Raw genomic sequence first — 115,343 nt, forward strand, 5'->3', positions numbered from 1 at the left:
TGGAGCATGAGGGCAAACTGGTTGCATGGGGCGAGGAAAAGAAAGACGACGCCCATGGGCATCACGCGTAAGATGTTTTATATGCCCTGATTTCAGCAATAGTGTTATTCAATTCAGGGAACGGTTTCAATAGCCTGAAGGCTACAGGGACCGTTCCCTGAATTCATTTATGATCAGATCGACTCATCGAACAAAAATCTCTCAGCACTAAGCTATTGAAACGTTGCCGACCGGTTATCGTCCAACATAATTAATCGGCAAACGCTCTCTATTCTGATGCCTTCCCTTTACTTAAATATTGTGCGTCGTTGACAGGACGGGAATATTTTTGTATGAACCCCCTTATTATATATGTCAATTATGACCTATATTAGTTTTGCTATAGATAATTTGCAGTAAAATGAATATAAATATGATCTACTAGGTCCGGCATTTTGCTTTTGAGAGGCTTTTGCCGCGCAGATTGAGAAGCTATATAGACATGGCAGACAAACCGCGACGAAAGCGGGATGTCTTTTGCGATATCATGTGTTATTTATAATACGTTAGAGACTGTTTTTAAAGAAAGGTAGCCCCTGTGAAATATTATCGGCTTTCTGTTGCTTTTATTCTGGTCATGCTGCTGATGTCCTTTACCGCCCTGGCTCAGGAAAAAATTTCTGTTGCCGTTGCCGCCAACTTTGCATCAGCCTTCAAAGAGCTTGCGATGGATTTTGAGGAAAAAACGGGGGTGAAGGTTGAAACTGCTTATGCGTCGACCGGCAGCCTCTATGATCAGATTAAAAGCGGTGCGCTTTACGATATTTTTTTGTCCGCTGATGAACAGCGGCCGGATCTTCTGCAAAAAGAAGGATGGACGGAAGGTACTTTTATTTACGCACGGGGAAAGGTAATTCTCTGGTCGGCCAGTGAGGCTTTTTGCAAGGCTGCAAAATGGCAGGATGCTCTGAATAGTGACAAGATTAAAAAGATTGCTATCGCTGATTACCTGCTTGATCCATACGGCGCCGCGGCTAAAGTAGCACTGCAAAAAGCCGGACGGTGGGATGCTCTGCAAAGCAAACTGGTGAATACGCAGGATGTTGTCCAGTCTTTTCAATATGCGAACAGGTCTGCGGCAGATGCCGGTTTTTGCGCTCTCTCGGTCACAGCCGACCCTCAAGGGAAAAACGGTTGCTTTTTTATTGTTGCGGAAGCACCGGATATTGTTCAAGCAGCCTGCATGGCAAAAAAAACCGGGAACAAAGTTAACGCTGAATTATTTGTGGCTTACCTGCTTTGTAATGATGCCTTAAATATTAGAAAGAAGTATGGGTATCGTTAAATGGATAATTTTGCATTTTACGAGATACCAGTTCCCGTCACGACTGCGATAACGACAAAGGAGTAAAAATAATTTATGAATATCTGCGCCTATTCTTATGAAGAATATCTCAGCCTGGTGAAGTCTTTTCACGGCCATCTGGCGCCCGGTTTGCTTATCGGCGGTTTTATGGTTGATCTGGCTATGAAAAATTTGCCGGAGGGAGAGTTCTTTGACGCGCTGTGCGAAACACCGGTTTGCCTACCTGACTCGATCCAGATTCTGACGCCCTGTACGGTAGGCAACGGATGGCTCAGTATTGTGAATTTCGGTAAATTTGCTGTGACGCTATACGAAAAATATACCGGCAAAGGTGTGCGGGTTTATCTGGACATGGAGAAGCTGAATGCCTGGCCGGAAATACGGGACTGGTATCTCAAAAAAAAGAAAAAGCACGAACAAAATTCCGATGCTTTGCTGGCGCAAATCAAAGAAGCGGGACACGGGCTCCTGAGTATCCAGCATGTGCAGGTTGAAGCGGAAAAAGTCCGCCGCAAGAAACTTGGACCGGCGGGTGTTTGTCCTGTCTGTGGCGAAGCCTATCCGATCAAGGATGGCGATCAATGCCGCAATTGCCAGGGCGACACTCCTTATCGTGATGTTGTTGCCGTAAAAATGCCGAAGAAAAATGTTTAAAGCGCTGATTGGCAAGTGCGCTGACAAAGATTATTCATTTCTCCTTAATACCCCTTCCCAGAGGGGGCTTAAATTCCCGAAGGAATAATTTCCATATGCTCAAACGGGGTTCTATTCTGAATCGTCTTTATGAAAGGCTTGAGCCGGTTGCAAAAGAACGGCGTATTGCCGATCTGCGTGTGGGCTTGAGTTACGTTGGAGTAAAGCTGGATGATGAGCAATCGGGACTGGCCGCGGTGCTGACGGACATCACACCCGGAGGCTGTAAGATTTTGTCAGACGCCGGACGGTATGCCGGTTTACCTGCATTAAACCTGCTCTTATATGTGAAAGATAGTAAAAACGCTTTACAACGGGCCATCGGGCTGGCTACTGCCAACGCGCTGATCGCACAGCCTGCCGATACGACCGAAGATCGTGAGGCAACGACATATTTCAATCTTAAACCGGGTGAAAAAGTGGTGATGGTCGGCCTTTTTTCACCGCTGGTCGAACGTATCCGCGCCACCGGCGCCATTTTGACTGTGATTGAAAAAAATCCTGAACGCCTGGAATTGCTCTCGCCTGATGATAAGCGACAAGCGCTCCAAGGTTGTGATGTTGCCATTATTACCGCCACTACGGTTCTGAATGATACGTTTGAGGAAACCATCGCTGCTTTGAACAAGCCACGCGTCGTAGCGTTGATGGGGCCATCGACACCGCTTCTGCCGGATATTTTTCGCGACACGCCTGTTACGCATCTGGGGGGGGCGGTGGTTGCCGATTCCCGACGGGTATTGCAGATTATCTCCGAAGGTGGAGGCACGCCGGCACTCCGGCGTTATCTGCGCTTTGTGAATCTGATTTTAAACTGAAAAATCCAAAAAGAATTAAATCCAGATGCGCCGGTTATTGCGGCTCTTCATCACCCTTCAAGCAGCATATTCATGTTTGCAGGTGGAAGAAGAAAAGAAGGCGGGCCACAATATGACCCGCCTTTCCGCTGGTGGTTAGAAATTTAGTTAACTTTTGCAACCGTTCCGCCTGGCGTTCGAGATGCAATCAGTATTGTCTAGTGTTCTTCAGGTGGTTTTCCAACAGCTTTGCCATTAGCGGTGGTTCCCCTCCTTTGCCGATTATTCCTGGTGTTTAAAAAGTCCTTTTTCTTGATCAGGCAACCGGTTCCTGCCCTTTTCCTTTGGTGATTTTTTAGCACTTAATAACGGATAAATCAAGAAAAAAATCAATATATGGTGTTTTTCTTTAAAGGTAACACAATGGGTAGTGTTGAAAATGTAAGAAAAGGATGATTAGAAATTAATAGTTCTTCTCCCGCGCAAGGTCTATCAGCAAATCAAAACAGTTTGGATGATATGAATTCGGTCAGATGGCCATGGTTGACAAGAATGATTCACGGAATTAAGTTAAAACAAATGCTTTGAAAAATTAGTGAATTCTTATTTTCTATCGGTGTTTTATGAAAAAGGCTCCCTTGAAATTTCCCATGTAAGGCCTCCCGGATGGTTGTTGTCCCGGAGGTTGAGTATCTTCTGCATATGGAAAGACCGTGATGCAGAATCGCATCGGAGCCGTAAATATTAATAAAAGTGGATCTTTAAATAATCATTTGCGGTTGTCGAAAGGGATGATGTATCAGCGCAAGAAAGGAGGGTTGCTATGTCGAAACTGAATTTGACGCCAGAGGAGGAAGCCAAGATTTTGGAGATCCTTGAAAGATACCTTCCGGAGTTGGAAAATGAAACGGTCCACACGGACAACAAGGAACTCCGCATGTTCTTTAAAGAGCGACAGGCATTCATGCAGGATTTAATGCGGCGTCTGAAAAGTTGAATCCAGACAGATTATTTTTCGGCTTGTTGCATTCCCGCATGCCTGAGGACACATTTTTTCCGTTACGCCTGACGGACAGGGTGATACTGTCCCCTGTTTTCAGGCGTAGTTTTTTTAACAACATCAGTTGCTGTTTGCAGGACTTCCAGGCAGAAGCGCATTCGATGAATAGATCATCCGGATTCACAGCCAGCAGGTTTTTAACGATGATTTTGTAAATGAAGGATTGTTTATTTTAATATTTCCGGTAAAAAACATTCCTGACGATAATGATTGACAAATCCGCTTCTTAGTAATAACATCGCCCAACTTTTTAAACAAAAAATATAGCGCATACGGCGCTTTTTTTACTTTTTAGGGTCATAATTTTTCAGGAGTTTTACGGATACGTGAATAAAGATATCACGAAGAAGAAAGCATTGGAAATCATTAGAAATTTCCCATGCGCCGGCGTGCTGGTGGTCGGAGACGTCATGGTCGATCATTTCATCTGGGGTAAGGTAGCGCGGATTTCTCCTGAAGCACCTGTGCCGGTGGTCGATGTTCAAAAAGACTCTGTGATGATGGGCGGCTGCGCTAATGTCCTCAATACGATTTATGCCATGGGCGGCAGAGTTTTTGTTGCCGGTGTGATTGGGGCCGATGATATCGGCCGCGGGCTGTTGTCGCAATTAAAAGAGCGGGATATTGATACAGCCGGCATCATAATCGAGAAGGGAAGGCCGACAACGCTGAAGACGAGAATTGTTGCGCACGGACAGCAGGTTGTTCGGTTTGATAAGGAAAGCCGGATGCCAATTCCGAAAAGAAGTGTCGCTAAAATTCTCGATTATGTAAAATCTCTGCGCGATAAGATTGGCACCATCGTGATTTCCGATTACAGCAAAGGTGTTGTATCCAGAGAATTGATCAATGGCATAAAAAGCATTGCCGCAGATACAAAAATGTATTTGTGCGTTGATCCGAAGCAAAGTGATTTTTCGGTTTACGCTGGCGCCCATGTCATCACGCCCAATCACCATGAGGCCCAGCGCGCAGCCGGGATGGAAATTGCCAATGGAGATGATCTGCTGAAGTTGGGAGAGACGCTGCTCACAAGATTTGACTTTCAGGCTCTGCTGGTGACGCGGGGCGAAGAAGGTATGAGTCTTTTTGAAAGGGGTCGTAAGATTGTCCACACGCACTTTCCAGCGCAGGCGAAGGAAATTTACGACGTGACGGGGGCCGGAGATACCGTCATCGGTGTGCTGGCCCTGGCGCTGGCCGCACAAGCGAATCTGAAAGAGGCAACGTCTCTGGCTAATCACGCCGCTGGTATTGTGGTGGGCAAGGTAGGGACGTCCACGGTTTCACGGGAAGAATTGATCAGTGTATTATGAGTAAACCGATGCAGACGCTGCCGGTCAAGCTGGTCTTCAGTGTTTTTGCCCCGGCGCCCGAAATACTAAACGATACCATTAAAAAGTTGTCCGTTCTTTACGGCCAGCCGGATTACGTCAGTGAACAGATGCCCTTTGATTATACGGATTATTATCACCCGGAAATGGGTGGGGAGCTTGTCCGGCGCTTTCTGTCGATGGAAAAATTAATCCGGCCGGAAACATTACCGGACATCAAGCTTACGACGAATGAAATCGAAAAAGAATCGGCAGTTGATGGTCGCAGGCTTGTAAACATTGATCCCGGTTATCTGTCCCAGGCTCATCTGATTCTGGCTACCGGGAAGGGTTATACGCACCGTCCATATTTACGCGACGGAATTTACGCGGATTTAACCCTTATTTATCAGGGAAAAAAGTTTTGTGCTTTGCCCTGGACGTATCCTGATTATGCGGATGAAAAACAACTGACGATGCTCATGGCTATCCGGTCGCGATATTTGTTGCAGTTAGGGGCCGTTAAGAAATAACGGTTACATTTTTAGCCGTTTCGTTACGGCCCCTTATGCCGGTTATAATGTTAAAATGTGACAGTTATTATTGAACAACGGCTCAAAAATGGCTGAGGCAATATAGAAAGAAATAATTTCGCAAAAAAAGGTTTGAAGATGATTAAAAGCATGACTGGTTATGGCCGGGTGGAGGCGCTCTGTGATGGACGGAATATTGTCGTCGAGGCAAAATCCGTGAATCACCGTTTTCTGGAAATCGGCTTGCGGACTCCCGCTTTGCTTTATCCGTTGGAGATGGAGTATAAAAAGAAAATAGGGGAAAGATTCAAGCGCGGCCGCATCGATGTTTCGATCCGCCTGGAGGGAGAGGGTGCCGAACCATCCAGGGTGAATTTAAACATGGAGGTGGCCCGTGACTACTTTGGTGTTTTGACCAGGCTGAGAAATGAATTCGACATTCAGGAGCCGGTCAGCCTTAAAAACCTCACCAGCTTTCGGGATATTTTCACGCCGCCTACGGAAACACAATTGGATGCCGGGTTTCTGGATCAGGTGGAAAAAACGCTGCAAGAAGCGTTGTCCATGCTGGTCAATATGAGGCAGGATGAAGGGATTGCTTTGTTCTCGGATATGCAAATGAGACTGCGGTCCATTCAGGAAACGATGGAAACCATTCGATTACGCGCGCCGCAGGTTGTTCTGGAGTATCAAAAGCGTCTTTCGGACAGGATCAAGGAACTGACGGCGGGATTTGAGATGGACGCCGCCCGTCTGGCCCAGGAAGTGGCGATTATGGCGGATCGATGCGATATTACGGAAGAGATTGTCCGCATGCAAAGCCATATCGGTCAGTTCGAAGCCCTGCTGCAAAGCGATGAAGCTGAAGGCAGGAAAATCGACTTCCTTCTCCAGGAAATGAACCGTGAAATTAACACGATTGGTTCCAAAGGCAATGATGTGGAAATTGCGCGTCAGGTCATTGACGCGAAAAGTGAACTGGGCAAGTTGCGGGAACAGGCGCAGAATATTGAGTAGAAATATGTCGGATCAGAGACTGGTCATCGTGATGTCCGCGCCTTCCGGGGCGGGGAAAAGCAGTATTTGCCGAAGGTTGCTTGCAGCCTGTCCGGAGATTGAATTTTCCGTTTCCTATACCTCGCGGATGCCGCGTCCCAATGAAATCAACGGAACAGACTATCATTTTATTTCCCGTGAAGATTTTCAGCGCCGGATTGATCAGGGTGAATTTGTTGAATGGGTGGAGAATTACGGGAACTTTTACGGGACATCCGGCAAGTCAATGCATGAAGTTTTGGGTAGAGGGAAAGATTTGCTGCTTGATATCGAACCGCGCGGCGCGAAAGAAATTAAGGAGAAATTTGCGGACGGCGTTTTTGTTTTTGTATTGCCTCCCTCTTTGGATGAACTCCTGAATCGGCTGGAAAAGCGGGGGCATGAAAGCAAGGAAGTAATAAAAACGCGGTTTGCGCAAGCCGAGAGTGAATTAAAGGAAGTTTTGTGGTATGACTACACCGTATTTAACGAAGATCTGGAAACAGCCGCCCGGCAACTGATTGCGATTTACCGCGCGGAGAAATGTAAGACAAACCGTTTACACGGTAAAATTAATCGTTTTTTTAATGATGTTATTAGAGATGTTTAGGAGGCAATAGATTCATGGCAAGAATTACAGTGGAAGATTCTTTAAGGGTGGCCGAGACCAGATTCGGTCTGGTATCGCTGGCTTCCAAGCGGGCGCGCCAGCTGCTCAAAGGTTCCAAACCGTTGATGGAAAGTAAAAATCGGGAAATTGTTCTGGCGCTTCGCGAAATTGCCGCCGGGAAAGTTGTTTACGCCAATCCTGAATTTTTAAAAGGGTCGCAGGAAGATTTTAAACCGATTCCGGATAATACAGAGTTCATCGGCGATGAAGAATATCTCGAGTAGCAAGCCCTCAGACAAACTGATCTTTGCCCTGGATGCACCAGGCTTTGAAGAAGCGTTGTCCTGGATAGAACTTCTGTCCGGTCATGTCGGCATGTTCAAAGTGGGTAAGGAACTATTTACCGCGGTTGGGCCGAAGATTGTTGAAAGCATCAAGCAAAGAGGCGGAAGGGTTTTTCTGGATCTGAAATTTCACGATATTCCCAATACGGTAGCCCGAGCCGCTGAAGCCGCTGTCGGATTGAATGTGGATATGTTCAATGTCCATGCGTCAGGCGGCGTAAAGATGATTCGGGAAACGGTCGATGCAGTGGCTGCCTGCGCCGAAAAACGTGGTGTGGCAAGCCCCATTGTTCTGGCCGTAACGGTGTTGACCAGCTTGAACAACAGTGATCTTGAGGAAATCGGATTTAAAACAACCACCAATGATCTGGTGCTTCATCTGGCGAAGATGGCGCAACATGCGGGAGCGGCAGGCGTTGTCGCTTCACCTCAGGATATCGCCGCCCTCAGACGGGATTTAGGTGAAAAATTTGTTATTGTGACACCCGGCATCCGCAGTTCTGCCGAGCCCGTCAAGGATGATCAAAAGAGGACGCTGAGTGCTTTTGAGGCGATTCAGACAGGCGCCGATTATATTGTTGTAGGCAGACCGATCCGCCAGGCCAAAGATCCGCTCGACACATGCCGCAGGATTGTGGAGGAGATTGCCGACGGTCTGGCTGCAAGAAACCGCGCATGACGATTCCTTTGACAAGCAGAAGACAAAATTTGGAAGCCGTATACGGCATTAATCCCGTGAAGGTTCTTCTTGGCCAAGAGACGTCACCCCTGAAAAAAATTATTATTGCTGATGGCCGGAGCGGTTCATCGGTTAAAGAAATCATTGATGAGGCCCGTCAAAAAAAAATACCTGTGGAATGGAAGCACCGTCAGCAGCTCGATGAGTTGACGGGTAGAACGGATCATCAGGGGATAGTCGGTCTACGCGATTCATTTACTTATGCTGATTTAGACGATTTGCTGAAAAACCGCAATCCGCGCTTATCCCATGATCTTATTTTAATTCTCGACAGCATTCTCGATCCGCAAAATCTGGGGTCGATTATCCGCACCGCCCATTGCCTGGGGGCTAACGGCGTGGTCATCCCGACAGATCGTGCGGCCTCAGTGACACCGGCTGTGATAAAAGCATCTGCCGGCAGTGCGGAAGAGTTGCCTGTTGCCCGTGTAACAAATTTATCGCAGACGATAGATGGTTTGAAAGATAAAGGTTTCTGGATTTATGGCGCTGATGCCCATGGGGGAAAGAACATCAGGGAACAGAATTTTAATGGCCCGGTGGCTTTAGTTCTGGGAAGCGAGGCCAAAGGCCTTCGACCACTGGTGAAGAAAAAATGCGATTTTCTGGTCACAATTCCGATGGCGGGAAACTTTGATTCCTTTAATGTTGCAGTTGCAGCAGGGATCATTCAGTATGAAATATTTCTTCAGCGCAGGGAGAAAGAAAACCCGTGATCATGCGTAGGGATAATCTTAAAATAAACATATTTGTCTTTATTTTAACTTGTTGAAACTACATGGAAGATAGTTTATGATGTGTTCATAAACGAATTGTTTCTTAAAGAAAGGATTTTCAACTATGCCGGTTTTCCTTTGGGAAGGAACCTCGAAAAAGAATGAAGCGAAAAAAGGCGAGATGGAAGCGGCCGATGAGTTGGCCGTTCGTACACTTTTAAGACGGCAGGGATTTAAAAATATTGAAGTTAAAGCAAAGCCAAAGGATCTGGAAGAATATCTTCCTTTTCTCGCCGGCGGTGTGAAGGAAAAAGATGTTGTGGTTTTCTGCCGGATTTTTTCTACAATGATTAATGCCGGCTTGCCACTCATTCAATGTCTGGATCTGCTGGCCCAACAGGAGCAAAACAAAGCTTTTGCCAAAATTATCAAGGCTGTTAAGGAAGACATTGAAGGCGGCACCAGTCTGACGGATGCATTGAAAAAACACCCCAAAGTTTTTGATGACCTGTTTACCAACTTAATTGCCGCCGGTGAAGCGGGTGGTATTCTGGATCTTGTCTTAGGGCGCCTTTCGGCTTATCTGGAAAAAGCGATGAAGTTGAAAGCTCAAGTTAAAAGCGCCATGACCTATCCGATCGCGGTTCTTTGCATTTCCATGGGTGTCACTGCTTTGCTTCTGCTCAAAGTTATTCCCGTATTTCAGAAAATGTTTGAAGGGATGGGCGGCGAGCTTCCCGGTCCGACGGCAATGGTGGTTGCGATGAGCCAATTCCTCCAGTCTTATTGGTGGATAATTCTTGGTACGATCATTGCCGTTGTGGTTGGTATTCAACAATTCGGCAGAACAGAGAAAGGCCGCTGGACAATTGATTCAATATTGCTCAAGGCGCCGATTATCGGGCCGGTGCTCAAAAAAGTGGCGGTAGCCAAATTTTCACGAACCTTGTCGACCATGATGAGTTCGGGGGTACCGATCTTGGAGGGATTGAATATTGTCAGTAAAACAGCCGGTAATGTGGTGGTCGAAGCTGCTTTACTGAAAACGCGCCAAAGCATCAGCGAAGGCCAGTCTATTGCTGAGCCGCTGTCTGAGTCAGGTATTTTTCCGCCGATGGTAGTTCAGATGATTGCGGTCGGCGAGGCCACGGGTGCTCTGGATGATATGCTCAATAAAATTGCTGATTTCTATGATGATGAAGTGGATGCGGCGGTGGCAGGCATGACGGCGTTGATAGAGCCGATCATGATGGTTTTCCTGGGAGGTGTTGTCGGGGGTATGATTATCGCCATGTACCTGCCGATCTTTAAGATGGCGTCTGTTGTGGGCTAAAGAAAAAATGGTCGGGATGGCGCGATTTGAACGCGCGACTCCTGCGTCCCGAACGCAGTGCCCTACCAAGCTGGGCCACATCCCGACACGGGTTGGGACGTTATAAAATTTATCGCAAAATGTCCACATGTTTTTAATAAATCTGATATTTAATTATTTTTAGCAAAGAGAGTACCCCGATTTGTGATTATTTATGATGTGAAATGTGAGAATGGCCATAAGTTTGAAGGATGGTTTAAAGACCGGCAGGCCTGGATTGAGCAAAACGCTCAGCGACTGATTTGTTGCCCCGTTTGTAACAGTTCCAGTGTGGAAATAGTACCTTCTTCCATTACCATTATGGGGAAGGATTCAAAAATGTCGGCTAAAAAAGAGGAGATGAACATTACTCCGGAGCAGGCTCTTCAATTATTGCACCAATATATTGACCACAACTTTGAAGATGTCGGGAATAAATTTGCAGAAGTCGCCCTGAAGATACACATAGGTGATGAAGAAAAAAGAAATATCAAAGGGACAACGACGCCGCAGGAAGAAGCGGACTTAAAAGAAGAAGGTGTTTCGTTCGTAAAAATCCCTCTGCTCAAAATGGACAGCTGATCCTCTATTTATCAAGGATGAATTTTTGACTAGTCTCGAACCCTTTGCTGGCAAAGGAATGACTTACTATCTACCAACAGGCCTTATTTATGATAAACGCTTATAAAAGTATTGTTGATCGTATTGGCAACACTCCTCTTGTGGAAATAACCAGACTCAATCCTAATAAAAAGGTAAAAATATTTGCAAAGCTGGAGTCCGCCAATCCCGGTGGTTCCATTAAAGACCGCACTGCTTTGTTCATGATTGAAAATGCCGAGAAAAGGGGAGACTTGAATCATGACAAGATTATTCTGGAGGCAACCAGCGGCAATACCGGCATAGGACTGGCTATGATCGCCGCGGCAAAAGGCTACAAGTTGTGTCTGACGATGTCTGAATCGGCCAGTGAAGAACGAAAAAAAATTTTGCGGGCAATGGGCGCTGAATTGCATTTTACACCGGCGGCTCAAGGGACGGATGGGGCGATTGAAGTTGCCTATCGGATGCTCAGAGAAAATCCCGACAAATATTTCGGGACCGATCAGTTTAATAATGAAGACAATATTGCCGCCCACTATTTTGGAACAGCTCAGGAGATATGGGATCAGACGGCTGGTCAGGTTACCACGGTGGTAGCCACTCTGGGCACGACGGGTACCGCTATGGGCCTTTCCAAAAAGCTCAAGGAACATAATGAGCAAATCAAGATTATCGGCGTCGAACCTTATTTGCAGCATAAAATTCAGGGGCTCAAAAACATGCGGGAGTCCTATCGTCCGGGGATCTTTGATAAGAAGCGTCTCGATGAAAAAGTGAATATTCTGGATGAAGATGCTTTTGAAATGTCCCGTAAACTTGCCCGTGAAGAAGGGATCCTGGTGGGAATGAGTTCGGGTGCGGCGATGTTTGTAGCTGCCCAGAAGGCCCGCGAAATGGAAGAAGGTCTGATCGTGGTTATTTTCCCGGACAGTGGCGAGCGCTATTTAAGCACTGAATTGTTTACAGTAAAAGAAGAATTGGCTACGGTTAGCCTTTACAATATTTTGAAGCGTCAGAAATCGTTTTTCCGGCCGCTGAAATCGGAAGAAGTGTTAATGCATACTTGCGGTCCCACCGTCCATGACGCACCCCACCTGGGAAATTACCGTCGCCTGGTGGTGTCTGACCTGTTATGCCGTTATCTGACATTCAAAGGCTATCAGGTCAAGCATGTCATCGATATCGTTGATTTTACTGATAAGTCCATTCGTGGTTCGGAAAAAGCGGCGATGGAACTCGCGGATTATTCCAATAAATATTTGCAGGTTTTTCTGGACGATGCGCAGTTTTTAAATATTCGCCCGGACAATATATATGTGAAAGCCTCCGAAAATGTTGATGCCATGTTCAAAATTGTCGAGAAATTAGTCGATAAGGGGTTTGCGTACGAGAAGCTTCATTCTGTTTATTTTGATATTTCCAAACTATCTGATTATGGTCTTCTTTCCAATATCGATTTAGCCAAAACCCGATTGGGACGGTCGATTGATCTTGATGATTATGAGAAGGACAATCCGGCCGACTTTGCGCTGCTGAAAAGAGCCGGTCTGGGGGAGTTGAAAAGAGGTATTTATCATAAGACGAAATGGGGTAATATCCGTCCTGGCTGGCATCTGGAATGTGCGGCTATCTCTCAAAAATACCTGGGAACGGCTTATGATATTCATATCAGCGGAGCGGATGAAACGTTTCCCCACTGCGAAAACATCATTGCAATTAATAAAGCTTTTTCGGGTCACAGCGGTGCAAACTACTGGATAGGCGCTGAGCTGATTCTGGTGGACGGACGGAAGATGTCCCGTTCTTTGAATAATGCCGTAACGATTGCCGATCTGAAACAAAACGGGTATAGTGGGAGGGACATCCGGTTTTTTCTGCTGGGGATGAATTACCGCAAGCCGATCAGTTATTCCGAAAAGGCTTTGCAGGCAGCGAAAAACACCGTCAAGAAAATAGACACTTTTGTTTACCGGCTTCATGCAGTCGATAATGATACTCAAAATTTCCCCGATGTAGATCAGGTTATTTACGATCTTCATCATGATTTTGAGAAAGCTCTTGATGATGATATTAATATATCCGGTGCTCTGGCGGCATTTTTTGATTTTATTGGCAAAGTCAATGCGCCTTTGACTGAGGGGAAAATAAGCAGGACAGACGCCCGAAAAATTGTTAAAATACTTGAAAAAATAAATGAAATACTTGGCATAATGGATTTTGGAGAACAAACGCGCAGTCAGGAAATCACCGGGCTTATTCAAAAAAGAGATTCCGCTAGAAAAGCGGGAAACTGGGAGGAAGCGGATTTGCTGAGGAATCAGTTGGCCAGGGCAGGCGTTGAGGTTTTGGACAGTCAACAGGGAACCATCTGGCGTTTTAAATAGAGATAAGCTTATGGGGAAAATAAGAAGATCCGTCATAGCCGGTTCCTGGTATCCCGGGGACCCCTCCGTGTTAAGAAGCGACATCACCAGGTATTTTCAAAATGTGCCCGATCGGGGTCTGAAGGGAGAAATTGTCGGTTTAATTGTGCCCCATGCCGGCTATATTTATTCCGGCCAGGTTGCGGCTCATGCCTATAAAATGATTCAGGGCAGGAAATATGATGCGGTTGTTCTTATCGGACCTAGTCACAGGGTTGCTTTTAGCGGCGTATCGATATATGATAATGGCGCTTATGAAACACCTTTGGGTCTGATCCCTGTTGATGAAACTATTGCTGGTGAACTGAAAAATATAACTGATATTATCATTGATTTTCCTGCTGCTCACACACAGGAACATGCTTTAGAGATTCAACTTCCTTTTCTGCAGATTGCTCTGGGGAATTTTTCGTTGATACCGCTGGTAATGGGGGATCAGGATGCTGCGACTTGCCGGGAACTTGCAGACGTGGTCAGTCAGGTGTCCAAAAATCGTCACGTGTTGATTGTGGCCAGCAGTGATCTGTCTCATTTTCATGATTATAAAAAAGCAAGCCAATTGGACGGGATTGTACTCAAACACATTCAAGATAATAATGTTGAAGGACTCTTGGACAGTTTAGCTCATAATGAAACCGAAGCGTGCGGCGGCGGGCCGATGGCCGTGGCCATGTTGGCGGCAAACAAACTGGGCGCTCATCATTCGCTGCTTCTGGAATATGCCAATTCGGGAGACGTGACGGGGGATAAGAGATCAGTGGTCGGTTACACATCAGCAATTTATTATCGATAAAACAGAGGATAAAATGGAATTAACGGATCAGGAAAAAAAGGCACTTCTGGACATTGCCAAAAGAGCAATTATGGCAAAGGCCGGCAATAGAGAATTACCTAAATTAACAATTGATTTACCGATTCTCAATGAAAAAAGAGGCGCTTTTGTCACACTAAAGAAACGGGGACATCTGCGCGGGTGTATCGGTTATATTAAGGCGGTCAAACCGCTGGGAGATACGGTGCAGGAAATGGCCATCGCCGCTGCCTTTCATGATCCACGTTTCCCGTCGGTCAAGGGTGATGAGATCCGCGATTTGAGCTTTGAAATATCTGTGTTAAGCCCCCTTCAAAAGATTAAAGATATAGAGGATATTGAAGTAGGGAAGCATGGTTTGTACATCGTTCGGGGGTATAATTCCGGTTTGCTTTTGCCGCAGGTGGCAACGGAATATGGATGGGACAGAGAAACTTTTTTGAAAGAAACTTGTTATAAAGCCGGTTTGCCTCCCAAAGCATGGAAAGATAAAGAAACTGAAATATATATTTTTTCCGCAGATTATTTCAGCGATAAGGATTAGGCTCTCTTTTGTTCTTACTCCAGACATTATTTATAAATAATTTAAAAATTTACTTGACAAAAACAGTCATAAAAATTAAAGTCCGCAATTCGCACGAAGCAGTGTAGTTGTTGTTTTGCGTTTAAAGCAACAATGCTTCATGCGAAACGGTTAAAAATTAAAGGGTTTGCTGGCGTAGCTCAATCGGTAGAGCAGCTGATTTGTAATCAGCAGGTTGCGGGTTCAAGTCCCATCGCCAGCTCCAGTTTGAGTATTGTTACTGGAGGGGTTCCCGAGCGGCCAAAGGGAGCAGACTGTAAATCTGCCGGCGGAGCCTACGGAGGTTCGAACCCTCCCCCCTCCACCAGTTTTATAATGGATAAGCGGGAGTAGCTCAGGGGCTAGAGCGTCAGCCTTCCAAGCTGAGGGTCGCGGGTTCGAATCCCGTTTCCCGCTCCAGGTAAATATTTTTTGAGCGCCAGTTGAAAAGTTCAAAGTTGTGCCCACGTAGCTCAGTTGGTAGAGCACATCCTTGGTAAGGATGAGGTCACCAGTTCAATCCTGGTCGTGGGCTCCAGTTAAGGAGAATTATGAGAAATAATATCATTTTAGCTTGTACGGAATGCAAACAGAAAAATTATACAACGACAAAAAATAAGCGCACCATGCAAAACCGCCTGGAAATGAAAAAATATTGCAAGTTTTGTCGTGGGCACAAACTTCATAGGGAAACGAAGTAGATAAAATTGAGACAGGCCAGTAGCTCTAATGGATAGAGCGCCGGACTCCAAATCCGGATGCTGGGGGTTCAAGTCCCTCCTGGCCTGCCAGTTTTTCCTGAAATAAAAGGGCTGGTGATATGGAAAGAATCAAGTTGCTCATGAATAAGGCAGTACAGTTTGTTTCCCAGGCGAAGGCTGAATTGAAAAAGGTTGCCTGGCCGACAAGGAAACAAACATTGGCCTCCACCGGTGTTGTCATGGTTATTGTTGCGGTTATGGCTCTTTATCTGGGAATTATTGACTTAATTCTCGCAAAACTAGTCAAGTTTATTTTAGGTTAACTTCATGGCTTTTAAATGGTACGTCGTACATACTTATTCGGGATTTGAAAATAAGGTTAAGCTGAGTCTGCAGGAAAGAATTGAACTGGCCGGCAAGCAGGATTGTTTTTCCGATATTCTTATCCCGGAAGAAGATGTCGTGGAGCTGATTTCAGGAGAGAAGAAAACCTCCAAGCGCAAGTTTTTCCCGGGCTACATTCTGGTGCGCATGGAAATGAGCGATGAAAACTGGCATATCGTCAAAGACACGCCGAAAGTGACGGGTTTTATCGGCAGCAAGGATAAACCTTCACCGATTCCTGATAAAGATGTTGAAAATCTGAAGGTAAGAATCGACGAAGGGACGCTCAAACCAAAACCAAAATTCAAGTTCGATGTGGGCGATCATGTAAAAATTATCGATGGACCTTTCACTAATTTTGACGGTGTCATTGATGAAGTTCGACCGGAAAAGAGCAAGCTTCGGGTGATTGTCAGCATTTTCGGCCGTCCCACACCGGTGGAACTGGATTTCATCCAGGTCACCCAGGGACAGTAAAGGGTAAATGGTTTCAAGGCGCAGGGTTAACGCCTAAATAAATTTTAGATCAGGTGATTGTTATGGCAAAAAAAGTTATTGCGAATATTAAATTGCAGATTAAAGCGGGAAAGGCGACACCATCACCCCCGATCGGACCAGCGCTCGGACAGCACGGCGTTAACATCATGGAGTTTTGCAAGGCCTACAATGCTTTAACGCAGAGTCAGGAAGGCATGATTGTCCCCGTCGTCATTACGGTTTATGCGGACCGGTCATTTACATTTATCACCAAAACGCCGCCGGCTTCCGTATTGCTCAAACAGGCGGCAAAAGTTGCCAAGGGAGCGGCTGATCCCAAAAGGGAAAAAGTGGGAGTAGTCACCGCCAAGCAGGTTCAGGAAATTGCTCAGTTGAAATTCAATGATTTGAACGCCGTCAATATCGAAGGCGCGGTCAAGATTATTGCCGGTACGGCAAGGTCAATGGGAATTGAAATAGCAGGTTAATAAAGACGAGGTTTTATCATGTTAAGACGAGGCAAACGCATTTTAGCAGCGAAGGCTAAAGTTGAGCCGACGAAGCGTTATACGCTTAAAGAGGCTACGGAAATGATTGTATCAATGGGTGGGGTCAAATTTGACGAGACGGTGGACGCCGCCGTTCGGTTAGGCGTCAACCCGGCTCATGCCGATCAGATGGTTCGCGGCAGTGTTGTTCTTCCCAATGGTTTGGGCAAAACGGTGCGCGTGCTGGTTTTCGCCAAGGGAGATAAGGAAAAAGAAGCGCTGGAAGCCGGGGCGGATTTAGTCGGCAGCGACGAAATCATTGAAAAAATTAAAGGCGGCTGGTTGGACTTTGACCGCGTGATCGCCACTCCTGATATGATGGGTTCCGTGGGCAAAATTGCAAAAATTTTAGGTCCGCGCGGATTAATGCCCAATCCCAAAGTTGGAACGGTAACGTTTGATATCGCCAATGCCGTGAAAGAGCTTAAAGCCGGTAAAGTCGAATTCCGCGTGGAAAAAGCCGGCATCATTCATTCGCCGGTGGGCAAGCTTTCTTTTGGCGCTGAAAAATTAGGTGAAAACCTCAATGCGCTTCTGGAAATCATTATCAAATTGAAGCCTGCCTCCAGCAAAGGAACTTATATTAAGAGTATTGCGATATCCAGTACCATGGGCGCGGGTGTGCGGATTGATCCTCTGGATATTAAGAGCGCAAGTTAAATTGTAGGTGCGACTTCGCGGTGGGTGCTTCTTTCATAGAAAGCGACACCCCGCGTATGAGTAAAAGTAGTACAGGTCGAAGACAGCAGGTACGGAAGTTTAAACGGGAAATGGCCTGCCGAGACTCGTAAGTTGAAAGAATTACCGAATTTTTCGAGGTAATCATTTTTCTAGAAACGGGAATCGGCGGTGAACGGATGGACCGTTTTCTATTCTGTATGTGGCTAGATTCTCCGGCCTCAAGTAAAAAATAATTTGAAAGGAGGCTGATATATTGGATCGGAAAACGAAAGAACAAATTGTATCCGAGCTTCAGGAGAAACTTAAGCAGGCCAAGCTGGGCGTTTTAACCAGTTTTAACGCGATGAACGTTTTAAAAATGGAAGCCCTGAGAAACGCACTTCGTAAGAACGATGCCGAATTAAAAGTTGTCAAAAACACCCTTTTGGGTATTGCCTCGAAAGAGACTGACTTCCAGATTCTTTCGGACCATTTCAAATGGCCTGTTGCCGTTGTCTTGAGCTATAAAGACCCGGTGGCGCCGGCAAAAGCATTGATCGAGTTTGCCAAGAAGAATCCTGAATTGGAAATAAAAGTCGGTGTGCTTGACGGTAAGCTGTTAACGAAACAGGAACTGACTGCTTTAGCCGAATTACCCAGCAGAGAGGTTCTTCTGGGCAAACTGGTTTCTGTCATGGCGGCGGTACCGACATCGTTTGTTACTGTTTTAAGCGGCGTTCCGAGAAGCTTTGTGCAAGTGCTCAATGCCTATTGTGACAAGAAAAAAACTTTAAACTAAAAAAATACAGACTAAAGAGGAATAGAAAAATGGCTGATCAAATAACGAAGGAAGATGTCGTAAAATTTATTGAAAATATGACCGTGCTGGAGCTTTCCGCTCTGGTGAAAGAACTGGAAGAGAAGTTCGGTGTTTCCGCCGCCGCTCCCATGATGGCCGCCGTTGCAATGCCCGGCGCCGCACCTGCCGCCGCTGCTGAGGAACAGACAGAGTTCAATGCCATCCTGACCGGTTTCGGCGCAGAAAAAATTCAGGTCATCAAAGTGGTTCGCGCAATTACCGGACTGGGCTTGAAAGAAGCTAAAGATCTGGTGGAAGGTGTGCCCAAGGCGATTAAGGAAGGCGTTGCTAAAGACGAAGCTGCCGATATCAAGAAGAAAATTGAAGAAGTGGGCGGAACTGTCGAGATTAAATAACCTGATCTCTCATTTTTTATTTTATTTTTTAAGGATGCTATGGGTGACTTTAGAAAAAACTTTGGCCGTGTAAAGCAAATACAGGAGATCCCCAATCTAATTGAAATCCAGACACGATCTTATGAAAAGTTCCTGCAAGCCGCTGTACCGCTGCTGAAAAGGCGCAACATCGGCTTGCAGGGTGCTTTCAAGAGCGTGTTTCCGATTTCGGATTTCAGTGGAAAGTGTTCTCTGGAATTTGTCAGCTACAAGATTGGTGATGTCCGGTATGATATGAAGGAGTGTGTCCAGAAAGGCATGACCTATGCCGCTCCTTTGAAGATTGTGGTCAGACTGGTGGTATTTGATACCGACCGGCTTGCCGACGGCAAGATCAATCGTGAAGCGGCTGAGACCAAACCGATCCGTGATATTAAAGAGCAGGAAATTTACTTCGGTGAAATTCCGCTCATGACGGAAAACGGTACGTTTATTGTTAACGGGTCGGAGCGCGTGATTGTCAGTCAATTGCACCGGTCACCCGGCATCTTTTTTGATCACGATAAAGGGAAAACGGTTGCTTCCGGCAAACTGATTTACTCGGCAAGAGTGATTCCCATCCGTGGTTCTTGGCTGGATCTGGAATTTGATTCCAAAGATCTGCTCTATGTCAGGATCGACCGCCGCCGGAAAATGCCTGTCACCATTCTGTTGAAGGCCATGGGCAATTCGACGGAATTTATCCTGAACTATTTTTACCATATTGAGAAAATAACCCTCGAAGGTGAGAAAGTTTATTTTGCGGTCGATGAATCCCTGACGGGGCAGAAAGCGCCTGAAGATATTAAAGACCCGAAAAGCGACGACGCGATTGTTAAAAAAGGCCGTAAACTTACCAAGCCCCTGCTTAAGAAGGTTATGGATGCCGGGGTTAAGCGCGTGGCCATTAAAGAGCCGGATTTGACAGGGAAAGTTCTTTCATCGGATGTTCATGATCCCGCAACGGGAGAAATTCTTTTCCGATGCAATGAAGAGTTGCCGTTAAATGGACTCGAAATCGCCCAGGAGAAGGGCGTCAAAGAATTAAAATTCATTCACATTGATGAAGATATCGATAACGCCTCTATTCGCGATACGCTCTTGATGGATCACATCGATACCGCAGAAGACGCGATTATGGAAATATACCGAAGGCTTCGTCCCAGCAATCCTCCCACGCCGGAGACCGCGGCGAAGTTTTTCAACAGCCTCTTTTTCGAGCCGGAAACTTACGATTTATCGGATGTCGGCCGGGCTAAAATGAATTATAAACTGCACCTGAATGTTTCAACGGATTTAACCGTTTTGCGCAATGAAGATATTCTGGCGTCCGTCAAATATCTTATTGATCTGAAAAACGGCGCCGGCGAGTGCAGTGTTGATGATATTGATCACTTGGGAAACCGACGTGTTCGTTCCGTCGGTGAACTCATTGAAAATCAGTACCGCATCGGTCTGGTGCGCATGGAGCGGGCGATTAAAGAAAAAATGAGCCTGCAGGACATCGAAACCATGATGCCGCACGATCTGATTAACGCCAAACCGGTGTCCGCGGTGGTTAATGAATTTTTCGGTTCCAGTCAATTGTCCCAGTTTATGGATCAGACCAATCCGCTTTCGGAAATTACGCATAAGAGGCGTTTGTCGGCTCTGGGACCCGGTGGCTTGACCAGAGAGCGCGCCGGATTTGAAGTCCGCGACGTTCATTCAACACATTACGGACGTATCTGTCCTGTCGAAACGCCGGAAGGCCCGAATATCGGCTTGATTGTTTCGCTTTCCACCTATGCCCGCGTCAATGAATTCGGTTTCATCGAAACGCCTTACCGGATGGTCGAAAATGGTAAAGTGCTGGAAGACGTAAAGTTTATGACAGCCATTGAAGAAGAAAATCAGCTGATTGCGCCCGCCGATCGACCGCTCGATAAAAAAGGAAGATTTGAGGAAGAATTGATTTCTGTCAGAAAAGGCGGCGACTTTATTTCGGCGATGCCTGAAGAAATCAAAATGATGGATATTGCACCCAATCAACTCGTCTCCGTGGCTGCTGCGCTCATTCCGTTTCTGGAACATGACGATGCCAACCGCGCGCTCATGGGATCCAACATGCAGCGTCAGGCTGTGCCGCTGATGTGTCCCGAAGTGCCGGTGGTAGGCACGGGTATGGAAGCCATTGTTGCGCGGGATTCCGGTGCCGTTGTGGTGGCCAGGCGATCCGGTGTCGTAGAAACGGTAGATGCTTCGCGCATAGTGGTTCGTGCCGATAAACCGGAAGAAGACGGACTGGATACCGGTGTGGATATTTATACCTTATCCAAATATCAGCGCTCCAATCAGGATACCTGCTTTAACCAGAAACCCATTGTTGCCGTTGGTGATCGTGTCCACAAAAGAGATATTCTGGCTGATGGTCCCGCGACGGACAACGGCGAACTGGCTCTGGGCCGCAATGTTATGGTCGCTTTCATGTCCTGGGGCGGGTACAACTACGAAGACTCCATCCTGGTCAGTGAAAGGATCGTCAAGGAAGATATTTACACATCGATTCACATCGAAGAATTTGAAACCATGGCCCGTGACACCAAGCTGGGCAAGGAAGAAATAACACGGGATATTCCCAACGTCGGCGAAGAGGCGCTCAGAAATCTTGACGAAAGCGGCATTATACGCATCGGCGTTTCCGTAAAACCGGGAGATATTCTGGTTGGCAAGATTACGCCTAAAGGCGAAACACAGTTGTCCGCGGAAGAAAAACTGCTTCGTGCCATATTCGGCGAGAAAGCCAGCGATGTGCGTGATACGTCCCTGCGTGTCCCGCCCGGTGTGGAAGGCACTGTTATCGATGCGAAAATATTCACACGCAAAGGCGCCGACAAGGATTTGCGTTCGCAGTCCATCGAAGAAGATGCCATAGAGCGTTTAACGAAGGACCGCGATGATGAAATCCGCATTCTTGCGGAATCCATCAAAAAGGACATTGCTAAACTTGTAATCGGCAAAACAGCAGCAGGCAAAATTGTCGATGTCAAAAAGAAGACCCTTCTGAAAAAGGGTGACAAAATCACCAAGGAAATCTGGGTGGATATTCCTTTTACTTACTGGAAGGATATTACGCTTGCTGAAAACGACGGTTCGGAAGAAAAACTGACGAATCTGCTTTCCATTATGGAAAGAAAAATAGATTTTGTCAAAGCGCATTTTGAAGAAAAGCTCGATAAAATTAAGGCCAGCGACGAGTTGCCGCCGGGTGTCATCAAGATGGTGAAAGTCTATGTTGCCATTAAAAGGAAGCTGTCCGTCGGCGATAAGATGGCGGGCCGTCACGGCAACAAAGGCGTTCTGTCCAGAATTCTTCCCGAAGAAGACATGCCCTATTTTGCGGATGGTTCAACAGTCGATATTATTCTGAATCCGCTGGGCGTTCCTTCCCGTATGAACGTCGGGCAGATTCTCGAAACCCATTTAGGCTGGGCGGCAAAATCGATCGGCGAAGGTTTAAACGAATTACTGGAAAAAAACAACAACCTGAATCAGATCAAAAATGAGTTGAAAAAGACGTATTCCACCCCGGAATTTGATGATTACCTGGATAAAGCTTCTGCGGAAGATATCAAACGGTTTGTCGGCCGCCTGAAAAAAGGCATGCTGGTGGCAAGCCCCGTGTTTGACGGCTGTCCCGAACCTCAGATTCGTAAATTACTGGATACGGCGGGATTGCCGGAAGCAGGGCAGAGCCTCTTGTTTGATGGCCGGACCGGTGAACCATTCGATCAGGAAGTGACGGTCGGCATCATTTACATGCTGAAACTGCATCATCTTGTTGATAATAAAATTCATGCCCGTTCCATCGGACCCTATTCGCTGGTCACTCAACAGCCTCTGGGTGGTAAGGCGCAGTTCGGCGGTCAGAGACTGGGCGAAATGGAAGTGTGGGCAATGGAAGCTTATGGCGCTTCTTACACCCTGCAGGAATTCTTGACGGTCAAATCCGATGACGTCGCAGGACGAACGCGGATTTATGAGTCGATCGTCAAGGGTGAACATACATTCGAGCCGGGTCTTCCGGAATCCTTCAATGTGCTGGTGAAGGAACTCCAGAGTCTCGGGTTAGACGTGGAATTGATTGAGGAAGAATAAACTTCCGAATTTCACAAAAGCTTTTAAATAGTAGGAGAATAATCTGTGGAAGACGTTTTCAGTTATTTTGAAAAACCAAAAAATCCGATCAGATTCAATGCAATGAAGATTTCGATCGCCTCGCCGGAAAGAATTCTTTCCTGGTCCAACGGTGAAGTCAAGAAGCCGGAGACGATCAATTACCGGACATTCAAGCCGGAACGCGATGGCCTGTTCTGCGCGAAAATCTTTGGTCCGGTAAAGGATTATGAATGTCTTTGCGGCCGCTATAAACGGATGAAGCACCGCGGGGTTGTCTGCGAAAAATGCGGCGTCGAAGTTATCCAGTCCAAGGTGCGCCGCGAGCGGATGGGACATATTACGCTAGCCACGCCGGTTGCTCATATCTGGTTTCTGAAGAGTCTGCCCAGTCGCATCGGTAATGTGATGGATTTGACGCTTAAGGAGTTGGAAAAAGTTCTTTATTTTGAATCCTGGATTGTCCTGGATCCCAAAGACACGCCGCTGAAGAAGAAAGAACTCCTCACGGATGAAGAATACATTGAAGCGAAAGAACAATACGGAGAAAACGGATTTGTTTCGGGGATAGGCGCGGAAGCCGTCAGGCAGCTTCTCGAAGAAATTGATCTGGAGAAGCTCTACGAAGAACTTCGCGCGGAAGTGGTTACATCGATTTCCGACACCAAAAAGAAGAAAATTGTCAAACGGCTCAAAGTAGTCGAAGCGTTGCGCAAGTCCGGCAATAAACCTGAATGGATGGTCTTAACGGTTCTACCGGTTATTCCGCCTGATTTGAGGCCGCTTGTTCCACTTGATGGCGGACGATTTGCCACATCCGATCTTAACGATTTGTATCGACGCGTTATTAACCGCAATAACCGGTTGAAGAGACTGCAGGAACTTAACGCGCCGGAAATTATTATTCGCAACGAAAAACGCATGTTGCAGGAAGCAGTTGATGTCCTGTTTGACAACGGTCGTCGCGGCCGGGCAATTACCGGAACCAATAAGAGGCCTTTGCGATCGCTTTCGGATATGCTCAAAGGCAAGCAGGGACGCTTCCGTCAGAACCTGCTGGGAAAACGCGTGGATTATTCCGGTCGTTCGGTTATTACCGTCGGGCCCGATTTAAGATTGCATCAGTGCGGCCTGCCCAAAAAGATGGCCCTCGAGCTTTTTAAACCCTTTGTCTATAACCGCCTGCTGGAAAAAGGTTATGTGACTACGGTTAAAAGCGCCAAGAAAATGGTTGAAAGAGAAACGGCTGAAGTATGGGATGCCGTGGATGAAGTGGTACGTGAATACCCCGTTATGCTGAACCGTGCGCCGACACTGCATCGTCTGGGTATGCAGGCTTTTGAACCGGTGTTGATCGAAGGGAAAGCAATTCGTTTGCATCCGCTGGTGTGCACTGCTTTTAACGCGGATTTTGACGGTGATCAGATGGCCGTGCATGTGCCTCTGTCCGTTGAAGCGCAAACCGAAGCGCGTGTTCTCATGATGTCCACGAATAACATTTTGTCTCCGGCCAACGGCAAACCAATCATCATTCCGAGTCAGGACATCGTTTTGGGGATTTACTATCTGACCCGCGCTAAAAAAGATGTGAGGGGAGAAGGTATGATCTTCTCCGGCCCCGAAGAAGTCCGCTCGGCTGTTGACGCGGGAGCGATTGATTTGCACGCGCGGATTAAAGTGCGTATTCAATCCGAACTGAAGGAAACAACGGCCGGCCGCATCATTCTTTACGAAATTATTCCTGAAGAAATCAATTTTGACGCGATCAATAAATTGATGAATAAAAAGGAATTGGCAAACCTGATTGACTATTGCTACCGTCTCTGCGGGGATAAGACGACGGTTCTTCTGGCTGACCGGCTCAAGGATCTGGGTTTTAAATATGCGACGATCTCAGGATTATCATTTGCCGTCGGCAACATGATCATTCCCGAAAATAAGAAAAACATTGTGGCGCAGGCCGACAAGGATGTTCTGAAGATTCAAAAGCAGTATATGGACGGTCTGATTACCGACGGCGAACGTTACAACAAAGTAATCGATATCTGGGCGCAGGCCACTGAAAAAATCGCTTCGGAAATGCTCACGGGTATCAGCACGGAAGAAGTTGCAGGTCATGATGGCAAGAAGCGCAGAATTGAAAGCTTTAACCCGATCTATATGATGGCCGATTCCGGGGCCCGCGGTTCGGGGCAGCAGCTCAGGCAATTGGCCGGTATGCGCGGTCTGATGGCCAAGCCGTCCGGTGAAATTATCGAAACGCCGATCACGGCGAATTTCCGTGAAGGCCTGACGGTGCTCCAGTACTTTATTTCGACCCACGGCGCCCGCAAGGGGTTGGCGGATACGGCTTTGAAAACAGCTAACTCCGGTTATCTGACCAGACGCCTCGTGGATGTGGCACAGGACTGCATCATTACCGAGCAGGATTGTGAAACCGTTGACGGACTTTTTGTATCCGCATTGATGGAAGGCGGTGAAATGATTGAAACCGCCGGAGAACGTGTCCTGGGCCGCGTTGCTTTGAATGAAATTAAAGACCCCTTCACCGATGAAGTGATTGTTAAAGCCAATGAGGCGATTGATGAAGCACTGGCCGAGAAAATCGACCGTGCCGGTATTGAACGGATTAATATCCGTTCCGTTTTATCATGCCGCGCAAAGCATGGCGTTTGTGCCATGTGTTACGGCCGGGATCTGGCTCACGGCCATCTGGTGAATATCGGTGAAGCGGTGGGTATCGTTGCCGCTCAATCCATCGGCGAACCCGGCACACAGCTGACCATGAGAACGTTTCATATCGGTGGTACGGCCAAATTTGACGAACATTCCACCCTTGAAGCGCGTCATGATGGTTTAGTGAAGTTTGTAAATTTGAATACTACAAAAACCAGAGACAATGATTACGTGGTTATGAACCGTCATGGAGAAGTTCATGTTCTCGACGAGCAGAACCGCAGCCGCGGCAAATATACCGTTCCTTACGGAGCGCACCTTAAAGTAAGTGATAACAGCCAGGTGAAACGCGGACAGCTTATCGCGGAATGGGATCCTTTTTCCATCCCGATTCTGGCGGAAGTGGATGGTATCATCAAGTATGGTGATATTACCGAAGGCAAAACCATGAAGGAAGAAGTTGATGAAGTTACGGGCCTGTCGCGTAAAGTCATTGTTGAGTTCAAAGGCGGCGACTTAAGGCCGCGCGTGTCCATCAAGGACAGCAAAGGAAAAACGGCCAAATTAGCCTCCAATTCTGCGGCAAGATACTTGCTTTCCGTGGGCGTCAATATTGTCGTTTCTGAGGGGGATGAGGTGCGAGCGGGCGATATTCTGGCGAAGATTCCCCGGGAAACAACAAAAACAAAAGATATTACAGGTGGTTTGCCGAGAGTTGCTGAATTATTTGAGGCGCGCAAGCCCAAAGATTTTGCTGTGATCAGCGAAATTGACGGTATTGTCGCTTTCGGGAAAGATGCCAAGGGTAAGCGTAAGATTATTGTTACCCCGGAAGTTGGTGAAGAAAGAGAATACCTGATTCCCAAAGGCAAGCATATCAGTGTTCAGGAGGGAGACCGGGTAACCCCCGGCGATGCTTTGATGGATGGCGTCAACAATCCTCACGATCTCCTGGCGATCAAAGGTGAAAAAGAACTGGCCAGATATCTGGTCGATGAAGTTCAGGAAGTTTATCGTTTGCAGGGCGTCAAAATTAATGATAAGCACATGGAAGTTATTGTTCGTCAGATGTTGCGTCGCGTCCGGATAACCGATCCCGGTGATACCGTATTTATTGCCGATGAACAGGTTGAACGTTACCGCTTCCAGGAAGAAAATGAAAAGGTGATGGCTCAGGGCGGGCAGCCGGCTATCGGCAACCCGTTGCTTCTGGGAATCACTAAAGCATCGCTCAGTACACAGAGTTTCATATCGGCTGCTTCATTCCAGGAGACGACCAGAGTGCTGACAGAGGCGTCGCTTGCCGGTAAAACAGACTACCTGCGGGGCCTTAAAGAAAATGTCATTATGGGGCGTTTGATCCCGGCAGGAACCGGTTTGGTGATGTATCGTAAACTGGGTATTCAGGTAGAAGATGAGAATGTGGAAGCGATTACAGAATAAATGAAAAAAAGGAAGAAATTGCTTGACAGAAGCAACTTGAATTGATAGTTACCGCAGATTTGCTGCTGCTTTCAAAAATGCAGTGAAACGTTCCGGAGGAGAAATGCCGACAATTAGTCAACTGGTTCGCAAAGGCAGAACCAAAATTAAAAGAAAAACAAACGCTCCGGCTTTAGCCGGTTCACCCCAGCGCCGCGGGGTGTGCGTGAGGGTTTATACGACAACACCCAAGAAGCCGAATTCGGCTTTGCGTAAAGTGGCCAGGGTTCGTCTAACCAGCGGCTATGAAGTATCATCGTATATTCCTGGTATTGGACACAATTTGCAGGAACACTCGGTTGTGCTGGTCCGCGGCGGCAGAGTAAAAGATTTGCCCGGTGTAAGATATCATATCGTCAGAGGCACTCTGGATGCTGTTGGTGTTGCCGACCGTAAAAAGAGTCGATCAAAATACGGCGCTAAAAAGCCTAGTTAAACGAAGGACAGGAAAATGCCTAGAAGACGCGAAGTTGAAAAAAGGGATATTTTACCAGATCCCAAGTATAACAATAAACTGGTTGCTAAGTTCGTGAACTCTTTGCTCAAAAGAGGGAAGAAGAGTGTTGCGGAAAGTATTCTGTACGGCGCTTTTGACATTATTGAAAAGAAGGTCAAAGAGCAGCCTGTTGAATTTTTTGAAAAGGCCGTCAATAATGTGAAACCGGTCATTGAAGTAAAATCACGACGGGTGGGCGGTTCAACCTACCAGGTTCCGACGGAAGTTGTACCCGCAAGGCGTACCGCTTTAGCTATCCGCTGGCTGATCTCCAACGCTCAGGAGCGCACCGAAAAAACCATGCGTGAAAAGCTGGCTGCTGAACTGATGGATGCGGCAAACAATCGCGGCGGCGCAATTAAAAAAAGAGAAGCTGTGCATAAAATGGCGGAGGCCAATAAAGCCTTCGCGCACTATAAATTTTAAAAGAACTGTTAATTAAACGACAAGGAAAACAACCATTCAAAGTTAAGGAGGAAAGGTGAGATGGCAAAGAAAAAATTTGAAAGGACTAAGCCGCATTTAAATATAGGAACAATCGGTCACGTGGATCATGGCAAGACCACATTAACGGCCGCAATTACCAAATATCTGGCGAAAAAGGGTTTTGCGGAATTCCGGGCTTTTGATTCTATCGATAATGCCCCGGAAGAAAAGGAACGCGGCGTTACGATCAATATTTCTCACGTGGAATATGAGACGGAAACAAGACATTACGCTCACGTGGACTGCCCGGGTCACGCCGACTATATCAAAAACATGATTTCCGGCGCCGCTCACATGGATGGAACGATTCTCGTTGTGGCCGCCTCCGATGGTCCGATGCCTCAAACCCGCGAGCATATCCTCCTTGCCCGCCAGGTGCAGGTTCCTTACGTTGTCGTTTTCCTTAATAAAGTTGATCTGGTTGATGATCCCGAGCTCTTGGATCTTGTCGAACTCGAATTAAGAGAGCTTTTAACCCAGTATGAATTCCCCGGTGACGATATTCCCATCATCCGCGGTTCGGCGCTGAAGGCGTTGGAAGCCGAGGATACCAATTCTCCCGATGTGAAATGCATTGAGGAGTTGATGAATGCTGTTGACACCTATATTCCCCAGCCGAAACGTGATACCGATAAACCTTTCCTGATGCCGGTTGGTGATGTTTTCACCATTTCCGGTCGTGGCACCGTTGTAACAGGCAGAGTGGATCGCGGTATCGTTAAAGTTGGCGAAGAAGTTGAAATAATTGGAATTCGCCCCACAATCAAAACGGTTGTTACCGGTGTTGAAATGTTCCGCAAAACCCTTGATGAAGGCCGTGCGGGCGACGATGTCGGTTTGTTGATTCGCGGTATTAAACGTGAAGAAGTGGAAAGAGGCCAGGTTGTCGCTAAGCCCGGTTCGATTACCCCCCATACCAAATTCGAAGCGGCGGTTTACGTACTGACCAAAGAAGAAGGCGGTCGTCATACACCTTTCTTCTCCGGTTATCGTCCGCAGTTTTATTTCCGGACAACGGACGTGACGGGAGTTGCGACACTTCCCGAGGGTGTAGAGATGGTTATGCCCGGTGATAACGTCAAAATGAATATTGAATTAATTATGCCCATCGCCATGGAAGAGCAATTAAGATTCGCCATTCGCGAAGGCGGTAGAACAGTGGGTGCTGGTGTCGTAAGCAAAGTTATTGAATAGAAACTGGAAATAGGTTATCCGATCAATGAAAGAACAAAAGATAAGAATTCGTCTCAAAGCTTACGATTATAAACTGCTGGATCGTTCTGTTGAAGAAATAGTGGAGACTGCAAAAAGGACCGGTGCACGTGTCGCCGGTCCTATACCGCTTCCTACGGAAATCAATAAATACTGTGTCAATCGTTCGCCGCACGTGGATAAGAAATCCCGGGAACAATTCGAAATTCGCACACACAAAAGATTGATTGATATTGTTGAGCCGACGCAAGCCACCGTGGATGCATTAATGAAGCTGGATCTATCGGCGGGAGTGGATGTCGAAATAAAAGCGTAGGCGTTGAGTAACGGCGGTGGAAAATGGTCAACAGGTTGCCATTTTCCAGAATGTTGAATATCGTGGCTTTATTTATATAAAAGTTGGATGATGATGAACAAGGGAATCATTGGAAAAAAATTGGGGATGACGCAGGTATTTGCTGAGGATGGCGCTGCTGTCGGTGTAACGGCCATCGAGGTTGAACCGTCGGTCGTTGTTCAGGTGAAGACGAAAGAGAAGGATGGCTATGATGCCATTCAAATCGGATATGGCCGCGTAAAACAGAAGAATGTTACGAAACCGCTTCAGGGTCATTTTAACAAGGCAGACAAGGGGTTTTTCAGGATCCTGAAAGAATTTCCCGGAGAAGCAGGAAAATATGAAATCGGACAGGAAATTACCTCCGATATTTTCCAATCAGGTGACTATGTTGATGTGGCGGGAACAACAAAAGGCAAAGGTTTCCAGGGTGTTGTTAAGAGGCACGGTTTCGGTGGCGGCCGGGAAACTCACGGGTCTATGCATCACCGGGCTCCGGGTTCCATTGGCGCCAGTGCTGATCCGGCTCGTGTCTTTAAAGGAACGAAAATGGGCGGTCACATGGGCGATGTCCGAAAGACTGTTCAAAACATTCAGATCTGGCAAGTGCGTCCTGATAGAAATTTATTGTTGTTAAAAGGTTCCATTCCCGGCGGGAAAAACGGCTATGTCATTATTAAACAAGCCAGGAAAAAAAGTGCGTAAATCAGTGGAGTTATAAACATGGCAGTCGCAGATGTTTTTGATATTGAAAAGAAGAAGGTTGCACAGGTTGAATTGAGCGACGCGGTATTTGGCGCTGAAGTCAATGAAGCAACGATCCATGATGTTGTCAAGATGCAGCTGGCATCACGCCGGTCTGGAACATCTGCAACCAAGGGAAGAAGCGATGTAAGTGGCGGCGGGAAAAAACCCTGGCGTCAAAAAGGAACCGGCCGCGCCCGTTCGGGAACATCGCGTTCACCGATCTGGAGAGGCGGCGGTATTGTTTTTGGTCCTCAACCGCGCGATTATTCTTACAGCGTCCCAAAAAAAGTTCGTAAAAATGCGCTGATCTCAGCGCTGAGTATGAAACTAAAAGAAGAAAAGATGACGATCCTTCGGGATTTCCCGATGGAAAAGATCAGCACCAAAGCTTTTCAGAAAGTTGTAGAACTTTTCGGTCTGAAAAAAGCGCTTTTTGTGATTGAACAGGACAACGTTGTTTTGATGAGATCATCAAGAAATATCAAGAGTGTAAAAATGATTCGGTCGGAAGGCCTCAATGTTTATGATCTGTTGAAGTATGAGCATCTGGTCCTTCTTGAACCCTCTATAAAAAAGATTGAGGGGGCATTGCTGGCATAATGGAACTTCATCAGATTATTAAAAAAATATTAATTACGGAAAAGAGTAACATTGACCGCGAAGTCGCCAATAAATATTACTTTGAAGTCGATCGAAGGGCCAACAAAGTTGAAATTGCTAACGCGGTGGAAAAGTTATTTAAAGTAAAAACTACGGAAGTCCGTGTCCTTCACGTTTTGGGAAAAAAGAAGCGAATGGGCAAAGTCATGGGTCAGAAGAGCTCCTGGAAGAAAGCGATTGTGACGTTAGCTGAAGGCAACCGTATTGAAGTCGCCGAAGGCGTATAGAACGAGTTAAGGATTAAGCAAATGGGAATTATCAAGTACAAACCGACATCACCCGGCAGAAGATTTCAGAGTGTTTCTGATTTTGCGGAGATTACCTCAACGGAGCCGGTTAAGAGCCTTTTAAAGCCGATCAAGAGAACCGGTGGCCGCAACAGTTATGGCCGGGTAACGGCGCGTTATATTGGCGGTGGCCACAAACGCAGATACCGGATCATTGATTTCTGCCGTAATAAAACGGACATTCCGGCAAAGGTGGCGACCATTGAATATGATCCGAACCGGTCGGCAAGAATTGCGTTGCTCAACTATCGCGACGGCGAAAAAAGATATATTGTAGCCCCTGCGCAAATCAATGTCGGCGATGTTCTGGTCAGCGGAGCAAAGGCGGATATTAAACCGGGCAATGCTATTCCCCTGAAGAATATACCATTGGGTTCCCTGATTCATAATGTGGAATTAAAAGTCGGCCGTGGCGGGCAATTGATTCGCTCGGCAGGCGCTTATGGCCAGTTGATGGCTAAAGAAGGTTCTTATGCGCAAGTGCGGCTGCCGTCCGGTGAAGTCCGCAGGGTATTTATCGATTGTATGGCAACGATTGGTCAGGTTGGCAACAACGACCATGAAAACATCAGTATCGGTAAAGCGGGTAGGACCAGATGGCTGGGCAAGACGCCGCACGTAAGAGGTGTTGTGATGAATCCCGTGGATCATCCGATGGGCGGCGGTGAAGGAAAATCATCCGGTGGCCGTCATCCGTGCACGCCATGGGGGGTTCCGACCAAGGGACATAAAACGAGAAAAAACAAGAGAACTGATAAATATATCGTGAAGAGAAGAGGTTAATAAGACGTGGCTCGTTCGATCAAAAAAGGTCCTTATATTGAAGAAAGTTTGCTGGCCAAGGTGAGAAAAATGGAGGCCGAGAGCAGCAAGAATGTAATTAAGACTTGGTCGCGGCGTTCAACCATAACACCGGAATTAATCGGTTACACGTTTGCCGTGCATAACGGAAAAAAATTCATTCCGGTTTATGTGACGGAGAATATGGTGGGGCATAAAATGGGCGAATTCGCACCGACAAGAACTTTTTATTCCCATTCCGGTGATCGGAAAACAAAGGTTAAAAAGTAACAATTGACGCGAAATCGGTCAGGTATGGAGTTGAAAAGATATGGAAGCAAAAGCAGTTGCAAAATATATTCGGATGTCGCCGCAGAAAGTCAGATTGGTTGTTGATCTGGTTCGGGGCAAGAAGGTGCAGGATGCGCGCAATATTCTGCTTTTTACCAGGAAGTATTCAGCGGGTATTGTTGCCAAGGTGTTGAAGTCAGCTGTTGCCAATGCCGCCCAGAATCCTAATATTGACGAAAACACGCTTTACGTTAAGGAAATATTTGTGGACCAGGGACCATCGTTAAAAAGATGGCGGGCCAGAGCGCAAGGTCGCGCGGCGGGAATCAAGAAGAGAATGTCACACATCACCGTTGTAGTGGATGAAAAGTAAGAGGAGGAACGATATTGGGTCAGAAGGTTAACCCGGTAGGATTACGATTAGGCTACATTAAAAAGTGGCAGTCCGTATGGTTTGCCGAAAAGAATTATAGCGGAATGCTGCTTGAGGACTTAAAAGTCAGAAAATATCTCAAGAAGAAGCTATATCACGCGGGTATTTCCAGAATTGAAATTGAGCGTGCGGCCAATAAAGCCAAGGTGAATATTTATGCCGCCCGCCCGGGTGTCATTATCGGGAAAAAAGGATCTGAAATAGAAAAGCTTAAAGCGGAAATTGAAAAGTTTTCGAAAGCGGAAATTATTATCAATATTTTAGAGATCCGAAAACCTGAAACGGATGCTCAACTAGTTGCCGAGAATGTTGCCATGCAGCTGGAAAGACGTGTTGCTTTTCGCCGTGCGATGAAAAAATGCGTTGGCTATGCCCTGAAGTTTGGAGCCAAAGGCATTAAAATATCCTGTTCCGGACGCTTGGGTGGCGCAGAAATTGCCCGTTCGGAATGGTACCGTGAAGGTCGTGTGCCACTGCATACGCTGCGGGCTGATATCGATTACGGCTTCATTGAGGCCCATACAGCTTACGGTTTGGTCGGTATTAAAGTTCTGATTTTTCACGGAGAAGTATTGCCCACAAAGAATGAAAAACAGTCATGATTCCAATGACGGGATTTTCCAGAATCAGGAAAATCACTGTGAAGGACAACGGGAGTTTTAAATTATGTTAATGCCAAAACGCGTAAAATATAGAAAATTGCAGAAAGGCCGCATGGGAGGAAAAGCGACCAGAGGTGGTACTATTGCCTTTGGTGACTATGGATTGCAGGCGGCTGAATGCGGATGGGTTTCGGCGAGGCAGATTGAGGCAGCGCGTGTTGCCATGACTCGTTATGTGAAACGCGGCGGTAAAATATGGATTCGGGTATTTCCGCATAAATCCATCACGAAGAAGCCTGCTGAAACCCGAATGGGTAAAGGTAAGGGAGCACCGGAAGGATGGGTCGCGGTCGTGAAACCCGGTTCGGTTCTTTACGAGATGGAAGGTGTAACCAAAGAAGTGGCCAAAGAGGCGTTTCGTTTGGCATCGCATAAACTGGCAATTTCGACAAAGTTTTTAGCAAGGGAGATATCTGATGAAAATTAGTGAAGTCAGAGGTCTCGGTATTAACGAGCTTCAAAATAAGAATAAAGAATTAGCAGAAGAACTGTTTCGGTTGAAGATTCGGCATGCATCGGGTCAACTCGAATCAACCGCGACGCTGGGCCGCCTCCGTAAGGACATTGCCCGTATCGCAACGGTGCTGAAGGAAAAGGAGGCCGCAGGTTAATATGGCTGAAAAGAGCAACAAGCGCACGATTAAAGGTGTGGTCGTCAGTGACAAGATGGACAAAACGATTGTGGTCAAAGCCGAAAGATTGGTTAAACACTCCGTGTTCCACAAGTACGTCCGCAGGCATGTTAAGTACAAAGCCCATGACGAACAGAATCAATGTAAAATGGGCGATACGGTATTAATTATTGAAGCGCGGCCGATGAGTAAAGACAAACGCTGGCGGATGCTGGAAATTCTGGAAAAGGCGAAATAGAAACATGGCCCCGGCCAAGTCGGGGTAGCTTGTTATAGTGGGGTTTATTTTATGATTCAGATGCAGACAATTCTAAATGTTGCCGACAATTCCGGTGCCAAGCGGGTCGCTTGTATTAAAGTGCTTGGCGGATCAAAGCGGCGTTACGCCAGCCTGGGTGATGTGATCGTCGTTGCGGTAAAAGAGGCGATTCCGAATTCCAAAGTTAAAAAAGGTGATGTGATGAAGGCGGTCATCGTCCGCACCGTGAAGGAAGTGAGACGGCCGGATGGTTCTTATCTTAAGTTTGATGACAACTCCGCTGTTCTAATTAGCAATCAGATGGAACCGATCGGGACAAGAATTTTTGGACCTGTCGCCCGCGAACTGAGAGCAAAGCAGTTTATGAAGATAATATCTCTGGCTCCAGAGGTTTTGTAAGCCTGTTTTGAAGAGGGGAAAAATGAGTTTAGGCAGATTGAAAAAAGGTGACATGGTTAAGGTCCTTACCGGCAAGGATAAGGGAAAGACCGGTAAGATTCTGAAGGCTATACCCGAGAAAAACAAGGTAGTCGTCGAAAAGATCAACGTGATCAAGAAACATAAAAAACCTGATCAAAAGAGCAAAGGCGGTGTCGTGGAAAAAGAGGCGGCGATGAATGTTTCCAAGGTCAGTATTATTTGCGGCAAATGCAAAGAAGCGACCAGGATCAGAAATCGTATCCTTGAGGACGGCAAAAAGATTCGTATCTGCAGCAAGTGCAATGACGTTATCGATGTGGGTTAAGGAAAAATGGCAAGATTAAAGGAATTTTATTTAAAAACAGTGGTGCCGGCTCTGGTCAAGGAATTTGACTACAAGAATCCCATGCAAGTGCCAAAGATGGAGAAGATTGTCGTCAATATGGGTTTGGGCGAGGCCATATCCAATGTGAAAATTATTGATGGCGCCGTTCAGGAAATGGCGATGATTACAGGGCAAAAGCCGGTGATCACCAAAGCAAAAAAATCCATCGCAACATTTAAACTCCGCCAGGGAATGCCGATTGGCTGCTCGGTGACTTTAAGAAAAGAAGTGATGTACGAGTTTTTTGATCGCCTGGTAAACGTAGCCTTGCCGAAAGTTCGAGATTTTCGGGGAATATCGCCGACCGCGTTTGATGGTCGGGGAAATTATTCCATTGGCCTTCATGAACAAATCATTTTCCCGGAAATTGAATATGATAAAATAGAAAAGATCAAGGGAATGAATATTACCATCGTGACGACGGCTCGGACGGATGAGGAAGCCCGTGTCTTGCTGAAGTTGATGGGTGTACCCTTCAAGAATTAAATGAGGAAGCTCCGGAGGAATTTCGCGTGGCAAAAAAGTCGTTAATAGCAAAAGCAGGCAGGAAACCGAAATTTGCGGTCAGGGAGTATAACCGCTGTCAGATATGCGGCAGGCCCCGAGCGTATTATAGAAAATTTGAAATGTGTAGAATCTGTTTGAGGAAACTTTCCTTACAGGGTGAGCTTCCCGGTGTTATAAAATCTAGTTGGTAATTTAAGTTAAGGAGAAAAAGCATGGGGATGACTGATCCTATTGCCGATATGCTGACCAGGATTCGAAACGGGAATAAAGCTCGTTTCAAGAGTGTTAATGTTTACATGTCGCAGATGAATACGAATATTGCCAAGGTCCTGAAAACGACTGGATATATCAATAATTATGATGTGGTGAAGGATGAAAAGGGCCGTCCGATGTTGAAGATTATCCTCAAATATCCGGATGCAAAACGTACGGTGATCACCGACATCAAAAGGGTCAGCAAGCCGGGGCGAAGAGTATATGTGGCCGCTGACAGTATTCCGAAAGTGCTCAATGGTTTTGGCATTTCGATTCTTTCAACTTCCCGGGGTGTCATCACCGATCAGGAAGCAAGAGAGTCGAATGTCGGCGGTGAAATTCTTTGTAAAGTTTGGTAGTTAAATTATAGATTATTAAACGGGAGTTCTTGTTCATGTCGAGAATAGGTAAAAAGCCGATCACTTTTCCCAAGAATGTAAAAATAAGCCAAAGTGACGGCATTGTTAAAGTCGAAGGGCCCAAAGGTTCATTGTCTTCGAAATTACCGGATGGCATCACGATGGTTGTTTCTGGTGATAATTTAGCCATTGAGAGAAAATCAGAGGATCGTCTTGTCCGCTCATATCATGGATTGGCCAGAACCTTGATCAACAATATGGTGACCGGTGTCAGCACCGGTTTCACAAAGGGATTGGAAATATCCGGTGTTGGTTACCGTGCAGAAGTTGCGGGTACAACCTTGAAGCTGGTTCTGGGTTTTTCCAGCCCTGTGGAATACAGCATTCCCAAAGGGATCGATGTAAAAGTTGATAAGCAGGTGAATCTGCTTGTTTCCGGAATCAATAAGGAACTGGTCGGGCGTGTCGCGTCGGAGATCCGGTCGTTAAAGAAACCGGAACCGTACAAAGGCAAAGGAATCAAATACACGGGTGAGTATATTCGCCGTAAAGCCGGAAAAGCTGCAGGCGCAAAATAAAAGTTAATTAAATATAGCCTTAAAGAGGTGGAACATTGGCTTCCAAAAAGACACTGAAAATCAGAGATAAGAGAGAGAAAAGAGTAAGGGGTAAACTAACGGGAACTTCAGAACGACCACGTCTATCTGTTTTCCGTTCGGATAAACATATTTATGCTCAGGTGATCAATGACGCTCAGGGGACAACCCTTGCGACGGCTTCTACCCTGAGTAAAGAATTGGCCGGCAAGCTCAAAGGAATCAAAAAAGTCGATGTGGCCAGAGAAGTGGGAAAGTTGATTGCAGCGCGTTTGCAGACTCTAGGCGTGGAAAAAGTTGTTTTTGATAGAGGAAGATTTCTCTATCATGGCCGCGTCAAAGCCTTAGCCGATGCAGCGCGGGAAAATGGCCTTAAATTTTAAACTCAACTAAGTGTATAGAACTCATGATAAGGGAAGAATCGTTGGAAAAAAAAGAAATGAAAGATGGGGAGCTCCTCGACCGCGTGATTGCCATTAATCGTACGGCAAAAGTTGTTAAGGGAGGAAGACGGTTTCGTTTCAGCGCCATCGTTGTGGTCGGTGACGGCCAGGGCATGATTGGAGCGGGTTTGGGTAAAGCACATGAAGTTCCCGAAGCGATCCGCAAGGGGATGGAAATGGCCAAGAAGAACATGGTCAAAGTGGCGGTAGCCAATAAAACGATTCCCTATGAAGTTCTGGGAAAGTTCGGTGCGGGTAAAGTGTTATTGAAACCGGCATCGGAAGGAACGGGCTTAATAGCCGGCGGTGCGGTGAGAGCCGTTTTAGAAGTTGCCGGCGTTCATAATATTTTGACTAAATGTTTAGGTTCGCACAATCCGCATAATCTGGTCAAAGCTACTGTTGAAGGGCTTTGTCAGTTGAAAGACCCTGCGGAAATTGCCGCGCAAAGAGGCAAGTAAAATTTAACGAGGGTTTATACAGTGAGCAAAATGTTAAAAATTAAAATGGTAAAAAGTGTCATTACCCGGCCGGAAAAGCAAAGAAAGATTATGCGCGGTTTGGGATTAAAAAAATTGAACAGCACCGTGACTCTGGTGGATACTCCGGAGATCCGCGGCATGATTAATAAAGTGATCCACCTCGTTTCTGTGGAAGAATCAAAGGAGTAGGTTATGGATTTGAGTTCTCTGAAAGCGCCCGCCGGAGCGACAAAGAAAAGAAAAAGAGTCGGCCGTGGTGACGCTTCCGGACACGGAGGCACATCCGGTAAAGGCCATAAAGGACAAAAGGCACGTTCGGGCGGTTCAACTCGGGATGGTTTTGAGGGTGGTCAGATGCCCATGTCCAGAAGACTGCCGAAAAGAGGTTTCCGCAATCCCTTTAGAGAAAGTTATGTCGCTGTCAATCTGATGGACTTGTGCCGCAAATTTGAAAAAGGCGCCGTCATTGATGAAGCAGCCATTTTAGCAAGTGGACTTGTCAAGAAAAAAGGTGACGGCGTTAAGATTCTGGCCAAAGGCAATATTGATTTTCCCGTTACCGTGAAGATAGCAAAAATCAGTTCGGCTGCAAAAGCAAAAATCACCGCCGCAGGCGGATCCGTTGAAGAGGTAATTTAACTTGCTGGAAGGATTAGGCGGCGTTTCAAAAATACCGGAATTGCAAAGAAGAATCTTGTTTACCTTGCTTCTTCTGGCGGTTTACCGTGTCGGCGTATTCATTCCAACCCCGGGAATTGACAATACAGCATTGCTTGCGTTTTTTGAGAGCGCAAGAGGCTCTATGCTGGGATTGATGGACCTGTTTGCCGGTGGCGCTCTGAGCACCTTCTCAATTTTTGCTCTGGGCATTATGCCTTACATTACCTCTTCCATTATTATTAATTTATTGACAGTAGCCATTCCGCATTTGGAAAAACTTTCCAAGGAAGGTGAAAACGGCCGCAGGAAAATAACCCAGTATACCCGTTACGGCACAGTCGGACTAAGTATTGTTCAAGGATTCGGCATTGCCTGGGGCTTACAGCATATGGCCAGTCCAACGGGCGCCCCCATCGTTTTGAATGCCGGTTGGGCTTTTATACTTATGACCATCATCACGCTGACGGCCGGTACGTCATTTTTAATGTGGTTAGGTGAGACGATTACGGAAAAGGGAATCGGCAACGGTATCTCTCTGATCATTTTCTCAGGAATCGTCTGCAATCTTCCCGCCGCCATCGGCAATTCATGGAGCTTATATGCTTCAGGTGAATTACATTTTTTAGTTCTGGTTTTACTTGCGGTGTTTATGATAGCGGTGATTGGCGCGATTGTTTATGTTGAAGCCGCTCAGAGAAGAATTCCAGTGCAATACGCCAAGCGAATCGTCGGCAGGAAGATGTATGGCGGGCAAACGACTCATCTGCCGCTCAAGATTAATTCCGCCGGCGTTATACCACCGATCTTTGCATCATCTGTAATCATGTTCCCGGCGACCATTGCTAACTTTGCGCCGCAGGGTTGGATGCAGACGTTTGCAGGACTTTTAAAACCGGGACAGTTTGGATATGAAATTCTATTTGTCGCGTTGATTTTCTTCTTTTGCTTCTTCTATACGGCCGTGACGATTAAGCCTGATGATATGGCTGAAAATATGAAGAAATATGGCGGGTATGTTCCTGGAATCCGGCCGGGGAAGAAAACGGCTGAATACATTGAAGAGATACTGGAAAGACTGACTTTCAGCGGCGCTATTTACGTTTCGATTATTTGTGTGTTGCCCAGTGTGTTGATTTCTCAATTAAATACACCCTTTTATTTTGGCGGTACGTCTCTTTTGATTGTTGTCGGCGTAGCGATGGATACAGCGAGTCAGATTGAATCGCATTTACTGACTCGTCAATATGAAGGGTTTATGAAAAAAGGACACATTGCCCGCAGACGTTAAAAACTATCTTGAGGTTGGTTGGGCTCATGGTCATTCTGAAACAGCCGGATGAAATTGCCAAAGCCAGAGCAAGTAACCGGATTGTCGCAGAAGTATTAAGTGTCCTTCGCGAAAAAGTAAAACCGGGTGTCACGACCAGGGAGTTGGATAGAATAGCCGAAGATGTAACGGTGAAAAGAGGCGCAAAGCCTGCGTTTAAAGGTTATCGAGGTTATTCTTATTCTCTGTGTGCCTCTGTTAATGAAGAAGTCGTTCACGGGATGCCGTCGGACCGTGTTTTGGTAGAAGGTGATATTATCGGGCTTGATTATGGCGTCTGTTATCAAGGCCTTTATGGTGATTCGGCAATAACGCTGCCCGTAGGCAGGGTGAGCGACCAGGCAGCCAAGCTGATGCAGGTGACGGAACAGAGCTTGTATGCAGCAATCAATCAGGCTTGTAACGGAAACCGCTTGGGCGATATATCGGCGGCGGTTCAGGAGACGGTAGAAGCGGCTGGTTATTCGGTTGTTCGTGATTTTGTCGGTCATGGTATTGGAAAAAATCTGCACGAAGACCCGCAAATTCCGAATTTTGGAAAAAAAGGGCGTGGGATCGAACTGAAAAAAGGGATGATTTTGGCCATCGAGCCGATGGTCAATGCTGGGAAATATAAAGTAAAGATTTTATCTGATGGTTGGACGGTGATTACGGCGGATGGCAGTTTATCGGCTCATTTTGAGCATTCGGTGGCAATCACTGATAACGGGCCGGAGATATTAAGCAGATTAAATTAATTGATTTCTTAATTTACCGGCAGGAATGAAATAGAATAAATGTATGGCCAAAGAGGAAGCAATAGAAGTTGAAGGTCGGGTTCTTGAGCCACTGCCTAATGCCATGTTCCGGGTAGAACTGGAAAATGGGCATAAGGTATTAGCGCACATATCCGGAAAAATGCGAATGCATTTTATTAAAATATTGCCGGGAGATAAAGTAACGGTGGAGCTTTCCCCTTATGATTTAACCCGCGGCCGGATAACTTACAGGACGAAGTAAAAGTATTTTTTTACCGAGGATAAGGAGTTGATAGCGTGAAAGTAAGATCGTCAGTGAAAAAAATATGCGAGAAGTGCAAAATAGTTAAACGCAAGGGTGTTTTGCGTGTTATTTGTGAAAACCCGAAACATAAGCAGCGTCAGGGCTAGTTTTAAACATTTCAGGAGGTTATAGGTGGCACGAATTTCAGGTGTTGATTTACCGAAAAATAAGAGAATGGAAGTTGCTTTAACTTATATTTATGGTATCGGCAAAACCAGGGCAAAGCAAATCCTGAAAGATTCGGGTGTTAGCCCGGATACAAAAACTGACGAACTGGCCGACTCCGAAATATCGGCGATCAGAGGCATCCTTGATAAAGAAGGCAAGGTGGAGGGAGATCTTCGCCGGGAAATATCCATGTCGATTAAACGCTTGATGGATATTGGTTCTTACCGCGGCTTGCGCCACCGTAAGGGACTTCCCGTTAGAGGGCAGAGAACGCACACCAATGCAAGGACAAGAAAAGGTCCGAGAAGGGCAATCGCAGGCAAGAAAAAGTAGCTGGAATTAATTTTCGACCGGAGGAAAAATGGCGAAAACAGTCAGAAAAACAGGTAAGAAAAAAGAAAAGAAAAATATTACGGAAGGGGTTGCGCATATTCAATCCACTTTCAATAATACAATTATCACGATCACGGATATGACGGGTAATGTCATTTCCTGGTCGTCCGCGGGATTGCAGGGCTTCAAAGGTTCGCGCAAGAGCACCCCTTTTGCAGCGCAGATGGCTGCGGAAGATGCGGTTCGTAAGGCCAAGGAACAGGGCATGCGACGGGTTCAAGTTTACATCAAGGGCCCTGGTGCTGGACGGGAGTCGGCCTTGCGTTCTTTGCAGCTGGCCGGATTGACCATTACCATGATACGCGACGTAACGCCTGTTCCGCATAACGGTTGCAGACCGCCAAAGCGGCGCAGGGTATAAAAATTTATTTTAAGAATGATTTGAGATTAAAGGGAGGCGTTTTTTGGCAAGATATACGGATTCCTCATGCAGAATGTGTCGCCGGGAAGGCTTAAAGCTTTTTCTAAAGGGCGATCGGTGTTATTCGGAGAAATGTTCCTTTGAAAGAAGGGGCTATGCTCCGGGAGATCATGGTCAGTCCCATAAGAAGCAGCAGTCGGACTATGGCACGCAGATGCGCGAAAAACAGAAACTCAAAAGAATGTTTGGCCTCTTAGAGAAGCAGTTTCATGGCTACTTCGAAAAGGCCGATCGGCAAAAGGGCATCACCGGTACGAATTTGCTGGTGCTTCTGGAGCGCAGATTAGACAACATGGTGTTTCGCCTTGGTTTTGCAAATTCGAGAGTTGAGGCAAGGCAATTGATCAGCCACAGCCATTTTTTGATTAACGGCAAAGCGGTCAATATACCTTCATACCTGCTGAAGGCGGGAGATGAAGTAACTGTCAAAGAAGGCTCTCGTAAAATTAATCGGATACTCGAAGCAATGGAAACCGTTGCGAGACGCGGTGTGCCACATTGGCTGGAATTGGATAAAGATAACTTTAAAGCGACCATTAAAATGCTTCCGGTTCGTGAAGATTTAACCATGCCGGTGCAGGAACAGCTTGTTGTAGAACTTTATTCGAAGTAAGCAGCGAAAATATTTAATAAACCAGCTTGAGGGTGGGGTTGACTATGCAGAGAAACTGGTCGAGTTTGATTCGTCCCAAACGTGTAGATGTTGATGAAGCAACGCATACACGGTTTTATGGAGAATTTACAATTCAGCCTTTGGAAAGAGGATTTGGCGTAACGCTGGGCAACGCGTTAAGACGGGTATTGCTTTCTTCCATTCAGGGAGCGGCAATTTGTTCTATAAAAGTTGATGGTGTTTTACACGAGTTTTCTACGATTCCCGGAATCAAAGAAGACGTAACAGATGTAATTTTGAATCTGAAAGGCGTCCGCTTTAAACTGGGAGTGGCGGATACAAAAGTCGTAAGATTTAATGTAACCAGCGCCGGTGTTATTACGGCAGGCGACATCATCACGGATGGAACGATTGATGTTTTAAACCCCGATCATTATATTGCAACGCTGTCCGGTGGCGGTGCCTTTAACGCGGAAATGGTTGTGAAGATGGGCAAGGGTTATGCGGCGGCCAAGAAGGAATTAGAACCTGATCAGCCCGAAGGAACCATTAATATAGACGCGATTTATTCGCCGATTAAAAAAGTAAATTATGTGGTACAGAACGCCCGTGTCGGCCAGATCACGGATTATGACAAACTGGTGCTGGAAGTCTGGACGGACGGAAGTTTGAATCCGGGCGATGCCATCGCTTATGCAGCTAAAATATTGAAACAGCAACTCGATGTCTTCATTAATTTTGAAGAAGTCGAAGAAGAAGTTTTGCCGGAAAAGGAAGACGAAAAAGGAAACGTCAATGAAATTCTGACGAGGTCTGTTGAGGATCTGGAACTTTCCGTGCGTTCCGCCAATTGTCTGAAAAATGCGGGAATTAACACGATAGGAGAGCTGGTTCAGAAGACGGAGGCGGAAATGCTTAAAACAAAGAATTTCGGCCGCAAGTCGCTTTCCGAAATAAAAGATATTCTCAACGAATATGGTCTTGTTTTTGGAATGAAACTGGAGATCAATTCGTAAAAGACGGCGACATGAATCAAGTAACATCGCTTGAAAGCAATATTTGATCAATCATCGGGATTTGACAGTCAGGAAAGGAAAATTTAGCAATGTATCATGGTAAGGCGGGAAGAAAACTGGGACGATCGTCCAGCCATCGGGAAGCCATGTTTCGCAATATGGTGACATCGATTATAAAACATGAAAGTATTCGGACGACGGATACAATGGCCAAGGAAGTGCGTAAATTGGCGGATAGAATGATTACGCTGGGTAAAAAAGGTGATCTTCATTCGAGGCGTCAGGCATTATCGATTGTACGCGATAAAGACATGGTCGGTAAGCTTTTCGGCGAACTGACCGAACGATTCCGCAATCGAGCCGGCGGTTATACGCGCATTGTAAAAGTTGGATACCGCTTCGGTGACAATGCTCCTGTTTCCATCCTGGAATATATTCCGGATGAGAAAAAGAAAGAAAAAGCAAAGCCGAAGTCTAAGGCAAAAGCCAAAAAAGAAGAATAGTAAAAATTCGTGAACAATCAGAAGGCAGGGTGCAAACCCTGCCTTTTTTTGTGGTTCGGGTTAATTAAACATCATGATTTCAAATCTTGCCTCAGTTCAAAAAAAGAAATTTTGAAACAATGCACTTATGCAGCTTATCATCTTTTTCAACTTATCACCGTACTGACATCATCCTGTAATAAACAACCTCTATAGTTCTGAACATTAATAAATGAGGCGCCTTTTTCTAGGAATGCCCGTTTTGTGAGGAAGGCGGAAAATTTAAATTTGATGTTTATTGAGGAGGAAAAGATGAAGAAGTTTTGGTTAGTTTTGCTGTCGCTGGGATTGATCGCAGCCTTCGGCACGCAAGCAATGGCCGTTGATTTGAAATTTAGCGGTGAGTACTATGCGGCAGGCATGTATATGAACCGCGTTAATTTACAGAAGGATGCGGGGCCTTCGACCGCTTTCTATTACCAGAGATTAAGAGTCAGAACGGATTTTGTCGTGTCACCGGGATTGACCTTCATTACGCGTTTTGACGCCATGGAGCGGGCATGGGGGGCAGCCAGAAGCGCAGCCGGCACGGCATTGGACGCCGACTCTGCAGGAAGTGTCGCGGAAAATGAAAACCTTGCTTTGGACTGGGCCTACATCAATTATAAAGCGGCTATCGGTGCTTTCGATGTCGGTTACATGAATGACGGCACCACGGGAACGATTTTCGGCAACAGTTACGCTCCTTACGGACGGATGAAGTATTCATACAGCGTTGGTCCCGCTACACTCAATCTGGCCTATACCAAAGTCAAAGAGCAGAGCAGCTCAGCTAAATTGGCCAGAACCACCTCTGATCTCGACAACGATAAATACGGCATCGAAGGCGTTTATACCTGGAAAAACGGCAAGGCGGGCTTGAATGTCAATTATTACAATTACGCCGAAACCCGCACCGCAGCAGATCCTTACAAGAGAACCTATTATGTGTTTACCCCTTATGTGATCGCAAAAATCGGTCCGGTGGCTCTGCAGGCGGAATACAACTACCTCACGGGCGATCAGAAGTATGAAGCACCTTCAGCCCTTGCCGATAAAGACCTTAGAAGCATGTCCGGTTGGGTTGACGCAACGGCTGATTTAGGCATGTTTTATGTGGGCGGCAGTGTCGCTTATGCGAAGGGCGACAGTGATCCTAACGATAATAAAATTGAAGACGGCCTCAATGGCGGCCGTGACTGGCAGCCCTGCCTGATTATGTGGAATTATGAACGGACCTACTGGGCGGGCGCTCTGGCTGGTTATAACGGCGCGGCCCAGGATACCAATATGACCAACGCCTGGTTATACCAGGTGCGAGGCGGTGTCCGGCCTGTTGCTAAACTGGACATCAAGGCGTCCGTGTCGTATGCCGTCGCCGACCGGAAAAGAGCATTTACGGATGACAAGTACGGTTATGAAATGGATTTGACGGCAACTTACAAAATCACCAATAATCTCTCTTACATGCTGGGTGGAGGTTACCTGAAGGCTGGTGATTACTATAAAGGAATTAATGCCGCCAATAATGTCGATAATAATTATCTGCTCATTAACAAGCTGACGCTGACGTTCTGAAACAGGCTGATTAAACAGCCTTCCCGGCATGTCAACGATGATGAGCAGAGGTGCGAAGCGGAGGAAAAAAGGCCGGACGGGAAAAAGATACTCGACCGGCCTGTCCGTATAAGGCGACGTCAGGGAGTTAAGCCAAACCGGAAATAGCCTCTTGATGTTTGTAATAAGAATAAGGCTGCAGCAGGTATTTATCCCGTAAATTAATACAATTTCAGCAAGGAGACACGCAGAAGAAGCTGCATCCCTAAATCAATTGACATACCCTGCCAAATTTTTTATACTCGTAACCGAAAAAAAGTGCTGGGTCATTGGTGATCCAATGATTCAACAGCAGAAGAAAAAATGGAGGTATCGTTATGGCAGAAAAGAAAATTGGCGAAGTTGTCAAATTTTTTGCAAAACCTTCAGTCGCCGCTGTACACATGACGGAAGGTGAATTACAGGTCGGTGACAGCATTAAATTCTCCGGGCATACGACGGAATTTACCGATGTGATCGAGTCCATGGAAGTGGATAATCAATCGGTGCAAAAAGCCGTTGCCGGCGATTCCATCGGCTTAAAGGTTTCGGACCGTGTTCGACCCGGTGATGAAGTATTTAAGGTTATTCCCGATTAGTTTTCTGGTGAAATTTATTTCAGACGGCGGCAGATCATGGTGCCGCCACGATGGTCCCTGCTAGATTACCATAAAGTGAATTGCAAGTATGGCTAAAATACTAATTGTGGATGATGAGCAGGATATCGCTGATCTGATATCCTATAACCTGGAAAAGGAAGGATATACCGCGATCAAAGCCTACGACGGTGGCGACGTTCTTAAAACCGTTAAAACTCAAAAACCCGATCTGATCATTCTGGACTTGATGCTTCCCCGTATGAACGGTCTGGACATCTGTCGGGCCATTCGCGCCAATCCGGAAACTGCGCAGCTGCCCATTATCATGCTTACGGCAAAGTCCGATGAGGTCGATAAGATCATCGGCCTGGAAATCGGCGCGGATGATTACATGACCAAGCCCTTTAGTGTGAAAGAGCTCATTGCGAGAGTAAGAACAATTCTGAGGCGCATCCAGGAAGGGAAGAAACCGGCCATCAGGGAGACCTTTGAATTTGACGGGCTGGCCATTAATTATGTATCCTGCGCAGTGTCTGTGGGCGGCAGACCGGTCATGTTAAGCCCCACGGAACTTAAACTTCTTTTTTTCCTGTCGCGCAACCCCGGACGGGTATATTCGAGGGATCAAATTCTGGATCATGTCTGGGGAGATGACACGTTTATCACTGACCGCGCCGTCGATGTGCATATCCGTAGATTGCGCAGTCAGATTGAGAAAGATATGGACCATCCCCGTTATATTATGACCATTCGCGGATTTGGTTATAAATTTACCGATCTGCAGTAAATTGTCCGTTACAGGCAGAAGCGCCTATCCGTTTCCTTATGTTGTATCTGTATCTTCACTTGAATGTCATCAAACTGTAACATTTTCCCTGTAACTGAGAATTAAAAAAACGGGTGAGAATTTCGTCATTCTGAAATAACGGTTTTCAAGGGATGTGTTTGATTGGTATTGAACCCGGTCATACGCATTGTGATATGAGAAATTTATTCATATGATAAGGTGATTATTATGAAAGAGCCGCATAGCACATTTCAGGACATATCCGTGAGAAGGCGAGTCATTATCTCTTTGAGTATACTCGTGGTGTTGATTATTGTTATCGGATTATATGGGCTTGTCGCTATTATAGAATCAAACCAGCGTCTTCATAAAAGCGTCCTTGAGGGGCAAGCTATGGCCAATGCCATTGATACGGCGCGTCTTTCTCAGGTTCATTTCAAAAAGCAGGTTCAGGAGTGGAAGAATATTCTCCTGCGCGGGAACGATAAGAATCTATTTGATAACCATTTAAAAGCCTTTAACGAGGAAGATCGAAAAGTAAACGAATGCCTTGCATCACTGTCCCAAATGACATCGGGCGCACAGATGTCCGTCCCTCAGATTGCCGCTGCAATAAAAGTTCATGAAGCATTGGGTCATCAGTATCGGGGAGCCCTTAAGAAATACAAACAGCCTGATCTCAAACGTGCCGTGCTGGTCGATAAAAGCGTGCGGGGTATAGATCGGGCACTGACAGATGAGATAGACGCCATGGTGGAGGTTATTAAAAATCTGGCTGAAAAAAGGCTGAAGGAAACGGAATTGATGGCAAAAACACAAATGGAAGCCTATAAGGTCTTATCCTTCTTTATCCTATTTCTTATGATTGCCGGGGTGTTTTTCAGCATCTATAATGTCAGATCCATTATCAAGGATCTGCCCCCGCAAGAAAATAAAAGCATCAATAAGACCGATGCACTGGAAAGATAATCCTGTGTGGATTGAAGCAGTAATTAATGGTTGTGAAGATATATCCAATATTACAGAAAGGATGATCCTGAAACATGCTTGAGTCTATGGCATTTGTTTTTGTTCTGGTGGCCATTGCGCTGGTTTTTGATTTTCTCAACGGATTTCATGACTCCGCCAATTCCATATCCACCGTTGTTTCCACGCGCGTTCTTTCACCCAAGCACGCTGTCATGTGGGCGGCCTTTTTTAATTTTGCCGCCGTGTTTTTTGTCGGTACCGAAGTCGCTCATACGGTTGGCAAGGGCATCATTCATCTGGACATTGTCGATAATCTGGTTATTTTGTCTGCTTTAGGCGGCGCGATCATCTGGAATATAGCAACCTGGTATTATGGCTTACCCAGCAGTTCCTCACATGCGCTGATCGGTGGTCTGATCGGGGCAGCCGTCTCCAAAGCCGGCACCGGCACACTGGTCTGGTCCGGCATTACCAAAACAACAATATTTATTATTGTTTCCCCTGCTATCGGTATGGCGCTGGGGTTTGCATTTATGATTCTGGCCATGAACCTGAGCCGGAATTCCAATATAGCCAAATCGGATAAAGTTTATCGGAAACTCCAACTATTATCCGCGGCGGTTTATTCATTAGCGCACGGTATGAACGATGCGCAAAAAACAATGGGGATTATTGCCATGGCGCTTTTCAGCAAAGGATTGCTGGGCAATACCTTTCATATCCCTGTTTGGGTCATTATCACCTGCTATACGATGATTTCTTTGGGCACCATGTTCGGCGGGTGGCGCATCGTAAAAACGATGGGAACCAAGATCACCAAACTCCAGCCCATCGGCGGTTTTAGCGCCGAAACGGCTGCGGCCTGTTCAATCATCGGCGCGACTGTGGCAGGAATTCCCGTCAGCACGACGCACACGATTACCGGCGCCATCGTTGGCGTAGGCTCCACCAGAAGACTTTCCGCCGTGCGCTGGGGTGTTGCAGGAAACATTATCTGGGCCTGGATTTTAACCATACCCATTTCCGCCATAATTTCCGCCTGCATTTATCTTGCCGTAAATTACTTTGCCCGTTAAGCGATTATGGTTAATGGTTATTTGACGCTGTTATTTGAAATTCATCGATTTGTCATGATGCTGTAACATTTTATCAGTATATTGCTCCAAAATAAAATTGAGGAGGATGAAATGTTCAATATTGTCAGGAAAGCGGCCTTAGGGCTTCTAATGTTATGTTTCACGGCGGGGGCGTCCCTGGCTGCTGAATCCATTGTGATCAAAGGATCAACTACGGTCTTGCCGGTGGCGCAGGGCACTCTGGAAGCTTATATGAAGGCGAACCCCGGAGTACAGATTTCTCTTTCCGGCGGAGGGTCCGGCGAAGGCATCAAGGCATTGATCGACAAGACAACGGACATCGCCACATCATCCCGTGAAATCAAGACGAAAGAAATTGAGCTGTCCAAAGCCAAAGGGATCAATCCGGTTGCGCATGTAGTGGCTTACGATGCGATTATTCCAGTCGTTCATCCGAAAAACAAAGTCACGAATTTATCCATCGACCAGTTGAGCCAGATCTATCAGGGGAAAATTACCAACTGGAAAGAAGTGGGCGGTGACGATTTGAAGATCGTGGTGATTTCCCGTGATTCTTCTTCCGGCACCTTTGAATCCTGGGACCATTTTATCATGAAAAAAGCAAAGGTGACGCCGAGAGCTCAGATGCTGGCGTCCAACGGCGCTCTGGTGACGGCGGTGGCGAAAAACAGGTATGCGATTGCCTATGTGGGTATTGGTTATATCAATAAAAGCTTAAAGCCACTGCAAGTTAACGGTATCAAAGCAACCATTGCGGCTGCCATGTCCAAAGAATATCCTTTGTCTCGAGAGCTTTACATGTATACCAACGGGGAGCCCCGGGGGCAGATGGCGAAATATATTTCTTTTGTCAAATCGGCAGAAGGCCAGAAAATAGTGGTTAAAGAAGGCTTTGTTCCACTGATGGATGTGAAAAAAGCCGTTAAAAAGAAATAATGTATTCATACAGATTGGCTGTGACGTGATAGAACGATTGCTCATGGCGAATCTGTTTTGATCATCACTAAAATGAATAGAGTAATCTGCGGCAGCCGGGATGCGGGGTGCCGGCCGCAACATGGAAAGACTGGTGCATGACTCGTCAAACAAAAGAAATTATCATTAAATACGTTTTTCTGCTTTTTGCCCTGGTTTCGGTGATTGTTCTGGGGCTGATTGTCTTTTCTCTATTCCGGGAAGGTCTGCCGATTTTCGGTAAGGTATCCGTTAAAGATTTTCTTTTCGGGATGGAATGGTATCCCACGTACGATCCGCCATCCTTCGGTATCTTGCCGCTGATTGTCGGTTCGTTGATCGTTACCCTTATTGCCACGGCTATTGCCGTGCCGTTGGGGGTGCTGGCGGCTATCTACATTTCGGAAATCGCGCCTCAGGCGGTCAGAGAAATTCTCAAATCCGTCATTGAATTGCTGGCTGGATTGCCCTCTGTTGTGCTCGGGTTTTTCGGCATGGTGATTGTCGCGCCCTGGCTGCAGGAAACATTTGATCTGCCTACCGGCCTCAATATCATCAATGCGTCGATGATTCTGGCTCTTATGGCGATTCCCACCATCTCCAGTATTTCAGAGGATGCTCTTTATGCCGTACCCCGCGAATTCAAGGAAGCCTCCTACGCGCTGGGGGCTACAAAATTTGAAACGATTGTTCAGGTGATCGTCCCGGCGGCGTTGTCCGGCATTTCCACGGCGGTCATGCTGGGGATGGCGAGAGCTATCGGTGAGACCATGGTTGTTTTGATGGTGGCCGGGGGCGCAGCCGCTATTCCGGAGAGTCTGTTTGATTCGGTTCGCCCGATGCCCGCGAGTATTGCAGCCGAAATGGGCGAGACACCCTTCCGCAGTCCGCATTATCAGGCACTTTTTGCCATCGGCATTGTCTTGTTTTGTCTGACGCTGGCTTTTAATTTAATTGCCGATTACGTGTCTCACAAATTCCGTCAGACGGGTTCCGCAACGCTTTAAGGGAAAGCAGATGAAGCCGATAAACTACAAGTCCATGAAGTGGCGCTATTTTAAGCAGAACGTATTTTTTACGCTGGTGCGGGCTTCGGCGTTGATCATTACATTGGCTCTGGGCGGGCTGGTTTTATACATTATCGTCAACGGCATCTCTTCGATCAGCTGGGAATTCATTACAAAGCCTCCGACTGATTCGATGACGAAAGGCGGTATCATGCCCGCTATTCTGGGGACGCTATATCTGACGGTGGGCGCGATTGCCATCGGTCTCCCGTTGGGAATAGCTTCGGCGATCTATCTGACGGAATATGCAAGGCAGGGGAAAATTGTCCGTTTCATCAAAGTCGGCATCAACTGTCTGGCCGGGGTTCCATCGGTGGTGTTTGGATTGTTTGGCCTGGGTTTCTTTGTTATTTTTCTGAATTTCGGATCGAGTATTCTGGCCGGATCAATGACACTGGGTTTTCTGATTCTGCCGACCATCATCGGCGCGTCGGAAGAAGCCCTGAAATCCGTGCCGCAGACTTTTCGTGAAGCATCACTGTCTTTGGGGGTTTCCAAATGGCAGACCACTTACCGGATTGTTTTGCCCAATGCCATGCCGGGTATTTTAACCGGATCCATATTGGGAATAGGCCGCGCCGCCGGCGAAACAGCGCCGATCATGTTCACCGCCGCCGCCTATTTTACCGCCAAGCTGCCCGGTTCGGTTTTTGACGAAGTCATGGCTCTGCCGTATCATATTTACGTGCTGGCCACCGCCGGAACCAACATTGAAGCGACCCGTCCCATTCAATTCGGCACCGTGCTGGTTCTGGTGGGGGTGGTTTTAGGCATTGACCTGATTGCAATTGTGATTCGCGGATATATGAGAAGAAATAAAAGGTGGTAAAATGGATTCCAATGCTATTATTAAATTAAATAAAGTGAATTTTTATTACGGTCCCTGCCGGGCGCTCACGGATATATCGATGACGTTTGGAAAAAATAAAGTGACCGCCCTCATCGGACCTTCGGGATGCGGCAAATCGACATTGCTGAGGCTCTTGAACCGGATGAACGATTTGATTGACGGGACAAGGGTGGAAGGGGACATTCTCTTTGAAGAGAAAAATATTTATGCGCCAGATGTCGATCCGGTGGAAATCCGCCGCAAGATTGGCATGGTCTTTCAAAAACCCAATCCCTTTCCAAAAACGATTTACAATAATATTGCCTATGGCCCCAAACTGACCGGAGTCAAGGCGGGTGACCTGGACGGTCTGGTGGAACAGAGTCTGAAACAGGCCGTTTTGTGGGATGAGGTCAAAGATCTCTTGAATAAATCGGCGATGAATCTTTCCGGCGGTCAGCAGCAGCGGCTTTGCATCGCGCGCGCGCTGGCGATGAAACCGGATATCCTGTTAATGGATGAACCGACTTCGGCGCTTGATCCTATTTCCACCGCCAAGATCGAAGAATTAATCGAAGAGCTGAAAAAAGACTATACAATCATCATTGTTACCCATAATATGCAGCAGGCGGCCCGTATCTCCGATGAAACGGCCTTCTTTTACATTGGAAACCTGGTCGAATATAATAAGACGGAGAAAATATTCACCAAACCCGACATCAAACAGACGGAAGATTACATAACGGGAAGATTCGGTTGAAAATCAATTGGAGAAATGACCATGGCTGAAAAAAAACACACCAGTTTACACTATGAAAAAGAATTGCAGGAAATCAAGGATGGCCTGATCTACCAGGGAGCCCTGACCGAAAAAGCGATTCAGCTGGCGATGAAATCTCTGTCTGAAAGAAATTCGGACATCGCGAAGAAAGTTATCGAGGATGATGATGAAATTGACAAACTGGATACGGATCTCGAAGAACGCTGCATCAAGATACTGGCGCTCAGACAGCCGACGGCGATTGATTTAAGGTTTATCACCACGGCGATCAAGATTACCGGCCATCTGGAAAGAATCGGCGATATGGCCGTGAACATTGCCGAGAAGGTTCTTCAGTTAAATGAGGAGCCGCAGCTCAAACCTTACATTGATTTACCCCGGATGACTGATCTGGTCAGCGGAATGATCAAGGATTCCCTGGATAGTTTTATTCGCAACGATCTGGCGCTGGCCGAAAAAGTCCAGCGCACAGAACAGGTGGTTGATGACTTAAATGAGCAGATATTTCGTGAGCTGTTGACGTTTATGATGGAGGATTCCAAATCGATTCGCCGATCCCTGATGATCATGCAGATTTCTAAAAATATGGAGCGAATCGCCGATCATGCCAAGGGCATTGCCGATATGGTGACGTACATGGTGACGGGGCTTTGTGTCCGTCATCAGACCTGTGCTGCAAATGAATAAGGAGCCGGCGTGAAGCGCAATCTTTTTTTAAAAATATTTTTCTCCTACCTGATTATCATCTTCTGCTCGTTTCTCGTTTTGAATTTTTTTATCAGGGATGAGATTCGGAAAGTGATGACCGGCAAGATCGAGGGAGAGCTTCTGACCTATGCCGAACTGATTGATTTAAGCTCGACCAGAGAGATGGCTGATCAGTTGCGGCTGATTGCGAACATATCCGGTTCGCGGGTGACGCTGGTGGACGCCCGGGGCAAGGTCTTTGCCGATTCGGAAAAAGACATTGCCCAACTGGAAAATCACTTCAACCGTCCGGAAATACAGGAAGCAAGACTGCGGGGCAAGGGCAAGTCCAGCCGCTTCAGCCAGTCACTGGGTGTGGATATGCTTTATGTCGCCGTACCCATTAAATCAAAAGCGCAGGTTGTAGGCTATGTCAGGCTGGCGCGTCCGCTTCATGATGTCCAGTCTCTTGTCGAAAAAGTTTATCAAAAAGTATTGCTGGCCATCTGCATCGTGGCAATTATTTCTTTGCTGGTTGCGCTTTTCATTTCTTATAAACTGGCCGAGCCTATCCGGCTGATGGAAAGGTTTACCGAGGGGCTTCGTCGCGGAGAGCCGCAGGGCAGCATTATTTTGCAGACCTCAGATGAAACAAAAAACCTGGCGGATAACATCAACTATCTGGTGGATGAGTTGCAAAGCAAAATCCGTCTGGCCAATGAAGAAAAAAGCAAATTGATGACCGCCCTGACCAGCATCAACGAAGGGGTTCTGATTCTGAACACTGATGAAACCATCGAGTTTGTCAGCCCGTCGCTTGGCAATATGCTGGTTGAACCATACGGCGACATCAGCGGCAAGACATTGATGGAAGCCTTTCGCAACGTGGAATTACAGAAAACGTTTGACCGGTTCAAACAATCACGCGATACGGTATCCAGTGAGATCACGCTGGGAAACATTGATCCGGTGATCCTGCGCGTCAGCATCTCGGAAATTCATGGCTATCCCGGGGAAGAAAAAGAAATGATTGTTTTTCACGATGTCACCCGGCTCAAGAAACTAGAAAGGATTCGGACGGACTTTGTCGCCAACGTGACTCATGAAATCCGGACACCGCTTACGGCGATCATCGGCTATCTGGAAACGCTCCAGGCCGGCGCCATTGATAATGCTGAAGACGCCAGGCGGTTTGTTGATATCATGCTCAAGCAGGCGCAGAGGCTGAATCGCCTGGTGGAAGATCTGATGACCTTGTCGAAGATCGAACTGGGTGAGGTAAAATTTCTCTTCGAAGATGTATATTTCCCGGATATCATCAGCAGTGTCATACCGGTTCTGGAAGCCAAAGCGGCGATAAAGAAAATTCTCATTCAAAATCATGTGCCTGAAGAAATACCCCGGATAAAAGGAGACCCGGACCGGCTCAGTCAGATCTTTGTCAATGTGCTGGATAACGCCGTAAAGTTTACCCCCGAGGGCGGCAGTATCACGGTTGGCGCAGAAGAAAAAGCCGGGAATGTTATTGTGACGATTGCTGATACGGGGGCGGGTATTCCCCGGGAAGAAATTCAACGCCTGGGTGAACGGTTTTACCGTTTGGATAAAACGCGTTCGCGTAAACTGGGTGGTACGGGATTGGGGCTTTCAATTGTCAAACACCTGATGCTTGCGCACGGTGGAAAGATGGAAATCGAAAGCCAGCTGGGTCGCGGCACAACAGTTTCTTTATTTTTTCCGATTCAGGAGCTATAATCTTTTCAGAAGATCAGAGAGGCAGAGATGGAAAGCCGAATAGCCAAAGCTGTACAACTTCAATATCAGCCGGTGGCGCTTTTATGGTCTGATGAAATACCTGAAGGCGCAATGCAGTTTTCCCCGGGCAAATGGGGCTGTGTAATGTGGCTGGTCGTACATGCCGCCAAGGGCAAACCCGCCGTGGCCGATAAACAAACATTCGGATGCTTCGGCGGCGGCGTGGGCCTGGGGTTTGGCAATCAATATAAAAATTTCCCCGGCGGCGAAGAAGGGTTTTGCCACTTTTTGTCATCGGGAAATGCCGATCGTCCGGGCGGAGCCGAACTTGCCGAACAAATCAAGCCTTTCATGACCAAAGAAAGCCATGATCATTTTTTGCATGGCGAGCGTTACATCAAAAGCCCGGCGCTGGTTTCCAGGTTTATTCAGGCGTTGCCGATTATGGATATTCCGGAAAGATTTGTGGTGTTCAAACCACTGGCGGCCGTTGATCTCCTGAAAGAGAAACCCCAGACAATCATTTTCTTTGTCAATCCCGATCAACTTTCCGCACTGGTTGTGCTGGCCAATTATGGCCGAGGCGACAACGAAAACGTGGTGATTCCTTATGCAGCCGGGTGCCAGACCATCGGCATCTATCCTTATCGGGAAGCCGGATCGGCCAGGCCACGCGCTGTTGTGGGCTTAACTGATCTTTCCGCCCGGGTCTATGTCAGCAAACAATTGGGTAGCTCCAACTTCATGACGTTTGCCTCGCCGTTCGCCCTTTTTGAAGAAATGGAACAAAATGTTCCCGGCTCTTTTCTGGAACGGCATGTCTGGCAGACTCTGGTATCCGGTGATCGTTGACGCTCTGTGTGTTTTTCTTACAGCTGCTGAAGATGCAGAGGAGATCAGAAAACTCCGGGTGAATCTCTTCCGGCCGCGGTATTCTCAGGCCAGTATGTTTTTGATAATGTAATCTTCCAGAAGTTTGTTGACTTTTATTTCAGAATATTTCCCCTTGAAGGTCCAGCCGCGAAGCGCCGGTATGACCAGCTGATAAAAGACCATGCTGGCGGCAAAGAAAGGATCCTGAGCTTTGAATACTTTCCGCTCAATGCCGCGGCGGATGATTTTTTCCAGTACCCGGATCTCTGACAATTCCTTCTGCATGGCCTGCTTCAGGTTTTTCTTCGGCAGAAGACCGGATTCTCTGTACATCAGGATGATTTCGTCGTGAAATTCTCTGACGTTCTGCAGGCTGCCATGAATAAATGATTGCAGTTCCCTGTGCGGATCATCTGTTTCTTTATATTTGCCGACGATTGCGGAATCCTCAATATGGCGGTGATAGACATCGAATACCAGGCAGAGAATGTCTTCCTTCTTCGAAATATAATCGTAAAGATTGCCCATGGCCATGCCGGTGGCCTTGGAAATCTCCCGGATGGTGGTTTGCGGATAACCTTTTTTAATAAATAATCTGGCGGCTTTCTTCGCGATCAACTGGTGCTTTTCTCTGACCCGATCGGAATTCTTAATTCGACTGGTTACGGATTCACTGATTTTTCTCTGGTCTGTTTTTTTGTTTTGTTTGTCCATCAGTTCCTTCTTTGCTTATGTTACGCAGCATACAACTATCGGGTCATCAATGGCGATGCCGCGTGCAATCTTTAACGTATTGTGATGAAGCCTTATATCATCAATCGATTCCGAAATAAAGAAAAAATAGGCTTGCGTCCGGAATAAAATCATGATAGGCGATCAAAAAAAGCGAGCGATCGTTCTTTTTTTGCCGGAGGACAGACGTTTGTTTTAAAACTGTAGCGATGGAAAGTTTCTGAAATGTCCGGGGGGCTGAGTAACCAAAACCATGGGTATCAAACAGAGGGGATAATTTATGGATCCAACCGTATCAATGTACATATCTCAGGGGATACACGGGATAGCGTACGGGATGATTTTGTTTCTGATTGCGTCGGGGTTGAACATCATCTTCGGGATGATGGGGATATTAAACATGGCCCACGCCGTGTTTTTCATGCTGACGGGCTATTTCTGCTACCAGGTGGTCGGGATCACCGGGAGCTTCTGGCTGGGGCTTTTGATTGCGCCGGTTCTTACCGCGGGCCTGGGGGTTTTGATGGAGCGGCTGTTTTTGCGTCGGGCCCACAAGGTAGGACACTTCGGCGAATTGATCCTGACCATGGGCATCGGGTCGGTGATTGTTGCGGCAATCAAGAAGATCTGGGGAACGGAGAGCCTTCCGCTGCGCGTGCCGGACATTTTGCAGGGGATGGTGGACATCGGCGGCATGGCCTATCCGGTGTATCGGCTGTTTGTGATCGGGCTGGCGCTGGTGGTTTTGATTTTCATGATGCTGCTTTTGTACCGGACCCGCCTGGGGAAGATCGTGCGCGCGGCGGTATCGGACCGCGATATGGTGAATGCCCTGGGGATCAATATCAATCTGGTTTTCATGTTTGTCTTCGGTGTGGGGACGTGGATGGCGGGGCTGGCCGGCGTGGCGATTGCGCCGATCCTGACGGTGTTTCCGGGCCTGGCGGATCAGGTGGGCATGGACGCGTTTATCGTGGTCGTGACAGGCGGATTTGGAAGTTTAGCCGGGGCGTTTATCGTGTCGATCATTTTCGGGCTCCTGAGTTCCTACGGGGTCCAGTTTGTTTCGCAGTTTGCGCCGGTTCTGATGGTGATTTTCATGGCGATAGTCCTGGCGTTTCGCCCTAACGGGTTATTTGGAGTGAAGGATTGAACATGATGAATAAGAAAACAAACATTATTTTATGGCTGGCGCTGATCATTATCCTCGTCTTCTTACCCAGACTGTCCGGCATCTACTACATGAATACGGTGGTGACCTTCGCGATCTTCTCCGCGTATGCCGTGTCGCTGAATATGCTGATGGGCTATACGGGGCTTCTGAGTTTCGGGCATGCCATGTATTTTGGATTCGGCGGCTACGGCACGGCGCTGGCATTGAAGCATATCGCGGGAATCAGCCTGTTTCCGGCCATCGGGATCGGCGTATTGGCGGCGATGGCGTTGGCTCTGGTGTTGAGCCCGCTGGTGGTTCGCGTAAGCGGAACGGCCTTTGCGATGCTGCATCTGGCCTTTGGTCAATTGATGTATGTTCTGGCGCTCAAGCTGCATACGATTACGGGCGGCGAGGATGGCCTCGGGAACTTTCCGATGCCGGGGATCTTTACCGAGAGCCTGAAGAGCTCTCCTGAACAGATGTATTACCTGGTGATGGTCGTTCTGGGTTTATGCATCTGGCTGATGTGGTTTTTGACCAAGACGCCGTTTGGCGAGATTCAGGTGGGCATCCGGGATAATGCCAAAAGGATCGATTACCTCGGATACAAAGTGCCCCAGTCCAAGGCGGTGATTTATACGCTTTCAGCGGCCTTCGCCGGCGTGGCCGGTTCTCTTTACGGGTTGTTCCATAACCTGGTTTCGGCGGACGGATCGCTGGGGATCGGGATGTCCTTTGCGCCGATCGTCTCGATCATGATCGGAGGCGTCGGGAGCTTTTTCGGCCCCATCATGGGCGTGGCAATTTTCCAACTGGTTGACGAGCTGATCCTGCGCTACACGGAAAGCACGGAACTGGTGATGGGCTTGATTTTGATTCTGGTGGTCATGTTCATGCCGATGGGCTTTATGGGACTGATCAAAATACTGATCTTCAAGGTGAAGACCCGGCTGGCCGGAAAAGCTGAAATGGAGAAGGCATCATGAATATACTAGAGACCAGAGATTTACAGCATAGTTTCGGCGGACTGAAGGTGTTGTTCGGCGTCGATCTCCAGATTAAGGAAGGCGAACGCCACGCGGTCATCGGGCCCAACGGCGCGGGAAAGACCACATTGTTTAATACGATCACGGGAACCTACCACCCGACGAAAGGGAAAGTGCTTTTCAAGGGAAAGGACATCACGGGTTTCCCGCCGCACAAACTGGCGCGGATCGGGATGGGGCGTTCTTTCCAGATCACCAGCACGTTTACAAACCTGACAGCCTTTCAGAATATCCGGCTGGCGATCTTGTCGAAAGACGGGGTTCGTTTTAATCTGTTTCGCAGGGTCAATAAGATGGATAAAGTGACCGGGGAAACGGAAGCGATGCTCAAGCGGATCAATTTATTTGAGGATCGTAACACACCGGCTGGCGCCTTGTCGTACGGAAAATCGCGGGCTCTGGAGATCAGCATGGCTTTGGCGACGGACCCGGAGCTGGTCTTGCTCGACGAGTTTGCTGCGGGGATGTCCAGGGAAGAGACGCAGGATGCGGTGGCCCTGATCCGGAAGCTGACGGAAGGAAAGACCGTTGTCATCATCGAGCACGATATGGATGTGGTGTTTAACCTGGCGGACCGGATCACCGTTTTGCATTACGGGAAGATATTGGCTACAGGGAAGCCTGATGAAATACGCAGCAATCAGGATGTGAAGGATGCCTATTTGGGCGATCTGGAAGTATAAAATAACGCGATTCCGCCAATCTGCTGAAACGATGAGGTGAACACATATGTTACTGGAAGTAAAAGATTTAAATACCCACTATGGCCCCAGCCATGTTTTGCAGGGGATTAACCTGGAGATTGCTGAAGGAGAGCTGGTGGCGCTTCTGGGCCGCAACGGCATGGGCAAGAGCACCACGCTCAAAAGCATTATGGGAATGGTGAAACCGACCTCCGGCTCCGTGAAGTTCGAGGGGAAGGAGATTGCCGGTTTACCGCCTTACAAGGTAGCCCGTGCCGGAATCGGCTACGTTCCCGAGGAAAGAAGAATTTTTCCGGAGCTGACGGTTTTGGACAACCTGTTATTGGGGATCAAAGGCGGGAAGATCAGAGATCCGAAAGATCCGAATGTCTGGACAGTGGAGCGAATATTTCATCACTTCCCGAAATTAAAGGAGCGGACAAATCAGGCCGGAGGGCAGTTGTCGGGAGGCGAACAGCAGATGCTGTCCATCGGACGCTCGCTCATGGGAAATCCGAAGCTGCTTTTGGTGGATGAACCGTCGGAAGGCCTGGCGCCGATCATGGTTCAGGAAGTCCGCAACGTTCTCGCGGAGATCAACAAAGCGGGGGTTTCGGTTTTGCTGGTGGAGCATAACCTGAAGGTGGCCCTGTCTCTGGCCAAGCGCGTTTACTTGATGTCCAAGGCCTGCATCGGCTGCCAGGTCAGCGCCGACGAAGTGAGAAACAACCACGAGGTCCGCGCCAAATACCTCGAGGCGTAGGATATATGCCGGGGAGCATTTTAATAAGAGGAGGCAGGCATGACTGTTGAAAACAGCAAGGTGATGAGCGCCCGTGAAGCAATCAGCAAATTTGTTCATGACGGCGATGAATTGGTGATCGGGAACTATACCGTCGGCAGTTGCGCCGAACTCGTTTATGAGGTTGTCCGCCAGGGGCGCAAAGGACTCACGATCTATTCGCAATCCGGTATTTTTGACGTGGAAGTGCTGGTCGGTGCAGGATGCGTGGATAAACTGGTCAGCACTTACGTGCTCAGAGCGGGAGGCAAGAAGGGCGGGTCGGCCGTAGAGCGGGCGATGAATGCGGGAACCCTCCAGGTAGAAGACTATACCAACTTTCAATACAATGCGCGGCTCATGGCCGGCATGCACGGTTTTTCCTATATCCAGGTGCTGGAAGGCGCCATCGTCACTGATATTTTCCGCAAACGCAGCTTCATGGGGGAGGATAAATTCCGGATCATCAAATGTCCCTACACGGGAAAGGACAAGTTGACCGTGCCGGCGGCCAATCCGGATGTCTGCATTGTTCATGTGCAGCGGGCGGACAAGTTCGGCAATGCCCAGTACTGGGGCGCTTTGGGCAGTGTTGCCGCGGCCGCCCTGGCGAGCAAACGGATTGTGGTTTCCTGTGAGGAAATCGTGGAACATGACGTGATTCGGTCAAGTCCTCATCTGACGATTATTCCCGCCTATCGCGTGGATGCGGTATGCGAAGTGCCCTGGGGGGCGAATCCCACGGAAGTTCTGGGATACTATAACATCGACCAGTTCATGTACGGTTTGTTTATGCTGATGGACGGGACGGCGGACGGATTGAAAGCCTGGATGGACGAATGGGTTTACGGCTGCGAGAACCGAGCCGCCTATATCGATCATTACGTCCAGAAATTCGGCAGTAAAAACCTCAACGGCATCCGTTGCAAACCGTACTACTCGGCGCCGGCCAATTACGGATCGGCTTTCACGACCCGCTGGGACGAGGAAGGGCGGGAACGGGCCATCGGGATGACCCTCGCGGAATTTGAACAGACGTTGAAGGAAAGGGGAAAACTCTATGAGTAAACCATATACGCTGCAGGAACTGCTCGTGATTGCGGTCGCCAAGGAAATTCATGATTATGAAAACGTCATTCTGGGCGTCGGGCTGCCCACGACGGCAGGCGCCCTGGCCAAGGCGCTGTATGCCCCGCACGCGACCCTGATGATGGAATCCGGCATCATAGATTTTGAACCGCTTCTGCCGCTCAATCACATTGCCGACGCCCATTCCTGCCGGGGCTTTTCTTATGCCACGGATTTGTTTTCCGCCTTTACCATGACCTACCGGGGATATGTTGATGTTTGTTTCCTGGGTGTCGGGCAGGTCGACAAGTATGGCAATCTGAACACGACAGCGATCGGTGACTATTACAAACCGACCATGAGGCTGCCGGGATCAGGAGGGGCTGCCGATTTTCTTTCTTATGCCAAGCGCACCGTCCTCACGATGCTGGGGGGTAACTTTGTGGAAAAACTGGATTACTTCACGTCGCCGGGTTATCTGGATGGAGGAGACAGCCGTGACCAATCGGGCCTCTTCCCCATCGGCTCGGGGCCGACGATGCTTCTCAGCACGAAGGGTGTTTTCCGGTTTGATCCCGTGACGAAAGAGATGTATCTGGCGCAGATTCATCCCCGGGTCACTGTGGAAGAGATAAAAAAAGAGGTGCCCTGGGATCTGAAAGTAGCCGATGACTTGAAGGAAAGTCCGCACCCGACGGATGAAGAGATTGATTTCATCAGATGTTTTGCGCCGGCCATGTCCGCCGGAAGGGAACTGGCCATGGAGTTGATGATCGCCAATTTAATGAAAAACAGTAAAGGATGATCCATGGAGGGATTACCGTTGTTGTCTTAAGCCGTCAGGGGAGCAGGATGGCGTCGGTGCAGGCTGCTGATACAAGAAGATATGAAATGTCGATGCCGGTGTGCTCCATATGTAAAAACTTTATAGAAAGAAAGGTAAATAAAAATGAAAAGGACAGGCAAGATTATTTTTATGGTTTTGATGAGTGTTCTCTTACTTGGCGTCTGGTCGATTTCCACGCCGTCGTGCGCCCTCGCCGCAAAAGACCAGAAAACATCAAAGGCCAAGACCGCCAAGTCACAGGCAGCTCCTGCGGCGAAAGCAGCTTTCGATGCAAGTAAGATGGGCAACATGAATGGCTGGGATCCCGCCAACTGGGTGAATCCGGAGGGCGACACTTTCCGGATGGCGATTGTATGGCCTCATTCGGGTCCCGGTGCGCTCAACGGTCAGATGGCCTGGCTGTGCGCCACTTTTGTTGCTTACGACATTAATAAGCGCGGCGGCATCATGGTGGACGGCAAAAAGAAAAAGATCGCTCTGTTCAAGGCTGATTCCCAATCCAAGCCGGATATCGCCAAGAAGATCTGCGAAAGAATGGTTTTGCAGGAAAAGGTTCATGTTCTGGTGGGAACGTCGGGCAGCAACATCATGAAGATTGCCAATGAAGTGGCCACCAAGTACAAAGTCATCTCCCTGAACATAGGGGCTTTGTCGGATGACCTTCAGGATGCAACCAATTTCTCCCGCTATGCCTTCATGACGTCCGATTCGACCGAAGCAGTGGGACGCGGCATGGCTTATTTCTATGGTCAGATCCGCAAGAAAGAAAAGAAATTTTACATTCTGTGTCAGGATTATTCTTTTGGCCGCGGCATGGCCGAAGGCTTTAAGAAAGGATTGAAAGAATACTATCCGGAAGCGCAGATTGTGGGTGAAGACTATCATAAACTTTTCCTGACGGATTTTGCTCCCTACCTGACAAAAATCAAATCCTCCGGCGCCGAAGTCATCTGGACCGCTGACTGGTCTCCCGATGCGGCCAACCTGCTCAAACAGTCCCGTCAAATGGGAATTAACATTCCCTTTGCCAACATCTTCCTGGACGAGCCGAACATGCTCGGAGAAGTCGGCATTGAAGGAAGCAAAGGCCTGATGAACATTAAACACTTTGAAATGGCCGGTCCGGCGTTTAAAAATCCGGGCATGAAGAAATACTACACGGTCTGGAGAAATGAGTGGAAAAAATTCACGGTGGCGCCTTTCAACAGCGCTACTTTTGAGTATCCCTGGGGAACATACGGTTTCTGGACGCAGCAAATGTACTGGTTCCTGAGCGTCGTGGAACGCGCCGGCAGCAGTGACGCGGAAAAGATCATCCCGGTCTTTGAAGGAGACTCTTACCAATTCGTGAGCGGACGGGTGTCCAAGATGCGCGCCTGCGATCACAAAGCCGTTCAGGGATTCCGTGTCTGTGAATTCGTGGAGCCGGCCAAGCAGAAGCAGTCGATGAATATGCCGCCTTATTACTGGGTGAAAAACAGTTCGTTGTGCGGGCCGTCCTGGGATATTCCGGCGGAAAAAGTTCTTCCTTTCATGGATCAGAATCTGGATCGCTGCAAGGGGAAGAGCGTCGCTGAGTAAGGATGGATTGAATTAGCCGTTGGGGTTAATTCCGTAACATGGCATGTAAAATGGGAGACTCTATCTTAAACAAGAGAGTCTCCCATTTTTTTGCGCAAATTTCCGTTGCTTCCTGCTTCGGATCGTTTCCTGGATCTTTTCACCCGGATGCCACGCCGGACAGCTTCAAAACGTGTGGATGATGACCGAAAAATTTCCTTTACTAAATTAAAGAAGTAGGTCATGAATTTTCCCCGCGTATGCTGGCGTGGGTGTCTGCAGATCGCCAAACAGGCATCCGTTGCAATATTATCGAGGCGGGCTCGTGACCAGTGATGGTTATCCGCATTTCGGGCCGTGCAAGGCTTCGATCAAAAGCCGTGTGTGAAAGGAAAGGACAACCTTATCAGGGATGTATCAGTTGCCATGAAGCATCATCGTATCAACCCCAAAGATCTCATTGCTCCCGACCAAGCGAGCGCAAAAAAAACTTCGGAAACTTCCACCCCGGAATCCTGTGAAGAAAACCCGATGGATTATCGTGAGCTTTTCATGCAATCGCAGGAACGTGAGGCACAGCTCAGGCAGTTTCTGATCAAGTATGAAACGCTGCTGGATGAGGTTGAAGATCCCATTTCAGAAATTGATTTAAAAGGAAATATTACCTATTCCAATAATGCCGCGTCCAAAATCTGGGGTATCCCCAAAGAGCAGACCATCGGGCTGAACTACAAATCCTGGACGGATTCCGTCAACCGGCAAATCGCCTCTGACGCCTACGCCAGGGTTTTCCAGACGGGGATGCCCTGTCGTTTCAGTTATGAAATAATCCGCGAAGACGGCGTCCGCAGAGTGGTTGAGGACTCCGGATCGCCCATCCGCAATGCGCAAGGCGACATTGTCGGGTTCCGATCGGTCAGCCGGGATATTACGGAACGCAAAAAAGTGGAAAAGGAACTGGCCGAACACCGCAGCCGCTTGGAGGCTATTTTCGGCAGCGTTAAAGAAGCGATCATTACCGTGGATATGAATTTATCCGTCATCGAAGCCAATCAGTCCACGGAATCGATTTGCGGACTTTCGTCCCGCGGGATGGTCGGCAGGCCCCTTTCAGAATGTCTGACCCTGTGCAGTCAATCCTGCAGAGATGTGATCAGGCAGACCCTGGAAAAGAAATCGACGATCAAAGAGTACCATATCGAATGCGGTCATCAGCAGCGTCAGCAACAGCTGGTCAGTGTAACCAGCGCGCCGCTTCGGGATGCGGGCGGCCAGTATCTGGGGGCTGTCCTGGTGATCCGGGACATCACGCTGCTTCGGGACCTGGAAAGAGAGTTGCGTGAGCGTCATCAATTTCAGAATATCATCGGCCGGAGCAAAAAGATGCAGGATGTTTACCGGTTGCTGGAGGATCTTGCCAATCTCGAAACGACGGTTCTGATTACGGGGGAAAGCGGCACAGGCAAGGAGCTTGTCGCCCGGGCGCTTCATTACAGCGGTCAGCGGGCCTTCAAACCTTTCATTGCCGTGAACTGCTCCGCCCTGACCGAGAGCCTGCTGGAGTCTGAGCTCTTCGGGCATGTCAAGGGGGCGTTTACCGGGGCAATCAAGGACAAGCAGGGGCGCTTTCAGGCGGCGGACGGCGGCACGCTCCTGCTCGATGAGATCGGCGACATTTCGCCCATTATCCAGTTGAAGCTGCTCAGGGTCCTTCAGGACAAGACATTCGAGCGGGTAGGAGACTCGGAGCCTCAGAAGGTGGATGTCCGGGTGATTACCTGCACAAATAAGAACCTTAAGGAAAAAGTCCGGTTGGGAGAGTTCCGGGAGGATCTCTATTACCGTCTCAAGGTTGTGGAGGTTGCCTTGCCGCCGCTTCGGGACCGGCTGGAAGACATTCCTCTTTTTATTGACTATTTATGTCGTGTTTTTAACGAACGGTTTAACCGGAGCATTGAGGGCGTGTCCAAAGAAGTGCTTAATATATTCATGAATTACCCATGGCCGGGCAATGTCCGCGAATTGGAACATGTCATTGAACACGCCTTTATCATCTGCCACGGGCGGGTGATTACGCTTGAAGATCTGCCGGCAGAGTTTCGCGACCTCCGCAAGCCCGGTATATCCGCTGGTTCCGGCAACCGCACGCAGCCGGTCACCGAAGCCCAGGAGATTATTGATGCGCTTGCCAAAGTTCGCTGGAATAAGACAAAAGCCGCGCATCTTCTGGGGATCAACCGGCGGACTCTGTACCGCAAACTTGCCCAGTTTCATATCGATCCAAATAGCTGAGTCTGTTGTGCAGTGCCTCAATGTGTGGTGCGCAATATGTGACATTGCACAATTGTGCGAGCGCTCCGCCCGTCCTATCTATCACATAACCAACTGACATTATTTATAATATTTATTATTACCCTGTGTGTCGTCATCTGGCATGTTATCCGCAATGGGCTTCCATTAAAAAATTAAAAGGAGGTACGTGAATGAAAGATCAGAAAACCCCGGATTTTCAAGTGGGGGGGCCCAAAGCAACCTATGTCATGGTGATTTGTTCTTTGCTGTTTATGGTCAACTATATGGACAGGCAGATTATGGCGGCTGTTTTGCAGCCGATGAAAGTCGATCTGGGGCTGACCGATTTTCAGGCCGGCCTGGCCAACACGATGTTTTATCTCGGCGTGTTATTATTTGTTGTTCCTGTCTCACATTGGATTGATAAATGGAGCCGTAAAAAAATGATCGGACTGATGGCCTTTGCCTGGAGCGGCTTCACCCTGTTTACCGGCCTCAGCAACAGTTTTGGTCAACTGCTTTCCGCCCGCTTAGGGGTAGGCCTTGGCGAATCGGGATTTGGAGCAGGCGGCACCGCGCTGATCGCGGCCTCTTATCCTCCGGAAAAAAGAGCGGCAAAAATCGGGATATTCAATACGTTTATTACCGTGGGAATCCTGGTCGGCATGGTGGCCGGCGGTTATGTTTCCGTCCATTTCGGCGGCTGGAGAACGGCTTTTTATGTTTTTGCTATTCCGGGGATCATCCTAGGGGCTTTAGCCTTTTTCATGCAGGATTATTCCATTAAAAAAGATCCGGGTGCCGCCGCAACCCCTTCTTTTGCTCAAAACGTCAAATCATTATTTGCCAACCGGTCTTTGCGGTTGATTTATGTAGGTTATGGCTTCTATGCCGTCGTCGTTTTTTCCTATCTGACCTGGCTTCCTTCTTTATTGATGAGGGCTTACGGCATCAACGAGGCTAAAGCCGGTCTGGTGGCCGGCGCCCTGTCCATCCTGACGCTGATCGGTCCTATCCTGGGCGGGTTGTTTGCGGATAAGTGGCAGTCAAAAAGCACGGGCGGTCGCATGAAACTGGCGGCGGTCGGGATCTTTGCAGCTTCCGCAGCTCTCTGGTTTGCTTTCCTGACTGTTCATGACATCAACAACAAGTCCATGATGATTTTTTCCTTCGTGATGCTGGTTGTTTATGGAATAACAAGCGGCATGCCCAATCCGGCGGTTATGGCTTCGACGCAGGATGTGGTTCGCCCCGAACAAAAGGGATTAGCGTCCGGCGCAGCTTACTTTTGCATGATGCTGTTCGGCGGCGCTTTCGGCCCCGCCTTGGTCGGTAAACTTTCCGATGTGTTCGGGGGAGGATATCAGGGAATCGTCTATGGTCTTTACGTTGCTTCGCTCTTTGGCGTGGCGGCGGCCGTCATCTGGTGGCGGGCGGCTAAAAGGGTCGGCGCGGATATGGAAAGAGAAAGAACCGCTTCCCTGCAGGGCAACAACATTGGATGATTTTTATCGTTTGGCTGCCATGAGGTTAAATTATGAATAATTTAATTCATCTGATCAGGCCTGATAATTTTGAAGATGAGGTGCTTTTAGTCAAAAAACCCGTCCTGCTGTTATGTATGCGAAGGAGCGATGATTTTCTAAGCCAGATGAATCTGATGAAAGATATTGCCGTGACGCATAGCTTGTGGCTCAAGGTCGGTTTGCTGGCTGAAGAATTCACGGAAAGTTTTAAGAATAAATTTAATGTTCCCGGAACCCCCACGTATCTGATCTTCCTTGAAGGAAAAGAGAAAAACAGGATGCTGGGGCTCACGGATTCCCTGACGCTGGAAAGCTTTGTTTTCGGGACGCTGCGTCCGGGAGATTTTGCAATTTAATAATTCACATGACCGCCGGAGAGGCCGTCCGGCGGATCAATGATCTGCCCATAGTCAACGATCTGGTGCAGGCGACGGCTCAGGATGCGGAGGATGTCCCGAAGAGCGTTGGGACGAAGCCCCTGTCGTAATATTTTTAAAAAATAAGCGCACTTGGAAGACGAGGGCCGATGGTCCTCGTCTTTTTTTATGCCAGAATAAAATTTTTATGCCGCCTTTGGTTTTCGCGCTGGTTCTTTTTTGAAAAAAAGCGTAAATTGCATTCCGGAAATGACAGGATATTGTTTCATGACCATATGAAAATAATTGTATTTACCTGAAAGGAGCAAAAAATGAATTATCTGTTGCAGCCGAAAAAGTACCAAACTCTGATGTCCGATGCAGGCTCGAAAGCCATTATGGACAAAACAATCGCCTTCTTTGAGAAGATGGGCAAAACAAAAATTACGGAAGATTTCAATAAGAAGGTCTGGTATCGGGAGTTTGTCGATTTTATTGCCCAAGAGCAGATCTTTGCCAAACTGCTTACGCCCAGCCAGTATGGCGGCGGCGATCCGGACTGCCGCTGGGACACGGCGCGCAACAGTGAATTTTCCGAACTGCTGGCCTTTTACGGTCTGGGCTACTGGTACTGCTTCCAGGTGACCATTCTGGGACTGGGTCCCATCTGGATGAGCCCCAATGAAAAGGCCAAGCAAAAGGCTGCCGAACTGCTCAAAAAAGGAGCGATTTTCGCTTTTGGTTTGTCCGAACGGACGCATGGCGCGGATATTTATTCCACCGAAACCACGCTGACCCCGAAACCGGACGGCACATGGGTGGCCAACGGCGAAAAATATTATATTGGCAATGGCAATGAGGCGGAAATGGTTTCCACGCTGGGTAAAATCAAGGATGGTACGGACGACTACACCTTCTTTGTCACCAATTTTCATCACAAAGCCTATGAACTTAAAAAGAACGTGGTTTCCCATCAACAGTATGTTTCCAATTTTGCCCTTCACGATTATCCGATTACCGCAGATGATATTCTTTCACGGGGATCACATGCCTGGGATTCATCGCTCAACACCGTGAATATCGGCAAGTTCAACATCGGACCGGGTTCCATCGGGATCACCCAGCATTGTTTTTATGAGGCCATTACGCACGCGGCCAACCGCGTTCTTTACGGTTTTCCTGTTACCGATATGCCGCATGTCCGGAAAAATTTCATTGATGCCTGGCTCAGGATCGTGGGGATGAAGCTTTATCAGCGTCGTGCAACCGACTACTTCCGCAATGCCAGCGCCGATGATCGCCGTTATCTGCTTTATAATCCCACCAGCAAGATGAAGGTCACCCTGCAAGCCGAAGAAGTGGTCAATCTGCTCTGGGAAGTCATTGCCGCCAAGGGTTTTGAAAAAGACACCTATTTTTCACTGGCCGCATCCGATGTCCGCGGCCCGTCCAAACTGGAAGGCACGGTCCATGTTAATGTTCAGCTTATCCGCAAGTTCATGAAGAACTATTTTTTCAGTCCCGCGGAATACAAGCCGGTCGCGCCTGATTTTTCCGCCAAGGACGATCTTTTCCTGTTCAATCAGGGGCCGACCAAAGGTCTTGGCAAGGTGGTGTTCCACGACTACAAGCCGGTCTTTGAAGCCAATAAAGAACTGCCGAACGTGGCTATCTTCATCAAACAGATTAATTTGTTCAAGGAATTGCTGGAGAAAGCCGGACCTGACAAGGTTCAGGATATGGATCCGCTGTTTTCTCTGCCGCTGGGCGAGATGTTTTCCATCGTGGTCTATGGCCAGCTGATTCTGGAGCAGGCCAAATTTGATAATGTGGAAGCAGACATTGTCAATCAGATCTTTGATTTCATGGTGCGCGACTTCTCCCGGTTTGCTTTACAGATTTACGGCATGCACAACACCAAAGACGAGCAGCGCGCCTATTGCAAAGAGATCATGCTGATCAAAGCGCAGGGCGACGATGCCCAGTATAACCGGGTCTGGACAAAATATGTGTATGCGTTGAATGGCGAATACGCGATGAACGAATAGACCGTGCCGCCGTTAAGGATTAGTTTTGAAAAAAGGGAGAGAACCTTGATTCTCTCCCTTTTCTTTGATGGAATGATCACCCCGGCTTTGCCCTGTACAAAGGGATATTATGATACCGCAGGAGAAAAAAGATCAGCGATATGGTGCTGCAAAGACGTCTTGCGCGATGCCTTTATTCCGGTAAAATGGCTACGACCCTGGCCGGTGCGGCGCTTGCTCCCTGAATTTTCAGCGGAAAACAGGCGATCTGAAAACCCGTGGGCGGGAGCGCTGCAAGATTGACGAGGCGCTCCATGTGAGAATAGGGAACACCGATCTGATGCGCCGACCAGAAGCTGCCTTCTCTGTTTTCGGCCATGGCTTTTTCGGCCTGCAGATGAAGCGGCATGTCCCAGCCCCAGGCATCAATTCCCATCATCCGGATGCCGGCATCGTAAAGCCAGCGGGTGGCCTCGGCCGTGACGCCGCAGCCTTTAAAAAAATAATCGGGCGAATGATAATAAACATCCCGGCCGGTGTAGATCAGGACAATATCGTAAGGTTTTAACGCATAGGAAATACGCTTCAGTTCCCTTTCGATATCTTCAATCGTGACGGCATCGCCGTCTTCTTTGGTGTGAAAATCCAGCTTCACACCGCTGCCGAAAAACCATTCGAGGGGAAGTTCGTCGATGGTCTGCGCCCTGGTTCCTTCAATCAGGCTGTTGTAATGCCAGGGAGCGTCCACGTGAGTTGTTCCATGGGTTTCCAGGCGGGTGATGCATTCCGTGGCCCATCCTTCGGAATGACGAAAAAGATGAGCGGGAACATTCAACAAGGCGGCTTGAGCCGCACCGTCGGCATGGGTTTGATATTTGATCTCGCTTCGGGAATATTCCGGAGTGCCGGCGGGGCTTGTTGCAATGGCGGCGGATAGATCGATGATGCGCATTTTCAACCTCATTAACTGTTCAATGACGGAAATATATTATTATGGCACCGCCCGGACATCAACAATGAAATATTCCGTATCGGCAAAGCAGCTGGTGGGGACGCCTTTGTGCTGTTCATAAATGAGGGCGACGCGTTTGCCGGCTAGCTTGTTTACGCGATCCGCAACCTGAGCATCGCGAATGCTGAACAGGAATTTATCGGGAATGGCGCCGGGCATCGTGACCATGGCCATTTCCCCCTCCCATGTTTTGCAGACCCAACCGCTCTTGGACAACTTCTGAATATAACCGACCCGTTCACCTTCGGAAAAACTCCAGGTGAGAGTCAGCCAGACATAGAGAACACCCATCAGGATCAGGGCCGTTATGAATCCCGCAAACCACATAAGCCAGCGCGGCTTTTTCTTTTCCCCGAATTCGTTTACCATTAAAGCCTCCTGTTTGAAAATGACCGGTGTGCAAGTTCTTTTGCGTGAGCACAGGCGGAAGTTATTGATGTCATGTTTGCCGCTTCCATCAGCTAATCGGACTTGCGCCGGTTATTTTTTCGCTTTTTTCTTTACCGCGGCCTTCGTTCTTTTACGGGCCGCCGGTTTTTTCCGGGAAAAGATGGATGCGATGTGCCGGCCTTCCTCTTCGCCGACCGGTTCTTTGCCGGTGGTGATTTGCGCTGATCGATTTTCAGCCGACCAGTTGAACATCACGGGTTTTTCATTTCGCAGCATGTCCGTGACGGAAGAGAGATCCGAACGGTGGAAACTCAGAAAAACGGTGCCGCTGATGCTTTGTCTGGGGGCGGGCAGGGGGCCGGTTCTTTCCACAAAAGCGGCCATGCATAAAAGCCTGTTTCGCGCGTCAAATAAATACAGAAAAGCAGCATTTTCTCCGTTCATGTCCCGGAACTCATACTGGTAATTGGTTATTTCTGCGCTGACATTCGGCATAAGAAGGATCTCCTTTCCAACTTTTAGTCTGCTGTCGGGATTTGACCATGATTCGATACTAAATTCAACATGATTTTGAGATGATGGCGATGCCCACCTGTGCAAAGCGCTTTCATGCGATATCCGGCAGGTATCATAAAATCATTGCCTGCATATCCAAGGTATGATAGGCCAATTAACGATTATTCCAAATTTATTCCAGTATCATGGACAGCGGGGGGCTTTGCATGAAAATACGGGTATTGGGTTGTCACGGGGCGCAACTGCCTGATCACAATACGACAAGTTTTCTGCTTGAAAATAATATCCTGGTTGATGCCGGGACGATCACTCAGGTATTGACACTCGAAGAACAACTCCGCATCGATTACATATTTGTAACGCACGCCCATCTGGATCATGTGCGCGACATCATGTTTCTGGTGGATAATCTGTATTATGCGAAGCGGGAAAGGCCTTTGATTGTCTGCAGCAGCAGGGGAATCATTGAAAATATTCATCGTCATTTGTTCAACAATGTTATCTGGCCTGATTTTTCCAAAATTCCCAGCGCCAAAGCGCCGCTGATCAAGTTCGAGATTTTAACGCCGGGCAGAAAAAAAGTATTGGGTGATATCCAGGTGCGGGCGATCGGCGTTCATCATACCGTGGAAACCATGGGATTCATGATCGAGTCGCAAGGCAAGTCAGTTCTTTTTCTGGGCGATACAGGGCCTACTGAGAATGCCTGGAAAGCCGCCAGGGCCATGAAGGGGCTGAAGGCGATATTTGTGGAAACGTCTTTACCCGGCAGTATGCAGGGCATCGCTGACAAAACAGGGCACCTCACACCCCTGACACTCGCTTGCGAACTGGAAAAGTTGAAAAATGCAAAACCGGAAATTTATCTTTATCACATGAAACCCCGTTATGCTGCGATGATCAGTCGCGAAGTGGCAGCAATTCAAAACAGAAAAATACACATCCTGAAAGATGGTCAAGTCATCCGTATTTAATTTACCGGCAACCTCATGAAGAAATTTTCTCCCGGCGCCTATCTTTCCAGCCTGAATATTGACGTCATGCGTTTTGGCCTGGAGGCGATTACTGAACTTTTAACGCGTCTCGGCAATCCGCAAAGCAGCTATAAAACCATCCTCATCGGCGGCACCAACGGCAAGGGGTCCACCGCAGCCATGCTGGCTTCAATTCTGCAGCAGGCCGGTTTGAAGGTCGGTCTCTATACGTCCCCTCACCTGATCGATATTCGCGAAAGAATCGTCATCAATGGAGCAAAAATATCCCGCAGAGACCTGGGGGAACTGATTGCCGAGATCAAAGATTACACCTGGGAGCCGGTGACTTACTTTGAATATCTTACGGCGGCCGCCTTTCTTTATTTTTCCCGAAAGCGTGTGGATGTTGCCGTTCTGGAAGTGGGTCTGGGTGGACGGCTGGATGCCACTAATATCGTTGATCCTTTGGTTTCGGTGATCACCAATATCGCGTTGGAACATACGGCTTATCTGGGTAAAACGCTGGAATCGATTGCCCGTGAAAAAGCCGGAATCATCAAAAAGAACGGGGTTTGTGTCACCGCCGCAACGCAAAGAAAAGTCATCGATGTTTTTACCGGGACCTGTCGCACCCGACATGCCCGGCTTCTGAGACTCGGAATTGATTTCAAAATTAAAATCCATCGGGATGAATCCATATCCTATGAAGGTCAAAACCGGAAAATTAACGGTCTGATTATACCTCTGCGGGGGCCGCATCAGCTGTGCAATACGGCACTGGCTCTTGCAGTCGTTGAAATTATGGAGCAGAAAGGTTACCGGATCGATGATCAGGCCGTTCATAAGGGACTGGCAAAAACCCGCTGGGAGGCCAGGCTGGAAATCCTGATGTCGAATCCGCTATTTCTGCTGGATGGCGCGCATAATCCGGCGGGTATGGCATCGCTTTGCCGCGTCCTGGAAAAGGATTTTCCGGGCCGTCGCCTGATCTTGATCTTCAGCGCCCTGGCCGATAAGAATTATCGCCGGATGCTCCGAAGAATAGCGCCGCTGGCTTCGGGAATTTTTCTGCCGCCTTTGAAGACGAAGCGTGCTGTGGACCCTCAGGTATTGGCGGCATTTATGGAAAGCATTGGTTATCAGGCCGCGATTCCCGAAAATGTGAAAGCATCCGTTTTGCAGGCGCTGCAATGCGCCGGTGAACAAGATTTGGTCTGCGCCTGCGGTTCGCTTTATCTTGCCGGTGAAGTAAAAGAAATATTTCCAGAAATTATTTGTTGTGATAAGAGACTTGCAACTAAATAAATAATAAGGCTTTGAAACTTTGAGAATGCAGCGGCGTCTTTTGATAATACCTTCAAACATCCTTGATTCCTGCGTCAAAAAACCGCGATTGTGAGGCCGGATCAAGATGAAGACCTTGTTTTTCAGATCCCTGTTATTTTCTCTGCTTGCGATATTTGCTGTGGTTCTTCCCTGTCATGCCCAGACGGCTGAATCGCCGAAAACGATTTCTTCCCCTTCCTTTGCGGCAAAAAAGAAAACATCTCATGTCCGAAGGCCTGTTGTCGGCAATAAATACACGAAACGCTATTATCTGCCGGGCATGAGTTATTATAAAAAGATCAAAAAAAACCGCCGCGTCTATTTCAGCTCTGAAAAACAGGCCATTGCCAGCGGATATTACAAAGGAGGAACCGGCAGACGCTCGGCGTCCCTGCGTAAGCCATCCATTATAAACAAGGTTGTTCTGGCCGCCGCCGTTTCTACGGTCCTGAATGATGGTTCTTCTCAAGTTTTGCCTGAAAATGAAAAAGCAATGGAAATTAAGGCACAGGCTTCACCCAAAACGGCAAGAGCTCCTGCGCGGCCGGTCAGCGGTGACGCCAACCCGGAAAAAGCCGTCAGGAAGGAAATGGTTGTTGATGCGCAGGTTGTCCCCCCATCCCCCGTGGCGGGGGCAGAGAATCCTGCCGTAGCCAGGGTCAATGAACCGTCGGTGAAGATCGAAGCGGATAATATGTCTTATGACAGCGAGCGCGATGTTTATTCGGCTCAGGGCAATGTAGTTATTACCTATGGCGAGGGTATCTTAACCGCAAACAGTGTCGAGTATGATCGGAAGAATAATCTGGCGACCGCCGAGGGCAGCGCGCTCCTGAAGATGAACAAAGACACGTTGCAGGGCGATAAGATGGTTGTCAATGTGGAGGATAATACCGGTGTTGCCTATAACTCAAAAGCCTTTTACGCGCTCAATCATTTCTATATAAGAGGAGAAAGAATCGAGAAAACCGGCGAAAACACCTATTTTATTGAGAAACCGGTGGCAACGACATGCGATGGTGATAATCCGGCCTGGGAAATTGCCGGAAGCTCGATGAAAGTCACTCTGGAAGGTTTTGGATTGATGAAGGATGCCCGCGTGATGACCAAAAGCGTGGTACCGGTCATCTATTCCCCCATCGTCGTGTTTCCCGCGAAAACCAAACGCCAGACAGGGTTTCTTCTTCCTTATCTTGCCTACTCAAAAGATAAAGACGGCATGGATGTCGAGATTCCTTTTTTCTGGGCGATTAATTCCGAAATGGACACGACGCTTTATTCGCGCTACATCGAAAAAAGAGGCTTAAAAGAAGGTTTGGAATTCCGGTATTTCGCGGGCAGCAAATCTTTCGGCACGTTCTACGGCGACTATCTGAACGACACCTCAAAATACGTCACCAAAAGCGACGATGCCGGTTTGCCCCGCGATTGGAAGGAGAATAAAAATCGCTGGTCTTATTATTTAAATCATCAGACGAATTTTGATTCGCAGTTTTATATCCGGACGGATTTGCATCGTGTTTCAGACCCTTGGTATTTTCGTGATTTCAACGCGCACAATTATTATTTGAGCAATTACTCCACGTCGGAGGCAAACCCGTTTCAAAAAGTTCCCTTTGAAGGCAAAGAGTCTCTGCCGTCTCTGGAATCATCCGCGCGTTTGTTTAAGGGGTGGGATAACTATACGCTGACGGCTCGTGTCAGTTACACGGATAATTTTGCAACGCTGAGCAATAGCCGGACATTGCAGCAATATCCGGAAATTATTTTTACCGGCATCAAACAGCAGCTTTTTTCGACGCCTTTGTATCATGAATTTACAGGCACTTATGACTATTTTTACCGGGGTGAGGGACAGAAGGGACACTATGTGGATGTTGCGCCGACGATCTCTCTGCCTTTCAACATTTCCACCTACGCGAAGGTTACTCCACAAATTACTTTGCATGAAACCTATTGGAACCGTGACGACCAGCAGACTACGTCCGGAAATAGCAGCGGGGACCGGACCGTTTATAACGCGGGTCTCGCTATGAGCAGCCGGATTTCCCGCGTGTTTTCTGTCAATATCCAGAATTGGGAGAAAATCCGGCACGAAATAAAGCCTGAAATTTTATATTCCTATATTCCCAACAGCCAGCGCGACAGTTTTCCCGACTATTTTCCATCGGTCAGTTCGTTCATGGATACGTTTGCGGGGCAGAGTTTGGGGCTGGCGGAACAAAACGCCGTAGGCTGGTCGCTCACCAATACAGTAACCGCCAGGCTGAAAGACAAAAACGGAGCGAGGAATTATATTGAATTGTTGAGACTCAAACTGTTACAAGTGTATGATATTAATGAGTCTAAAAAAGATATGACCGGCGCCGCCACGGAGAGGCAGCCCTTTTCGGATATTGGGATCGAACTTGATCTGAAACCGCATCCCTATATCAGCTTTGCCGCCCGCAATAAATACAACCCTTACGGCGGCTGGAAAGAGATGAACTATGATCTGGGCGTCAGCGACTGGCGAGGCGATAAGCTGACGTTCGGTTACCGTTACACGGAGAATGCCATCAAAGAGATTAATGTGGACTTAAGGGCGGTTATCACCGAGCATCTGAGCGGCAAATTCATTGCCCGGCTTGATGGGTTTAATAATCAGACGGCGCAAAATACAACCGGAAATACAGCTGATTATAATAAGCTGTTCAATAACAAGATTGTGGAAAATACAGTCGGGCTGATGTATACGGAACAATGCTGGGGTGTGGGAGTAGACTACACCAAGACATCCAATGACCAGACAATTCTGCTCAAACTATCCCTGGCTGGATTAGGTATGTTTGGATTTTAAAGGCATATTTGTCTGATCGGGATCGTTGCGCCGGCCGTTTTGATCATTAAAGCGAACCGGGATTGGAAATTATACGGTGCTTCAAATATTTTTCTTGACAAACAGACGGGAATTGCATAGCTTGCATCTTTAAATTTTTAACTAAAGTGGCGGTTTACTATGAAAACATTTTCAGCGAAGGCGGAAGAGACAAAACAGGACTGGTATGTTGTTGATGCGTCCGGTAAAGTATTGGGAAGGCTGGCTAGCGAGATCGCCCTGCGCCTTCGGGGCAAGCATAAAGCTATTTACACGCCGCATGTCGATACCGGCGATTTTATCGTGGTTTTGAATGCCGAAAAGATTACCCTGACCGGCAAAAAGCTCACCGATAAGATTTATTACTCTTATTCCGGATATCCGGGAGGATTGAGGGAAACGGCTGCAGGAAAAATGCTGGCGGAAAAGCCGGAAAATTTAATTCGCATTGCTGTGGCCGGAATGTTGCCGAAGAATAATCTCGGCAGAAAAATGCTTAAAAAGCTGAAGGTATACAGTGGGAATGCGCATCCACATGAGGCCCAGTGTCCCCAGACCCTGGCGGTCTGATTTGCCTCTGGTAATTATTGATTATAAATTTATTTGGGAGAAGTCATGACTGTACAACGTTACTATGCAACCGGTAAGAGAAAGAGCGCTATTGCCCGCGTCTATATGAAGTCAGGCAGCGGTAATATCGTGGTAAACAAAAGAAACTATGAAGAGTATTTTACCCGTCCCAGCCTGAAAATGATCATCCGGCAGCCTATGGAAATAACCGGTAAAAAAGACCAGTTTGATCTGTATGTGAATGTCAGCGGCGGCGGTGTTGCCGGCCAGGCCGGCGCGGTCAAACATGGAATCTCCAAAGCGCTTCTGGAATATGACGCAGAGTTGCGCCCCATACTGAAAAAGGCAGGCTTTCTAACACGTGACGCCCGTGTCGTTGAAAGAAAGAAATATGGACAACCGGGAGCCCGTAAGAAATTCCAATTCTCCAAACGTTAATCATCCAAGGGGGGCTTCAGGCCTCCCTTTTTTTTGGAGTTTTTCTATGAAAATTAAAGCAGCAATATTCGGAGCCAGCGGTTATACGGGACAGGAGCTCATCAGGATTTTATCCGGGCATCCGCAGGTGGAACTGGTGGCCGTTACGTCCAGGCGCTATGCCGGTGTCCCTGTGGCGGACGTGTTTCCGTCGCTTTTCGGTTTAACGTCGCTGACCTATTCAGACGGCACGCCCCTGGAGATAGCCAAACTCTGCGATGCGGTTTTTCTGGCTCTTCCCCATGGCGTCTCCATGGACATTGCTCCCGTCTTTATTCAGGCGGGCAGGAAGGTGATCGACCTTTCCGCCGACTATCGCCTGCGGGATCTGGCCACATATGAAAAATGGTATGCCAAACATCAGAGCGCCGATCTTTTCGGACAGGCAGTCTACGGGCTTCCTGAACTCTACCGGCAGGACATCAAAAAATCGCAGTTGGTGGCCAACCCTGGCTGTTATCCAACCAGCATTATTCTGGGCTTGATGCCCGCGTTGAAAGACAGGCTTTTGGACGTTTCTACGATCATTGCCGATTCTGCCTCCGGCGTGAGCGGTGCAGGCCGTGACCCCCAGGTGGGATCGCTGTTTTGCGAAGTGGATGGCGGATTTAAGGCTTACAAAGTGGGCAAACACCGGCATACGCCGGAAATTGAGCAGGAACTGAATGTGCTGGCCGGTGAAAAATTTGCCATTTCCTTCACCCCGCATTTATTGCCCGTGAAAAGAGGCATCTTAAGCACGATTTACGCGACGCTGAAGAGGGACATGGCTCTCAAGGATATCCATGCTCTCTATTCCTCGTTTTACGAAACGGAAAAGTTTGTGCGGATATGTCCTGTCGGGACATATCCTAATATATCTTCCGTTTGCGGTTCGAATTACTGTGATATCGGCCTGGTTCACGATCCGCGAACCAACCGGGTGATTATTATTTCCGCTATTGACAATTTGATTAAGGGAGCCGCGGGACAGGCGGTGCAGAACATGAATCTGGTCTGTTCTCTGGCTGAAGAAAGCGGTTTGCAGACTGCCCCGCTTTATCCCTGATGAAAGTAAAATAAAATGCCTCAAAAAATATTTAATACGAGAACAAGACAGAAAGAAACGCTGCAACTGATCAGAGAAGGCGCCGTCGGCATGTATGTTTGCGGTATTACGGCATACGATGTCTGCCATGTCGGTCACGCCCGCGCCGCGGTGGTTTTTGATGTGGTCTTCCGGCATCTGAAAGCGCGCGGCTATGATGTGACCTATGTCAAAAACTTTACCGATATCGACGATAAGATCATCGATCGGGCGAACAAAGAAGGCGTCGGCATCGATCAAATAGCCGAACGGTACATCAAACTGCATGACGAAGATATGGCCGCTCTCAATGTTCTGACGCCTACCATGACGCCGAGAGCCACCGGGCACATGGAGGATATGATTGCGCTGATTGCCAGGCTTGAAGAAAAAGGCATTGCGTATTGCGTGGACGGCGACGTGTTTTTTTCGGTAGCCAAATTCTCTGCATACGGCGGATTATCGGGACGCAAACTCGATGAAATGGTCGCCGGCGCCCGCGTGGACGTCAATGACAAGAAAAGAAACCCGCTGGATTTTGTGCTGTGGAAAAAGAGCAAGGAAGGCGAGCCTTGCTGGGAAAGTCCCTGGGGAGAAGGCAGACCGGGCTGGCATATTGAGTGTTCGGCCATGAGCCGGCGTTATCTGGGCGAAACGTTTGATATTCACGGGGGCGGGGAGGATCTGATTTTTCCGCATCATGAAAACGAAATCGCTCAATCTCAGGCGGCAACGGGCAAGCCCCTGGCCAATTACTGGATGCACAATGGCTTTGTTAAAATCAACGCGGAGAAAATGTCCAAATCACTGGGCAATATCTTCCCGATCCGGGACATCATCAAACTATACCATCCGGAAGCTCTGCGCCTGTTCATGCTCCAGAGTCATTACCGGAGCCCGGTAGACTATTCGGATACCTCCCTTAAGGAAGCCAGAACGGCCCTTATTCGCTGCTATACCGCCCTGCAATTGATGAAAGAAACACGGGCGGGGGCAGTGCCGCAAGCCCAGGAAAAGCTCCAGCCTGCCGGGCAGGAGTACATCCATAAATTAAATGAATTAAAAAATAAATTTGATGCCGCCCTCGACGATGATTTTAATACGGCGCAGGCTCTGGGTTATGTTTTCGACGCCGCCCGGTTGATCAATAATGTCACAACCGCCGAAAAGAAAATGCCCGTACCGGCCAAACAGATGATCCTGGATGCAGCGGCGGGCGTCTTTACGCATTTTGGCGATGTGCTGGGTGTCTTTCAATCCGATCCGGATCTATTCTTCCAGACCGACCGCGGCATTGAAGTCGCCAAGCGCGGCCTGGATGTTTCCAAAATAGCAGACCTGATTATGGAGCGGCAAAAAGCCCGTGAGGAAAAAGATTGGAGCCGGGCCGACGATATTCGCAAGGAGCTGGCCCTGCAGAATATTACCTTGAAGGATTCGGCAGGCGGGACAACCTGGTCGATCGAGTAGTCGCCGGATTCGCCGGCCCTCACCCGTCCGGTTCATAAAAATGTTTTTTAATATTTCTTTCCTGTTCACCGAAATATATGGAAAGTAATGATCGTAATAGTATATACTTCCTTCCATTAATGCCATGTCCTTATAGAAAATTATTTTGTTTACAGTGAGGCAGACCATGAAAAACATATCCGGTAAATGGCCAGTATTTGTCATCATCATTCTTGGACTTTTTGTCATTTTTGGGCCGTATTCCGACAGCAAGGTTGCCGCGCGGAACAAAAATATCTACAAAGAGATTAAAACATTCAACGAAGTCTTGGATATGGTGCAGAAAAACTACGTGGATGAAGTGGAGCCCACTGTCCTGATTCAGGGCGCGATCAACGGAATGATCAAATCTCTCGACCCGCACAGTGCCTATATGACCGCTGAAGTTTATAAAGAACTGGAAGTGGAAACACAGGGGCGTTTTGGCGGGATCGGCATTGAAATAACAATCTCAAAAGATGTGTTGACCGTTGTATCACCCATTGAAGATACCCCTGCCTACAAAGCCGGCGTAAAATCCGGCGATCAGATTATTAAGATTGACGGCAAATCCACCAAAGACATTACCATTATAGAAGCCGTAAAAAAACTGCGCGGCCCCAAGGACACCAAAGTTACCATTACGATCCTGAGGGAAAACATGGACAAGCCCAGGGATATCGTTCTAACCCGCGCCACCATCCAGATCAAAAGCGTGAAGGCAAAAATATTCGATGAGCATATTGGCTATATTCGCATCGCGTCATTCCATGAAAGGACCTCGGCCGACCTGAAGAAAGCCCTGGCGGAAGTGAGCGAAAAAGCAAAACCGATGAAGGGGCTGGTGCTGGATTTGAGAAATGATCCGGGTGGTCTTCTGAACCAGGCCATTGAGGTGTCCGACATGTTTTTAAAATCAGGGATCATTGTATCCACACGCGGACGGACAAAAAATATGGAAACCAAAACAATGGCACGGGACAATGGCGGCAAGGAAGTCACCGTTCCGGTGGTTGTTCTGGTGAACGAAGGGACGGCGAGCGCAGCGGAAATTGTGGCGGGTGCGCTGCAGGATAACGGCCGGGCGCTGATTGTAGGGACGCAGACCTTCGGTAAGGCATCCGTGCAGACGGTGATTCCTCTGGAAGGCGGTTCCGCGCTGAAATTAACGACCGCGCGGTATTACACGCCCAAAGGCAGATCCATTCAGGCAGAGGGGATTAAACCGGACATTATCGTTAAATTGATGAAGCCTTCCGAGGAGCCGGAGAATGGTCTGATGGAAAGACTTCGGGAAAAAGATCTCAAGGGCCACATCAAGCCGGCCAAAGAGGACGGCACGCAGCTCGATGAAAATAAAACCGAGGATTTGAAAGAGACCGCCGATCTGGCTAAAGATAATCAACTCAAGACGGCCGTCGATATCTTAAAAAGCTGGCAGATCATGAAATATAATCTGGGGAACTGATGCCGTTTATCCAGGAAAACGGATATTGCCGGCTATGCTATGAAAAAGAAAAATAAAAATTATTTGACAGCTGTTTTAATCGCGCTGATCGTCTTGTCTGTTGCCGCAATTATTTACGTTATTTTGTTTCACCGTGAAGAAGCGGTTGTGGTCCAGGCACCGCACATCCAGAAGAAGCAAATGGAAGAGCCTGCGGCTGGCATAAAAGGAAAGCCGCAACCGCAGGCGAAAGCGTTACAGAAAAAAGCTTCCGGCATCGCTCAGCCTTCCGCCGGGAACATTCCGGGAAGAGAACCGGCCGTTATTGCCAAAACCGTTCCGCCCCGATTGCCCGGAAGAGAAGTGGCCATCATTATTGATGATATCGGCTACGACATGAAGGCGGTGCGCGACCTGCTGCGCATTGATGCGGATATCACCTTCGCCATTTTGCCGCTGCTCAGTCATTCGCGTGAAGCGGCGGAAATGCTGCACAAAGCCAATCGCGAAACTTTGCTGCATCTGCCCATGGAGCCGCTCTCCTATCCGAAGGATAAACCGGGCAACGGCGCTCTTTTTACGGATATGAATGAATCGGAAATTATTTTCCAGTTGGAAAAAAATCTGGCTTCAGTTCCGTATGCCACAGGCGTTAATAACCACATGGGTTCGAAATTCATGGCGGATGAGACGAAACTGATGCCGGTTTTCAGGCAATTGAAAAAAAAGGATTTGTTTTTTATCGATTCGCGCACCACTCCTTCTTCAAAAACTACTTTGGTTGCCGGGAGAGTTCATTTAACCACCGCCTCACGCCGGGTCTTTCTGGATAATGAACGCGACTATGATAAAATCTACCGGATTATGATGGAGGTAGCCGAGGCGCCTGCCGGCAAGTCGCCGGTGATTTTAATCGGTCATCCCTATCCCGAAACGATTCGGGCCGTCAGAGACGCCAGCAAGGTTTTCCGGGAAAAAGGCATTTCGATTGTTCCGGCATCGAAATTGGTGAAGAAGAAAACAGCAGAGGGCGCATCCTGACCGGGGATCTCCTTCCGGGATGTAAGAATTGAGGGCAATCGTACCCCATGAAAAAAATAATTAAATTCACCGTCTGCGGATTTCTTCTCCCCGTTATTCTTGCCGGCTGCTCTTTCTTATCAGCCGTTCGGCCGTCATCCCATCCGTATGTTCCGGAACAGTATTCCGGCGAGGCCGCCTACCACTATTCGCTGGCCGTTTTGGCGCAGCTGGATGGCAACCTTGCAGAGGCAATCGATCAACTCAAACAGGCCCTCGTCATTCATCCTGGCTCACCTTATCTCACGACTGAGCTGGTTTCACTGTATGTTGAAAATGATAATGTTGATCTTGCCTTGTCTCTGGGGGAGTCGGCTCTGGCGAAAAATCCCGGCAATGTCGAACTGCGCTCCATTCTGGGCGGTTTGTATTTTAACCGGCGGGAATACAATAAAGCGATTCGGGAATATCAGACCATTATTGAGATTGATCCGGAGCATCAGGTTGCTTATTTGTATCTGGCGACCATCTATGCCCAGGAAAAAGAGTATGATGCAGCCCGGAAAACTTTTCAAAAATTACTGGAAATAGATCCTGATAATATTATCGGCATGTATTACTACGCGAAAACGCTGACCCAGATGAACCAACTGGCGGAAGCGGAGGCTCTCTATCAAAAGATTATTGTGCAGAGACCGGCGTTTGAAGCGGCCTGGCTGGGGCTTGCCGCGTTCTATGAAAGTCAACAAAAATATGACGGGGCGGTAGGTGTTTATCGCCGCTATCTGGAGATGAACCCTGCCCGCATCGGTTTCCGCGTGAAGATTGCGGAACTGCTGATTAAAGCGAACAAACAGGAAGAAGCCCAAAAAGAATTTCAAGACGTTCTAAAGGTAGATCCCGCCAATCGGGAAGTCCGCACGGCGCTGGGGCTTTTATACTTCGACATGCGCCGGTTTGATGCGGCGATTGTCCAATTTTCTTCGCTGCTGGAAGAGACGCCCGGTGACGATAAATTGCGTTATCTTTTTGCCAGCACGCTGGAGCAAAAAGGGAACTGGAATGAGGCGCTGATCGCTTATCAGAAAATATCTCCCGAGTTTGAATTATATGCCAATGCCCAAATCCATGCGGCGATGATTCTCAAGAAAGAAGGCAGACTTGATGATGCCATCCGCGTCATGGGTCAGGCCATTTCAAAGAAAAATGATCAGGCTGTTTTGTATCTCTATTTGTCATCATTGCATGAAGATAAAAAGGATATGGCCACGGCGGAAAAAACGATCCGGGAAGGCCTCGGGCGTTTTCCCCGGAATACCGATCTGTATTATGTTCTGGGTACGCTTCTGGAAAAAATGAATCGCTTTGAGGAAAGCATCAAATCCATGGAAAAGGTGTTGGAAATAGATCCACAGCACGCGGACGCGCTTAATTTTATTGGTTACAGCTATGCGGACCGGGGCATTCATCTTGAAGAGGCCGAAAAAATGATTATCCAGGCGTTAAAGATGAAACCGGACAACGGATATATTCTGGACTCGCTAGGCTGGGTGCATTTCAAAAAAAACAAGTTCGACAGTTCGCTTATGCATCTCAAACGGGCTCTGGAGCTGGTGCCGGATGATGCCAACATCACGGAACATCTGGGTGATGTCTATTTAAAGATCGGTCAGGACAAAGAGGCGCTGGAATATTACCGGAAGGCCGTGAAAATTGATCCCGGCAACAGCTCACTGAAAAAGAAACTCGATAATCTGATGAACAAAAAATAACTTTGCCAGCGTCTGAAGTTAAATATATTCGGGAAGTGTTTCTGATATGTCTGATCGATATTTTCCCTGCAAACAAATCATGATGGTTTTGCTATGGTCGGCTCTGACGTGCGCCTGCGCCGGGAATATTGTTGTAGGAACGGGCAAGCCGCCGGATTCTTTAAAGGTCATTTCCGGCATGGTTCAGGAAACGGAAAGGATCATCGCCACGGCTCAGATTGATCTGATGACGGCTCAGGGGCATTATCCGGTCAGCGCGGCATTGATTCTGCAGAAACCTTCCTACTTTCGCATGGAGATAATACCGGTGATCGGTACGCCCGATTTTTTTCTGGCGTCAACGCCTGATGATCTGAGGGTATACATTCCTTCACGGGGTGAGTTTTATTCAGGGAAACCCTCTGCCGAAAATCTGGGACGGTTCTTGTCGTGGACAATGAATGTTGAAGATATGGTCATGATTTTCTCCGGCACCTATCCTCCTTTGACCGGGGAGAACACATCATATGAGAGCTACATGGAAGGTCAGATGCTGCGCGTGGATATGAAAGCGTCCTCGGGATATTCGCAAATGATCTGGATTGCGCAAGACGGAAGAATCATAAAACTTGTCCGCAACGGTTCGGACGGCAGAGAAATTTATTCAGTGCAATATGAGGGCTATGAGCCGGGGAGTCCGTTTGCGGGAAAGATAATCGTCAAAATGGCCGATGATGTAACATCCATTTCCGTAAGATTCACAGACATAAAAAAAGAAAAAGCGACGGATTTGTCGATCTTTGAATTGCCGGCCCCGGCGGGAATTAAAACAATCAAATTGGATTAAAAGGCAGGGGCGCGACGAATTACCCCATGCGGGTTATGCATCGCACCCCTGCCGCGAAACCATATCAGGTTTTGGATTCTCAATCAGCGGCATCAGGGGCGGATGCCCTGACCGCCGCCAACCACGATGCTTTTCGCGGTGATGAAGGATGCCGCATCTGAACACAAAAACAAGACGGATCCGGCGATTTCTTCGGGTTTGCCAAAGCGTCCCAGTGGTGTCGTGTCCAGCATCGCCTTTTTCATGGCTTCTCCGCCTTCCGCTATCTGGCGTTCAACCATCGGGGTTTCGGTAATGCCGGGGCAGATGGCGTTGATGCGGATGTTTTTGCGTCCGAATTCAACAGCCGCGGCCCGGGTGAGTCCGATAACCGCATGTTTGCTGGCGGTGTAAAGAGACGTGCCTTCCTGGCCGGTCCAGCCCGCAACGGAAGAACAATTGACAATAGCGCCGCCGCCCGCATGGGTCATCATGGGGATTTCGTGTTTCATGCAGCGCCAGACGGCCTTTACGTTGATGTTCATCACGGCGTCGAATTCATCGAGGGTGTAGTTGGCGGCGCGTTTCATGGCCGGCCAGATACCCGCGTTGTTGAACGCGTAATTCAACTGTCCGTATTTTTCTCCAATGGTTGCAAACAGTCTGTCGATATCACTGCTGACCATCAGATCCGTTTTCACAAACAGGGCTTCGCCGCCCCTGCTTTTTATTTCGTTGACCACTTCGGCGCCTTCTTTTTCCCGGCGCGCGGCGATGACCACTTTGGCCCCTTCCCGGCCGAAGGCGCAAGCCGCGGCGCGGCCGATGCCGGAATTGCCGCCGGTGACCAGGGCAACTTTATCTTGAAATCTCTTCGTATTCAATGTGCGTCTCCTTTATGCATTAATAAGTGATGTATCCGCCGTCAATGGCGATTTCCTTGCCGATCATGAACGCCGCTTCATCCGTGCAAAGCCACAAAGCGGCGCCGGCAATTTCTTCCGGTTCACCAATGCGCCGCACGGCGGTCTTGCTGGCCATGACCTCTATCATTTTAGGCATGAACGGCAGCGCCTTTTCAATCATTTCGGTCATGATGGGTCCCGGGCAGATGGTGTTGATGCGGATATTGTGCCTGCAGTACTCCAATGCGGCCGTTTTAGCCATGCCCAGAGAGCCGTGTTTGGAAGCGCAGTAAGATGACAGGCCCCAATCGCCGATGACGCCGAGGATGGAGGCGGTGTTGACAATGACGCCGCCGCCCTGTTTTTTCATGATGTCGATTTCATGCTTCATGCATAGCCAGACGCCGCGCAGATTGGTCTCTATGATCCGGTCCCATTCGTCGTCTTCGTATTTGATAACGGTGGGGTTATGGGATGTGGATACACCGGCATTATTGAATGCAAAGTCCAGACGGCCGTATCTGGCCAGAATGGTTTTAAAAAGATTGTCGATATCCGCGGGATTACGAACATCCGTTTTTACAAACATGGATTCTCCGCCCTCCGCGGCGATTTGATCGACGACTTCCTGACCGCGCTCGCCACGGCGCGCCGCCATGATCACTTTAGCGCCCTCGCGGGCGAAAGCAATCGCTGTAGCTCGTCCCATACCCGCAGTCGCTCCGGTAACCAGTGCGATTTTTCCTTCAAACATTTTAATTTCCAAAATATATTTCTCCTTTCTTTTTCAACGGATTCTCCCGGCAGATCTTCGCCCTCAGGAGGGAGACGGGGAATGACGTGGAATGCCCACTCCAATGCTCAGCCTGTATTCATAAAGAATCATGGTTGTCTGTTTTTCACAGACTGATATCCTTTCCCTTTTTTATGGAAGGGACTGGATGCATCTTTAGCAATAATGTTATCGATCTGACGCGAACTTTAAATGCAGAGGATATTTTTTGTCAAGATAATTCTGTTGGGATGCCGTCTGTGTCAAACGCAATAAGGCCTTTGCGTATCGGGCGGCGGAGATGGGGAAGAAAACACGCTGACGAAAAGGGGCCCTTATGCCCGTCCCTTTGGAAGGGATCAGAGTGACCTACTTGATTTCCTGGAGTTTGGAACGGGCAATGCGTGCCTGGCTGGTATTGGGATAATCTTTAATCACCTGCTGCAGAAGCAGCTTGGCGCTTACCTTATCACCCAATTTTTGAAAGGAGATTCCCTGCTTTAAGAGGGCGTAGGGAACTTTATTGCTGCTGGGGAATTTCTTGGTAACTTTTTCATATTCCAGAATGGCTTTTTCGTAGTTCTTTTCAAAAAAATAACATTCACCGATCCAGAATTGAGCGTTATCAGAATACTCGCCTGTCGGATAAGTGGTCAGGAAGCCTTGAAAGGCCTCTCTGGCTTTTGTGTACTGTCCGTTTTTAAAGGTCTGATAGGCGGCTGCATAGGTTGCCGCTTTGCCCTGTTTTCCCGCAGCATCCTTGTTTAACGCGGCACTGTCGATGTCGCTTGATGAATCTTTTTTGCTGATTTCCAGAAAGTTTTCAATGAAATTGATTTTCAGGAGGAGGTTATCAATCTTTTGCCTGTACTCATCATCTTTTTTTGAATCGCGGGCCGTTTCCTTCTTTAATGTTTCAACCTGACCGCGCAACTGCTGGATCTGCTCGCGCATCTCCGCAAAGTCAGCGCCGGTATTGGCCTGCCCTTTGCGTATGGAAGCCAGAGCCTCGGCATTTTTGGCCTGTGCTTTTTGCAGCTCGGATACCCGGGCATCCACCCGGGCATCCGCTGCCGCAAGTTTTTCTTCCATCTGCTGGTTTACTTCCGAATGAACCGTCTTTAAATCAGAAGACGTTGCGCACGCAGTAAGTAAAAAAAACATTAACGGAAATATGAGATACAGAGAACGTCTCAATGTTTTCTCCTGTTGCAGAATATCTCTATTTTAAAAGAAACTGGGCGCGTCTGTTCTGAGCCCATGCCTTTTCATCATGTCCCGGATCCAACGGTTTTTCCTCACCGTAACTGATGGTCTCAACACGCGAAGCTTGAATGCCCAGATTTACCAGATATTGCTTGGCTGCCTGCGCGCGCCTTTCTCCCAGAGCTATATTGTACTCGGCAGTGCCTCTCTCATCGCAATAGCCCTCAACAACGATGGTGGCGGCGCTGTTCTTTGTAAACAGCTCGGCGTTGGCCTTTAATATTTCACGGGCGTCGGGGCGGATAACGGATTTGTCATAATCAAAATAGATGTTTTGTATGTTCAAGTCGGCCAGCGCTGCTGCATTCTTTGCGGCTCTGATTCTGGCGGCTTCGGCCTTTCTGGCGGCTTCTAGATCTGCGGCTTCTTTCGCCTTGCGGGCGGCTTCATCATCGACAGTCGACGGTGCCTGCGCGGCCACTGCCTTTTGCTCCTGGACGGCTTCATCTTTTACAACCGCTTTTTTTTCAGCGCAACCGCTGAACAGCGTTAAACTGAATACAAAAACCATTAATAATCCTATCAGTGTTACATGCTTCTTCATAATATTCTCCTTTCGTCATTTGAATAGTCTTGTTAAAATGTCCTAAAATTAAAACATAACATACGGGTTTACGTCAATAAAAATAACATAAAATTCAATGGAATGTGCGGTGCTTGTCAAGGGGATGCCCGGCAGCCTCGCTGCTTTTCGATATCCCTGTCAAATTTAGGACTAATCATGATGCTTTCTATACGGCAAAGGTTAAAAAATAACAACCCCAACATGAAGATTTTTTATTTAAGTCTGGGGGACCAGGATGGCATGACCAATTCTTCTTTCTGTTCTTTGAGAATGCGGATATTCAGCCCATTTGCGTTCATAATGCTGATGCGGCTTTTTGAGCCGAGCTTTGAACTGAAAACAATCTGTCTGCCGGAAGGAGACCAGGATGGATATTCATTGTCTGCATTATCAAAGGTCAGCTGAATCAGGTTATTACCTTCCTCGTCTATGGAGAAAATTTGATACTTATGGTTAATGAGGCCTTCATAAGCTATCCTGCCGCCGCGGGGCGACCAGGATGGCGACGTGTTATAACTGCCTTCATAAGTAATTCTTTTAACGTTGTTTCCATCCGCATCCATGATGAATATTTGCGGCGAACCGGACCGGTTGGACACAAAAGCAATTTTTTTCCCGTCCGGCGACCAGGCGGGAGAAACGTCGATGGAAGAACTGCTGGTTAAACGTCGCAGGGCCATCGTGTCAATGTCCAGAACGTAGATTTCTTCGTTGTCATCCTTGCTCAACGTCAGCAATAGCTTTTTGCTGTCCGGGGAGAAGGAACCGCATAAATTGAGGCCGCGGAATGAAGAAACCTTTTTTTCTTTTCCGGTCATTAAATGACGCAGGAAAACCTCCGGCCGGCCGTTTTTGTAAGATGTAAAAGCAAAATATTGACCGTCCGGCGACCAGCGCGGCGCCATGACGATGCTGTGATGACTGGTCAGAGTTTTGATGTCGGACGCATCATAGTTCATTGTGTAAATGTCGGAGCCGGTGCGTTTTTTGATTACAAAAGCAATTTTTGTGCTGAAGTCGCCTTCATCTCCGGTCAGTGCCAGCAGGATATCGGCGGTGATGCTGCGTGCCAGTGCGGGCAGGTCGCTGGTTTTACCCGTATATTTCTTACTGAAAAGCGTTTGGCCGCGCGTAATATCATACAGACGGCTTTCGGCTGTCACTTCTTTCCCATTGATGGTCATATCGCCGCGCAGCAGAAAATCCGCGCCGATCACAGACCAGTCGGAAAAGCGGATAGCTTCCGGAACCCCGGGTTCAACCCCGTCCAGAAAACTTTTCTTGTCTAACAGATTAAAGATTCCCGACAGGCCGAGGTAGTTCCTGATATGATCGGCAACGGCGATGCCGGTGTCAGGCGATTGAACGGCTTGCGGATTTTTTATTTGAAAATCGCAGACGGCAATGGGAAATTGCTGAAAGCCCGGCGCGTCGATATCGATATATACTTTGGCTATGACGGAGCCTGCGGTGCTGCCAATGAATAAAGAGACCAGAAGAACCAGGATCGATAAGCGGGATTTAATATTCATGTGTATTCTTCATCCTTAAAATTGATTGGATCAACGCAATTCCGCGGAATGAAAGCGGATGCCGATTTCAATGGTGCGGCCGGTCGCCCATCCCCCCAGCGGCGGAAAGGGTATTGATTTTTTAATCGCGCGGAGAGCGGATTCATCAAAATAATTGTTGCCGGAACGTTTTTCAAAGCCGATATATTCCACGGCGCCGCTTTGGGCGATTCTGACTTCGATAATGGCTTCCACATTGTTTTTGGGCATTAAAGCGGCAGGCAGCGTCCAGTTTTTTTTAACCTTGGACCAGACAAAACGGTTGTAGTCGTTTATCTGCGAGTGATTTTCCGCCCGGGAGGAAGCTGTGCCGGGAGGTGTCATGCTCTGATTTTTTTCCGTCTTATGATTCGTTTTGGAGAGTTCTTTCTGCTTGATGGCGTTAATGGCCTTTTCAATGTCCGGTTTACCGGCATCATTTTTTTTGATCACCGCAGCTTGCGAAGCGGCGTTATTGCGCTTCAGAATGACGGGAGGCGCCGCAGACGGCGATGGCAGAACGTTTTTCGGTCCGCTTTGCGGCGTCTGCATGATTTCGGGACCGACCAGTGCTACGGAATAAGGCGCACCGAAAGTCAACTGCCTTGATGCGCTGGGAACGGTCACAAAGACAGCGGTAATAACGATCAGGTGGAGAAGCAGAGAGGCAAAGAACATATTGTAAGGGCTGCCGGTACTGCCGAAGGAGCTTTTATGGAGCATCCGGGAGGTCATTTCAAGCCCTCGGGCGGCTCGGTAATCATACCGAGTTTATCGACGCCCGCCTTACGAACCTCCGACATGACTTCGACTACAAAACCGTAGGGAACGTTTTTATCGGCGCGCAGGAAAATTTCCCGGTCAACCCGTTCGGCGAAAATTGCGGCAAGTTTTGCATTGAGATCCTGAAGCGGCATTCGGGTTTTGTTTAAGAAAATTTCTTTATTTTCATTAATGCTTAATATCAGTTTTTCTTCTGCGAGATCGAGACTTTTAGATTTAACGCGCGGCAGATTGACATCGATGCCCATGGACAGCATCGGTGCGGTGACCATAAAGATGATCAGCAGCACCAGCATGACGTCAACGAGAGGTGTGACGTTAATGTCCGCCATGGATCGTTTATCTGAATTTCTTCTACGTAGTTGTCGCATATCGCCGCACCCTGAATCAATTCATTTACGGATCAGATAACGCTCGATGATATTTAAAAATTCGTCGGCAAAATTATCCATTTCCTGAACCATAACTTTGGATTTGTTTAAAAAGTAGTTGTAGAAAATAACCGCCGGGATAGCCGCGGCCAGTCCCGCCGCCGTGGCAATCAGCGCCTCCGATATGCCGGGAGCGACAACGGCCAGTGTTGCCGAACCGCGCGCGCCGATGGATTTGAAGGTTTCCATAATCCCCCAGACCGTTCCGAATAAGCCGATGAAGGGGCTGGCCGAACCGGTTGTGGCGAGAAACCCCAGCGCGCTTTCCAGCTTTGTCATTTCCGTGTTGGAGGCGCGGTTAAGCGCACGCTGCACATTATCGATAGAGGACAGACTGATTTCCTCGCTGCGCGCCGTGTCTTTTGCTGACTTGTTCATTTTGGTCAGTTCCGTATAGCCGACGCGGAAAACTTCCGCCGTTGTCGAGCATGAATATTTCTTGGATGCCGGGAGAAGCTCGGAGAGTTTGCTGCTGCGTTGATAGTCGGAGTCGAAGGCTTCATTTTCAGCTTTAATTTTGCGATAATAGCGGAATTTCAGAAAAATGATCGTCCAGGAAATGACGGAGAGAACGAGCAGGATCAGCAAAACAAATTTGACCATCAACCCGGCATCTAAAATCATGCCCAAAAGAGAGCCATGAAAATTGCTTCCCATATCTAAAGAGCCAATATCTTTCACTTTTTAATCTCCAAAAATGGTATTGAAATTTGCGATGTAACCTAAAGGAAAAAAAAGGGCTTGTCAATACATCTTTTTGCCAAAAGGTTACAGTACTTCCGGAGGAAAGGCGACGACATCATCAATGACGGCCGCATCGGACAGGATCATGACCAGGCGGTCGATGCCCAGCGCGATGCCGGCGGCTTCGGGCATGGCATTCAGGGCATGAAGAAATTTTTCCGGCATGGCATAGCGCGCCCAGTGCTTTGCGGCCCGCTTCGCGGAGGCTTCCTCGAATCGTTTGCGCTGTTCGACCGGATCGGTCAATTCCGAAAAGCCGTTGGCCAGTTCCAGACCGTCGATGTAGAGTTCGAAGCGTTCCGCGACGGTTGGATCATCCTTTTTTATTTTGGACAGAGCCGCCAGTTGGGCCGGGTAATCATAGAGGAAGGTTGGACGCTTGCAGCCAAGCCGCGGTTCAACATGTTCGACTAAAATTTCGTCGAACTGATCTTTCGACAGAGCTTCCTGCAAACTGACGGGTGCATATCTGGAAAAGGCGTCGGCTACGGTGATTCTTTCCCAGGGCGGCGCAAAGCGGATGGTTTTGTTTTGCCGGATGATGTCCCGCGGATGGCCCATGTCCTTCAATGTGTTGATGAGCAGGTTTTCGCATTGATCCATGAGTTGAACATAGCTAAAGCCAGCTACGTACCATTCCAGCATCGTGAATTCCGGCAGGTGCCGGCCGCCTCTTTCATCGGCGCGAAAGCATTTGCAAAACTGGAAAATTCGGGGATAACCCGCAGCCAGAAGTCTTTTCATGCAAAGCTCGGGAGAGGTCTGCAAAAACCAGTTGTCTGAGCCGATGGCTTCAATATGTTCTTCCGGGGCGGGGGAGGGAATTCGAACAGGGGTTTCGACTTCCAGAAAATCTTGTTGAATAAAGAACTGACGGAGGCTTTGAATAAATCTGGCGCGCAGTTGCAGGGTTTGCGACTTGCGCGCCAGATAGAATTGATCATCCTGATGGAATGTGTTCAACTTTATCCCTTAACGCGGGTAAGGTATTCTCCGGTGCGCGTGTCAATGCGGATTTTTTCTCCCTCGGAGACAAAGGTCGGGACCAGGATAGTCGCGCCGGTCTGTACTTTAACCGGTTTAGTCGCGCCGGAGACCGTATCGCCTTTGGCCCAGGGTTCTGCTTCCGTGACAAACAATTCAACAAAATTAGGCAGGCTGATGCCGATGGGCCGGTCTTCGAAAAGCAGGATTTCGACTTCGATATTGTCGGTCATGTAATTGACCGCCTCGTCAACCTGTGCTTCCGTCAGATAAACCTGCTCGTAGTTTTCGTTGTCCATGAAGCAGTATTTATCGCCTTCTTTGTAGAGATACTGCATTTTCTTTTCGCGCAGGTCGGCCGGTTCAAAGTTGTCTACGGAGCGGAATGTGCGTTCGAACTGATTCCCGTTGATCATGTTCTTGAGCTTGGTGCGATACAGCGCCTGCCCTTTACCGGGTTTTACAAAATTGAATTCGGTAATCACGTAGGGATCACCATCGATTTTCAGGCGCAAACCTTTTCTTAAATCACTTGCGGCGTACATATTACTTGTTTCTCCTCATCCATTAAATTGTTAGGATTTATTTGAGGCCTTTCCTAATCCAATTATTAAAAAAAGTCAAAAAAATCTTGATGTTTATCAAAATTCTTTTTCATCGTTTCCGACAGGGCCAAAAGAGGGACTTTTCCGGCTTCGCCCGGCAGATCCGCCACGTATTGAGGCAGGGACAGACCGGAGCAGCGCCCGCGGAGGGTCTCTATCATGGCCAGTCCGGTTGATCTATCCGTGCGGAAATGCCCGCATCCTTTCACCGGTTCGCAGTGAAAAAGATAATAAGGACGGACAGATATCTTTTGCAAACCATATAACAGGCGTTCCATGACGGCAGATGAATCATTGACGCCTTTTAACAGGACCGACTGATTGGAAACCGGGATGCCCGCTTCCTGGAGCATGTTGCAGGCGCGCGCGGCATTCGATGTGATTTCCGACGGATGATTAAATTGGGTGTTAAACCATAACGGCCGGTAACGTTTGAGCATCCGGCAAAGGTCTTTTGTGATCCTCATCGGCAAAACCGCCGGCATCCGGCTGCCGATGCGCAATATCTCCACATGCGGTATGGCCGCAAACGCGGCCAGGATCATTTCCAGTTTTTCGTCGTCGTAAATAAGCGGGTCGCCCCCGGAGAGAATGACTTCCCGGATTTCAGGCGAGTCTGCAACGTAGCGGACCATTTTTGCCAAACGGCTTTTTAAGGGGGATGTCTCCGGGGTTTTCCAAAAACGCTTGCGATTGCAGTGCCGGCAATAAGTGGCGCAGGTTTTGGTGACGATGGCCAGAGCGCGGTCGGGATAGCGGTGGATCAGTTTCGGCGCGGGCATATACCGGTCTTCATTCAGAGGATCTTCCGAACAGTTGGGTAACACTGAAATTTCCCTTATATCGGGGATGCACTGGATGGTGAGGGGGTCGTTTTCATCGCCTTCCTGAATCAGCGACAGATAATAAGGCGTGATTGCCATCGGATAGGATGAAAGAACCGGACGCAGTTTTTCCGTCCGGGGCATCTGCTTGCCCAGAATCCCGGCCAATCCTGCCATGGATGTGATGCGGTTTTGAAATTGCCAGCGCCAGTCGCGCCAATCCCGGGCAGAAACGGTCTGAAAAGGGGAATGAAGAAATTTTTTATTCATAACGTTTTGAACCATTTGCGGCCCGTTGCGTACCATAATTTCTCGTCCGTGCAAAGCAAATCCCTGTGCTGCGGATGCTAAAAATTCATGGGAAAATACTCATCGGTCGTGCTATGTAAGAAAGAAATATTCAAAATCGGGAGGATCGTCCATTGGCATCCATGCAGCAGCGTAAAGAACGTGTGGCGATGTTGTCGGTCGCATCTAACTCCATCCTGGTGATCTTCAAAGTTATTGTCGGCACGCTGATCGGATCGGTTTCTATTATTTCCGAGGCGATTCATTCGGGTATGGACTTACTGGCGGCGATCATTGCCATGTTCTCCGTAAAAAAATCACATATTCCCGCGGATGATGATCATCCTTTCGGCCACGGCAAAGTCGAAAGCATTTCCGGCTTGACCGAAGCGGTTTTGATTTTTATTGCGGCCTTCTGGATTGTATTTGAGGCGCTCAAGAAACTGACCTCCGCGCAGGAAGTGGAATCGCCCGGCTGGGGTGTTGCCGTAATGTTTTTGTCCGCGGCCCTGAATTTTTTTGTATCCCGAAGGCTCTTTGCCGTCGGCAAAGAGGCCGACTCCATTGCCTTGCAGGCCGACGCCTGGCATTTGCGAACCGACGTTTATACCTCCATGGGCGTTATGGTCAGCCTGGGCATTATCTGGATCGGCCATTTCTTTTTTGTCGATCCGCGGATTCACTGGCTGGATCCGGTGGCGGCGATATTCGTGGCGGTGTTTATATTGAAGGCGGCCTACGATTTAACCTCCCAGGCGCTCGCTGACCTGATGGATGTGAAGCTGCCTCCGGATGAAGAGGGGTGGATCGTTGACGTGATTACCGGCCATAAGTCCGATATTCACGGTTATCATCAATTAAGGACACGCAAAGCCGGTAATTTCCGTTTTATCGAATTTCATATCAAGGTTGATCCGCAGATGACGGTCGAATCTTCCCACGGTATTACCCGTGAACTCAAACATGTTATTATGGATAAATTTCCTGCGACAACCGTTACGGTTCATGTCGAACCGTGTGACGGAGACTGTACTGAAATCTGCACGGCCGGCTGTCTGTTGCCGGAAGCGCGGAGGCTGCAAATATCGCTGACCGGCGGCGGATGCGCTCGGTAAACGGATCACCTGAAATGGGAAGAGGGGGGCAGGCGTGACGAAGAAATCAAATGGGCGGGCACGGTTTATTGTCTTGCCGGGGGCAGTCATTTTTCTGGCTGCACTGGTTATCTGTTGCAGTCCTCATCCCGGTTCCGGCCCCGGTGCCGGCCCCGGTGTCAGTGTTCCGCCGGTTGTTTTAACGGGTGTTTTCGTGGATGGTCCGGTTGGCGGAATAAACTACTCTACATCAACCATTAAAGGCGTAACCCGTGCCGATGGCGCCTTTGAATACCGGACTGGTGAAACCGTTACGTTTTCTATCGGCGCCCTGACCCTTGGCTGCACGAAAGGCAAGCCAAGGGTCACCCCGCTGGATATTGTGCCGGACGCGACCAATACTTTCGATCAGCGTGTGGTCAATATCTGTGTTGTTTTGCAGACACTGGACCAGGACGGCAATGCCGATAACGGTATTCTGATTAATCAGCAAGTGGCTTCATTCGTTTCCAGGTATGGCCGGGAGATTAATTTCAATAAGCCGGTTCACGCCTTCTCTTTTGATGCCGGTTTTCGAAATGTCATGGCCGAGCTGAACAATATCGACGCATTCGGAACAACACCCCGGGCCGTGAAACCTCCGGCCCTGGCCCGGAAGCATCTGGAAGCGTCGCTGGCAAATCTGAAAATAAATTAACACCGGACATCGATGATCATGAAAAACGATAAAAAGACAAAGGGGCAGCTGATTGAAGAACTGGCGGCTCTTCGCTCTGAGCTCGAAAAACTCAAAGAGGAGGTGTGCAGCTTCCGGATGAGCGAAGAACGGTACCGGGACTTTGTGGAAAACGCCGCTGACGGTTGCGCGGAGTATGACCTTAAAGGACGCTGCACATTCTGCAACAAAGCGACTTACTCCCTGATAGGCAGCACCAGGGCGGAATACATACAGCGGCCCCACCGTGACCGCTTTGCGACCGCGGAAGAAGCGGACAGAGTTCTGGCTGTCTTCAGGGAAATTTACCGGACAGGTATGACGGCCGATCTTATTGTGGTCGATATGCTCTGCAAAGACGGATCCGTCAAGACGCTGGAATGCTCTATATCGCTGATCCGCGACGCTCAGGGAAATCCCGTCGGTTTCCGTAATATAGCCCGCGACTTGACCGAACGGAAAAAAATGGAAGCCGAACGCGAACGGCACCGTACTTTCATCGATAACATCAGTGATGGCTGCTATGAGTTTGATTTGCAGGGTGATATCATTTTCTGCAATGAAGGTCTGCCCGCTATTTTCGGATATTCGCGGGATGAATTTTTGAAACTGGATCGCTTTCGGCGACATGTCAGCCGGGAATACGGCAAATACGTTTTTCGTTTATATGATGAAATGTACAGGAATAATATTCCCTCAAAAATACTGGAGTATAAGATATTACGCAGGGATGGGGAAATTCGTGATTATGAGGCTTCGGTTTCACTGATCCGCGATCCGGCGGGTAAGGTCACCGGCTATCGCGGCATCGGCCGTGATATTACGGAACGTAAGAAAATAGAACAGGAGAAGGAACGCTATCGGGAATTTTTTGAAAATATTGAAGACGTCTGCGCCGAATATGATTTAAAAGGCAAATGTACCTTCTGTAATCAGGCGGCAGTCCGGGCTTTGGGCTATTCCCTGGAGGAGCTGCTTCACCTGAGCCATCATGAACGCTACCCCAACCGGGAAGAAGCGGACAAGATTTTCAACACGGTTCATGAAACCTATGTCAAAGCACTGCCTGTCAATGTGGTTGTGGCCAATATTTTATGCAAAGATGGAAAAATAAAAGCAATGGAATCTTCCCTGTCGCTGATTCGCGATGGAAGCGGCATGCCGACAGGCTTCCGCAGCATTGGCCGTGATGTGACCGAGCGCCTGAAAATAGAGCGGGAGAGGGAGCGTTATCGTGATTTTGTGGAAAGCATCGAAGATGCCTGTGCGGAGTTCGATCTGCGCGGCCGGTGTACGTTCTGCAACGAGGCGGCGCACCGGATGGTGAGGTATTCACGCAGAGAATACATGCAGCTGCGGCATCATCAGCGCTATGCTTCACCGGAAGAAATCGAGCAGGTCTTTAAAACGTTTAACGGGATTTACCGGACCGGAATCCCCGCCAGAATTTATACGGCCAGCCTTCTTTGCAAAGACGGCGGCACCAAGGCTGTGGAATCCATCGTGACGCTGATCCGTGATGCGAAAGGCAACCCCGTCGGTTTCCGCAATATCGGCCGGGATGTCACGATGCGGGAAAAAATGGAAGAAGAACAGGAACGCCTGCGCGAACAACTCAATCAGGCCAGGAAAATGGAAGCGATCGGCACACTGGCCGGCGGCGTCGCACATGATTTTAACAACCTGCTGATGGGGATTCAGGGTTATACGTCCCTGATGCTTCTGGATACCGATCCGCGACATTCCCATTATTCACAGCTCAAGGCCATTGAATCTCATGTCCGGAGCGGTGCGGATTTAACCCGACAGCTTCTGGGATACGCCCGTGGCGGGCGCTATGAGGTGAAGCCGGTTAATCTCAATAAGATTGTCGATAAATCCGCTGACATGTTCGGCCGCACCAAGAAAGAAATTGTTATGGAGCGGGATCTGGCGGAAGATTTGTGGATTGTGGACGCGGACCGTGGGCAAATGGGACAGGTATTGCTGAACCTTTTTGTTAACGCCTGGCATGCCATGCCCGGGGGCGGCGAAATTTACATCAAAACGAGGAATGTGGTGCTGGAGAGGTCCCATGTCCGGAGCCTGGATATACAGCCGGGTCCTTATGTTAAACTGACCGTTAAGGATACGGGCGTGGGCATGGATGAGATTACCAGAGAGAGGCTTTTCGAACCTTTTTTCACCACAAAGGAAATGGGTGTGGTGAGAGGAACCGGATTGGAACTGGCCTCTGTGTATGGCATTATCAAAGGGCATAAGGGCGCCATCAATGTTCAGAGCGAAAAAGGAAAAGGGGCAACCTTCAATATCTATCTGCCCGCTTCCTTTAAAGACGTCGTCCGGCAGGACGAACCCCAAAAAGCAACTTTGCAGGGCCGGGAAACCATTCTGCTTGTGGATGATGAAAAGAGCATCATGGATGTTGTCGGTGAAATGATCAAGGGGTTAGGTTACCGTTTGATGACGGCTGAGAACGGGGAAAATGCCGTGGATGTCTACCGGGCCAATCCGGGTCGCATCGATCTGGTGATCATGGATATGATTATGCCGGGATTGGGCGGCGGAGCGGCTATTGATGCCATTCGGGCGGAAAATCCCGACGCCAGAATTATTCTCTGCAGCGGATACAGCCTCAACGGCGAGGCGCAGGATATCCTGAAACGGGGCGGCGTTATCAGTTTTATGCAAAAACCGTTTGAGCTGGCGGACCTTTCGCAAAAAATACGGGGTGTGCTGGATAAATAATTGCATGGAGCGGCCTTGCCGCCCGCAGGCATGGTCGCGTGACCCCGCGTGACCTTCAGGTCATCAGGTCATCAGGTCATTCAAACCGTTCCCTACTTTCCTTTAAAAAGATAGCGCTCAAAAAAGCGGTTATAGGCTGTCCAGTCGGACTCGGTATTGGCGGCGTCGGCGGCCACAAAGCTTTGAAATGCATTGAGCTTGGCGTCAAGATCGTCCATGAAATGAATGACCAGCGCTTCCATGGTTTTCGGGCGTTTGGGCGAACCGTATTCAAATTCGCCGTGATGGCTTAAAATGATATGCCGCAATTCGAGCGCGAGCTGCGGCGGAAAATCGGCGATGGCTTCCATTTTTTTGTTGATCATTTCCACGCCCATTACCAGATGACCGATCATCCGGCCTTCATCACTGTAGGCAATCAGGCCGTCATAGGAGAATTCGTAAATTTTGCCGATGTCGTGCAGCATCCCGCCGGCAATCAGCAGGTCCCTGTTTAATTGCGGATAATGCCGGGCTGCGTGGTCCAGCAGGCGCACCACGGAAAGCGTGTGCTCCAGCAGGCCCCCCAGATAAATGTGATGAAAGCCTTTGGCCGCCGGCGCCCGCTGAAAAAGTTCAGCCGTTTTTTCGTCATGAAAAAAAGCGGTGAGAAGATTTTTTAACGGTTCGGATGAAATGGTGCCGATGTAAGCAAGGATGTCCTGAAACATTGCCTCGGTGTTCATTTTGCTGACCGGCAGATAATCCGACGGATCCGTGTCTTCCGGCGCGCAGAGCTTAATGGTGACGATGGATATCTGAAGCGTATTGCGGTAACTCTGCGCCCGTCCTTCGATAAAAATAATGTCGCCTTTTTTAAAGACGCGATCCCATTCTGCGGCGTTATCCCAGACCTTGCCGTCCGTTTCGCCCGTTTTGTCCTTGAGGCGGACGTTCAAATAGGCCGACCCTTTCTGGGAGAAGGCCATGCTTTTTTCCGCGACTAAAAATGAAGAAGCGATTTTATCGCCGGGCTTGATGTCCTGAAGATAGATTTCTTTGGTTTTCAAATGAACCGCCTTTCTAAAAAAAATATTCCTGTTTTTCGTATCAGCCGTTGTTCAAGAATAACTGCAGCATTTTTTAATATCATAACCGGCATAAAGGGCCGCAATGGATAGAAATGCAGTCGTCTTGCCACCCGCATGGGTGGTTATTTCTTAACGGCCCCTGAGGGTTTTTCTCTCAATATCCGGTGATCTCCCACGCGCACGGTCAGTTTGCTTGTGTCAAAATATTCCATGAGCGGAATGATATATTTGCGCGAAAGTCCCGTCAAATCTTTAAAAGTTGCCGGCGTCGCCTGATTGTCCCGGATAAGCTGAGCCTTGTAATCTTCGCGTAATCCGGCGAGCGCTTCGCGTGCAAAGCACAGCTCTTCATTGATCTTGATGAGCTCTCCGTCTTTGATCATTAGCTTGACAATGGTTTGGGCCTTGGTTTTTTGATCTTTGAAACCGTTGATGACATCAGAAAGAGACGGCGGGGTCAATCCGGCCTGCGCATAAGTCGATGCGATGGATTGACGTAGAGCGTCCTCGTCACCGGCCAGCTGAACAAGATGGGAGGCCAGCCGGACGCTGTCCTTATCGCTGACGATGACTTCTTTTTTGCCGAGACTGGCGAGCACCATGTTAAAGAGTTTGGCTGATACCGCGGCGGCCAGCGCCGCCTTGAGTTCTTCCTTGGAGATGCCTTCCTGCAAAGGATTTTTCTTGTGGTAGTCTGCAAGACTCTTCATCAGCAGCTCCTCCAGATGAGCATACAAATGAACGGAAAGAGCCGTCGTGTCGTCGCCTGAAAGCAGGATGGCCTGATGACTGGAAAATAGTTTTTCCAGCGCCTCCCGGATTTTTTTAACATTCATACCCAGTCGAAAAGCGAGCGACCGGATGTTGATGCCGCCGAAACCGGCCCGTTCCAGCATAACGGATATTTTTTCCGGCAATGCGCCGTTTTGCAGGATCTGCAAATCATTCAGGATCTTTTTATTATTTCTTTTGTGTTTGCCGGGGAGCGGATCGAGAATCCGGCCGCCGCCGATCGTGGTGACCGGTGAATAGCTGCGCAGCACAAAATGATCGCCTGCAACGACCACATCCTCGCAGGCGAGGATAAGCTGGGCAAAAGATTTTTCACCAGGCGCAAGTTCGTCTGTTTCCAGCAGCACAATGCGCGTCATGATTTCGGCCGTGCCGGTGTGCAGCCGGACCAGTGCCCGGTTTTTCAGCTTCCGCGTATTGGCGGAAAGGTATTCAAAAAACACATCCAGCCTTTGTGTGGGCCAGACCGTTTGCGGCCGCACCAGAACATTGCCCCGTTCCAGCGTCGATTTTTCAATACCCTGCAGATTGATGGCGGTTCGCTGGCCGCTGAAAGCTTCTTCCACGGATGCGTTGTGCACTTGAATGCCCCGGATGCGCGCGGCAATGTTTTCGGGCAGAATCTGGATGTCTTCACCCACTTTGATTTTATCGGAAATCAGTGTGCCTGTTACGACGGTGCCGAAGCCTTTCATGGTAAAAATACGATCAACCGGCAGGCGGAAAATACCATCGTCGTTTTTATCTTTCAAGCGGCTGACGATTTTATCCATTTCGGTAAGCAGCTCCTGGACGCCGGTTTGTTTTACCGCCGAAACCGGCACGATGGGCGCACCGTCCAGGAAAGTACCTTTCAGATAGTCGGCAATTTCGGAACGCACCAGATCCAGCCAGTCTTTTTCCACCAGGTCAATTTTAGTGAGAGCGACCAGTCCCGTCGTGATTCCCAAAAGCGAGCAGATCTGAAGATGTTCCTTTGTCTGCGGCATAACGCCTTCATCTGCGGCGATGACCATCAGGACCATATCGATGCCGGCTGCGCCCGCTACCATGTGCTTGATAAACTTTTCGTGGCCCGGGACATCGACAATTCCGATCGTAGGACCGGACGGAAGCGAAAGGGAGGCAAATCCCAGTTCGATGGTAATGCCTCTTTCTTTTTCCTCTTTGAGGCGGTCGGTATCAATACCGGTCAAAGCCTTGATTAAGGAGGTTTTTCCATGATCCACGTGACCGGCTGTTCCCAAAACAAAATGTTGCATGCTTTTTTCCATTATCTCAATTTTTTACGATGACTGGAATAACAAACTCCCATCTTTTTCACAACATCATATTTCCGGAAATAATGGAGAAATCATGGTCAGCTTAGACGCACGTGAAAAACGGGCCATGATTTAATTCTTGAAAATACGTTTTGGAATTGTTAGATAACAGAAAAACGAGGTGTTTTTTTGCGTATTCTGGGTTTGGATTACGGCGAAAAGAGAATCGGTGTGGCGGTTTGTGACGAACTGGGCATGACGGCGCAGGGGCTGCCGACACTGGTTCGTAAAACGAAGAAGCATGATTTGGAAATTTTGAATAATTGGATTCGAAATTATTCTGTGGAGAGTATTGTGATTGGCTACCCTCTGCGGCTGGATGGTTCCGAAGGGATTCAGTGTGAAAAGGTCAACCGGTTTGCCCGCCTGCTCAATAAAACATTTTCCCTGCCGGTGATAAAATGGTCAGAGACGATGTCCACGAAGGATGCTGAAGAAATACTGATTTCATCCGGCGTCCGCTGGCAAAAAAGAAAAGAAAAAGTGGATCAGCTGGCGGCTTGTCTGATTCTGCAAAACTATCTGGATTGCGCCGACAAATCATAGGCCGGATGGTTTTTATCCCCGCCTGTTCGCTGTTTCAATTATTTTCAGAAATGCTGTGTGCGAAACATGAAAAAAAATGCAAAAAAAGCTTTATTTTACGCTTTTATACTGCCCGGTATCGCGGCAATTGTGCTGGGAACGTGTCTGCTCATTTATGCGAAAGCGCCGATTGATGTGGCGAAAGCCAGGGTCGTATTGGTCGATATCCCGACAGGCGCCGGTTTTATTGAGGTGACAAACATTCTCAGTGACGCCGGTTTGGTTGAAAACAGACTTCTGTTCTATGGCGTAGCCGCGGTCAAAAGGGGCATCCGGTCTATTCGCGCCGGTGAATACGAGTTTAACACGTCGCTTTCCCCGTCTGAAATGATTGATAAACTTATCCACGGGGATATTAAAAATTATATTGTAACGATTCATGAGGATTATTCGCTGAAGGAGATTGCCGCGCGTCTCAAAGAATACAAGCTGATCGATGAAAAAGCCTTTTTTGAACTGGCGGAGAATAAGGAGTTTTTATCATCCATGAAAGTTCCGGGCGGTTCGATTGAAGGGTATCTCTTTCCTGATACGTATTTTTTGAATCGTTCCATGAGTACAAGGCAGATTGCACGGGTTATGGTGGATCGTTTCTGGCGTAAAATTACACCGGAAATGATCAACAAAGCGCAGCAAAAAGGCCTGTCACTTCATCAGTTTGTCACGCTGGCCTCGCTGGTCGGGAAAGAAACCGGGTATTCCGCCGAAAAGCCGGTGATCGCAGCTGTTTTCTATAACCGCTTGAAAAAGAGAATGCCACTCCAGAGCGACCCGACTGCTGTTTACGATCTGAAAGATTTCAATGGGAAAGTTCTGCGAAGCCATTATAAAAGAGAATCTCCTTACAATACTTATGTTATCAGGGGATTGCCTCCGGGGCCCATTGCCAATCCCGGGCTGGATTCCTTTCAGGCGGTTCTCAATCCTGCGGAGGTTGGTTACCTTTATTTTGTTTCTCGAAAAGATGGCACACACTTTTTTTCAGCATCCCTGAATGATCATAACAATGCCGTGAACCGTTTTCGCAGCGTCACCCGAACGGGCGAATGAAGGAAGCAACCGGTAATTAAATCGGTTTGTTGCCTAAATATATAATATAATTATTTATTTATATTTATTCCCATCTGCTTTTCCGCGTTATCCGCATCGAATCAATAGGCTTTCCAGGCTGACCGAATAATCTTTCACATAAATCGGTTATTCCGATCTTTGGACATTTCCTGTTTTCTCAGTGATTTTAAGTTATTTGATTAGAAAAAAGATTCATTTTTTTCTTGACAAAGCCATTTTCCCTCTCTATAGTCAGCCACGTGGAGTAAAGTGGCTTATTGTGGAGGGGTTCTGGTGTCTGATTTTCGTGGCCAATATCATCACAGCATTGATGAAAAAGGGAGAATCATCTTCCCGTCCAAGTTCCGCGACATATTCGCGGAAAAATATGACAATAGAATGGTCGTTACGAACTGGGACGGATATTTAATTGTATTCCCCTTTGCCGAATGGCGCATCATTGAGGAAAAAGTAGCACAAAAGCCCATCCTGAACAAGGGGTTTCGTGATTTTCAGCGTTTCTTTATGTCCGGAGCCGTGGACTGCAATCTGGATAGTCAGGGGCGGGTGCTGATTCCGCCGACCTTACGCGAATATGCGAAACTGGAAAAAGATATCATCCTGGCAGGAATGCTGAAGAATATAGAGATCTGGCCCAAAGACCGGTTTGAGGAAAAAATGAAATCATCCGGTAGCGAAGTAGACAAAGACAACGACATCGCCGCTGATCTGGGAATATGATCATGAGCGCCGACTTCTCTCACGAGCCGGTAATGCGGGAAGAAGCGCTGTCGTGGCTGGTGGTGAATAAAACCGGTACTTACGTGGACGGCACGATCGGCGGCGCGGGGCATGCCAGTGCGATTCTGGAGCAGACCGAAGCCAAGCTGATCGGAATAGATTGCGATGCGGACGCGCTTACTGCGGCCCGCGAGAGACTGGCGCCATTCGGATCGCGCGTCATCCTCGTCAAGGCAAACTTTGCCGATCTGAGACAGGTACTGGAAGAATTGCATATTGAAAAAGTTGATGGCGTGCTCCTGGATTTAGGCGTTTCTTCCCATCAACTGGATGCGGCGCACCGGGGATTCAGTTTCAGTAAGGTCGCGCCGCTGGATATGCGAATGGATCAGGACTTGAAGCTTCGCGCTTATGATATTGTCAACCATTTCGCGCCAACTGAGCTGGAAAAGATTATCAGGTTATACGGGGAAGAAAGAATGGCTGCAAGAATCACCAGGGCGATATTGCGAAAAAGGCAGACCTCGCCGATTGAAACAACGGTGGAGCTGGCAGGTCTTGTTGCGCAAGTCATGCCGCAGGGCATGAAGCATCAAAAGATTCATCCCGCCACTCGAACTTTTCAGGCACTAAGAATAGCGGTTAATCAGGAGCTCGATTCCATCGTTCCGGGGATAGAAGGCGCCATCGGCGCGCTTTCCGCGGGCGGGCGCATCGGAGTGATTTCCTTTCACTCGCTCGAGGACCGCATTGTTAAAAATACTTTTCGCGATCTGGCGGCGACCTGCGTTTGTCCGAAGGACATTCCCTACTGTGTTTGTCACAAGCAGGCTTCCGTAAAAGTTTTAACACGCAAAGCGGTGGTGCCCTCCGTCTTGGAGTGCCGGCAAAACCCGCGGGCCCGCAGCGCGAAGCTGCGCATAGCAGAGAGGATTTAAGATGGAGCAGACGCTGGGAACCCAGCCCATTGTCCGGAACAGGCCTGTTAAAGAACCTGCCGCCGCTACTTTCGGTGTTAAGTATCCGACCTTTATCGTGGTGGCTCTTGTCCTGATGTTTGTTGCGCTGATTTATGTCGGTTCGCACATCCGCATGACCCAGATGGAGTATGATATTGCCGCAGCATTGAATGCCAAAGAAAATTTACTCGAAGAACAGAAGAAACTGAAACTGGAATTAGCAATGCTTAAAGCGCCGCAGAGAATTGAAGATATCGCCCGCAATAAGTTGCGGATGTCTTATCCCTCTGCGGAGCAGGTGATTGTCTTAAAACAAACGGGGAAGTGAGTATGGCGGCAGACTCAAAGAAATGGCTGAAGTTCCGGCTGGCCAGCATTCTGGCGATTTTTTTGATTTTGTTTATTGCTTTATTGTCCCGCGCTTTTCAATTGCAGGTCTTGTCCGGTGAAAAATTAAAAAGGCTGGCCGTCCGGCAGCATATCACCACGTTGCCCATTCAGTCCGAAAGGGGCATGATTTATGACCGCAACGGCGAAAAACTGGCCATGTCGGTGTTGGCGGATTCCGTATGCGCCGATCCCACCCGGATCAACGATCAGGTAAAGGTGTCCCGTCAGGTGGCGGCTATTCTGAATCTCGATCAATCCACCGTTTTTAAAAGAATCTCCGAACCGAAGAGCTTCTGCTGGCTGGCCAGAAAGATTTCTCAGCAGCAGGCGGCTCAGGTGGAGGCGGCGGATATTGAAGGCGTCTTTCTGATTAAGGAACCGAAGCGGTTTTATCCCAACGGGCAACTGGCGGCTCATTTAATCGGGTTTTCCGGTTTTGACGCTGAGGGGCTGGAAGGACTGGAAAAGAAATATGATACGCATTTAAAGGGGACGCCGGGAAAACTGACCTGGGCCAGAGACGCCAAAGGAAAAAAACTTTTCCTGCATGTTGAACACGCCAACTCCGCCAAAGGTGACAGCGCCAATCTGGTTCTGACTATCGACAGCCGCATCCAGTATCTGGTGGAAACACATCTGAAAGAAGCCGTGCTCAGCAAGGGGGCAAAAGGCGGTGTGGCGATTGTCATGGATCCTAAAACGGGCGAGATTCTGGCGCTGGCCAACGAGAAAGGATTCAATCCCAACAATATCAAGGGGCTGACATCTGAGTCCTGGAAAAACCGTGCGATCACGGACTCCTTTGATCCCGGATCAACCTTTAAGCCTTTTCTGGTCGCCGCCGCCCTGGAAGAGAAAGTTGTCAAAGAGTCGGATCGGTTTTATTGTGAGAATGGCAATTATAAAATTGCCAACCGGGTGATTCGCGAGGCCAACCGGAAACGTCACGGCTATCTGCCCGTGCGCGATATTCTGAAGTACTCCAGCAATATCGGTTCCGCGAAAATCGCGGAAAAACTCGGCCGGGAAAAATTCTATTCCTATATTAAAAATTTCGGGTTTGGTTCCAGAACGGGAATTGATTTATCCGGTGAAGCTGCCGGGGTTTTAATGCCTGTAAAGCGCTGGACCAAGGTGGACACGGCAAACATCGGTTTCGGCCAGGGCATTTCGGTTACCGCCATTCAGCTCATTACCGCCATGTCGGCCATCGCCAATGGCGGGGTGTTGATGAAACCTTACATCGTGCGAGGGCTTACTGACAAAAATAACAACCCGATTAAAATGTACGCTCCGGAAACCGTGCGCCGGGTTGTGTCGCAGGATACGGCAAAACATTTGACGGCCATGCTGACGGAAGTCGTCGGGGCCGAAGACGGCACCGGTAAAAGGGCCCATATTACAAATGTCGCCGTTGCCGGCAAAACCGGGACCGCGCAGAAATTTGATTTTGCCCGTGGCGGGTATTCATCGGAGAGGGTGCGCACGTCCTTTATCGGATTCTTCCCCTCCGATAATCCACAGGTGGCCATTCTCGTCATGCTGGATGAGCCGCAGCGCGACAAGTGGGGCGGTGTAGCCGCCGCACCGGTTTTTAAAAATATCGGCGAACAGATTCTCAACTGTTTTAAAACGAACATTCGGGAGACACCGGTATTTGAGCCTTTACAGCCAAACCAGCTGCGGTTGGTCGAGGCGGATAAATCGCTGGCAGAGGACATAACAGCAGCGGGAATGGATGATGACGCCAGCATGCCGGACTTTACGGGGCTGACGATTCGTGAGGCGTTAAAGAGAGCAAAATCCCGGTCAATCGAACTGCAGGTATCAGGCAATGGCTGGGCGGTTAGTCAGGCCCCGGGAGCGGGTTCGGTTTTGGGCGATGAGCGTGTGTGCAAAGTCGTATTTGAGATTAAAAACTGAGGCGTGATGGAACTGCGGCAATTACTCAATGGAATAGAAACGATCGATGACAAGACTTTGTTGTGTGGCAATGTCTCATCGGTCTGCTATGCCGCGGATCAATGCAAACCGGACTCGTTGTTTGTCGCAATTCCCGGATTGGCCCATGATGGCCACGATTTTATCGGTCAGGCCCTTGAACGGGGCGCGCGTTTCATTGTCCATCAGAAAAAAATTAATGTGCCGGACGGAATCATCGCCATCGCAGTGTCCGACAGCCGCCGCGCGCTGGGGATGCTCGCAAAAAATTTTTTCGGCGATCCGTCTTCAAGGCTGACGCTCATCGGCATTACCGGAACCAGCGGGAAGACCACCATATCCTATCTGCTGGAATCGATTTTGACGGCCGCCGGTTTTCGCTGCGGTGTTTTAGGGACGGTGAATTACCGTTACAGCGGCAAAGCCATTCCCGCGCCGAACACCACGCCGGAATCTTTTGAGATGCAAAAAATTCTGAGCGAGATGGCAGGCGCCGGCGTGACGCATGTCATTGCCGAAGTATCATCGCATGCGCTGGATTTAAGAAGAGTTGATGATTGCGACTTTGATCTGGGTGTTTTCACCAATCTCAGTCCGGAGCATCTGGATTACCATAAAGATATGGAAGACTATTTCCGGGCTAAAAAAAGACTATTTACCGGGATTCTGCCGCTGAGCAAAAAGAACCGTCAGCAAAAGGCCGTCATCAACGCGGACGATCCATGGGGACGGAGGCTGCTTGATGAAATCCGGATTCCCGCTTTGTCTTACGGCCTGGAAAAAGACAGCGGTGTGACCGCTTACGGCGAGGCCATCACACTGGATGGTATCCGGGCCGGGATTGTTCTGGCCGGGAAAAGGCTGACCGTGGACTCCGGGCTGATCGGCAGATTCAATCTGTCCAACATTCTGGCCGCCGCAGCCACCGCCTCTGTCCTGGACGTGGCCCCGCAGGCGATTGAAGCGGGGATTAAAAATTTAACCTCCGTTCCGGGTCGTCTGGAAAAGGTGGAAACGTCTGCCGGTATTCATGTTTTTGTGGATTACGCCCACAAGCCGGATGCCTTGAAACAGGTGTTGATCAATTTAGATCAATTAAAGCAAAAAAGAATATTGACTGTTTTCGGCTGTGGAGGTAATCGTGACCGCGCCAAGAGACCGTTGATGGGCAAGACGGCAACGCAATACAGCGATTTAACTATTGTTACGTCCGATAACCCGCGTAAAGAAGAGCCTCTGGCAATTATCGGCGAAATAGAGGCGGGGATCGACCGGCAAAAAATAAGAGAAATGCCGTCGAGCCAACTGGCATTCACGGAGGGCAGGCACGTTTACACGGTGATTGCCGACCGGAAGACCGCCATTCACGCCGCAATTAAATTAGCCGGGGTTGGGGATATTGTTTTGATAGCCGGAAAAGGACACGAAGATTATCAGATTCTGGGAACGCAGAAAATTCCGTTTGACGACCGTGTGGTTGCTGCTGAGGCCCTGCAGGTCCGGTCTGCAGAATTTTCGACGGTTGTGTCTCCCGTATTCTCCCTGGCCGAGGTTCTTACCGCAACGGGCGGCCGTCTGATTGCCGGAAACAGGGAAACCAACGTTTACGGTGTTTCCACGGATTCCAGAAAAGTGTGCAAAGGCAATCTTTTTATCGCGCTTGCCGGAGAAAATTTTGACGGCCATGCCTTTGTGCAGAAAGCCGTGGACGACGGCGCGGCCTGTGTCATGGTTTCCGATATCCATAGAATCAACCGGGACGGCATGAAGCCGTCTGCCGGCATCATTGAGGTGGAAGATACGCTGCAGGCTCTGGGTGATCTGGCGCACGCGCACCGTAAACGTTTTTCCATTCCCGTGATCGGACTGACCGGTTCTTCAGGCAAAACGACCACCAAGGAAATGCTGTCGGGCATTCTGGAGCAGGAAAGAAAAGTTCTCAAAACGGAAGGAAATTTAAACAATCTGATCGGATTGCCGCAGACGATTTTCCGCATGACCTCACAGCACGAAATTGCCGTTCTGGAAATGGGAACCAACACGCGCGGCGAAATTAAAAGACTGACGCAAATCGCCGCGCCGGACATCGGACTCATTACCAACGTCGGACCCGCGCACCTGGCGGGATTCGGTACGGTGGATGTTGTGCGCGAAGAAAAAGGCGATTTGTTTTTTTATATGGCGCCTTCCGGAATTGCGGTTGTTAATCTGGATGACGAAGCGGTTGGCCAGGTGGTCAAACGATGGTCCGGGCGCCGGGTTACCTTCAGCATGGGCGCCGGTGCCGATGTCAGCGTGACCGATATCCGGAAAAACGGCGACAGCGGGATGAGCTTTAATCTGTTGATGGGTGGCAGTGCGCACAGGGTGGATATGAAAGTTGCCGGCCTTCACAATATCTACAACGCGATGGCTGCCGCGGCGGCGGCTCTGGCCTGCGGCATCCATTCCGACTCCATTCGGCGCGGCCTGACTGCATTTCAGGCAGTCAGCGGACGCATGGAGATTTTTAAACTGCGAAACGGCGCGTATCTGATTAATGATGCCTACAATGCCAATCCCGCATCCGTGCGGGAAGCCCTGTTGACTCTGAAGGATTTAAAAAATTCACACAACGCTTTCGTGTTTCTGGGCGATATGCTGGAATTGGGCGACTCAGCCCCCGAGATGCATCGGCGGGTCGGAATGCTGCTGGCGACAATCGGGGTGAAGGCTGTTTTTCTTCAGGGGGACTTTGCGGACATAACGGCGGCGGGCGCCCTGGAAGGCGGATTGGCGAAGGAACAAGTTATGTTTTTAAATAATGATGAAGAGGCCCTGTCTTTCTTGAAAAAACAGTTGCACAAAAATGATTGGATTCTGGTCAAAGGATCCCGCCGGATGAAGATGGACAGGATTGTCGCGAGAATCCGTGAAGATGTCGGCGACGCCGGAGCAAAAGGCAGGCAGGGAGAAGAAAAGTGATTTACGAATTTTTATATCCTTTCCATGCAACCTTTTCATTCTTTAACGTGTTTCGTTACATCACGTTTAGGACGATTTTTGCTTCGATTACGGCTTTGCTGATTTGTCTGGTGATGGGGCGCTGGCTGATCCGCACCCTGCAGGACATGCAGATTGATCAGCAGATCCGCGAAGACGGGCCCCAGACGCATCTAGTAAAAAAGGGAACGCCCACGATGGGGGGGATCCTTATAATTTTCGCCGTCGTTATTTCCACGATCCTCTGGGCCAATCTGGCTGTGGGCTATATCTGGCTTACGCTGCTCGTTACGATCGGCTTTGGTCTGATTGGTTTTATGGATGATTACCGGAAGCTGGCCGGTAAAAGCTCCCGTGGTATTTCCGGAAGAACGCGGCTTGCCGCTGAGATTGCCATTGCCCTGTTTGTCGGCGTGATTTTGTATTTCAAGCCCGGATTCAATACGCAGATTACGATTCCGTTCTTCAAGACGGTTTTACCCAATATCGGCTGGGGATACATTCTGCTTTGCGTTTTTATCATCGTCGGCGCGGCCAACGCCGTGAACCTGACGGACGGCCTCGACGGTTTGGCGACGGGGCCCGCAATCATTTGTTTTGCAACATATTTAATGTTTGCCTATTTTGCCGGCAACGTGAAAGTGGCCGGTTATCTGCAGATTCCTTATGTGCCGGGCGCCGGAGAATTGTCGGTGTTCTGCGGCGCCTTGATGGGCGCGGCGCTTGGCTTCTTATGGTTTAATTCCTATCCGGCGGAAATATTTATGGGGGATGTCGGATCGCTCGCGATGGGCGGCGCGCTGGGTACGGTAGCTGTGATCACCAAACAGGAAATCCTGCTCGCGATTGTCGGCGGTGTTTTTGTGATGGAAACTTTTTCCGTTATTTTTCAGGTCGGCTATTTCAAACTGACGGGCGGCAAACGGATTTTCCGGATGGCGCCGATTCACCATCATTTTGAACTCAAAGGCTGGGCGGAGCCGAAGGTGATTGTCCGGTTCTGGATCATATCGATACTGCTGGCGCTGGTGGCGATTATGACCTTGAAGTTACGATAGAGGAAGTATGGACCTTTCAGAAAAGAAAATAGCCGTTATCGGCATGGGTAAAACAGGCATTGCCGTAGCAGGGTTTCTGGGCGGCAGGCAGGCGACGGTTGTGGCCGTCGATGAAAAACCGCAGGGTCAATGGGGAGAGGCGTTTGAACAGCTGGCTTCCGAACCGTGGCTGACCGTCGGCAGTTATGATGCGTCGGCGCTGGACGGCGTCGATCTGGTTGTGCCGTCGCCGGGAATTCCTCCCTACCATGACATTTTAACAGCCGCGCAAAAAAAGAAGATTCCGATCGTCAGTGAAATCGAGCTGGCTTATCGTTTTATCAAAACACCGATCATTGCCGTCACCGGCACCAACGGCAAAACCACTACCACCACATTGCTGGGAAAAATTCTGGCGCATGCCGGAAAGAAAGTATTTGTCGGCGGGAATATCGGCAATCCTTTAATTGAATATGCCGGAACCCCGCAGAGCGATGATTTTATTGTCGCCGAAATCAGCAGCTTCCAGCTTCAATGGACCGGGACATTCCGTCCACATGCCGCCATACTGCTCAATATCACCTGCGATCATGTCAATTACCACGGATCATTCGAAGCATACCGGCGCGTCAAAGCCGGCATATTTGAACATCAGAAGGGGAATGATCTGGCGATTCTCAACGCTGACGATGAAGCACAACAAGGGCTGGCTTCGTCGATCCACGCGCAGGTCATTGCTTTCAGTTCAAAACGAAAGCTGGATGCGGGAATATTTTTACAGGATGATTTTATCATTGACCGCCGGCCGGACGGCTCCTGCGAGCGCTATCCTTTGGGGATGATTGCGCTTCCCGGTTTGCACAACGCGGAAAATGTCATGGCGGCGGTGGCGGCCGCCCGTTTCTGCGGCTGCTCTCAGCAGAGCATTATCGAAGCCGTATCGGGGTTTCACGGTTTGCCGCATCGCATCGAATTTGCCGGTGAAAAGCATGCGGTTAAATATTACGATGATTCCAAGGGCACCAATGTGGATGCCGTTGTCCGCGCGCTTCAGACTTTCGACACGCCGGTTATTTTACTGCTGGGGGGGCGGGACAAGGATGGAAATTTTGAAGCGCTGCAGCCCCTGCTGCAATCAAAAACAAGACAGGTCATCCTGTTTGGCGAGGCGCGCGACCTAATTTCCCCACAGCTGGGCAAGCAGGTGCCGATCAGCAAGGAGCCGACGCTTGAAGCGGCTGTGCAGCGCGCCCGCCGTGACGCCCGGCCCGGGGACATCGTGCTGTTGTCACCGGGATGCGCAAGCTTTGATGAGTTTGCCAATTACAAGGAGCGAGGAAAATTTTTTAAGGAAATGGTCGGGAATCTTTAAATGGAAGCAGCTCAGAAAAAAGAAACCAATACGCCGGATATCATTTTGCTGCTCGTCACCTTAATTCTGGTGACGGTGGGCACGGCGATGATTTATTCATCCAGTTCCATTCTGGCCATGGAAAAATTCAAAGACGGGCAATTTTTTCTCAAGAAACATTTGTTTTTTGTTTTTACCGGTTTGATCCTGATGATTGTCATGACCAAGATTCCTTATGAGCAATTAAAGAAGGTGGCTTATCCCGGCGTGATTGTCTCCGTTGTTCTACTGCTGCTGCTTTTCATCCCGCATGTCGGGATCAGAAGAGGCGGCGCGACCCGCTGGCTCAATATGGGCGTGTTTTCGTTTCAGGTGACCGAACTGGTCAAAGTGGCCATGGTGATTTTTCTGGCGCATCTGCTGACCCGCAAGGTGCATCATCTCAAAAAATTCAGCCGGGGTGTGCTGATTCCCCTGTCGGTGACGGCTGTCATCATGGGGCTGATTATTCTCCAGCCTGATTTCGGCACCGTCGTCATTATCGCATCGATACTGCTTCTGATGCTGTCTCTGGCCGGTTCCCGGATCACCCATCTGATGTTTCTGGGCGCGGCCTTTATCCCCATAGGCGTCTGGCTGATCATGCACAAAGGCTACCGGATGGCACGTCTGACGGCATTTCTGGATCCCTGGAAAGACGCGGACAATACCGGCTTCCAGCTCATCCAGTCGCTGATTTCCTTCGGATCGGGCGGGGTGACGGGGACGGGCATCGGTGACGGCATGCAGAAATTGTTTTATCTGCCGGAGCCGCACACGGATTTTATTCTGGCGGTCATCGCGGAAGAAAGCGGTTTTATCGGCGTGGCGATTGTGATCGTCATGTTTATTTTCTTCCTGCTGCGCGGCTTCATGATCGCT

General features: G+C 48.5%; 121 protein-coding genes and 6 tRNA genes (1 of these 127 running past the window's edge). 109 read left to right on the forward strand and 18 right to left on the reverse strand.

Going from position 1 to position 115,343, the window contains the following annotated elements:
- Positions 1–577 precede the first annotated feature (577 nt).
- The 11 genes from modA (at position 578) to CVU71_15450 (ending at position 10,518) form a co-directional block, all read left to right on the forward strand.
- The gene (modA, locus tag CVU71_15400; protein PKN17460.1) at positions 578–1,324 is read left to right on the forward strand and encodes a molybdate ABC transporter substrate-binding protein; all 747 of its coding nucleotides are present in this window, start codon (positions 578–580) and stop codon (positions 1,322–1,324) included.
- A 75-nt stretch (positions 1,325–1,399) separates the two neighbouring features.
- A complete protein-coding gene (locus tag CVU71_15405) occupies positions 1,400–1,999 on the forward strand; it encodes a tRNA CCA-pyrophosphorylase (GenBank protein PKN17461.1) in 600 nt (199 codons plus the stop codon).
- A gap of 95 nt (positions 2,000–2,094) precedes the next feature.
- Complete coding sequence (locus CVU71_15410; protein ID PKN17462.1) at positions 2,095–2,856, forward strand: hypothetical protein; 762 nt, start codon at positions 2,095–2,097, stop codon at positions 2,854–2,856.
- A 1,365-nt stretch (positions 2,857–4,221) separates the two neighbouring features.
- Positions 4,222–5,211, forward strand: a complete 990-nt coding sequence (gene rfaE1, locus CVU71_15415) for a D-glycero-beta-D-manno-heptose-7-phosphate kinase (GenBank protein PKN17463.1) — start codon at positions 4,222–4,224, stop codon at positions 5,209–5,211.
- Positions 5,208–5,741, forward strand: a complete 534-nt coding sequence (locus CVU71_15420) for a DUF4416 domain-containing protein (protein ID PKN17464.1) — start codon at positions 5,208–5,210, stop codon at positions 5,739–5,741. The genes rfaE1 and CVU71_15420 overlap by 4 nt, the downstream gene beginning before the upstream one ends.
- A gap of 138 nt (positions 5,742–5,879) precedes the next feature.
- Positions 5,880–6,758, forward strand: coding sequence for a YicC family protein (locus tag CVU71_15425; GenBank protein ID PKN17465.1), 879 nt, complete (start codon positions 5,880–5,882; stop codon positions 6,756–6,758).
- A gap of 4 nt (positions 6,759–6,762) precedes the next feature.
- Positions 6,763–7,386: a guanylate kinase gene (locus tag CVU71_15430; protein ID PKN17466.1), complete on the forward strand. Its 624-nt coding sequence runs from the start codon at positions 6,763–6,765 to the stop codon at positions 7,384–7,386.
- Between the two features lie 14 nt (positions 7,387–7,400).
- The gene (locus tag CVU71_15435; protein ID PKN17467.1) at positions 7,401–7,670 is read left to right on the forward strand and encodes a DNA-directed RNA polymerase subunit omega; all 270 of its coding nucleotides are present in this window, start codon (positions 7,401–7,403) and stop codon (positions 7,668–7,670) included.
- Entirely contained in the window at positions 7,651–8,409 is a 759-nt protein-coding gene (locus CVU71_15440) for an orotidine-5'-phosphate decarboxylase (GenBank protein PKN17468.1), read from the forward strand. Before CVU71_15435 ends, CVU71_15440 begins: the two co-directional genes overlap by 20 nt.
- Entirely contained in the window at positions 8,352–9,185 is an 834-nt protein-coding gene (locus tag CVU71_15445; GenBank protein ID PKN17469.1) for a 23S rRNA (guanosine(2251)-2'-O)-methyltransferase RlmB, read from the forward strand. Before CVU71_15440 ends, CVU71_15445 begins: the two co-directional genes overlap by 58 nt.
- A 124-nt stretch (positions 9,186–9,309) precedes the next feature.
- A complete protein-coding gene (locus tag CVU71_15450) occupies positions 9,310–10,518 on the forward strand; it encodes a pilus assembly protein PilC (protein ID PKN17470.1) in 1,209 nt (402 codons plus the stop codon).
- An 8-nt stretch (positions 10,519–10,526) separates the two neighbouring features.
- On the opposite strand, the gene CVU71_15455 is transcribed toward CVU71_15450, so the two are convergent.
- A tRNA-Pro gene (locus CVU71_15455) sits at positions 10,527–10,603 on the reverse strand.
- Positions 10,604–10,701: 98 nt separating this feature from the next.
- On the opposite strand from CVU71_15455, the gene CVU71_15460 reads away from it, so the two are divergent.
- The 63 genes from CVU71_15460 (at position 10,702) to CVU71_15770 (ending at position 56,113) form a co-directional block, all read left to right on the forward strand.
- A complete protein-coding gene (locus CVU71_15460; protein PKN17471.1) occupies positions 10,702–11,118 on the forward strand; it encodes a DUF1178 domain-containing protein in 417 nt (138 codons plus the stop codon).
- Between the two features lie 89 nt (positions 11,119–11,207).
- Positions 11,208–13,523, forward strand: coding sequence for a cysteine--tRNA ligase (locus CVU71_15465; protein ID PKN17472.1), 2,316 nt, complete (start codon positions 11,208–11,210; stop codon positions 13,521–13,523).
- Between the two features lie 10 nt (positions 13,524–13,533).
- Positions 13,534–14,355 carry an AmmeMemoRadiSam system protein B gene (amrB, locus tag CVU71_15470; GenBank protein ID PKN17473.1) on the forward strand — a complete coding sequence of 274 codons (822 nt, stop codon included), beginning with the start codon at positions 13,534–13,536 and terminating at the stop codon, positions 14,353–14,355.
- Between the two features lie 13 nt (positions 14,356–14,368).
- Positions 14,369–14,917, forward strand: coding sequence for an AMMECR1 domain-containing protein (locus CVU71_15475; protein PKN17474.1), 549 nt, complete (start codon positions 14,369–14,371; stop codon positions 14,915–14,917).
- Between the two features lie 168 nt (positions 14,918–15,085).
- Positions 15,086–15,161 (forward strand) — tRNA-Thr (locus CVU71_15480).
- 17 nt (positions 15,162–15,178) lie between these two features.
- Positions 15,179–15,263 (forward strand) — tRNA-Tyr (locus CVU71_15485).
- Between the two features lie 16 nt (positions 15,264–15,279).
- A tRNA-Gly gene (locus CVU71_15490) sits at positions 15,280–15,355 on the forward strand.
- 42 nt (positions 15,356–15,397) lie between these two features.
- Positions 15,398–15,473: transfer RNA gene (locus CVU71_15495), tRNA-Thr, on the forward strand.
- Positions 15,474–15,486: 13 nt separating this feature from the next.
- Entirely contained in the window at positions 15,487–15,636 is a 150-nt protein-coding gene (gene rpmG / locus CVU71_15500) for a 50S ribosomal protein L33 (protein PKN17475.1), read from the forward strand.
- A 13-nt stretch (positions 15,637–15,649) separates the two neighbouring features.
- Positions 15,650–15,726: transfer RNA gene (locus CVU71_15505), tRNA-Trp, on the forward strand.
- Between the two features lie 29 nt (positions 15,727–15,755).
- Positions 15,756–15,959 (forward strand): preprotein translocase subunit SecE, encoded by a 204-nt coding sequence (locus tag CVU71_15510; GenBank protein PKN17476.1) that lies wholly within the window; start codon positions 15,756–15,758, stop codon positions 15,957–15,959.
- 4 nt (positions 15,960–15,963) lie between these two features.
- The gene (locus CVU71_15515) at positions 15,964–16,497 is read left to right on the forward strand and encodes a transcription termination/antitermination protein NusG (GenBank protein PKN17477.1); all 534 of its coding nucleotides are present in this window, start codon (positions 15,964–15,966) and stop codon (positions 16,495–16,497) included.
- Between the two features lie 62 nt (positions 16,498–16,559).
- Positions 16,560–16,985: a 50S ribosomal protein L11 gene (rplK, locus tag CVU71_15520; GenBank protein ID PKN17478.1), complete on the forward strand. Its 426-nt coding sequence runs from the start codon at positions 16,560–16,562 to the stop codon at positions 16,983–16,985.
- Between the two features lie 18 nt (positions 16,986–17,003).
- Positions 17,004–17,705 (forward strand): 50S ribosomal protein L1, encoded by a 702-nt coding sequence (locus tag CVU71_15525; GenBank protein ID PKN17479.1) that lies wholly within the window; start codon positions 17,004–17,006, stop codon positions 17,703–17,705.
- Positions 17,706–17,976: 271 nt separating this feature from the next.
- Entirely contained in the window at positions 17,977–18,504 is a 528-nt protein-coding gene (gene rplJ, locus CVU71_15530; GenBank protein PKN17480.1) for a 50S ribosomal protein L10, read from the forward strand.
- A 29-nt stretch (positions 18,505–18,533) separates the two neighbouring features.
- Positions 18,534–18,920 carry a 50S ribosomal protein L7/L12 gene (locus tag CVU71_15535; protein ID PKN17481.1) on the forward strand — a complete coding sequence of 129 codons (387 nt, stop codon included), beginning with the start codon at positions 18,534–18,536 and terminating at the stop codon, positions 18,918–18,920.
- 39 nt (positions 18,921–18,959) lie between these two features.
- Positions 18,960–23,075 carry a DNA-directed RNA polymerase subunit beta gene (gene rpoB, locus CVU71_15540; GenBank protein PKN17482.1) on the forward strand — a complete coding sequence of 1,372 codons (4,116 nt, stop codon included), beginning with the start codon at positions 18,960–18,962 and terminating at the stop codon, positions 23,073–23,075.
- Positions 23,076–23,120: 45 nt separating this feature from the next.
- A complete protein-coding gene (rpoC, locus tag CVU71_15545) occupies positions 23,121–27,212 on the forward strand; it encodes a DNA-directed RNA polymerase subunit beta' (GenBank protein PKN17483.1) in 4,092 nt (1,363 codons plus the stop codon).
- A 103-nt stretch (positions 27,213–27,315) separates the two neighbouring features.
- A complete protein-coding gene (locus tag CVU71_15550; protein ID PKN17484.1) occupies positions 27,316–27,687 on the forward strand; it encodes a 30S ribosomal protein S12 in 372 nt (123 codons plus the stop codon).
- 15 nt (positions 27,688–27,702) lie between these two features.
- Entirely contained in the window at positions 27,703–28,173 is a 471-nt protein-coding gene (locus CVU71_15555) for a 30S ribosomal protein S7 (GenBank protein ID PKN17485.1), read from the forward strand.
- Positions 28,174–28,233: 60 nt separating this feature from the next.
- A complete protein-coding gene (gene tuf, locus CVU71_15560) occupies positions 28,234–29,427 on the forward strand; it encodes an elongation factor Tu (GenBank protein PKN17486.1) in 1,194 nt (397 codons plus the stop codon).
- 25 nt (positions 29,428–29,452) lie between these two features.
- A complete protein-coding gene (locus CVU71_15565) occupies positions 29,453–29,761 on the forward strand; it encodes a 30S ribosomal protein S10 (protein ID PKN17487.1) in 309 nt (102 codons plus the stop codon).
- Positions 29,762–29,854: 93 nt separating this feature from the next.
- The gene (locus CVU71_15570) at positions 29,855–30,487 is read left to right on the forward strand and encodes a 50S ribosomal protein L3 (GenBank protein ID PKN17595.1); all 633 of its coding nucleotides are present in this window, start codon (positions 29,855–29,857) and stop codon (positions 30,485–30,487) included.
- A gap of 18 nt (positions 30,488–30,505) precedes the next feature.
- Positions 30,506–31,129 carry a 50S ribosomal protein L4 gene (locus CVU71_15575; protein ID PKN17488.1) on the forward strand — a complete coding sequence of 208 codons (624 nt, stop codon included), beginning with the start codon at positions 30,506–30,508 and terminating at the stop codon, positions 31,127–31,129.
- Entirely contained in the window at positions 31,129–31,416 is a 288-nt protein-coding gene (locus CVU71_15580) for a 50S ribosomal protein L23 (GenBank protein ID PKN17489.1), read from the forward strand. The genes CVU71_15575 and CVU71_15580 overlap by 1 nt, the downstream gene beginning before the upstream one ends.
- Before the next feature lie 21 nt (positions 31,417–31,437).
- On the forward strand, positions 31,438–32,259 hold the full coding sequence (locus CVU71_15585) for a 50S ribosomal protein L2 (GenBank protein ID PKN17490.1): 822 nt from the start codon (positions 31,438–31,440) through the stop codon (positions 32,257–32,259).
- Between the two features lie 6 nt (positions 32,260–32,265).
- Complete coding sequence (locus CVU71_15590; protein PKN17491.1) at positions 32,266–32,547, forward strand: 30S ribosomal protein S19; 282 nt, start codon at positions 32,266–32,268, stop codon at positions 32,545–32,547.
- Positions 32,548–32,587: 40 nt separating this feature from the next.
- Complete coding sequence (locus CVU71_15595; GenBank protein PKN17492.1) at positions 32,588–32,920, forward strand: 50S ribosomal protein L22; 333 nt, start codon at positions 32,588–32,590, stop codon at positions 32,918–32,920.
- A 14-nt stretch (positions 32,921–32,934) separates the two neighbouring features.
- The gene (locus tag CVU71_15600) at positions 32,935–33,582 is read left to right on the forward strand and encodes a 30S ribosomal protein S3 (GenBank protein PKN17493.1); all 648 of its coding nucleotides are present in this window, start codon (positions 32,935–32,937) and stop codon (positions 33,580–33,582) included.
- A 64-nt stretch (positions 33,583–33,646) separates the two neighbouring features.
- The gene (locus CVU71_15605; GenBank protein ID PKN17494.1) at positions 33,647–34,069 is read left to right on the forward strand and encodes a 50S ribosomal protein L16; all 423 of its coding nucleotides are present in this window, start codon (positions 33,647–33,649) and stop codon (positions 34,067–34,069) included.
- Complete coding sequence (locus CVU71_15610) at positions 34,059–34,253, forward strand: 50S ribosomal protein L29 (GenBank protein ID PKN17495.1); 195 nt, start codon at positions 34,059–34,061, stop codon at positions 34,251–34,253. Before CVU71_15605 ends, CVU71_15610 begins: the two co-directional genes overlap by 11 nt.
- A gap of 1 nt (position 34,254) precedes the next feature.
- Positions 34,255–34,512 carry a 30S ribosomal protein S17 gene (rpsQ, locus tag CVU71_15615; GenBank protein PKN17496.1) on the forward strand — a complete coding sequence of 86 codons (258 nt, stop codon included), beginning with the start codon at positions 34,255–34,257 and terminating at the stop codon, positions 34,510–34,512.
- A 51-nt stretch (positions 34,513–34,563) separates the two neighbouring features.
- Complete coding sequence (locus CVU71_15620) at positions 34,564–34,932, forward strand: 50S ribosomal protein L14 (GenBank protein ID PKN17497.1); 369 nt, start codon at positions 34,564–34,566, stop codon at positions 34,930–34,932.
- A 22-nt stretch (positions 34,933–34,954) separates the two neighbouring features.
- Positions 34,955–35,278 carry a 50S ribosomal protein L24 gene (locus CVU71_15625; protein PKN17498.1) on the forward strand — a complete coding sequence of 108 codons (324 nt, stop codon included), beginning with the start codon at positions 34,955–34,957 and terminating at the stop codon, positions 35,276–35,278.
- 6 nt (positions 35,279–35,284) lie between these two features.
- Positions 35,285–35,824: a 50S ribosomal protein L5 gene (locus CVU71_15630; GenBank protein ID PKN17499.1), complete on the forward strand. Its 540-nt coding sequence runs from the start codon at positions 35,285–35,287 to the stop codon at positions 35,822–35,824.
- Positions 35,825–35,850: 26 nt separating this feature from the next.
- Positions 35,851–36,036, forward strand: a complete 186-nt coding sequence (locus CVU71_15635) for a type Z 30S ribosomal protein S14 (protein PKN17500.1) — start codon at positions 35,851–35,853, stop codon at positions 36,034–36,036.
- 21 nt (positions 36,037–36,057) lie between these two features.
- Positions 36,058–36,459, forward strand: coding sequence for a 30S ribosomal protein S8 (locus CVU71_15640; protein ID PKN17501.1), 402 nt, complete (start codon positions 36,058–36,060; stop codon positions 36,457–36,459).
- Positions 36,460–36,494: 35 nt separating this feature from the next.
- Positions 36,495–37,037 (forward strand): 50S ribosomal protein L6, encoded by a 543-nt coding sequence (locus CVU71_15645; protein PKN17502.1) that lies wholly within the window; start codon positions 36,495–36,497, stop codon positions 37,035–37,037.
- A gap of 35 nt (positions 37,038–37,072) precedes the next feature.
- Positions 37,073–37,438: a 50S ribosomal protein L18 gene (locus CVU71_15650; protein ID PKN17503.1), complete on the forward strand. Its 366-nt coding sequence runs from the start codon at positions 37,073–37,075 to the stop codon at positions 37,436–37,438.
- A gap of 56 nt (positions 37,439–37,494) precedes the next feature.
- On the forward strand, positions 37,495–37,959 hold the full coding sequence (locus tag CVU71_15655) for a 30S ribosomal protein S5 (GenBank protein ID PKN17596.1): 465 nt from the start codon (positions 37,495–37,497) through the stop codon (positions 37,957–37,959).
- Positions 37,960–37,989: 30 nt separating this feature from the next.
- Positions 37,990–38,169 (forward strand): 50S ribosomal protein L30, encoded by a 180-nt coding sequence (locus tag CVU71_15660; GenBank protein ID PKN17504.1) that lies wholly within the window; start codon positions 37,990–37,992, stop codon positions 38,167–38,169.
- A 3-nt stretch (positions 38,170–38,172) separates the two neighbouring features.
- A complete protein-coding gene (locus CVU71_15665) occupies positions 38,173–38,619 on the forward strand; it encodes a 50S ribosomal protein L15 (GenBank protein ID PKN17505.1) in 447 nt (148 codons plus the stop codon).
- Between the two features lies 1 nt (position 38,620).
- A complete protein-coding gene (locus tag CVU71_15670) occupies positions 38,621–39,928 on the forward strand; it encodes a preprotein translocase subunit SecY (protein ID PKN17506.1) in 1,308 nt (435 codons plus the stop codon).
- Positions 39,929–39,954: 26 nt separating this feature from the next.
- The gene (map, locus tag CVU71_15675) at positions 39,955–40,704 is read left to right on the forward strand and encodes a type I methionyl aminopeptidase (protein PKN17507.1); all 750 of its coding nucleotides are present in this window, start codon (positions 39,955–39,957) and stop codon (positions 40,702–40,704) included.
- Positions 40,705–40,747: 43 nt separating this feature from the next.
- Positions 40,748–40,966 carry a translation initiation factor IF-1 gene (locus CVU71_15680; protein PKN17508.1) on the forward strand — a complete coding sequence of 73 codons (219 nt, stop codon included), beginning with the start codon at positions 40,748–40,750 and terminating at the stop codon, positions 40,964–40,966.
- Positions 40,967–41,001: 35 nt separating this feature from the next.
- A complete protein-coding gene (locus CVU71_15685) occupies positions 41,002–41,115 on the forward strand; it encodes a 50S ribosomal protein L36 (GenBank protein PKN17509.1) in 114 nt (37 codons plus the stop codon).
- Between the two features lie 25 nt (positions 41,116–41,140).
- Positions 41,141–41,509, forward strand: coding sequence for a 30S ribosomal protein S13 (locus CVU71_15690; GenBank protein ID PKN17510.1), 369 nt, complete (start codon positions 41,141–41,143; stop codon positions 41,507–41,509).
- 28 nt (positions 41,510–41,537) lie between these two features.
- Complete coding sequence (locus CVU71_15695; protein PKN17511.1) at positions 41,538–41,930, forward strand: 30S ribosomal protein S11; 393 nt, start codon at positions 41,538–41,540, stop codon at positions 41,928–41,930.
- A gap of 43 nt (positions 41,931–41,973) precedes the next feature.
- Positions 41,974–42,603 carry a 30S ribosomal protein S4 gene (locus CVU71_15700; GenBank protein ID PKN17512.1) on the forward strand — a complete coding sequence of 210 codons (630 nt, stop codon included), beginning with the start codon at positions 41,974–41,976 and terminating at the stop codon, positions 42,601–42,603.
- 44 nt (positions 42,604–42,647) lie between these two features.
- Positions 42,648–43,619 carry a DNA-directed RNA polymerase subunit alpha gene (locus tag CVU71_15705; GenBank protein ID PKN17513.1) on the forward strand — a complete coding sequence of 324 codons (972 nt, stop codon included), beginning with the start codon at positions 42,648–42,650 and terminating at the stop codon, positions 43,617–43,619.
- 89 nt (positions 43,620–43,708) lie between these two features.
- Positions 43,709–44,122 carry a 50S ribosomal protein L17 gene (locus CVU71_15710; protein PKN17514.1) on the forward strand — a complete coding sequence of 138 codons (414 nt, stop codon included), beginning with the start codon at positions 43,709–43,711 and terminating at the stop codon, positions 44,120–44,122.
- A 270-nt stretch (positions 44,123–44,392) separates the two neighbouring features.
- Positions 44,393–45,718, forward strand: coding sequence for a hypothetical protein (locus CVU71_15715; protein ID PKN17515.1), 1,326 nt, complete (start codon positions 44,393–44,395; stop codon positions 45,716–45,718).
- A 356-nt stretch (positions 45,719–46,074) separates the two neighbouring features.
- A complete protein-coding gene (locus tag CVU71_15720; GenBank protein ID PKN17516.1) occupies positions 46,075–46,335 on the forward strand; it encodes a translation elongation factor-like protein in 261 nt (86 codons plus the stop codon).
- Between the two features lie 88 nt (positions 46,336–46,423).
- Complete coding sequence (locus tag CVU71_15725) at positions 46,424–47,122, forward strand: DNA-binding response regulator (protein ID PKN17517.1); 699 nt, start codon at positions 46,424–46,426, stop codon at positions 47,120–47,122.
- Positions 47,123–47,515: 393 nt separating this feature from the next.
- On the forward strand, positions 47,516–48,091 hold the full coding sequence (locus tag CVU71_15730) for a hypothetical protein (protein PKN17518.1): 576 nt from the start codon (positions 47,516–47,518) through the stop codon (positions 48,089–48,091).
- A gap of 74 nt (positions 48,092–48,165) precedes the next feature.
- On the forward strand, positions 48,166–49,167 hold the full coding sequence (locus CVU71_15735) for an anion permease (protein PKN17519.1): 1,002 nt from the start codon (positions 48,166–48,168) through the stop codon (positions 49,165–49,167).
- 111 nt (positions 49,168–49,278) lie between these two features.
- Positions 49,279–50,124 carry a phosphate ABC transporter substrate-binding protein gene (locus CVU71_15740; GenBank protein PKN17520.1) on the forward strand — a complete coding sequence of 282 codons (846 nt, stop codon included), beginning with the start codon at positions 49,279–49,281 and terminating at the stop codon, positions 50,122–50,124.
- Between the two features lie 137 nt (positions 50,125–50,261).
- Entirely contained in the window at positions 50,262–51,149 is an 888-nt protein-coding gene (pstC, locus tag CVU71_15745) for a phosphate ABC transporter permease subunit PstC (protein PKN17521.1), read from the forward strand.
- Positions 51,150–51,159: 10 nt separating this feature from the next.
- Complete coding sequence (pstA, locus tag CVU71_15750; GenBank protein ID PKN17522.1) at positions 51,160–52,038, forward strand: phosphate ABC transporter, permease protein PstA; 879 nt, start codon at positions 51,160–51,162, stop codon at positions 52,036–52,038.
- A gap of 1 nt (position 52,039) precedes the next feature.
- Complete coding sequence (gene pstB, locus CVU71_15755; GenBank protein ID PKN17523.1) at positions 52,040–52,798, forward strand: phosphate ABC transporter ATP-binding protein; 759 nt, start codon at positions 52,040–52,042, stop codon at positions 52,796–52,798.
- A gap of 21 nt (positions 52,799–52,819) precedes the next feature.
- Positions 52,820–53,506 (forward strand): phosphate transport system regulatory protein PhoU, encoded by a 687-nt coding sequence (gene phoU, locus CVU71_15760; GenBank protein ID PKN17597.1) that lies wholly within the window; start codon positions 52,820–52,822, stop codon positions 53,504–53,506.
- A 9-nt stretch (positions 53,507–53,515) separates the two neighbouring features.
- The gene (locus CVU71_15765) at positions 53,516–55,261 is read left to right on the forward strand and encodes a hypothetical protein (protein ID PKN17524.1); all 1,746 of its coding nucleotides are present in this window, start codon (positions 53,516–53,518) and stop codon (positions 55,259–55,261) included.
- Positions 55,262–55,288: 27 nt separating this feature from the next.
- Positions 55,289–56,113, forward strand: a complete 825-nt coding sequence (locus tag CVU71_15770; protein PKN17525.1) for a hypothetical protein — start codon at positions 55,289–55,291, stop codon at positions 56,111–56,113.
- 84 nt (positions 56,114–56,197) lie between these two features.
- On the opposite strand, the gene CVU71_15775 is transcribed toward CVU71_15770, so the two are convergent.
- Positions 56,198–56,848: a hypothetical protein gene (locus CVU71_15775; protein ID PKN17526.1), complete on the reverse strand. Its 651-nt coding sequence runs from the start codon at positions 56,846–56,848 to the stop codon at positions 56,198–56,200.
- Between the two features lie 298 nt (positions 56,849–57,146).
- On the opposite strand from CVU71_15775, the gene CVU71_15780 reads away from it, so the two are divergent.
- The 11 genes from CVU71_15780 to CVU71_15830 all read left to right on the forward strand — a co-directional run bounded on the left by CVU71_15780 (position 57,147) and on the right by CVU71_15830 (position 70,229).
- Positions 57,147–58,019, forward strand: a complete 873-nt coding sequence (locus tag CVU71_15780) for a branched-chain amino acid ABC transporter permease (GenBank protein PKN17527.1) — start codon at positions 57,147–57,149, stop codon at positions 58,017–58,019.
- A 2-nt stretch (positions 58,020–58,021) separates the two neighbouring features.
- Positions 58,022–59,008, forward strand: a complete 987-nt coding sequence (locus CVU71_15785; protein ID PKN17528.1) for a branched-chain amino acid ABC transporter permease — start codon at positions 58,022–58,024, stop codon at positions 59,006–59,008.
- Positions 59,005–59,751 (forward strand): ABC transporter ATP-binding protein, encoded by a 747-nt coding sequence (locus CVU71_15790; protein PKN17529.1) that lies wholly within the window; start codon positions 59,005–59,007, stop codon positions 59,749–59,751. Before CVU71_15785 ends, CVU71_15790 begins: the two co-directional genes overlap by 4 nt.
- Before the next feature lie 46 nt (positions 59,752–59,797).
- On the forward strand, positions 59,798–60,514 hold the full coding sequence (locus tag CVU71_15795; protein ID PKN17530.1) for an ABC transporter ATP-binding protein: 717 nt from the start codon (positions 59,798–59,800) through the stop codon (positions 60,512–60,514).
- A 39-nt stretch (positions 60,515–60,553) separates the two neighbouring features.
- Positions 60,554–61,600, forward strand: a complete 1,047-nt coding sequence (locus CVU71_15800) for a hypothetical protein (protein ID PKN17531.1) — start codon at positions 60,554–60,556, stop codon at positions 61,598–61,600.
- The gene (locus tag CVU71_15805) at positions 61,593–62,405 is read left to right on the forward strand and encodes a glutaconate CoA-transferase (GenBank protein ID PKN17532.1); all 813 of its coding nucleotides are present in this window, start codon (positions 61,593–61,595) and stop codon (positions 62,403–62,405) included. Before CVU71_15800 ends, CVU71_15805 begins: the two co-directional genes overlap by 8 nt.
- Before the next feature lie 144 nt (positions 62,406–62,549).
- On the forward strand, positions 62,550–64,028 hold the full coding sequence (locus CVU71_15810) for a branched-chain amino acid ABC transporter substrate-binding protein (GenBank protein PKN17533.1): 1,479 nt from the start codon (positions 62,550–62,552) through the stop codon (positions 64,026–64,028).
- Positions 64,029–64,433: 405 nt separating this feature from the next.
- Positions 64,434–66,299 (forward strand): DNA-binding protein, encoded by a 1,866-nt coding sequence (locus tag CVU71_15815; protein ID PKN17534.1) that lies wholly within the window; start codon positions 64,434–64,436, stop codon positions 66,297–66,299.
- 191 nt (positions 66,300–66,490) lie between these two features.
- Positions 66,491–67,804, forward strand: a complete 1,314-nt coding sequence (locus tag CVU71_15820) for a hypothetical protein (GenBank protein ID PKN17535.1) — start codon at positions 66,491–66,493, stop codon at positions 67,802–67,804.
- Between the two features lie 32 nt (positions 67,805–67,836).
- Positions 67,837–68,181: a hypothetical protein gene (locus CVU71_15825; GenBank protein ID PKN17536.1), complete on the forward strand. Its 345-nt coding sequence runs from the start codon at positions 67,837–67,839 to the stop codon at positions 68,179–68,181.
- 332 nt (positions 68,182–68,513) lie between these two features.
- Positions 68,514–70,229 (forward strand): acyl-CoA dehydrogenase, encoded by a 1,716-nt coding sequence (locus tag CVU71_15830; GenBank protein PKN17537.1) that lies wholly within the window; start codon positions 68,514–68,516, stop codon positions 70,227–70,229.
- A 172-nt stretch (positions 70,230–70,401) separates the two neighbouring features.
- On the opposite strand, the gene CVU71_15835 is transcribed toward CVU71_15830, so the two are convergent.
- From CVU71_15835 to CVU71_15845, 3 genes are all read right to left on the reverse strand, one after another.
- Entirely contained in the window at positions 70,402–71,160 is a 759-nt protein-coding gene (locus CVU71_15835) for a cyclase (GenBank protein ID PKN17538.1), read from the reverse strand.
- A gap of 39 nt (positions 71,161–71,199) precedes the next feature.
- The gene (locus tag CVU71_15840; GenBank protein ID PKN17598.1) at positions 71,200–71,547 is read right to left on the reverse strand and encodes a hypothetical protein; all 348 of its coding nucleotides are present in this window, start codon (positions 71,545–71,547) and stop codon (positions 71,200–71,202) included.
- A gap of 153 nt (positions 71,548–71,700) precedes the next feature.
- Positions 71,701–72,105: a hypothetical protein gene (locus tag CVU71_15845; protein PKN17539.1), complete on the reverse strand. Its 405-nt coding sequence runs from the start codon at positions 72,103–72,105 to the stop codon at positions 71,701–71,703.
- Between the two features lie 206 nt (positions 72,106–72,311).
- On the opposite strand from CVU71_15845, the gene CVU71_15850 reads away from it, so the two are divergent.
- The 11 genes from CVU71_15850 (at position 72,312) to CVU71_15900 (ending at position 85,949) form a co-directional block, all read left to right on the forward strand.
- A complete protein-coding gene (locus tag CVU71_15850; protein PKN17540.1) occupies positions 72,312–73,100 on the forward strand; it encodes a hypothetical protein in 789 nt (262 codons plus the stop codon).
- Positions 73,101–73,115: 15 nt separating this feature from the next.
- A complete protein-coding gene (locus tag CVU71_15855) occupies positions 73,116–74,405 on the forward strand; it encodes a bifunctional folylpolyglutamate synthase/dihydrofolate synthase (protein ID PKN17541.1) in 1,290 nt (429 codons plus the stop codon).
- A 106-nt stretch (positions 74,406–74,511) separates the two neighbouring features.
- Positions 74,512–77,265, forward strand: coding sequence for a hypothetical protein (locus CVU71_15860; GenBank protein PKN17542.1), 2,754 nt, complete (start codon positions 74,512–74,514; stop codon positions 77,263–77,265).
- 159 nt (positions 77,266–77,424) lie between these two features.
- Positions 77,425–77,853, forward strand: a complete 429-nt coding sequence (locus tag CVU71_15865) for a 50S ribosomal protein L13 (protein PKN17543.1) — start codon at positions 77,425–77,427, stop codon at positions 77,851–77,853.
- 45 nt (positions 77,854–77,898) lie between these two features.
- Positions 77,899–78,291 (forward strand): 30S ribosomal protein S9, encoded by a 393-nt coding sequence (locus tag CVU71_15870; protein ID PKN17544.1) that lies wholly within the window; start codon positions 77,899–77,901, stop codon positions 78,289–78,291.
- A 46-nt stretch (positions 78,292–78,337) separates the two neighbouring features.
- A complete protein-coding gene (locus CVU71_15875) occupies positions 78,338–79,378 on the forward strand; it encodes an N-acetyl-gamma-glutamyl-phosphate reductase (protein PKN17545.1) in 1,041 nt (346 codons plus the stop codon).
- A gap of 15 nt (positions 79,379–79,393) precedes the next feature.
- Entirely contained in the window at positions 79,394–80,866 is a 1,473-nt protein-coding gene (locus CVU71_15880; GenBank protein PKN17546.1) for a cysteine--tRNA ligase, read from the forward strand.
- 166 nt (positions 80,867–81,032) lie between these two features.
- A complete protein-coding gene (locus CVU71_15885; GenBank protein ID PKN17547.1) occupies positions 81,033–82,352 on the forward strand; it encodes a peptidase S41 in 1,320 nt (439 codons plus the stop codon).
- Positions 82,353–82,391: 39 nt separating this feature from the next.
- The gene (locus CVU71_15890; protein PKN17548.1) at positions 82,392–83,372 is read left to right on the forward strand and encodes a hypothetical protein; all 981 of its coding nucleotides are present in this window, start codon (positions 82,392–82,394) and stop codon (positions 83,370–83,372) included.
- A gap of 47 nt (positions 83,373–83,419) precedes the next feature.
- Positions 83,420–85,123 carry a hypothetical protein gene (locus CVU71_15895; protein PKN17549.1) on the forward strand — a complete coding sequence of 568 codons (1,704 nt, stop codon included), beginning with the start codon at positions 83,420–83,422 and terminating at the stop codon, positions 85,121–85,123.
- A 46-nt stretch (positions 85,124–85,169) separates the two neighbouring features.
- Positions 85,170–85,949 (forward strand): hypothetical protein, encoded by a 780-nt coding sequence (locus CVU71_15900; protein ID PKN17550.1) that lies wholly within the window; start codon positions 85,170–85,172, stop codon positions 85,947–85,949.
- A gap of 92 nt (positions 85,950–86,041) precedes the next feature.
- Here the strand turns inward: CVU71_15900 and CVU71_15905 are convergent, their stop codons facing one another.
- The 11 genes from CVU71_15905 to CVU71_15955 all read right to left on the reverse strand — a co-directional run bounded on the left by CVU71_15905 (position 86,042) and on the right by CVU71_15955 (position 95,627).
- Positions 86,042–86,812 (reverse strand): short chain dehydrogenase, encoded by a 771-nt coding sequence (locus tag CVU71_15905; protein PKN17551.1) that lies wholly within the window; start codon positions 86,810–86,812, stop codon positions 86,042–86,044.
- 19 nt (positions 86,813–86,831) lie between these two features.
- Positions 86,832–87,587, reverse strand: a complete 756-nt coding sequence (locus tag CVU71_15910; GenBank protein ID PKN17599.1) for a short chain dehydrogenase — start codon at positions 87,585–87,587, stop codon at positions 86,832–86,834.
- A 387-nt stretch (positions 87,588–87,974) separates the two neighbouring features.
- The gene (gene ygbF / locus CVU71_15915; protein PKN17552.1) at positions 87,975–88,802 is read right to left on the reverse strand and encodes a tol-pal system protein YbgF; all 828 of its coding nucleotides are present in this window, start codon (positions 88,800–88,802) and stop codon (positions 87,975–87,977) included.
- A gap of 25 nt (positions 88,803–88,827) precedes the next feature.
- Positions 88,828–89,415: a peptidoglycan-associated lipoprotein gene (gene pal, locus CVU71_15920; GenBank protein ID PKN17553.1), complete on the reverse strand. Its 588-nt coding sequence runs from the start codon at positions 89,413–89,415 to the stop codon at positions 88,828–88,830.
- A gap of 233 nt (positions 89,416–89,648) precedes the next feature.
- Positions 89,649–90,968, reverse strand: a complete 1,320-nt coding sequence (gene tolB, locus CVU71_15925) for a Tol-Pal system beta propeller repeat protein TolB (protein PKN17554.1) — start codon at positions 90,966–90,968, stop codon at positions 89,649–89,651.
- Positions 90,969–90,998: 30 nt separating this feature from the next.
- A complete protein-coding gene (locus CVU71_15930; protein ID PKN17555.1) occupies positions 90,999–91,721 on the reverse strand; it encodes a hypothetical protein in 723 nt (240 codons plus the stop codon).
- Positions 91,718–92,140, reverse strand: coding sequence for a protein TolR (gene tolR / locus CVU71_15935; GenBank protein PKN17556.1), 423 nt, complete (start codon positions 92,138–92,140; stop codon positions 91,718–91,720). Before tolR ends, CVU71_15930 begins: the two co-directional genes overlap by 4 nt.
- Positions 92,141–92,161: 21 nt before the next feature.
- On the reverse strand, positions 92,162–92,857 hold the full coding sequence (gene tolQ / locus CVU71_15940) for a protein TolQ (protein ID PKN17600.1): 696 nt from the start codon (positions 92,855–92,857) through the stop codon (positions 92,162–92,164).
- A gap of 111 nt (positions 92,858–92,968) precedes the next feature.
- The gene (locus CVU71_15945; GenBank protein PKN17557.1) at positions 92,969–93,907 is read right to left on the reverse strand and encodes an EF-P lysine aminoacylase GenX; all 939 of its coding nucleotides are present in this window, start codon (positions 93,905–93,907) and stop codon (positions 92,969–92,971) included.
- Positions 93,908–93,909: 2 nt separating this feature from the next.
- On the reverse strand, positions 93,910–94,473 hold the full coding sequence (gene efp / locus CVU71_15950) for an elongation factor P (GenBank protein PKN17558.1): 564 nt from the start codon (positions 94,471–94,473) through the stop codon (positions 93,910–93,912).
- Between the two features lie 65 nt (positions 94,474–94,538).
- A complete protein-coding gene (locus tag CVU71_15955; GenBank protein ID PKN17601.1) occupies positions 94,539–95,627 on the reverse strand; it encodes a lysine 2,3-aminomutase in 1,089 nt (362 codons plus the stop codon).
- Between the two features lie 161 nt (positions 95,628–95,788).
- On the opposite strand from CVU71_15955, the gene CVU71_15960 reads away from it, so the two are divergent.
- The 3 genes from CVU71_15960 to CVU71_15970 are packed head-to-tail and all read left to right on the forward strand — an operon-like array spanning position 95,789 to position 100,202.
- Positions 95,789–96,760, forward strand: coding sequence for a cation transporter (locus CVU71_15960; protein PKN17602.1), 972 nt, complete (start codon positions 95,789–95,791; stop codon positions 96,758–96,760).
- Positions 96,761–96,794: 34 nt separating this feature from the next.
- On the forward strand, positions 96,795–97,436 hold the full coding sequence (locus CVU71_15965) for a hypothetical protein (GenBank protein PKN17559.1): 642 nt from the start codon (positions 96,795–96,797) through the stop codon (positions 97,434–97,436).
- A gap of 12 nt (positions 97,437–97,448) precedes the next feature.
- Positions 97,449–100,202: a hypothetical protein gene (locus tag CVU71_15970; protein PKN17560.1), complete on the forward strand. Its 2,754-nt coding sequence runs from the start codon at positions 97,449–97,451 to the stop codon at positions 100,200–100,202.
- A 92-nt stretch (positions 100,203–100,294) separates the two neighbouring features.
- Here the strand turns inward: CVU71_15970 and CVU71_15975 are convergent, their stop codons facing one another.
- Together CVU71_15975 and selB are read right to left on the reverse strand one after the other, a co-directional pair.
- Complete coding sequence (locus CVU71_15975; protein PKN17561.1) at positions 100,295–101,251, reverse strand: HD family phosphohydrolase; 957 nt, start codon at positions 101,249–101,251, stop codon at positions 100,295–100,297.
- A gap of 143 nt (positions 101,252–101,394) precedes the next feature.
- On the reverse strand, positions 101,395–103,338 hold the full coding sequence (gene selB, locus CVU71_15980) for a selenocysteine-specific translation elongation factor (protein PKN17562.1): 1,944 nt from the start codon (positions 103,336–103,338) through the stop codon (positions 101,395–101,397).
- A gap of 153 nt (positions 103,339–103,491) precedes the next feature.
- On the opposite strand from selB, the gene CVU71_15985 reads away from it, so the two are divergent.
- The 10 genes from CVU71_15985 to ftsW form a co-directional block, all read left to right on the forward strand.
- A complete protein-coding gene (locus CVU71_15985; GenBank protein ID PKN17563.1) occupies positions 103,492–103,932 on the forward strand; it encodes a Holliday junction resolvase RuvX in 441 nt (146 codons plus the stop codon).
- Between the two features lie 66 nt (positions 103,933–103,998).
- Positions 103,999–105,021, forward strand: a complete 1,023-nt coding sequence (locus CVU71_15990) for an endolytic transglycosylase MltG (GenBank protein PKN17564.1) — start codon at positions 103,999–104,001, stop codon at positions 105,019–105,021.
- A gap of 294 nt (positions 105,022–105,315) precedes the next feature.
- Positions 105,316–105,762 (forward strand): division/cell wall cluster transcriptional repressor MraZ, encoded by a 447-nt coding sequence (gene mraZ / locus CVU71_15995; GenBank protein ID PKN17565.1) that lies wholly within the window; start codon positions 105,316–105,318, stop codon positions 105,760–105,762.
- Positions 105,759–106,700: a 16S rRNA (cytosine(1402)-N(4))-methyltransferase gene (locus tag CVU71_16000; GenBank protein PKN17566.1), complete on the forward strand. Its 942-nt coding sequence runs from the start codon at positions 105,759–105,761 to the stop codon at positions 106,698–106,700. The genes mraZ and CVU71_16000 overlap by 4 nt, the downstream gene beginning before the upstream one ends.
- Before the next feature lies 1 nt (position 106,701).
- Positions 106,702–107,049 (forward strand): cell division protein FtsL, encoded by a 348-nt coding sequence (ftsL, locus tag CVU71_16005; GenBank protein PKN17567.1) that lies wholly within the window; start codon positions 106,702–106,704, stop codon positions 107,047–107,049.
- Positions 107,050–107,051: 2 nt separating this feature from the next.
- Positions 107,052–109,034, forward strand: a complete 1,983-nt coding sequence (locus CVU71_16010) for a penicillin-binding protein (GenBank protein ID PKN17568.1) — start codon at positions 107,052–107,054, stop codon at positions 109,032–109,034.
- 6 nt (positions 109,035–109,040) lie between these two features.
- The gene (locus CVU71_16015) at positions 109,041–112,016 is read left to right on the forward strand and encodes a UDP-N-acetylmuramoyl-L-alanyl-D-glutamate--2,6-diaminopimelate ligase (protein PKN17569.1); all 2,976 of its coding nucleotides are present in this window, start codon (positions 109,041–109,043) and stop codon (positions 112,014–112,016) included.
- On the forward strand, positions 112,013–113,092 hold the full coding sequence (locus tag CVU71_16020) for a phospho-N-acetylmuramoyl-pentapeptide-transferase (protein ID PKN17570.1): 1,080 nt from the start codon (positions 112,013–112,015) through the stop codon (positions 113,090–113,092). The genes CVU71_16015 and CVU71_16020 overlap by 4 nt, the downstream gene beginning before the upstream one ends.
- 7 nt (positions 113,093–113,099) lie before the next feature.
- A complete protein-coding gene (gene murD, locus CVU71_16025; GenBank protein ID PKN17571.1) occupies positions 113,100–114,443 on the forward strand; it encodes a UDP-N-acetylmuramoyl-L-alanine--D-glutamate ligase in 1,344 nt (447 codons plus the stop codon).
- A protein-coding gene (ftsW, locus tag CVU71_16030) for a putative lipid II flippase FtsW (GenBank protein PKN17572.1) crosses the window boundary here: on the forward strand, positions 114,444–115,343 show its 5' portion. The gene runs 210 nt beyond the window's last position; the window shows 900 of its 1,110 coding nt (coding positions 1–900); its start codon is at positions 114,444–114,446; the stop codon falls past the right edge of the window.

It is taken from the genome of Deltaproteobacteria bacterium HGW-Deltaproteobacteria-6, from assembly GCA_002840435.1.
In the GTDB taxonomy this organism is placed as follows: domain Bacteria; phylum Desulfobacterota; class Syntrophia; order Syntrophales; family Smithellaceae; genus UBA8904.

Bases quoted from the DNA above. Each gene is read 5' to 3' on its own strand.
- CVU71_15585 (PKN17490.1), top strand. From the start codon at position 31,438: ATGGGAATTATCAAGTACAAACCGACATCACCCGGCAGAAGATTTCAG.
- CVU71_15625 (PKN17498.1), top strand. From the start codon at position 34,955: ATGAGTTTAGGCAGATTGAAAAAAGGTGACATGGTTAAGGTCCTTACC.
- CVU71_15960 (PKN17602.1), top strand. From the start codon at position 95,789: ATGCAGCAGCGTAAAGAACGTGTGGCGATGTTGTCGGTCGCATCTAAC.
- efp (PKN17558.1), bottom strand. From the start codon at position 94,473: ATGTACGCCGCAAGTGATTTAAGAAAAGGTTTGCGCCTGAAAATCGAT.
- CVU71_15835 (PKN17538.1), bottom strand. From the start codon at position 71,160: ATGCGCATCATCGATCTATCCGCCGCCATTGCAACAAGCCCCGCCGGC.
- CVU71_15785 (PKN17528.1), top strand. From the start codon at position 58,022: ATGATGAATAAGAAAACAAACATTATTTTATGGCTGGCGCTGATCATT.
- CVU71_15885 (PKN17547.1), top strand. From the start codon at position 81,033: ATGAAAAACATATCCGGTAAATGGCCAGTATTTGTCATCATCATTCTT.
- CVU71_15680 (PKN17508.1), top strand. From the start codon at position 40,748: ATGGCCAAAGAGGAAGCAATAGAAGTTGAAGGTCGGGTTCTTGAGCCA.
- CVU71_15775 (PKN17526.1), bottom strand. From the start codon at position 56,848: ATGGACAAACAAAACAAAAAAACAGACCAGAGAAAAATCAGTGAATCC.
- CVU71_16015 (PKN17569.1), top strand. From the start codon at position 109,041: ATGGAACTGCGGCAATTACTCAATGGAATAGAAACGATCGATGACAAG.
- CVU71_15805 (PKN17532.1), top strand. From the start codon at position 61,593: ATGAGTAAACCATATACGCTGCAGGAACTGCTCGTGATTGCGGTCGCC.
- CVU71_15800 (PKN17531.1), top strand. From the start codon at position 60,554: ATGACTGTTGAAAACAGCAAGGTGATGAGCGCCCGTGAAGCAATCAGC.
- CVU71_15445 (PKN17469.1), top strand. From the start codon at position 8,352: ATGCCGCAGGATTGTGGAGGAGATTGCCGACGGTCTGGCTGCAAGAAA.
- CVU71_15555 (PKN17485.1), top strand. From the start codon at position 27,703: ATGCCTAGAAGACGCGAAGTTGAAAAAAGGGATATTTTACCAGATCCC.
- CVU71_15640 (PKN17501.1), top strand. From the start codon at position 36,058: ATGGGGATGACTGATCCTATTGCCGATATGCTGACCAGGATTCGAAAC.
- CVU71_15430 (PKN17466.1), top strand. From the start codon at position 6,763: ATGTCGGATCAGAGACTGGTCATCGTGATGTCCGCGCCTTCCGGGGCG.
- CVU71_15620 (PKN17497.1), top strand. From the start codon at position 34,564: ATGATTCAGATGCAGACAATTCTAAATGTTGCCGACAATTCCGGTGCC.
- CVU71_15595 (PKN17492.1), top strand. From the start codon at position 32,588: ATGGAAGCAAAAGCAGTTGCAAAATATATTCGGATGTCGCCGCAGAAA.
- CVU71_15550 (PKN17484.1), top strand. From the start codon at position 27,316: ATGCCGACAATTAGTCAACTGGTTCGCAAAGGCAGAACCAAAATTAAA.
- pstC (PKN17521.1), top strand. From the start codon at position 50,262: ATGACTCGTCAAACAAAAGAAATTATCATTAAATACGTTTTTCTGCTT.
- amrB (PKN17473.1), top strand. From the start codon at position 13,534: ATGGGGAAAATAAGAAGATCCGTCATAGCCGGTTCCTGGTATCCCGGG.
- CVU71_15645 (PKN17502.1), top strand. From the start codon at position 36,495: ATGTCGAGAATAGGTAAAAAGCCGATCACTTTTCCCAAGAATGTAAAA.
- CVU71_15815 (PKN17534.1), top strand. From the start codon at position 64,434: ATGAAGCATCATCGTATCAACCCCAAAGATCTCATTGCTCCCGACCAA.
- CVU71_15715 (PKN17515.1), top strand. From the start codon at position 44,393: ATGTTTATTGAGGAGGAAAAGATGAAGAAGTTTTGGTTAGTTTTGCTG.
- rpsQ (PKN17496.1), top strand. From the start codon at position 34,255: ATGGCTGAAAAGAGCAACAAGCGCACGATTAAAGGTGTGGTCGTCAGT.
- CVU71_15450 (PKN17470.1), top strand. From the start codon at position 9,310: ATGCCGGTTTTCCTTTGGGAAGGAACCTCGAAAAAGAATGAAGCGAAA.
- CVU71_15790 (PKN17529.1), top strand. From the start codon at position 59,005: ATGAATATACTAGAGACCAGAGATTTACAGCATAGTTTCGGCGGACTG.
- CVU71_15535 (PKN17481.1), top strand. From the start codon at position 18,534: ATGGCTGATCAAATAACGAAGGAAGATGTCGTAAAATTTATTGAAAAT.
- ftsL (PKN17567.1), top strand. From the start codon at position 106,702: ATGGAGCAGACGCTGGGAACCCAGCCCATTGTCCGGAACAGGCCTGTT.
- CVU71_15740 (PKN17520.1), top strand. From the start codon at position 49,279: ATGTTCAATATTGTCAGGAAAGCGGCCTTAGGGCTTCTAATGTTATGT.
- CVU71_15770 (PKN17525.1), top strand. From the start codon at position 55,289: ATGGAAAGCCGAATAGCCAAAGCTGTACAACTTCAATATCAGCCGGTG.
- CVU71_15570 (PKN17595.1), top strand. From the start codon at position 29,855: ATGAACAAGGGAATCATTGGAAAAAAATTGGGGATGACGCAGGTATTT.
- CVU71_15795 (PKN17530.1), top strand. From the start codon at position 59,798: ATGTTACTGGAAGTAAAAGATTTAAATACCCACTATGGCCCCAGCCAT.
- CVU71_15525 (PKN17479.1), top strand. From the start codon at position 17,004: ATGTTAAGACGAGGCAAACGCATTTTAGCAGCGAAGGCTAAAGTTGAG.
- CVU71_15810 (PKN17533.1), top strand. From the start codon at position 62,550: ATGAAAAGGACAGGCAAGATTATTTTTATGGTTTTGATGAGTGTTCTC.
- pstA (PKN17522.1), top strand. From the start codon at position 51,160: ATGAAGCCGATAAACTACAAGTCCATGAAGTGGCGCTATTTTAAGCAG.
- CVU71_15410 (PKN17462.1), top strand. From the start codon at position 2,095: ATGCTCAAACGGGGTTCTATTCTGAATCGTCTTTATGAAAGGCTTGAG.
- CVU71_15565 (PKN17487.1), top strand. From the start codon at position 29,453: ATGAAAGAACAAAAGATAAGAATTCGTCTCAAAGCTTACGATTATAAA.
- CVU71_16010 (PKN17568.1), top strand. From the start codon at position 107,052: ATGGCGGCAGACTCAAAGAAATGGCTGAAGTTCCGGCTGGCCAGCATT.
- CVU71_15630 (PKN17499.1), top strand. From the start codon at position 35,285: ATGGCAAGATTAAAGGAATTTTATTTAAAAACAGTGGTGCCGGCTCTG.
- CVU71_15825 (PKN17536.1), top strand. From the start codon at position 67,837: ATGAATAATTTAATTCATCTGATCAGGCCTGATAATTTTGAAGATGAG.
- CVU71_15580 (PKN17489.1), top strand. From the start codon at position 31,129: ATGGAACTTCATCAGATTATTAAAAAAATATTAATTACGGAAAAGAGT.
- CVU71_15830 (PKN17537.1), top strand. From the start codon at position 68,514: ATGAATTATCTGTTGCAGCCGAAAAAGTACCAAACTCTGATGTCCGAT.
- CVU71_15870 (PKN17544.1), top strand. From the start codon at position 77,899: ATGACTGTACAACGTTACTATGCAACCGGTAAGAGAAAGAGCGCTATT.
- rpoB (PKN17482.1), top strand. From the start codon at position 18,960: ATGGGTGACTTTAGAAAAAACTTTGGCCGTGTAAAGCAAATACAGGAG.
- CVU71_15425 (PKN17465.1), top strand. From the start codon at position 5,880: ATGATTAAAAGCATGACTGGTTATGGCCGGGTGGAGGCGCTCTGTGAT.
- CVU71_15655 (PKN17596.1), top strand. From the start codon at position 37,495: ATGAAAGATGGGGAGCTCCTCGACCGCGTGATTGCCATTAATCGTACG.
- CVU71_15730 (PKN17518.1), top strand. From the start codon at position 47,516: ATGGCCAATGCCATTGATACGGCGCGTCTTTCTCAGGTTCATTTCAAA.
- CVU71_16000 (PKN17566.1), top strand. From the start codon at position 105,759: ATGATCATGAGCGCCGACTTCTCTCACGAGCCGGTAATGCGGGAAGAA.
- CVU71_15845 (PKN17539.1), bottom strand. From the start codon at position 72,105: ATGCCGAATGTCAGCGCAGAAATAACCAATTACCAGTATGAGTTCCGG.
- tolB (PKN17554.1), bottom strand. From the start codon at position 90,968: ATGAATATTAAATCCCGCTTATCGATCCTGGTTCTTCTGGTCTCTTTA.
- CVU71_15725 (PKN17517.1), top strand. From the start codon at position 46,424: ATGGCTAAAATACTAATTGTGGATGATGAGCAGGATATCGCTGATCTG.
- pstB (PKN17523.1), top strand. From the start codon at position 52,040: ATGGATTCCAATGCTATTATTAAATTAAATAAAGTGAATTTTTATTAC.
- CVU71_15465 (PKN17472.1), top strand. From the start codon at position 11,208: ATGATAAACGCTTATAAAAGTATTGTTGATCGTATTGGCAACACTCCT.
- map (PKN17507.1), top strand. From the start codon at position 39,955: ATGGTCATTCTGAAACAGCCGGATGAAATTGCCAAAGCCAGAGCAAGT.
- CVU71_15605 (PKN17494.1), top strand. From the start codon at position 33,647: ATGTTAATGCCAAAACGCGTAAAATATAGAAAATTGCAGAAAGGCCGC.
- CVU71_15895 (PKN17549.1), top strand. From the start codon at position 83,420: ATGAAAAAAATAATTAAATTCACCGTCTGCGGATTTCTTCTCCCCGTT.
- pal (PKN17553.1), bottom strand. From the start codon at position 89,415: ATGAAGAAGCATGTAACACTGATAGGATTATTAATGGTTTTTGTATTC.
- CVU71_15420 (PKN17464.1), top strand. From the start codon at position 5,208: ATGAGTAAACCGATGCAGACGCTGCCGGTCAAGCTGGTCTTCAGTGTT.
- CVU71_15865 (PKN17543.1), top strand. From the start codon at position 77,425: ATGAAAACATTTTCAGCGAAGGCGGAAGAGACAAAACAGGACTGGTAT.
- selB (PKN17562.1), bottom strand. From the start codon at position 103,338: ATGGAAAAAAGCATGCAACATTTTGTTTTGGGAACAGCCGGTCACGTG.
- CVU71_15875 (PKN17545.1), top strand. From the start codon at position 78,338: ATGAAAATTAAAGCAGCAATATTCGGAGCCAGCGGTTATACGGGACAG.
- tolR (PKN17556.1), bottom strand. From the start codon at position 92,140: ATGCGACAACTACGTAGAAGAAATTCAGATAAACGATCCATGGCGGAC.
- CVU71_15405 (PKN17461.1), top strand. From the start codon at position 1,400: ATGAATATCTGCGCCTATTCTTATGAAGAATATCTCAGCCTGGTGAAG.
- CVU71_15840 (PKN17598.1), bottom strand. From the start codon at position 71,547: ATGTGGTTTGCGGGATTCATAACGGCCCTGATCCTGATGGGTGTTCTC.
- CVU71_15695 (PKN17511.1), top strand. From the start codon at position 41,538: ATGGCGAAAACAGTCAGAAAAACAGGTAAGAAAAAAGAAAAGAAAAAT.
- rplK (PKN17478.1), top strand. From the start codon at position 16,560: ATGGCAAAAAAAGTTATTGCGAATATTAAATTGCAGATTAAAGCGGGA.
- CVU71_15890 (PKN17548.1), top strand. From the start codon at position 82,392: ATGAAAAAGAAAAATAAAAATTATTTGACAGCTGTTTTAATCGCGCTG.
- CVU71_15930 (PKN17555.1), bottom strand. From the start codon at position 91,721: ATGACCTCCCGGATGCTCCATAAAAGCTCCTTCGGCAGTACCGGCAGC.
- CVU71_15720 (PKN17516.1), top strand. From the start codon at position 46,075: ATGGCAGAAAAGAAAATTGGCGAAGTTGTCAAATTTTTTGCAAAACCT.
- CVU71_15710 (PKN17514.1), top strand. From the start codon at position 43,709: ATGTATCATGGTAAGGCGGGAAGAAAACTGGGACGATCGTCCAGCCAT.
- CVU71_15575 (PKN17488.1), top strand. From the start codon at position 30,506: ATGGCAGTCGCAGATGTTTTTGATATTGAAAAGAAGAAGGTTGCACAG.
- CVU71_15860 (PKN17542.1), top strand. From the start codon at position 74,512: ATGAAGACCTTGTTTTTCAGATCCCTGTTATTTTCTCTGCTTGCGATA.
- murD (PKN17571.1), top strand. From the start codon at position 113,100: ATGGACCTTTCAGAAAAGAAAATAGCCGTTATCGGCATGGGTAAAACA.
- CVU71_15435 (PKN17467.1), top strand. From the start codon at position 7,401: ATGGCAAGAATTACAGTGGAAGATTCTTTAAGGGTGGCCGAGACCAGA.
- phoU (PKN17597.1), top strand. From the start codon at position 52,820: ATGGCTGAAAAAAAACACACCAGTTTACACTATGAAAAAGAATTGCAG.
- CVU71_15955 (PKN17601.1), bottom strand. From the start codon at position 95,627: ATGAATAAAAAATTTCTTCATTCCCCTTTTCAGACCGTTTCTGCCCGG.
- tuf (PKN17486.1), top strand. From the start codon at position 28,234: ATGGCAAAGAAAAAATTTGAAAGGACTAAGCCGCATTTAAATATAGGA.
- CVU71_15440 (PKN17468.1), top strand. From the start codon at position 7,651: ATGAAGAATATCTCGAGTAGCAAGCCCTCAGACAAACTGATCTTTGCC.
- CVU71_15780 (PKN17527.1), top strand. From the start codon at position 57,147: ATGGATCCAACCGTATCAATGTACATATCTCAGGGGATACACGGGATA.
- CVU71_15515 (PKN17477.1), top strand. From the start codon at position 15,964: ATGGCTTTTAAATGGTACGTCGTACATACTTATTCGGGATTTGAAAAT.
- CVU71_15475 (PKN17474.1), top strand. From the start codon at position 14,369: ATGGAATTAACGGATCAGGAAAAAAAGGCACTTCTGGACATTGCCAAA.
- CVU71_15900 (PKN17550.1), top strand. From the start codon at position 85,170: ATGTCTGATCGATATTTTCCCTGCAAACAAATCATGATGGTTTTGCTA.
- CVU71_15510 (PKN17476.1), top strand. From the start codon at position 15,756: ATGGAAAGAATCAAGTTGCTCATGAATAAGGCAGTACAGTTTGTTTCC.
- CVU71_15855 (PKN17541.1), top strand. From the start codon at position 73,116: ATGAAGAAATTTTCTCCCGGCGCCTATCTTTCCAGCCTGAATATTGAC.
- CVU71_15735 (PKN17519.1), top strand. From the start codon at position 48,166: ATGCTTGAGTCTATGGCATTTGTTTTTGTTCTGGTGGCCATTGCGCTG.
- rpmG (PKN17475.1), top strand. From the start codon at position 15,487: ATGAGAAATAATATCATTTTAGCTTGTACGGAATGCAAACAGAAAAAT.
- CVU71_15970 (PKN17560.1), top strand. From the start codon at position 97,449: ATGATCATGAAAAACGATAAAAAGACAAAGGGGCAGCTGATTGAAGAA.
- CVU71_15820 (PKN17535.1), top strand. From the start codon at position 66,491: ATGAAAGATCAGAAAACCCCGGATTTTCAAGTGGGGGGGCCCAAAGCA.
- CVU71_15610 (PKN17495.1), top strand. From the start codon at position 34,059: ATGAAAATTAGTGAAGTCAGAGGTCTCGGTATTAACGAGCTTCAAAAT.
- CVU71_15910 (PKN17599.1), bottom strand. From the start codon at position 87,587: ATGTTTGAAGGAAAAATCGCACTGGTTACCGGAGCGACTGCGGGTATG.
- CVU71_15880 (PKN17546.1), top strand. From the start codon at position 79,394: ATGCCTCAAAAAATATTTAATACGAGAACAAGACAGAAAGAAACGCTG.
- CVU71_15990 (PKN17564.1), top strand. From the start codon at position 103,999: ATGAAAAAAAATGCAAAAAAAGCTTTATTTTACGCTTTTATACTGCCC.
- CVU71_15665 (PKN17505.1), top strand. From the start codon at position 38,173: ATGGATTTGAGTTCTCTGAAAGCGCCCGCCGGAGCGACAAAGAAAAGA.
- CVU71_15850 (PKN17540.1), top strand. From the start codon at position 72,312: ATGGACAGCGGGGGGCTTTGCATGAAAATACGGGTATTGGGTTGTCAC.
- tolQ (PKN17600.1), bottom strand. From the start codon at position 92,857: ATGGGAAGCAATTTTCATGGCTCTCTTTTGGGCATGATTTTAGATGCC.
- CVU71_15660 (PKN17504.1), top strand. From the start codon at position 37,990: ATGTTAAAAATTAAAATGGTAAAAAGTGTCATTACCCGGCCGGAAAAG.
- CVU71_15705 (PKN17513.1), top strand. From the start codon at position 42,648: ATGCAGAGAAACTGGTCGAGTTTGATTCGTCCCAAACGTGTAGATGTT.